General features: G+C 53.3%; 115 protein-coding genes, 1 tRNA gene and 1 riboswitch (1 of these 117 running past the window's edge). Of the genes, 45 read left to right on the top strand and 71 right to left on the bottom strand.

Annotation, left to right across the window (positions count from 1 at the left end; translation table 11 throughout):
• From ACVL1J_RS11455 to bioB, 14 genes are all read left to right on the top strand, one after another.
• Positions 1-821, top strand: an 821-nt coding sequence (locus tag ACVL1J_RS11455; RefSeq protein WP_491665344.1) for a DUF2515 family protein, incomplete at its 5' end; no start/stop codon positions are given.
• On the top strand, positions 818-1,444 hold the full coding sequence (locus tag ACVL1J_RS11460; protein WP_341237609.1) for a hypothetical protein: 627 nt from the start codon (positions 818-820) through the stop codon (positions 1,442-1,444). The genes ACVL1J_RS11455 and ACVL1J_RS11460, both read left to right, overlap by 4 nt.
• Positions 1,445-1,451: 7 nt before the next feature.
• Entirely contained in the window at positions 1,452-2,078 is a 627-nt protein-coding gene (locus ACVL1J_RS11465; RefSeq protein WP_341237608.1) for a hypothetical protein, read from the top strand.
• Positions 2,079-2,294: 216 nt separating this feature from the next.
• The gene (nadD, locus tag ACVL1J_RS11470) at positions 2,295-2,945 is read left to right on the top strand and encodes a nicotinate-nucleotide adenylyltransferase (protein ID WP_341237607.1); all 651 of its coding nucleotides are present in this window, start codon (positions 2,295-2,297) and stop codon (positions 2,943-2,945) included.
• 42 nt (positions 2,946-2,987) lie between these two features.
• On the top strand, positions 2,988-3,410 hold the full coding sequence (gene rsfS / locus ACVL1J_RS11475; protein ID WP_341237606.1) for a ribosome silencing factor: 423 nt from the start codon (positions 2,988-2,990) through the stop codon (positions 3,408-3,410).
• A gap of 15 nt (positions 3,411-3,425) precedes the next feature.
• Positions 3,426-3,896, top strand: coding sequence for a 23S rRNA (pseudouridine(1915)-N(3))-methyltransferase RlmH (gene rlmH, locus ACVL1J_RS11480; protein ID WP_341237605.1), 471 nt, complete (start codon positions 3,426-3,428; stop codon positions 3,894-3,896).
• A gap of 9 nt (positions 3,897-3,905) precedes the next feature.
• Positions 3,906-4,577 carry a Maf family protein gene (locus ACVL1J_RS11485; protein WP_341237604.1) on the top strand — a complete coding sequence of 224 codons (672 nt, stop codon included), beginning with the start codon at positions 3,906-3,908 and terminating at the stop codon, positions 4,575-4,577.
• A gap of 20 nt (positions 4,578-4,597) precedes the next feature.
• Positions 4,598-6,073 (top strand): ribonuclease G, encoded by a 1,476-nt coding sequence (gene rng, locus ACVL1J_RS11490; protein WP_341237611.1) that lies wholly within the window; start codon positions 4,598-4,600, stop codon positions 6,071-6,073.
• A gap of 6 nt (positions 6,074-6,079) precedes the next feature.
• Positions 6,080-7,258 (top strand): aminotransferase class I/II-fold pyridoxal phosphate-dependent enzyme, encoded by a 1,179-nt coding sequence (locus tag ACVL1J_RS11495; RefSeq protein ID WP_341237603.1) that lies wholly within the window; start codon positions 6,080-6,082, stop codon positions 7,256-7,258.
• Positions 7,255-7,998 carry a hypothetical protein gene (locus ACVL1J_RS11500; protein WP_341237602.1) on the top strand — a complete coding sequence of 248 codons (744 nt, stop codon included), beginning with the start codon at positions 7,255-7,257 and terminating at the stop codon, positions 7,996-7,998. The genes ACVL1J_RS11495 and ACVL1J_RS11500 overlap by 4 nt, the downstream gene beginning before the upstream one ends.
• A 17-nt stretch (positions 7,999-8,015) precedes the next feature.
• Complete coding sequence (locus ACVL1J_RS11505; protein ID WP_008249677.1) at positions 8,016-8,816, top strand: methyltransferase domain-containing protein; 801 nt, start codon at positions 8,016-8,018, stop codon at positions 8,814-8,816.
• Positions 8,813-9,430: a dethiobiotin synthase gene (gene bioD / locus ACVL1J_RS11510; protein ID WP_008249676.1), complete on the top strand. Its 618-nt coding sequence runs from the start codon at positions 8,813-8,815 to the stop codon at positions 9,428-9,430. Before ACVL1J_RS11505 ends, bioD begins: the two co-directional genes overlap by 4 nt.
• Before the next feature lie 6 nt (positions 9,431-9,436).
• Complete coding sequence (gene bioA, locus ACVL1J_RS11515; RefSeq protein WP_008249674.1) at positions 9,437-10,783, top strand: adenosylmethionine--8-amino-7-oxononanoate transaminase; 1,347 nt, start codon at positions 9,437-9,439, stop codon at positions 10,781-10,783.
• 9 nt (positions 10,784-10,792) lie between these two features.
• Positions 10,793-11,788 carry a biotin synthase BioB gene (bioB, locus tag ACVL1J_RS11520; protein ID WP_040512726.1) on the top strand — a complete coding sequence of 332 codons (996 nt, stop codon included), beginning with the start codon at positions 10,793-10,795 and terminating at the stop codon, positions 11,786-11,788.
• A 33-nt stretch (positions 11,789-11,821) separates the two neighbouring features.
• Here bioB and ACVL1J_RS11525 read toward each other — a convergent pair whose 3' ends face one another.
• Positions 11,822-11,995, bottom strand: a complete 174-nt coding sequence (locus ACVL1J_RS11525; RefSeq protein WP_008249670.1) for a hypothetical protein — start codon at positions 11,993-11,995, stop codon at positions 11,822-11,824.
• On the opposite strand from ACVL1J_RS11525, the gene ACVL1J_RS11530 reads away from it, so the two are divergent.
• Positions 11,983-12,384, top strand: a complete 402-nt coding sequence (locus tag ACVL1J_RS11530; protein WP_008249669.1) for a hypothetical protein — start codon at positions 11,983-11,985, stop codon at positions 12,382-12,384. The two genes, ACVL1J_RS11525 and ACVL1J_RS11530, sit on opposite strands and share 13 nt — an antisense overlap.
• Before the next feature lie 193 nt (positions 12,385-12,577).
• Here ACVL1J_RS11530 and ACVL1J_RS11535 read toward each other — a convergent pair whose 3' ends face one another.
• The 3 genes from ACVL1J_RS11535 to ACVL1J_RS11545 all read right to left on the bottom strand — a co-directional run bounded on the left by ACVL1J_RS11535 (position 12,578) and on the right by ACVL1J_RS11545 (position 15,943).
• Entirely contained in the window at positions 12,578-13,708 is a 1,131-nt protein-coding gene (locus tag ACVL1J_RS11535) for a porin (RefSeq protein ID WP_341237601.1), read from the bottom strand.
• Positions 13,709-14,000: 292 nt separating this feature from the next.
• Entirely contained in the window at positions 14,001-14,810 is an 810-nt protein-coding gene (locus tag ACVL1J_RS11540) for a hypothetical protein (RefSeq protein ID WP_008249663.1), read from the bottom strand.
• Positions 14,810-15,943, bottom strand: coding sequence for a glycosyltransferase family 4 protein (locus ACVL1J_RS11545; RefSeq protein WP_341237600.1), 1,134 nt, complete (start codon positions 15,941-15,943; stop codon positions 14,810-14,812). Before ACVL1J_RS11545 ends, ACVL1J_RS11540 begins: the two co-directional genes overlap by 1 nt.
• Positions 15,944-16,106: 163 nt before the next feature.
• Here ACVL1J_RS11545 and rfaQ point away from each other — a divergent pair, with 163 nt between their 5' ends.
• Entirely contained in the window at positions 16,107-17,150 is a 1,044-nt protein-coding gene (gene rfaQ, locus ACVL1J_RS11550; protein WP_341237610.1) for a putative lipopolysaccharide heptosyltransferase III, read from the top strand.
• On the opposite strand, the gene msbA is transcribed toward rfaQ, so the two are convergent.
• From msbA to ACVL1J_RS11570, 4 genes are all read right to left on the bottom strand, one after another.
• Positions 17,123-18,889 (bottom strand): lipid A export permease/ATP-binding protein MsbA, encoded by a 1,767-nt coding sequence (gene msbA, locus ACVL1J_RS11555; protein ID WP_341237599.1) that lies wholly within the window; start codon positions 18,887-18,889, stop codon positions 17,123-17,125. The genes rfaQ and msbA overlap by 28 nt on opposite strands.
• 573 nt (positions 18,890-19,462) lie before the next feature.
• Entirely contained in the window at positions 19,463-22,993 is a 3,531-nt protein-coding gene (dnaE, locus tag ACVL1J_RS11560) for a DNA polymerase III subunit alpha (RefSeq protein ID WP_341237598.1), read from the bottom strand.
• Between the two features lie 14 nt (positions 22,994-23,007).
• The gene (locus tag ACVL1J_RS11565; RefSeq protein WP_341237597.1) at positions 23,008-23,568 is read right to left on the bottom strand and encodes a flavodoxin family protein; all 561 of its coding nucleotides are present in this window, start codon (positions 23,566-23,568) and stop codon (positions 23,008-23,010) included.
• Between the two features lie 26 nt (positions 23,569-23,594).
• Positions 23,595-24,305 carry a pirin family protein gene (locus tag ACVL1J_RS11570; RefSeq protein WP_341237596.1) on the bottom strand — a complete coding sequence of 237 codons (711 nt, stop codon included), beginning with the start codon at positions 24,303-24,305 and terminating at the stop codon, positions 23,595-23,597.
• Between the two features lie 98 nt (positions 24,306-24,403).
• Here ACVL1J_RS11570 and ACVL1J_RS11575 point away from each other — a divergent pair, with 98 nt between their 5' ends.
• Positions 24,404-25,315, top strand: coding sequence for a LysR substrate-binding domain-containing protein (locus ACVL1J_RS11575; protein ID WP_341237595.1), 912 nt, complete (start codon positions 24,404-24,406; stop codon positions 25,313-25,315).
• 10 nt (positions 25,316-25,325) lie between these two features.
• A complete protein-coding gene (gene gluQRS, locus ACVL1J_RS11580) occupies positions 25,326-26,237 on the top strand; it encodes a tRNA glutamyl-Q(34) synthetase GluQRS (RefSeq protein WP_341237594.1) in 912 nt (303 codons plus the stop codon).
• A 15-nt stretch (positions 26,238-26,252) separates the two neighbouring features.
• Here gluQRS and ACVL1J_RS11585 read toward each other — a convergent pair whose 3' ends face one another.
• The gene (locus ACVL1J_RS11585; RefSeq protein ID WP_341237593.1) at positions 26,253-27,884 is read right to left on the bottom strand and encodes a DEAD/DEAH box helicase; all 1,632 of its coding nucleotides are present in this window, start codon (positions 27,882-27,884) and stop codon (positions 26,253-26,255) included.
• Positions 27,885-28,003: 119 nt separating this feature from the next.
• Positions 28,004-28,933: an NAD(P)-dependent oxidoreductase gene (locus ACVL1J_RS11590; protein ID WP_341237592.1), complete on the bottom strand. Its 930-nt coding sequence runs from the start codon at positions 28,931-28,933 to the stop codon at positions 28,004-28,006.
• Positions 28,934-29,051: 118 nt separating this feature from the next.
• Here ACVL1J_RS11590 and ACVL1J_RS11595 point away from each other — a divergent pair, with 118 nt between their 5' ends.
• Positions 29,052-29,285: a CsbD family protein gene (locus tag ACVL1J_RS11595; RefSeq protein WP_159568913.1), complete on the top strand. Its 234-nt coding sequence runs from the start codon at positions 29,052-29,054 to the stop codon at positions 29,283-29,285.
• Here the strand turns inward: ACVL1J_RS11595 and ACVL1J_RS11600 are convergent.
• Complete coding sequence (locus ACVL1J_RS11600) at positions 29,275-30,882, bottom strand: GGDEF domain-containing protein (protein ID WP_491665345.1); 1,608 nt, start codon at positions 30,880-30,882, stop codon at positions 29,275-29,277. The genes ACVL1J_RS11595 and ACVL1J_RS11600 overlap by 11 nt on opposite strands.
• A gap of 138 nt (positions 30,883-31,020) precedes the next feature.
• Between ACVL1J_RS11600 and ACVL1J_RS11605 the strand changes: the two genes are divergently transcribed.
• The 3 genes from ACVL1J_RS11605 (at position 31,021) to ACVL1J_RS11615 (ending at position 33,082) form a co-directional block, all read left to right on the top strand.
• Positions 31,021-31,107, top strand: a tRNA-Leu gene (locus ACVL1J_RS11605).
• Positions 31,108-31,121: 14 nt separating this feature from the next.
• Positions 31,122-32,210, top strand: coding sequence for a tRNA preQ1(34) S-adenosylmethionine ribosyltransferase-isomerase QueA (gene queA, locus ACVL1J_RS11610; RefSeq protein ID WP_341237574.1), 1,089 nt, complete (start codon positions 31,122-31,124; stop codon positions 32,208-32,210).
• Positions 32,207-33,082, top strand: a complete 876-nt coding sequence (locus ACVL1J_RS11615) for an alpha/beta fold hydrolase (RefSeq protein WP_341237572.1) — start codon at positions 32,207-32,209, stop codon at positions 33,080-33,082. The genes queA and ACVL1J_RS11615 overlap by 4 nt, the downstream gene beginning before the upstream one ends.
• Before the next feature lie 72 nt (positions 33,083-33,154).
• On the opposite strand, the gene ACVL1J_RS11620 is transcribed toward ACVL1J_RS11615, so the two are convergent.
• The 4 genes from ACVL1J_RS11620 to ACVL1J_RS11635 form a co-directional block, all read right to left on the bottom strand.
• A complete protein-coding gene (locus ACVL1J_RS11620; protein ID WP_341237571.1) occupies positions 33,155-34,600 on the bottom strand; it encodes an NAD(P)(+) transhydrogenase (Re/Si-specific) subunit beta in 1,446 nt (481 codons plus the stop codon).
• Between the two features lie 24 nt (positions 34,601-34,624).
• On the bottom strand, positions 34,625-34,918 hold the full coding sequence (locus tag ACVL1J_RS11625; RefSeq protein WP_008249635.1) for an NAD(P) transhydrogenase subunit alpha part 2: 294 nt from the start codon (positions 34,916-34,918) through the stop codon (positions 34,625-34,627).
• Between the two features lie 13 nt (positions 34,919-34,931).
• Entirely contained in the window at positions 34,932-36,059 is a 1,128-nt protein-coding gene (locus ACVL1J_RS11630; protein ID WP_341237570.1) for a Re/Si-specific NAD(P)(+) transhydrogenase subunit alpha, read from the bottom strand.
• Between the two features lie 225 nt (positions 36,060-36,284).
• The gene (locus ACVL1J_RS11635; RefSeq protein ID WP_341237569.1) at positions 36,285-38,213 is read right to left on the bottom strand and encodes a TonB-dependent receptor; all 1,929 of its coding nucleotides are present in this window, start codon (positions 38,211-38,213) and stop codon (positions 36,285-36,287) included.
• A 192-nt stretch (positions 38,214-38,405) separates the two neighbouring features.
• Positions 38,406-38,614, bottom strand: a riboswitch (cobalamin riboswitch).
• A gap of 61 nt (positions 38,615-38,675) precedes the next feature.
• Between ACVL1J_RS11635 and ACVL1J_RS11640 the strand changes: the two genes are divergently transcribed.
• Both ACVL1J_RS11640 and mnmA read left to right on the top strand, forming a co-directional pair.
• Entirely contained in the window at positions 38,676-39,191 is a 516-nt protein-coding gene (locus ACVL1J_RS11640) for an NUDIX hydrolase (RefSeq protein WP_341237568.1), read from the top strand.
• A gap of 7 nt (positions 39,192-39,198) precedes the next feature.
• Positions 39,199-40,266 (top strand): tRNA 2-thiouridine(34) synthase MnmA, encoded by a 1,068-nt coding sequence (mnmA, locus tag ACVL1J_RS11645; protein WP_491665346.1) that lies wholly within the window; start codon positions 39,199-39,201, stop codon positions 40,264-40,266.
• A gap of 62 nt (positions 40,267-40,328) precedes the next feature.
• Here the strand turns inward: mnmA and ACVL1J_RS11650 are convergent, their stop codons facing one another.
• Entirely contained in the window at positions 40,329-40,940 is a 612-nt protein-coding gene (locus ACVL1J_RS11650; protein ID WP_159568921.1) for a glutathione S-transferase C-terminal domain-containing protein, read from the bottom strand.
• A 191-nt stretch (positions 40,941-41,131) separates the two neighbouring features.
• Here ACVL1J_RS11650 and purB point away from each other — a divergent pair, with 191 nt between their 5' ends.
• From purB to ACVL1J_RS11680, 6 genes are all read left to right on the top strand, one after another.
• Entirely contained in the window at positions 41,132-42,508 is a 1,377-nt protein-coding gene (gene purB, locus ACVL1J_RS11655; RefSeq protein WP_341237567.1) for an adenylosuccinate lyase, read from the top strand.
• Positions 42,509-42,620: 112 nt separating this feature from the next.
• A complete protein-coding gene (locus ACVL1J_RS11660) occupies positions 42,621-43,067 on the top strand; it encodes a type IV pilin protein (RefSeq protein ID WP_341237566.1) in 447 nt (148 codons plus the stop codon).
• On the top strand, positions 43,060-43,548 hold the full coding sequence (locus ACVL1J_RS11665; RefSeq protein ID WP_341237565.1) for a pilus assembly FimT family protein: 489 nt from the start codon (positions 43,060-43,062) through the stop codon (positions 43,546-43,548). The genes ACVL1J_RS11660 and ACVL1J_RS11665 overlap by 8 nt, the downstream gene beginning before the upstream one ends.
• Complete coding sequence (locus tag ACVL1J_RS11670) at positions 43,541-44,260, top strand: hypothetical protein (protein WP_341237564.1); 720 nt, start codon at positions 43,541-43,543, stop codon at positions 44,258-44,260. The genes ACVL1J_RS11665 and ACVL1J_RS11670 overlap by 8 nt, the downstream gene beginning before the upstream one ends.
• Positions 44,257-44,979 carry a hypothetical protein gene (locus ACVL1J_RS11675; protein WP_341237563.1) on the top strand — a complete coding sequence of 241 codons (723 nt, stop codon included), beginning with the start codon at positions 44,257-44,259 and terminating at the stop codon, positions 44,977-44,979. Before ACVL1J_RS11670 ends, ACVL1J_RS11675 begins: the two co-directional genes overlap by 4 nt.
• Positions 44,980-44,995: 16 nt before the next feature.
• Complete coding sequence (locus ACVL1J_RS11680) at positions 44,996-45,508, top strand: hypothetical protein (RefSeq protein ID WP_159568927.1); 513 nt, start codon at positions 44,996-44,998, stop codon at positions 45,506-45,508.
• A gap of 2 nt (positions 45,509-45,510) precedes the next feature.
• Here the strand turns inward: ACVL1J_RS11680 and ACVL1J_RS11685 are convergent, their stop codons facing one another.
• The 4 genes from ACVL1J_RS11685 to yajC are packed head-to-tail and all read right to left on the bottom strand — an operon-like array spanning position 45,511 to position 49,690.
• On the bottom strand, positions 45,511-46,443 hold the full coding sequence (locus ACVL1J_RS11685; RefSeq protein WP_341237562.1) for a PilZ domain-containing protein: 933 nt from the start codon (positions 46,441-46,443) through the stop codon (positions 45,511-45,513).
• A 24-nt stretch (positions 46,444-46,467) separates the two neighbouring features.
• Positions 46,468-47,421: a protein translocase subunit SecF gene (gene secF, locus ACVL1J_RS11690; protein ID WP_159568929.1), complete on the bottom strand. Its 954-nt coding sequence runs from the start codon at positions 47,419-47,421 to the stop codon at positions 46,468-46,470.
• A gap of 25 nt (positions 47,422-47,446) precedes the next feature.
• Positions 47,447-49,339: a protein translocase subunit SecD gene (gene secD, locus ACVL1J_RS11695; RefSeq protein WP_341237561.1), complete on the bottom strand. Its 1,893-nt coding sequence runs from the start codon at positions 49,337-49,339 to the stop codon at positions 47,447-47,449.
• A 9-nt stretch (positions 49,340-49,348) separates the two neighbouring features.
• Positions 49,349-49,690 (bottom strand): preprotein translocase subunit YajC, encoded by a 342-nt coding sequence (gene yajC / locus ACVL1J_RS11700; protein WP_159568931.1) that lies wholly within the window; start codon positions 49,688-49,690, stop codon positions 49,349-49,351.
• 135 nt (positions 49,691-49,825) lie between these two features.
• On the opposite strand from yajC, the gene msrA reads away from it, so the two are divergent.
• Positions 49,826-50,368: a peptide-methionine (S)-S-oxide reductase MsrA gene (gene msrA, locus ACVL1J_RS11705; protein WP_341237560.1), complete on the top strand. Its 543-nt coding sequence runs from the start codon at positions 49,826-49,828 to the stop codon at positions 50,366-50,368.
• On the opposite strand, the gene ACVL1J_RS11710 is transcribed toward msrA, so the two are convergent.
• Genes ACVL1J_RS11710 through ACVL1J_RS11750 form a run of 9 tightly spaced genes read right to left on the bottom strand, consistent with a single transcriptional unit; the run spans position 50,365 to position 57,469 of the window.
• Positions 50,365-51,150: a tRNA threonylcarbamoyladenosine dehydratase gene (locus ACVL1J_RS11710; protein WP_341237559.1), complete on the bottom strand. Its 786-nt coding sequence runs from the start codon at positions 51,148-51,150 to the stop codon at positions 50,365-50,367. The two genes, msrA and ACVL1J_RS11710, sit on opposite strands and share 4 nt — an antisense overlap.
• Entirely contained in the window at positions 51,150-52,271 is a 1,122-nt protein-coding gene (locus ACVL1J_RS11715; protein ID WP_341237558.1) for a S1C family serine protease, read from the bottom strand. Before ACVL1J_RS11715 ends, ACVL1J_RS11710 begins: the two co-directional genes overlap by 1 nt.
• Positions 52,268-52,909, bottom strand: a complete 642-nt coding sequence (locus ACVL1J_RS11720; RefSeq protein WP_341237557.1) for a DUF2946 family protein — start codon at positions 52,907-52,909, stop codon at positions 52,268-52,270. The genes ACVL1J_RS11715 and ACVL1J_RS11720 overlap by 4 nt, the downstream gene beginning before the upstream one ends.
• Positions 52,902-53,900, bottom strand: coding sequence for a hydrolase (locus ACVL1J_RS11725; RefSeq protein ID WP_341237556.1), 999 nt, complete (start codon positions 53,898-53,900; stop codon positions 52,902-52,904). Before ACVL1J_RS11725 ends, ACVL1J_RS11720 begins: the two co-directional genes overlap by 8 nt.
• Positions 53,901-53,915: 15 nt before the next feature.
• On the bottom strand, positions 53,916-54,371 hold the full coding sequence (locus ACVL1J_RS11730) for a YybH family protein (protein WP_105028166.1): 456 nt from the start codon (positions 54,369-54,371) through the stop codon (positions 53,916-53,918).
• A 41-nt stretch (positions 54,372-54,412) separates the two neighbouring features.
• A complete protein-coding gene (gene purU / locus ACVL1J_RS11735) occupies positions 54,413-55,267 on the bottom strand; it encodes a formyltetrahydrofolate deformylase (RefSeq protein ID WP_159568937.1) in 855 nt (284 codons plus the stop codon).
• 37 nt (positions 55,268-55,304) lie between these two features.
• Positions 55,305-56,333, bottom strand: coding sequence for a lipopolysaccharide heptosyltransferase II (waaF, locus tag ACVL1J_RS11740; protein WP_491665347.1), 1,029 nt, complete (start codon positions 56,331-56,333; stop codon positions 55,305-55,307).
• A gap of 5 nt (positions 56,334-56,338) precedes the next feature.
• Positions 56,339-56,542, bottom strand: coding sequence for a zinc-finger domain-containing protein (locus ACVL1J_RS11745; protein ID WP_008249601.1), 204 nt, complete (start codon positions 56,540-56,542; stop codon positions 56,339-56,341).
• A gap of 6 nt (positions 56,543-56,548) precedes the next feature.
• Complete coding sequence (locus ACVL1J_RS11750) at positions 56,549-57,469, bottom strand: branched-chain amino acid transaminase (RefSeq protein ID WP_341237554.1); 921 nt, start codon at positions 57,467-57,469, stop codon at positions 56,549-56,551.
• A 142-nt stretch (positions 57,470-57,611) separates the two neighbouring features.
• Between ACVL1J_RS11750 and ACVL1J_RS11755 the strand changes: the two genes are divergently transcribed.
• Genes ACVL1J_RS11755 through ACVL1J_RS11765 form a run of 3 tightly spaced genes read left to right on the top strand, consistent with a single transcriptional unit; the run spans position 57,612 to position 60,384 of the window.
• Positions 57,612-58,265, top strand: a complete 654-nt coding sequence (locus tag ACVL1J_RS11755) for a TetR/AcrR family transcriptional regulator (RefSeq protein WP_341237553.1) — start codon at positions 57,612-57,614, stop codon at positions 58,263-58,265.
• A gap of 48 nt (positions 58,266-58,313) precedes the next feature.
• Positions 58,314-58,982: a protein-L-isoaspartate O-methyltransferase family protein gene (locus ACVL1J_RS11760; RefSeq protein ID WP_341237552.1), complete on the top strand. Its 669-nt coding sequence runs from the start codon at positions 58,314-58,316 to the stop codon at positions 58,980-58,982.
• Between the two features lie 13 nt (positions 58,983-58,995).
• Positions 58,996-60,384, top strand: a complete 1,389-nt coding sequence (locus tag ACVL1J_RS11765; protein WP_341237551.1) for a TolC family outer membrane protein — start codon at positions 58,996-58,998, stop codon at positions 60,382-60,384.
• Here ACVL1J_RS11765 and ACVL1J_RS11770 read toward each other — a convergent pair.
• The gene (locus tag ACVL1J_RS11770; protein ID WP_491665348.1) at positions 60,378-61,658 is read right to left on the bottom strand and encodes a 3-deoxy-D-manno-octulosonic acid transferase; all 1,281 of its coding nucleotides are present in this window, start codon (positions 61,656-61,658) and stop codon (positions 60,378-60,380) included. The genes ACVL1J_RS11765 and ACVL1J_RS11770 overlap by 7 nt on opposite strands.
• Positions 61,659-61,705: 47 nt before the next feature.
• On the bottom strand, positions 61,706-62,671 hold the full coding sequence (gene waaC, locus ACVL1J_RS11775) for a lipopolysaccharide heptosyltransferase I (protein WP_491665349.1): 966 nt from the start codon (positions 62,669-62,671) through the stop codon (positions 61,706-61,708).
• An 86-nt stretch (positions 62,672-62,757) separates the two neighbouring features.
• Between waaC and ACVL1J_RS11780 the strand changes: the two genes are divergently transcribed.
• On the top strand, positions 62,758-63,564 hold the full coding sequence (locus tag ACVL1J_RS11780; protein WP_341236874.1) for a glycosyltransferase family 2 protein: 807 nt from the start codon (positions 62,758-62,760) through the stop codon (positions 63,562-63,564).
• Positions 63,565-63,891: 327 nt separating this feature from the next.
• On the opposite strand, the gene ACVL1J_RS11785 is transcribed toward ACVL1J_RS11780, so the two are convergent.
• From ACVL1J_RS11785 to ACVL1J_RS11815, 7 genes are all read right to left on the bottom strand, one after another.
• Positions 63,892-64,620 carry an amino acid ABC transporter ATP-binding protein gene (locus ACVL1J_RS11785; RefSeq protein WP_159568946.1) on the bottom strand — a complete coding sequence of 243 codons (729 nt, stop codon included), beginning with the start codon at positions 64,618-64,620 and terminating at the stop codon, positions 63,892-63,894.
• Positions 64,621-64,632: 12 nt separating this feature from the next.
• Entirely contained in the window at positions 64,633-65,319 is a 687-nt protein-coding gene (locus tag ACVL1J_RS11790) for an amino acid ABC transporter permease (protein WP_159568947.1), read from the bottom strand.
• The gene (locus ACVL1J_RS11795; RefSeq protein ID WP_159568948.1) at positions 65,319-66,059 is read right to left on the bottom strand and encodes an amino acid ABC transporter permease; all 741 of its coding nucleotides are present in this window, start codon (positions 66,057-66,059) and stop codon (positions 65,319-65,321) included. The genes ACVL1J_RS11790 and ACVL1J_RS11795 overlap by 1 nt, the downstream gene beginning before the upstream one ends.
• A gap of 95 nt (positions 66,060-66,154) precedes the next feature.
• A complete protein-coding gene (locus ACVL1J_RS11800) occupies positions 66,155-67,054 on the bottom strand; it encodes a transporter substrate-binding domain-containing protein (protein WP_341236875.1) in 900 nt (299 codons plus the stop codon).
• 78 nt (positions 67,055-67,132) lie between these two features.
• Positions 67,133-68,551 (bottom strand): aspartate ammonia-lyase, encoded by a 1,419-nt coding sequence (gene aspA, locus ACVL1J_RS11805; protein ID WP_341236876.1) that lies wholly within the window; start codon positions 68,549-68,551, stop codon positions 67,133-67,135.
• Between the two features lie 138 nt (positions 68,552-68,689).
• Positions 68,690-69,601, bottom strand: coding sequence for a LysR family transcriptional regulator (locus tag ACVL1J_RS11810; protein ID WP_341236877.1), 912 nt, complete (start codon positions 69,599-69,601; stop codon positions 68,690-68,692).
• Entirely contained in the window at positions 69,582-71,420 is a 1,839-nt protein-coding gene (locus ACVL1J_RS11815) for an ABCB family ABC transporter ATP-binding protein/permease (RefSeq protein WP_341236878.1), read from the bottom strand. Before ACVL1J_RS11815 ends, ACVL1J_RS11810 begins: the two co-directional genes overlap by 20 nt.
• Positions 71,421-71,515: 95 nt before the next feature.
• Here ACVL1J_RS11815 and ACVL1J_RS11820 point away from each other — a divergent pair, with 95 nt between their 5' ends.
• Positions 71,516-72,334 carry an SDR family oxidoreductase gene (locus ACVL1J_RS11820; protein WP_341236879.1) on the top strand — a complete coding sequence of 273 codons (819 nt, stop codon included), beginning with the start codon at positions 71,516-71,518 and terminating at the stop codon, positions 72,332-72,334.
• 16 nt (positions 72,335-72,350) lie between these two features.
• On the opposite strand, the gene ACVL1J_RS11825 is transcribed toward ACVL1J_RS11820, so the two are convergent.
• A complete protein-coding gene (locus ACVL1J_RS11825; protein ID WP_159568954.1) occupies positions 72,351-72,752 on the bottom strand; it encodes a hypothetical protein in 402 nt (133 codons plus the stop codon).
• Between the two features lie 145 nt (positions 72,753-72,897).
• Between ACVL1J_RS11825 and ACVL1J_RS11830 the strand changes: the two genes are divergently transcribed.
• The gene (locus ACVL1J_RS11830; protein WP_159568955.1) at positions 72,898-73,302 is read left to right on the top strand and encodes an acyl-CoA thioesterase; all 405 of its coding nucleotides are present in this window, start codon (positions 72,898-72,900) and stop codon (positions 73,300-73,302) included.
• 10 nt (positions 73,303-73,312) lie between these two features.
• Here the strand turns inward: ACVL1J_RS11830 and ACVL1J_RS11835 are convergent, their stop codons facing one another.
• The 14 genes from ACVL1J_RS11835 to ACVL1J_RS11900 form a co-directional block, all read right to left on the bottom strand.
• Positions 73,313-74,188, bottom strand: coding sequence for a GntR family transcriptional regulator (locus tag ACVL1J_RS11835; protein ID WP_159568956.1), 876 nt, complete (start codon positions 74,186-74,188; stop codon positions 73,313-73,315).
• 144 nt (positions 74,189-74,332) lie between these two features.
• Positions 74,333-75,835, bottom strand: a complete 1,503-nt coding sequence (locus tag ACVL1J_RS11840; protein WP_341236880.1) for a tripartite tricarboxylate transporter permease — start codon at positions 75,833-75,835, stop codon at positions 74,333-74,335.
• Between the two features lie 2 nt (positions 75,836-75,837).
• Positions 75,838-76,290: a tripartite tricarboxylate transporter TctB family protein gene (locus tag ACVL1J_RS11845; protein WP_341236881.1), complete on the bottom strand. Its 453-nt coding sequence runs from the start codon at positions 76,288-76,290 to the stop codon at positions 75,838-75,840.
• A 19-nt stretch (positions 76,291-76,309) separates the two neighbouring features.
• Complete coding sequence (locus tag ACVL1J_RS11850; protein WP_341236922.1) at positions 76,310-77,239, bottom strand: tripartite tricarboxylate transporter substrate binding protein BugD; 930 nt, start codon at positions 77,237-77,239, stop codon at positions 76,310-76,312.
• A 423-nt stretch (positions 77,240-77,662) separates the two neighbouring features.
• Positions 77,663-77,950 (bottom strand): hypothetical protein, encoded by a 288-nt coding sequence (locus tag ACVL1J_RS11855; protein WP_159568959.1) that lies wholly within the window; start codon positions 77,948-77,950, stop codon positions 77,663-77,665.
• Between the two features lie 83 nt (positions 77,951-78,033).
• Positions 78,034-78,279, bottom strand: a complete 246-nt coding sequence (locus tag ACVL1J_RS11860; protein WP_159568960.1) for a GlsB/YeaQ/YmgE family stress response membrane protein — start codon at positions 78,277-78,279, stop codon at positions 78,034-78,036.
• A gap of 49 nt (positions 78,280-78,328) precedes the next feature.
• Entirely contained in the window at positions 78,329-78,589 is a 261-nt protein-coding gene (locus ACVL1J_RS11865; protein WP_341236882.1) for a putative signal transducing protein, read from the bottom strand.
• An 84-nt stretch (positions 78,590-78,673) separates the two neighbouring features.
• On the bottom strand, positions 78,674-80,239 hold the full coding sequence (locus tag ACVL1J_RS11870) for a PQQ-dependent sugar dehydrogenase (RefSeq protein WP_341236883.1): 1,566 nt from the start codon (positions 80,237-80,239) through the stop codon (positions 78,674-78,676).
• Positions 80,240-80,256: 17 nt separating this feature from the next.
• Entirely contained in the window at positions 80,257-81,057 is an 801-nt protein-coding gene (locus ACVL1J_RS11875; protein ID WP_159568962.1) for an acyl-CoA thioesterase, read from the bottom strand.
• Positions 81,058-81,081: 24 nt separating this feature from the next.
• Positions 81,082-81,849: an enoyl-CoA hydratase gene (locus ACVL1J_RS11880; RefSeq protein ID WP_159568963.1), complete on the bottom strand. Its 768-nt coding sequence runs from the start codon at positions 81,847-81,849 to the stop codon at positions 81,082-81,084.
• 71 nt (positions 81,850-81,920) lie between these two features.
• Positions 81,921-83,120 carry an acetyl-CoA C-acyltransferase gene (locus tag ACVL1J_RS11885; RefSeq protein WP_159568964.1) on the bottom strand — a complete coding sequence of 400 codons (1,200 nt, stop codon included), beginning with the start codon at positions 83,118-83,120 and terminating at the stop codon, positions 81,921-81,923.
• Between the two features lie 11 nt (positions 83,121-83,131).
• Entirely contained in the window at positions 83,132-85,537 is a 2,406-nt protein-coding gene (locus ACVL1J_RS11890; protein WP_341236884.1) for a 3-hydroxyacyl-CoA dehydrogenase/enoyl-CoA hydratase family protein, read from the bottom strand.
• A 75-nt stretch (positions 85,538-85,612) separates the two neighbouring features.
• Positions 85,613-87,403 carry an acyl-CoA dehydrogenase C-terminal domain-containing protein gene (locus ACVL1J_RS11895; protein WP_341236885.1) on the bottom strand — a complete coding sequence of 597 codons (1,791 nt, stop codon included), beginning with the start codon at positions 87,401-87,403 and terminating at the stop codon, positions 85,613-85,615.
• Positions 87,404-87,420: 17 nt separating this feature from the next.
• Positions 87,421-88,035: a TetR/AcrR family transcriptional regulator gene (locus ACVL1J_RS11900; protein WP_341236886.1), complete on the bottom strand. Its 615-nt coding sequence runs from the start codon at positions 88,033-88,035 to the stop codon at positions 87,421-87,423.
• Between the two features lie 226 nt (positions 88,036-88,261).
• Between ACVL1J_RS11900 and ACVL1J_RS11905 the strand changes: the two genes are divergently transcribed.
• Positions 88,262-88,714, top strand: coding sequence for a DoxX family protein (locus ACVL1J_RS11905; protein ID WP_341236887.1), 453 nt, complete (start codon positions 88,262-88,264; stop codon positions 88,712-88,714).
• A gap of 18 nt (positions 88,715-88,732) precedes the next feature.
• Here the strand turns inward: ACVL1J_RS11905 and pdeM are convergent, their stop codons facing one another.
• Positions 88,733-89,383 (bottom strand): ligase-associated DNA damage response endonuclease PdeM, encoded by a 651-nt coding sequence (pdeM, locus tag ACVL1J_RS11910; protein WP_341236888.1) that lies wholly within the window; start codon positions 89,381-89,383, stop codon positions 88,733-88,735.
• A gap of 127 nt (positions 89,384-89,510) precedes the next feature.
• Here pdeM and ACVL1J_RS11915 point away from each other — a divergent pair, with 127 nt between their 5' ends.
• Positions 89,511-90,050, top strand: coding sequence for a hypothetical protein (locus ACVL1J_RS11915; protein WP_341236889.1), 540 nt, complete (start codon positions 89,511-89,513; stop codon positions 90,048-90,050).
• Here the strand turns inward: ACVL1J_RS11915 and ACVL1J_RS11920 are convergent, their stop codons facing one another.
• The 4 genes from ACVL1J_RS11920 to ocd form a co-directional block, all read right to left on the bottom strand.
• Positions 90,051-92,699 carry a ligase-associated DNA damage response DEXH box helicase gene (locus ACVL1J_RS11920; protein WP_341236890.1) on the bottom strand — a complete coding sequence of 883 codons (2,649 nt, stop codon included), beginning with the start codon at positions 92,697-92,699 and terminating at the stop codon, positions 90,051-90,053. It abuts the gene before it with no gap.
• 61 nt (positions 92,700-92,760) lie between these two features.
• Positions 92,761-96,147 carry a bifunctional proline dehydrogenase/L-glutamate gamma-semialdehyde dehydrogenase PutA gene (gene putA, locus ACVL1J_RS11925; protein ID WP_491665350.1) on the bottom strand — a complete coding sequence of 1,129 codons (3,387 nt, stop codon included), beginning with the start codon at positions 96,145-96,147 and terminating at the stop codon, positions 92,761-92,763.
• Complete coding sequence (gene rocF / locus ACVL1J_RS11930) at positions 96,107-97,045, bottom strand: arginase (protein WP_341236892.1); 939 nt, start codon at positions 97,043-97,045, stop codon at positions 96,107-96,109. The genes putA and rocF overlap by 41 nt, the downstream gene beginning before the upstream one ends.
• A complete protein-coding gene (ocd, locus tag ACVL1J_RS11935; protein WP_491665365.1) occupies positions 97,042-98,109 on the bottom strand; it encodes an ornithine cyclodeaminase in 1,068 nt (355 codons plus the stop codon). The genes rocF and ocd overlap by 4 nt, the downstream gene beginning before the upstream one ends.
• A gap of 95 nt (positions 98,110-98,204) precedes the next feature.
• Here ocd and ACVL1J_RS11940 point away from each other — a divergent pair, with 95 nt between their 5' ends.
• The 4 genes from ACVL1J_RS11940 to ACVL1J_RS11955 all read left to right on the top strand — a co-directional run bounded on the left by ACVL1J_RS11940 (position 98,205) and on the right by ACVL1J_RS11955 (position 102,596).
• Positions 98,205-98,627, top strand: coding sequence for an Lrp/AsnC family transcriptional regulator (locus ACVL1J_RS11940; RefSeq protein ID WP_159569690.1), 423 nt, complete (start codon positions 98,205-98,207; stop codon positions 98,625-98,627).
• Positions 98,628-98,702: 75 nt separating this feature from the next.
• A complete protein-coding gene (locus tag ACVL1J_RS11945; RefSeq protein ID WP_341236894.1) occupies positions 98,703-99,839 on the top strand; it encodes a Fic family protein in 1,137 nt (378 codons plus the stop codon).
• 72 nt (positions 99,840-99,911) lie between these two features.
• Positions 99,912-101,693 (top strand): acyclic terpene utilization AtuA family protein, encoded by a 1,782-nt coding sequence (locus ACVL1J_RS11950; protein ID WP_341236895.1) that lies wholly within the window; start codon positions 99,912-99,914, stop codon positions 101,691-101,693.
• Positions 101,694-101,834: 141 nt separating this feature from the next.
• Positions 101,835-102,596, top strand: a complete 762-nt coding sequence (locus tag ACVL1J_RS11955) for a hypothetical protein (RefSeq protein ID WP_341236896.1) — start codon at positions 101,835-101,837, stop codon at positions 102,594-102,596.
• 71 nt (positions 102,597-102,667) lie between these two features.
• On the opposite strand, the gene ACVL1J_RS11960 is transcribed toward ACVL1J_RS11955, so the two are convergent.
• The 6 genes from ACVL1J_RS11960 to ACVL1J_RS11985 all read right to left on the bottom strand — a co-directional run bounded on the left by ACVL1J_RS11960 (position 102,668) and on the right by ACVL1J_RS11985 (position 106,161).
• Positions 102,668-103,261, bottom strand: a complete 594-nt coding sequence (locus ACVL1J_RS11960) for a TetR/AcrR family transcriptional regulator (RefSeq protein WP_341236897.1) — start codon at positions 103,259-103,261, stop codon at positions 102,668-102,670.
• Positions 103,262-103,275: 14 nt separating this feature from the next.
• The gene (locus ACVL1J_RS11965; RefSeq protein WP_159568978.1) at positions 103,276-103,698 is read right to left on the bottom strand and encodes a GNAT family N-acetyltransferase; all 423 of its coding nucleotides are present in this window, start codon (positions 103,696-103,698) and stop codon (positions 103,276-103,278) included.
• Between the two features lie 8 nt (positions 103,699-103,706).
• The gene (locus ACVL1J_RS11970) at positions 103,707-103,919 is read right to left on the bottom strand and encodes a hypothetical protein (protein ID WP_159568979.1); all 213 of its coding nucleotides are present in this window, start codon (positions 103,917-103,919) and stop codon (positions 103,707-103,709) included.
• An 83-nt stretch (positions 103,920-104,002) separates the two neighbouring features.
• Positions 104,003-104,662: a carbonic anhydrase gene (locus ACVL1J_RS11975; RefSeq protein ID WP_159568980.1), complete on the bottom strand. Its 660-nt coding sequence runs from the start codon at positions 104,660-104,662 to the stop codon at positions 104,003-104,005.
• A 122-nt stretch (positions 104,663-104,784) separates the two neighbouring features.
• Entirely contained in the window at positions 104,785-105,561 is a 777-nt protein-coding gene (locus ACVL1J_RS11980) for a hypothetical protein (protein WP_341236898.1), read from the bottom strand.
• Between the two features lie 96 nt (positions 105,562-105,657).
• Positions 105,658-106,161 carry a Spy/CpxP family protein refolding chaperone gene (locus tag ACVL1J_RS11985; RefSeq protein ID WP_341236899.1) on the bottom strand — a complete coding sequence of 168 codons (504 nt, stop codon included), beginning with the start codon at positions 106,159-106,161 and terminating at the stop codon, positions 105,658-105,660.
• Positions 106,162-106,296: 135 nt separating this feature from the next.
• On the opposite strand from ACVL1J_RS11985, the gene ACVL1J_RS11990 reads away from it, so the two are divergent.
• Complete coding sequence (locus ACVL1J_RS11990) at positions 106,297-106,983, top strand: response regulator transcription factor (protein WP_341236900.1); 687 nt, start codon at positions 106,297-106,299, stop codon at positions 106,981-106,983.
• A 14-nt stretch (positions 106,984-106,997) separates the two neighbouring features.
• Positions 106,998-108,401 (top strand): ATP-binding protein, encoded by a 1,404-nt coding sequence (locus ACVL1J_RS11995; RefSeq protein WP_341236901.1) that lies wholly within the window; start codon positions 106,998-107,000, stop codon positions 108,399-108,401.
• 8 nt (positions 108,402-108,409) lie between these two features.
• On the opposite strand, the gene ACVL1J_RS12000 is transcribed toward ACVL1J_RS11995, so the two are convergent.
• The 7 genes from ACVL1J_RS12000 to aspS all read right to left on the bottom strand — a co-directional run.
• Positions 108,410-109,312 (bottom strand): DUF429 domain-containing protein, encoded by a 903-nt coding sequence (locus ACVL1J_RS12000; RefSeq protein ID WP_159568985.1) that lies wholly within the window; start codon positions 109,310-109,312, stop codon positions 108,410-108,412.
• Positions 109,309-111,057 (bottom strand): cisplatin damage response ATP-dependent DNA ligase, encoded by a 1,749-nt coding sequence (locus ACVL1J_RS12005; RefSeq protein WP_341236902.1) that lies wholly within the window; start codon positions 111,055-111,057, stop codon positions 109,309-109,311. Before ACVL1J_RS12005 ends, ACVL1J_RS12000 begins: the two co-directional genes overlap by 4 nt.
• Positions 111,054-112,061 (bottom strand): ligase-associated DNA damage response exonuclease, encoded by a 1,008-nt coding sequence (locus tag ACVL1J_RS12010; protein ID WP_341236903.1) that lies wholly within the window; start codon positions 112,059-112,061, stop codon positions 111,054-111,056. Before ACVL1J_RS12010 ends, ACVL1J_RS12005 begins: the two co-directional genes overlap by 4 nt.
• A 25-nt stretch (positions 112,062-112,086) precedes the next feature.
• Complete coding sequence (locus tag ACVL1J_RS12015; RefSeq protein WP_341236904.1) at positions 112,087-113,439, bottom strand: phospholipase D-like domain-containing protein; 1,353 nt, start codon at positions 113,437-113,439, stop codon at positions 112,087-112,089.
• Complete coding sequence (locus ACVL1J_RS12020) at positions 113,430-114,224, bottom strand: endonuclease/exonuclease/phosphatase family protein (RefSeq protein WP_159568989.1); 795 nt, start codon at positions 114,222-114,224, stop codon at positions 113,430-113,432. Before ACVL1J_RS12020 ends, ACVL1J_RS12015 begins: the two co-directional genes overlap by 10 nt.
• A 204-nt stretch (positions 114,225-114,428) precedes the next feature.
• Positions 114,429-114,938 (bottom strand): dihydroneopterin triphosphate diphosphatase, encoded by a 510-nt coding sequence (nudB, locus tag ACVL1J_RS12025; protein WP_341236905.1) that lies wholly within the window; start codon positions 114,936-114,938, stop codon positions 114,429-114,431.
• 19 nt (positions 114,939-114,957) lie between these two features.
• Positions 114,958-115,343: the 3' portion of an aspartate--tRNA ligase gene (gene aspS, locus ACVL1J_RS12030; RefSeq protein WP_341236906.1), read on the bottom strand. It continues 1,420 nt past the right edge of the window; 386 of the gene's 1,806 nt are visible here — the last part of the coding sequence; the start codon falls outside the window, past its right edge — the gene reads right to left on this strand; it ends in the stop codon at positions 114,958-114,960.

Genomic DNA, 115,343 nt, shown 5'->3' on the forward strand with positions numbered 1-115,343 from the left:
GACTCATGATTTCTCCTTTTCTGGCCAATATTGTTGGCCCAAAAAGCAGAGCTGTCATCTTTTATCCACCTGTCCGAATTTCCGAGGCCTGCTCTAACCGCACCCAGCGCGAACTGGAGAACATTGAACGAAAGCCTTGGGTACCACCGGGCGCGAAAATTGGATCTGCCGGTGTACGCGGTGGCATGGAAGGCGCAGAAGTGTCGATGCAATATGTGTTTGACACGCTGGCCTTGGGCAACACCGCCTTGTTTCTAGACATTTACCCGCTGCACATGTTTTACAAAAAGCGGGGAATTGTTGAGATGAAGAAATGCATAAAAGCGAGGCAGAAAATTGATCAAAATCCGAAGTTTCCGATTCTTTGGCCAATTCCGGAGAAAGTGAAATTTGGTGTGGATCATCCAGAAATTATTCCTGCATTCGAAGCCATTGAAGCAGGGGATAACTTCAGAAGTATAGATTTATTGGCTCGTCATGAGCAAAAGAATATTCTTCAACCTGCCATTTACGAAGACTTCTTGATGCGCGGGTTGTTGCAAAGTAACCAGGCGGCCAGTTCACTGGCCTATGTCACCAAAATTTCAACAGGGCTTGAACAACCTGTTCAACTAACACTGGCAAACCAGTGTGCCCCTTTGCAAGATGGCCGCAGCATTGAATTCAGCACCAGTGCCTTTGCAAATCTGGCCAATCTGGATGAACGCATGCCCTTCGTGTTGCGCGCAGCAAAGCAATTCCACAATCTGTTAAAAAGCGGAAACCGGCACTTGATTGAACAAAGTATTGGCGAAATTTCAAATGGAAGTGCTATTCGATGAAAGTGTACAGCAAGCTGATTCAGTGGATCAGACACCACAAAATTCTCGCTGTATTGTCGGCAACACTACTCGTTGTTGGCGCTGGCAAAGCAGCCGAACTGCTAACGCCAGCCAAGGAAATCGCCCTGATTATTGGTGAGCCTTGGAAGGACATGCAGGCCAGGTCAAGCGCGAAAATCGCTGACAATATACCCAATGAAATTTGGTACCGAGTACCTGAAGAACTGGCCTATTTAAGATTCGCAGATCCCAAATTCGGATTCACAACACCACCGGCCAAGTTTTTTACTGTCTCGTTTGACGACGATGCCTCAATTCGTTCTGTCCGAATGTCCCCTCAAGTTGAACCACTGCCACTTCAGGAAGCCTTGGACATTGTTTTGGATCTGCAAAACCAGTGGGGGAAGTCTGGGTGGGAGGTGATGTATCCCGATGAAAACCCACCTTATGAAAACTCTGCTTCGCTGATTGAGAAAATGACGCGTTGTGCCCCTGACTCCACCTATTGGGAAGTTAAAGGCAAATATCAAATCATGCTCATCATGTCTTGCTATAAAGATGAAAGATATCCCGATGAACAGCGTTTTTTGATTAGTTTGTCCATGGGTAAACCATGGCATTAAGCAATTGATGACATATAACAGCAAACTGTTTCGGCGGATTCGAGACAACAAAATTCTGGCCGTATTAGCAACAACACTGCTTGTGATCGGCGCTTGCAAAGCAGCCGAACTGCTTACCCCCGCCAAGGAAATCGCCTTGATTATTGGTGAGCCTTGGAAAGACATGCAGGCCAGATCAACTGCTGAGATTGGTCCTATTTATGAGGGCCGTCATTGGTATCGCCAACCCAAACAGTTGTCTTACATGCGTTTTGCAGACCCTAGCCATGGATTCAAAACTCCCGCAGCAAAATTTTTTACTGTCGGATTCGATGACAAAGGCAATATTGACGGTGTACGAATGTCCCCCCAAGTCGAACCACTTCCACTTCAAGAAGCCTTGGACATTGTTTTGGATCTGCAAAACCAGTGGAGAAAATCGGGCTGGGATCTGGATGAACCCCAGGAGTTTCCTGCTTACGACAACACTCCGGTTTGGCATGAAGCGCTAAAAAAATGCGCGGCCCTAAGCACCCACTGGAACGCAGGGAAGTTGTATCAACTTATGGTGGTGATTACCTGCTATGAAGACAACCGATATCCAGACAACAAAGGGTACTTGGTCACCATTTCTATGGGTAAATACCGAGAGTGAACATCGGCAACAATTTGCTCGCTTATATCTTTGGTGAAATATCAACTGGAAGTGCCATTCGATGACAGCGCACAAAAATCTGTTTCAGTGAATCAAACACCATAAAACTCTCGCGATATTGGCAACAACACGCCTTGAAATATGCAGTTAAGTGTGTACAGGCAATGCACGTAGTCAGTTAGACTTCTAACAGTCCTCACTTACAACCCCAATCCCATGCCCACACGGCAAATCTGCATCATCGGCGGCACCTTCAACCCCATCCACATGGGGCATTTGCAAATGGCGCGCTCGGCCCAAGCCCAGTGCATGGCCGATGAAGTGTGGTTCATGCCTACAGGTCAGCCTTGGCAGAAGCCCAATGCAGACATTGCGCCTGCTGACACTCGCAAAAAACTGGTTGAACTGGCCATTGAAGGCGTACATTCCTGGCGGGTAGAGCCATTCGAAATTGAACACCAAGGCCCCACCTACACGGCCGACACACTGGAAAAGTTGACCGACCTGCACCCCAACCACAAGTTTTTCTTTGTCATTGGTGCCGACCAACTGGACAACCTGACCAGCTGGAAACACTGGCAAAGCCTGTTTGATTACGCCCGCATCGGCGTGGTTGAACGCAGCCAGTGGGGCGAATTCAAGGTACCCGAGGCTTTAAAACGACACTTGCTGCAAGACCGCCTGTTCCGAATCCCAATGCCCAGCGTGAATGTCAGTTCAACCCAAATTCGCAGGCAGTTCGAGCTGTTGGCCTCGCCCAACACAGAAATGGCCGAGACCGCCCGATTCAAGCTGGAAGCCAACCTGCCCGCCGCTGTGTTCAAGTACCTGCTCAAGCACCCAGTTTATGGTCGCGCCCAGCCCTGAAAGTTGTTAGAATTCAGGCAATTAACAAACCTTTGGAATTGCATGGAATTGCGTAAACTGCAGCGCGTCGTGATTGACGCCCTCGAAGACATCAAAGCACAAGACATCGCCGTTTTCGACACGACCCACCTTACCGGTGTTTTTGACCGGGTCATCATTGCCTCAGCCTCTTCAAACCGCCAAACACGCGCTTTGGCCAACAACGTTCGCGAGAAAACCAAGGAAAACGGTGGCGAAGTGCTCAGTACCGAAGGTGAAGACACCGGCGAATGGGTACTGGTCGACCTGGGCGATGTGGTGGTGCATTTGATGCAACCCGCCATCCGCGAATACTACAATCTGGAAGAAATTTGGGGTGGCAAGCCCGTGCGCGTGAAGTTGAACCCGCACAGCCTGAGCAAACCAATGCCCGGCGTGGATTATTTCCCGCAGCAGGCCGAGGCCTATTCAAGCCAGTACAACTAAGATTTTCGCTTCGCTTTGAAAATCCACGTCATCGCCCTGTCTCACAAAATCGAGCCATGGGCGCAACAAGCGGTTGATCAGTTCCAGAAACGTTTCCCGAACGACTGGAAACTGACCATCAAAGAACTAAAACCTGAAGACCGTTCTGCGGGCAAGCCTGTGGACCAAATTCTCGCCAAGGAAGCCGAGCGCATTCGTGCGGCCATACCCGGCGGCGCCCGTGTGCTTGCGCTGGATGAAAGGGGCGAGCGCCACACCAGCAAGGCCCTTGCTGAGCAGCTTCAAAAATGGCACAACAGCAGTGAAATCCTGTGCCTGCTGATTGGCAGCGCCGATGGCCTGGACGAAACCCTGAAAAAACAATGCCAAGGCATGTGGCGGCTTTCCGACCTTACCCTGCCCCATGCACTGGCCCGTGTTTTATTGGTGGAAGCTTTGTACCGCGCATTTTCCATTACCATTGGACACCCTTACCACCGGGAATAAATTTGCACCATGAACACACCGGTTCGCCCAAAACACAGCAGTTTGCCCACCACAGTATGGCTTGCCTCACGCAGCCCACGCCGCCTGGAATTGCTGCAAACCCTGGGTTTGGATGTGAACGTATTTCTGGCCCAAAACAGCCCGGAAGCAGAAGCGCTGGAGGCACCATTCGAGCATGAAGACCCACTGCGGTATGTGCAACGCGTTACACAACTGAAACTGAATGCAGCCCTTGAAGCGATGCGTGCTCAACAATTAAGTGGACTGGTTCTGGCAGCCGACACCACCGTGGCGCTGAACAACACCATTCTGGGCAAACCGCAAAATGCAGCAGAAGCGTTTCAAATGCTGCAAAGTCTTTCCAACACCACCCACGAAGTTCACACCGCCGTGGCGGGTGCGTGGTTAAACACACATGGCACCGCCACAGCCGCGGCAAACACAGCGCAAACATCACATGTTGAGTTTGCAATACTTCCTGAAACCTTCATCCACGCCTACATTGCAAGCGGCGAACCTTTCGACAAAGCGGGTGCTTACGGCATTCAAGGGATCGCAGGGCAATACGTTCGTCACATTTCGGGCAGTCATTCTGGCATTATGGGTTTACCACTGTTTGAAACGAGCGAATTGATACGCCACATCCAAACAGCGGCCCAGGCCGCAACAAGAATCGATTAATACCCAAGAAGCAAAAGATGATCAACGAACAAATACTGGTGAACGTGACACCGCAGGAAACGCGCGTGGCCATAGTTCAGCATGGTGCTGTGCAAGAACTTCACATTGAGCGCACGTCCACCCGCGGCATTGTGGGCAATGTGTACCTGGGCAAGGTGGTGCGTGTGCTACCCGGCATGCAATCGGCGTTTGTGGACATTGGGCTGGAACGCGCCGCGTTTTTGCACGTGGCCGACCTGTGGGAACACCGCACCTACAACCACCACCAATCCAAACAAAACGGCAACCCGCCACCCGCCATAGAAAAAATGGTGTTTGAAGGGCAAACCATCATTGTGCAGGTCAGCAAAGACCCACTAGGTACCAAAGGCGCACGGTTGACCACGCAAATCAGCCTGGCAGGCCGCATGCTGGTGCACCTACCACAAGACCCACACATTGGCGTTTCGCAGCGCATTGAAAACGAAGGCGAGCGAGAGGAATTGCGCGCCAAATTAACCCGCTTGCTGCCCGAAAATACCGGCGGCTTCATCATTCGGACCCACGCAGAAGAAGCCACCGATGAAGAGCTGACTGCCGATGTGAATTACCTGCGCACACGCTGGCGTGAAATGCTGGAGTTGACCCGCACCAAGCCAGCGCCCAGCCTGATCTATGAAGACCTGACCATGGCCCAACGCGTGGTGCGCGACCTGGTCAGCGTGGACACGCAGGCAATTTTGGTTGATTCGAAAGAAACGCTGAAAAACCTGCTGACCTTCGCTGAAACCTACGCACAGGAAACCAAAGACCGCCTGCAACTACACCAGGGCGAACGGCCACTGTTTGAGATGTACAACATTGAAGACGAGTTGCAAAAGGCCCTTGGGCGACGGGTGGAATTGAAATCGGGCGGCTATGTAATCATTGATCAAACCGAAGCGCTCACCACCATCGACGTGAACACTGGCGGCTTTATTGGCGCACGCAATTTTGAAGAAACTGTTTTTAAAACCAATCTGGAAGCTGCACATGCCATTGCACGCCAACTGCGTCTGCGCAATTTGGGTGGCATTATCGTGATCGACTTCATCGACATGAGCACCGACGAACACAAAAAGGCGGTGCTGAACGAATTGCAAAAAGCGCTGGGCCGCGACCGAGCCCGCACCAGCGTGACTGATTTTTCTGCACTGGGCCTGGTGGAAATGACCCGCAAACGCACCCGCGAAAGCCTGGCGCATTTGCTGTGTGAGCCCTGCCCCAGCTGCCAAGGCAAGGGGCAAGTTAAAACTGCACAAACTGTGGCTTACGAAATTATGCGGGAAATTGTGCGGGAAAGCCGCCAGTTCAACCCCAAGGAATTTCGCATTCTTGCCAGCCCTGCCGTGATCGACCTGTTTCTGGAAGAAGAGGCGCAACACCTGGGCATGCTGGAAGAATTTGTGGGCAAGCCGATTACCTTGCAAGTTGATAATCTGTTTGTGCAGGAACACTACGACATTATTTTGACCTGAACGCCGATGAACCTGAGCCAAGCCAGCCAACAACGCCTTGAACTTCTGGCCCAAGACAGCGGCAAGCGCGTGTTGCTGCCCTGCCCCATGGACCGACGTGCACTCGACTTTTCCAGCAACGATTATTTGTGCCTGGCCCAGCGTGGCGACCTTGTAGAGGCTGGCCATGAATGTGCAAAGAAATACGGCGCAGGTGCAACAGGCTCGCGTTTGCTGTCAGGCAACCTGGAATGTTTTGAAGCACTGGAAGCTCAAGTGGCGCAATTCAAAAACGCCGAAGCAGCACTGGTGCTATCAAGCGGCTACCAAACCAATGCCAGCGGGCTTGCCGCCTTGCTGGACAAAAGCCTGTGGGGCGGCGTTGAACCCCTTGTTTTTACTGACCGCTTGAACCACGCCAGCCTGCACCACGCTTGCCAATTGGCAGGTGTGAAGCAAGTCCGGTTTCGTCACAACGACATGGCACACCTGGCTGAATTGCTGAACAAGCATGCCGACTCCACCCAACCCCGAATCATCGTGTCAGAAACCGTATTTGGCATGGAAGGCGATTTGCTGCCCGTAGAACAACTGGCTGAAATTGCCCTGCAACACAATGCGGTGGTTTATCTGGACGAAGCGCACGCCACTGGCGTGTGGGGGCCACAGGGCCGCGGCCTGGGCGCACTGGCCCACCCGGCCATTGATGCATTGAAAACCATGGGGCACTGGGTGATCATGGGCACCTTCAGCAAAGCAGTGGGGGTAAGCGGTGCCTACATCGCATGCAGCGAAACATTCAAGCAATATCTGGTCAATCGCTGCACGGGCTTTGTGTATTCCACCGCGCCCTCGCCTTTCGTGATTGGTGCGGTCAGCAAAGCCTTGGAAATCATTCCAAACCTGAACAAAGAACGGTGCGCGCTGCACACCGCCGCCGAAACACTGCGCAGCCGCGCACATGAACAGGGGTTCGACACGGGGTTATCGAACACCCACATTGTGCCCCTGGTGGTGGGCAGCAACACCGCATGCCTCGAACTCAAAGCCCATTTGCAGCAAGCGGGCATTCGATGCTCGGCAGTGCGCCCGCCCACGGTACCGCCCAATGCTGCGCGAGTTCGACTTGCACTCAACACAGGCCACCAGCAAGCCGTGTATGAGCAACTGCTGCACGCGCTCACCCACTGGAAGGTGAGCGCATGAAGCAGCCCGAAATTACACAAGTGCTGTTCATGGCCCACGGCTGGGGCTACAACCACCGTTTTTTCAACGCCTTGCTCAATGCCCTGCCAGCAAATACACGCAACACCACCTTGTTTGTCTGCCTGGAAGCAGGCTATTTTCCCGAGCAAGCCCGGCAAGGTCTGATGATTTACACACAGGGGATCAACAACCAGAGCCCTTGGGTGCACTACCCCGCTGAAGTGCTACACAGCCTAGTACTGGCCCACGCCGAAGTACCCTGGCTGGGCCTCGGGCATTCGCTCGGGTTTTCGAAACTGCTTGATTTTTCAGTGCGCTGGCACAGCCTGTTCAGCTTGCACGGATTTACGCACTTCACCAACAACCGGGTGCTTGCCCGCATGATCCACAAGGCCGAACAGAATATGGCCGAGGTATTGGCAGACTTTCACAAACGCTGCGGGCACGATGCGCACTGGGCCACTTTGAACGAACAAACCTTGTTGGCCGACCTGCGCAGCATGCAAACGTTAAACGCTACACAGGCCTTGCAACAGGCCCTTTCCCATGGTGCAGAATTGCACGCCTGGGCCGGCAACAGGGATGAAATAGTGCCACTCGCGCTGGCACAGCAATGCTTCGATCCCACACTGAAACAGCAAAACCGTGGGCTGTACACACTGGCTTCCGAGCACGCAGGCATTGCCACCGCCCCTGCGCGGTATACTGACATCTTGTTGCCCCTTCTTAGCCAGCATTAATTTCAAGCTACATTGAAATGTCTGAAAACGCATTGCCGCGAAAACCGAATTCAGCCCGGGCTGCCTCAAGCCGCTTTTCCGATGCTGCCCGCGATTACGATCACCATGCTCGCGTGCAGAAACACTCAGCCCAACATCTGGGTCAGTGGCTGGATCAAATGCTGCCGGTCAATTTCAACCCAAAGGCTTGCGTCGATGTGGGCAGTGGCACCGGTTTTTTAACCGAGCATTTGTTGAACAAATTTCCGCAAAGCGCCGTGCATGCCGTTGATTTGGCGCAAGGCATGCTCACCGAGCTGAAGCGCAAGTACCCCACTGAGCGCCTGCACACCCACCTACTCAATGGCGAGGAGCTGGCCGTAGAACACCTGTGGATTCCAAACCATTCACTGCTGGTGTCAGGCATGTGCGCGCAATGGTTCAGCAACATTGAAGAGGCCATTCGACGCTGGCTCTCGGTGTCCAATACCATCGCATTCAGTGTGTTGCTGGATGGCTCATTTCAAGCCTGGGAGGTAGCGCACGAGGACACGGGGCAAACCAGTGGCTTGCGGCCCTTGCCCAGCCACGATGATTTGCAAAACATCCTGAACGCACTGGTTGCAGAGGGCATTGCCGCCAGCACTGCACACCACACCAAAAACTTTCTGGACCATCATCCTGATGGGCTTTCCTTTGCACGCAGCCTGCGTGCCATTGGTGCAGACCAACCCCGCGTAAACCACACGCCAGTGAACCTTCGCAAGGTAATATCCGCCTTGGGCGAAGCCTGCACCATGAACTACCACATTGGTTTTTACTATCTGGAACGGCCGTGAAACATTTGTTTGTGACTGGCACCGACACCGGCATCGGTAAAACAATCGCTAGCGCCTGGTTGTGCAAACACTGGCAAGCCGATTACTGGAAACCCGTTCAAAGCGGGCTTGACGGTGGCAGCGACAGCGAGTGGATTGCTCGCTTGAGCGGCTGCACAGTGCACCCGGAAACGTATCGCCTCACCCAGCCCTTGTCGCCCCACCAGGCGGCAGACATTGATGGCATAAAGATTCAGCTCAGTGACTTTGTGTTGCCCAAAGCAGAGCGACTGATTATCGAAGGCGCCGGCGGGTGCATGGTACCCTTGAACTGGCGCGACACCATGCTCGACCTGATGAAACACCTGAACAGCTGCGCCCTGCTGGTGGCCCGCAGCGGGCTTGGCACAATTAACCACACCTGCCTTTCACTGCAGGCCTTGAAAGCTGCTGGCGTGCCTGTGTTGGGCGTGGTGATGGTGGGTGAAACACACCCAGCCAACCGCGAAGCCATTGAACATTTCGGCGAAGTACCGGTGTTGGCTGAATTGCCGGTTTTCAATGAATTGAGCCCGCAGGCACTGGCTGAATTTTGCATGCCAGAGCGGCTTATTCGCGCGCTAGGCAGTTTGTAAGCCCCTATGAAACAACTTACCCACACCGAATTGCTTGAACTGGATTCGCAATACTGCTGGCACCCGTTTACGCAAATGCAAACCGCTGCGCCACCCTTGGCAGTGGTACGTGGTGAAAGCGAATTTCTGTTTGACGCACAAGGTCACAAATACTTTGACGCTGTTTCAAGCTGGTGGGTGAACATTCATGGCCACAGCAACCCGGCGATTGCCAAGGCTATTGCCCGGCAAGCGCTAGAGCTGGAGCATGTCATGTTCGCCGGTGTAACCCACCCCCCCGCCGTGCAACTGGCTGAACGCCTGGTAAAGAGTGCCCCAGCCCCCATGGCCAAAGTGTTTTATTCCGACAATGGTTCGACTGCCATTGAAGTGGCCCTGAAAATGGCCTTTCAATATTGGCAAAACAAAGGCGTGACCACCAAAAAACGGATCATTGCGCTGGAAGGCGGTTATCACGGCGACACCTTCGGTGCCATGGCCACCGGCAAGTCCAGCGGTTTTTACGACCCATTCGCTCCTTGGCTATTTCAAGTTGATTTCATACCCATCGGTGTTTGCGCCTGCACGGAAGAAGAGACCCTGGCTGCACTCGACCAGTTATTGGCCAACAATGCCGGAGACATTGCAGCCCTGGTGTTGGAGCCCTTGATTCAAGGTGCCAGCGGTATGCGATTCATGCGCCCAGCCCACGTGGCTGAATTGTGCAAACGCTGCGAAGCGGCCGGTGTGCTGGTCATTTTCGATGAAGTGTTTACCGCATTCGGCCGAACCGGCACCCTGTTTGCCGCCGAGCAGGTGGCTCAGTTCGGCGGGCAAGCCGATATTATTTGCATTTCAAAAGGGCTTACAGGGGGCTTCATGCCCATGGCGGCTACCCTCACCAGCCAGGCTGTGTACGATGCATTTTTAAGCGACAAGGTGGGCAACGCCTTGCTGCACGGCCATTCCTACACCGCCAACCCACTGGGTTGCGCTGCGGCCCTGGCCAGCCTTGCCTTGTTCGATGAAGAAAAAACCTGGGCAAATATTCAGCGCATTGAAGCCACACATCAACGTTGGTTACCCACCTTGGCTTGCCACCCCCTGATTGAAAACCCGCGCGTGTGCGGCACCGTGGCGGCCTTTGAGCTAAAATCCAGTCACAGTCAGTATGGTTCAAGCGCGAGTCAATGGATACGCCAAACGTTTCTCGAATTGGGCATTGTGGTGCGCCCCTTGGGCAACACCGTGTATTGGGTGCCACCTTATTGCACCACACCCGAAACACTCGAGAACGCCTACCAAACACTGATGCAAGTATTAAAACGCTGGGGCAGCCTGATTGCACCTGGCCCCGGAAGCGAATTGTTCTGAAGGATGCACATGGAAAGCCAAATTACCTGGGTTGAAAACAAGAAAACAGCCCCACCCACCGTGGATACTCAGCGTTGGAGCGTAGAGGCCATTGAAGCCTTGTTCGCCCTGCCTTTCAATGACCTTATTTTCAAGGCGCAACAGGTACACCGTGAGCATTTCGATGCCAACACCGTGCAACTTTCCACCCTGCTTTCCATTAAAACCGGCGGCTGCCCTGAAGACTGCGGTTACTGTCCCCAATCGGCCAAGTACAACACTGGTGTTGAAGCTGAAAAGCTGATGCCCATTGAGGAAGTGCTGAAAGCCGCCCAAGCCGCCAAAGACAAAGGCGCCACACGTTTTTGCATGGGTGCTGCATGGCGCAGCCCCAAAGACCACCAGGTTGATGCGGTGGGCGAAATGGTGACCGCTGTGAAAGCCATGGGGCTGGAAACCTGCGTTACCCTGGGCATGCTGAAAGAACACCAAGCCAAGCAATTGCAAGAGGCTGGCCTTGATTACTACAACCACAATCTGGACACCTCGCCCGATTTTTATGGCGACATTATCAGCACCCGCACTTACCAAGACCGCTTGGACACGCTAGACCGCGTTCGTGATGCAGGCATCAAGGTGTGTTGCGGTGGCATTGTGGGTTTGGGTGAAACGGTAACCCAGCGCGCAGGTTTGATCGCTCAACTGGCCAACATGGCCGAGCCACCAGAAAGCGTACCCATCAACAACCTGGTGAAAGTTGAAGGCACACCATTGGCCGACAACGCCGAAATTGATCCGCTTGATTTTGTACGCACCATTGCTGTGGCCCGCATCACCATGCCCACCAGTTTTGTGCGTTTGTCAGCCGGCCGGGAAAGCATGAATGAGAGCACCCAAGCGCTTTGTTTCCTGGCGGGTGCCAATTCAATTTTCTACGGCGAAAAACTGTTGGTAACAGACAACCCGGAATTGGAACGCGACACCAAGTTATTTGAAAAACTGGGCTTAAAGCGACTTGAGAATTAAGCACCGAAACTTATTGTTTTTATTCAAGAATCATCAAATAGCAGGTTTAAATATCTGATTCAAATCAATGGTTTGGCGGGGTGAAGGCAACCCTTCTCCCGCTTTATCCACATCAAAATTACGCGCATAATTAAAGCCTTGCATGCGAAACAGCGCAAATTGCTTGAATTGCTGCTGTTGAAGGGAATAAGAACATGAAAAAAACATTGATTTGCGCCTGCTTAGTGCTAACACCTTTGCTGGCACCCGCCTTGGTCAGTGCCCAAGCTGGCGGCGTGACATTGAATATCGATGGGCAAAACCCGTTAAGCAAATGGGGCCGCTGGACCAGTTCTGAGAACGGTGGCTTGGGCTATGGGTTCAGACTGAACCAGGACCGCAACAAAGCCCCCATGGGCGCCCAATGGGGTACTGGAGACTGGGTATTCAAGCTAAGCCGTGAAGAAGGCAACAAATACCCCGATTTGTTTTTTGGCTTGAAAGTATCCGAAACCCAACTTCAAACCACCTCACTGGGTTGCATGAGCAACAGTGGCAGCGCTACACGGTACAGCAGCACCTTGTGCGGCGTACAACTGGACATGAATTTGCAGTAATTGGTTCTTCGATTGAATAGAGCCGAGTTGAGTTAAAAAAGCACCTGAATAAACCAGGTGCTTTTTTTTCGCCCGATTTTTCGGCTTTATGTGCGAATGGATGAGGGTGTTGCGCTGGCTGAAATAGAAAAAGCCACCCGAAGGTGGCTTTTTCAAACTTTGCATTCAAACCAAGCCTAAGCCTGGCGTTGAATTAGAAGTTGTGGCGCAGACCAATTGTGAAGTTGTCACGCTCTGTCTTGTTACCAGCTGTACCAACAGTTGATGCTTCAACTTCGCTTTCTACGCGGTTGAAACCAACGTATGTACGTGTACGCTTGCTGAAATCGTAGTAGTAAGCGATTTGAGCTTGTGTATTTTCACGTGCTTCTGTGTTCAGGTCGTAACGCTCGGAGGAGCCGTACATACCGAACAGGCCAGAGTTGGCAGTCAAAGGCATAGTTGCAGACAATGCATACTCGATACCGCTGTCTTCGCCGTTAGCAGCGTTTTGAGCTTCGTAAGAGTTCTGAGCCACCAAACCAGCAACGGTGAAGGCACCGAAGTTGTACGATGCAACACCCTGAATTGTGCGCTCGATGTCGCCGTTACCCAATGGGTTGTTCAGTTCTTGCTGATCAAAGTTAGCGAAACCACCACCAACAGTCAAAGCACCAACCTTGTAGGTTGCTGTGATTTCAGTTGCGCGGAAATCGTTTTCTTTAACCAGTGTTGCTGTGTTGTTAGACTGGTCGTTGTCGCCTTGCATGGAGTGACGGGCGCTGATTTGTACGCCGCCGAAGTTACCAGCGTAGCCGAAGGAGTTACCTACGCGCTGTTGACGCTGAATAGCCCATGTGTTTGATACGATTGCACCACCACCACCAACAGTTGTCAAAGGACCACCGTTGTTAGACACAGAACCAATCAAAGAAGCTTGGTTGTACAGAGGAGCTTGAGAATCGTTACCACCGTCTTGTGAACCGATTACAAACAAACCGTATGAACCCTTCAAACCCAAGTAAGCGTGACGTGTAGACATAGGACCAGCTTCGCCGGCAGCGCCAGACTCAACTGCATCAGTGGTCACACCGAATTCGTAGGCAAAAATTGCGCTCAGGCCACCGCCCAAGTCTTCAACACCGCGCACGCCCAAACGTGAGGAAGCGTCTTCTACTACGAAGCTGCCGCCGGCTTGGTTAGTTACGCCGCCTGTGCGTGTTTCGCCAGACTGGTGATCCAGAGTCTGGTGGATACGACCGTACAAAGTTACGTTTGATGAATCAGCAAATACTGGAGCGGCAAATGCCAGGCCCAGAGCAGCAGCTACTAGCTTCTTGTTCATATTTCACCCTTATTAGTGTTGGTTGAATCTTTGCCGCCATTTCTAGCGGCACGAGAGACAATGTACACGGGGACCCTTGGGCCGACCAACCAAATCGTGGTGTGAGAATGGGGAAATTGGTGTTTTTGTCGCTGACGTGCAACAGGAGAAATTGATCAAACCCATAGTTTTATGACATCAACAATTCACCAAAATCGCCTTGAGAACCGCAAAAAGCCTTGCGAATGAAAAACTTAGAATTTCAGAACCAGGTAAAGCCGACCCCAAAGCGGGTGGCTTCTAAAGCCAAGCCTTAACTGTGACTTTTAACCAACAAGAGGCGGTCTGAACGGCCCATTTCGGCGCAAATTAGGGTGATCACTTCTGAAGAAGTAATCACTCGGTCCGCGTACGCAATCAAGCCCATGGCTTGCGGCAAAGCCAGTTGTAGCCAAGCTGGCTGACTGGTGTTTAATTGCCTGGCCAATAAGCGATTCTCCCCAATCACTGCAGCCACTGTTAAGTGCACATTACTATCTAGCTTGGCCAGGCTGCTGTGTAAGGCTTGCCATTGCATATCCAAACCGGGTGCATTTTCTTCTGCGTACAGCAAGGCCACAGCCTTAGGCAGGCCGGGTGAAGTTTTGCGGTAAAGCTGGGTTGCATAAGCCAAGGCTTGGGGCCCAGCCTGCAACGAAGGCCGTTCAGCTTGCAGAAAATCCGATAACTCTTGCTGTATAAAATCTCCGCTGATACCCAACATTTTTTGCACGTGCTGAAACTGCGTGGCCGCTTGCAGGTTCAATTCAGGCAAGGGTACCGAAGCAGAAATCCCAATACACAGATCAAGCTTCAAGCCGCGCAGCTTTTTAAACTGGGCGCGTTTTTCGAGGTAATAAGAAAGGCGAGTTTGCGCAGGGCGGCGCGGCTCTAGGGTGCGCAAAGGAATGTACACGGGCACCCGCTCATCCATTTCAAACAAAAACAAGCTGCTGCGGGGGCCGAACAAAACCCAATCTGCACCGGGGTGCTCCACTTGCAATTGCCCCAAGGCGGCGCGTGCTGCCAAGGCATTGTGCAGCCCTTGGCCAAACCACACAACGATTCGCTGAACCGAAGGCATCAGGATCGACCCAGCCTTGGTGTTTGAATGGTGCCCACCAAACCATCGATATTGCTTTGTTTGCCAAACTGGGCCAGCACCGTTTGCCGCCCCAGCGCGGCCATGTCACGGGCTTTGTGGGGTTCGGCAAGCACAGCACCCAGTGCTTGAACCCAGGCATCCAGCGCACCGGGCGCATGGGGTGCCGGGCATACATAGCCCGTTACACCACTTTTTACTGTTTCAGGCAGGCCACCCACATTGCTGACCACCACAGGCACACCCAAACCCAAAGCTTCAATTTGGCTCATGCCCAAGGGCTCATAACTGGAAGGCATCACCAATACATCGGCACGTTTAATCAGCGGTGCCACTGGGTTCAACATGCCGGGCAGCACCACATGCTTACCCAAGCCCAAACGCTGTGCCTCAGTTTCTATGGCTTGGCGGGTTTCACCCTCGCCGGCTGCCACATACAACAGGTTCGGAAACTGAGGGAGCAAAGCTTTCACCACCTGCAACATGAAGCTGTGCCCTTTCTCTACTCGAAACATGGCTGCATGGGCAATCACAGGGCGCTGCTGCAAATCACTCAAGCGCGCATCGAGTTCAGGGGGCAAACCTAGCGCCGCAGCGGCGGCGATACTTTCAAAATCAATGCCGGGGTAAAGAACACCGATCTTCTCGGGCAATACCCCACTGTTTTGCAACAGTTGGTCTTTCAGGGCCTGGCTGGGCGTGAAAGTTTGGTCAAACATTTGGTTGTAAGTGAATGCTTTGGCCGGGCCAGGCTGGTAGGTGCGCATGCGGATTAAAGTGGGCCGGGGCTTGAGCAAGCCAATTTTTGCCAAGGCGTGTACGGTGATGGAACACAAATTGGCATCGTGGCTGCTGTGGCACACCACCGCTACGGGTTTGTGTTGCCGAACCAAATTGGCCAGCCTTAAAACACTGGGAGGGTGGATGGCGTTGCGAAATGCCACAAATTCAACATTCAAACCCAGCTTGTAGGCCTCCTGAGAAATGCGGCTGCCTGGTCGGCACAATATATAAGGCGTGTAGCCTTTGGCTTTCAGGCCCACCGCCTGCTCGAGCAATTGCAGTTCTTGACCACCGATATTTTTGGAACTTTCAGAGAAGAAAATGCTGGTCATTTGAATTGGAAAACAAAATTGGTTGGAATCACGGTCTATATTCGCTCTGTGTTTGCTCAACGTTCGCGCTGGTTCATTTGTCAGTTTAATGCGCCACCGCACACGCATGGGCGTGAATTCACTCTAATCAATACCGGGTTGAAATACTTTGCAGAAAATTTTGGTGATTAAATTAAGGCACCACGGCGATGTGCTGTTAACCACGGCCTTGTACCACGCCTTGCACGACCAATTCCCGGGCGTACAGGTTGATACGCTGATTTACAAAGAAACCACGCCCCTGTTGCAAAACAATCCACACTTAAACCGGGTGCTGTGCATTGACCGGAAGCTGAAAGGTTTTGCAAGGTTGAAGGCCGAACTTGGCCTGATTTTTCAAGTGAGGCGCACCAGTTACGATGCAGTGGTGCATTTAACCGATCAATGGATTGGTGCGTTGATTGCGCGCTTTTCAAATGCACCAGTGCGCGTGCAAATGGCCTATGCAAAACGCGACAAGGCCCTGTGGCATGCTTGTTTCACGCACCGCGTGGTACCTCCACCCCGCGGGCAAGCACACGCCGTGGAGCTGAACCTGCTGTGCCTGCAAGCCTTGGGCATTAACCCCCGCAGCCTGCGCGGTGAAATGGTGTTGCGCCCGAGCCCCGAGAATCTGGACAAAGCCGACAAACTGCTGGCCCAACACAAGGTGAATGGACCATTTGTGTTGATTCACCCTGCTGCTCGCTGGCCCTTCAAATGCTGGGAAGACGACAAGTTTGCTGACGTGGTTGTGCATTTGCTAAACCAAGGTTTACACGTGGTGCTGACATGCAGCCCAGACCCCGTGGAAGTGGCCATGACCGCCGAGATTGAGCGGCTGGCACGCACCAAGCGTTCGCCGGGCTCAAACCAACTGGTGAATGTGGGTGGCCAAATGAGCCTGCCTTTGCTTGCGGCTTTGTTGAAATTGAGCAAGTTTTATGTGGGCGTAGATTCGGCCCCCATGCACATGGCAGCGGCATTGAATGTACCGCAAGTGGCGCTGTTTGGCCCCTCGTGGGTACAAGAATGGCGGCCTTGGTCAGACAAAGCCACAGTCATTTATGCTGGCGATTTTGGGCCACTCCCCCACCCCGACAGCATCAATACCGATTACACCACGCGTTTGCTGGCGGCCATTCCCACTGAGGTTGTAATTCAGTCAGTGGATAAACTTGTGGACTGATTTTGAATGGAATGCAGGTAGTGGTATTTGCCCTGCCTTGCCAGCAACTCCTGATGGGTACCCTGCTCTATCAACTTGCCTTGATCCAGCACAATAATGAAATCGGCCGTGGTCAGCGTGGACAATCGATGAGCAATCACCAAAGTGGTTCGACCGTGGCGCAGACGTTCCATGTCTTCTTGCACTTCACGCTCTGCTTCGGAATCGAGTGCAGACGTGGCTTCATCGAGGATAAGAATGGGCGCATTTTTCAGGAACGCCCGTGCGATTGAAATCCGCTGGCGCTGGCCGCCAGACAATCTCAGTCCGTTGTCGCCCAGCACCGTATCCAGACCATTTTCAAGTTTTTCAATAAAAGGCAGGGCATTGGCCATGCGGGCGGCATTCAAAATGGCTTCATCGCTGGCACCGCGCATTTCGCCATAAGCGATGTTGTTGCGCACGGTGTCGTTCAACAAATGGCTTTCCTGGGTTACCACTGCAATTTGGCGGCGAAGGCACTGCAAATCCCATTGTTTTAAATCGACACTGTCCAGCTTCACCACGCCGCTTGTGGGGTCCAGAAAACGGGGCAGCAGGTTAATCAGTGTGGACTTGCCACCGCCCGACACACCCACAATGCCCACGGTTTGGCCAGGCTTTACCCACAAATTAATGTCAATCAGCGTGGGTGCCTCTGCGCCGGGAAAGGTCAGCCCCACTTTGTTGAATTCAATGTAACCGAGGGCCCGATCGGTGGTGTGGGTACCGCTGGAGTTTTCAATGGAACGGTCGACAACCCGGAATACATTGTCTGCCGCAGCCAGGCCTTTCTGAAGTTGCTGGTTAATATTGGTGAGGCGCTTGACCGGGGCCAGCAACATCATCATGGCAGTCATGAACGAGGCGAAATCACCCGCGGTCATGCTATTGCTTTCAGCCAAAATACCGGCGAAATACACCACGGCTGCAACGGCTGCGGCGAGTATCCACTGAACAATTGCGGAGTTGGCAGCGCTGGTGGCCACCAATTTTACCCGCGACTTCATGATCTCATCGGCACTTTTCATGAAGCGCTCGGTTTCAACCTTTTGGGCACCGTAAATCTTGATGATTTTTTGAGCGCCGATCACCTCTGAAATGCTTTGCACCAAATCGGCATGGGAAGTTTGAGCGCTGTGCGCGAAGCGGTTCAAGCGCTTGGCAGCCACCGACACACCGATTGCAATCAACGGCAAGATACCAAAACAAATCAAGGTGAGTTGCCAGTTGGTGTAAAGCAATATCGCCATGAGGCCGATGACAATGGCACCGTCGCGAATCAGCACGGTGATGATGTTGAAGCCCGCCTCGGTCACAGCGTCCACGTTGGTCGATACCGTAGAAATGATTTTTCCGGCGGGTTGCTCGACAAAATAGGAGTTCGGGAAACGCAAAATGCGGGAGAGCATGTCAAAGCGCAAGTCGTGAACCACAAGGCCTGCCAGCTTGGCACTGCAGTATTCATTGATGTAGGTCGCCAAGCCGCGAACCAGAAACAACACGATGATAATGACCGGCAACCACTTGGCCATTTCGGTTCGCTGACCCGAGAAATTCTCGTCAATCAGCGGCTTCATGAGGCTGGCGAACAAGGGCTCAGTGACAGCGGCGAACACCAGGGCAATTAAAGATGTCGCGAAAAGCGGCCAGTAACGAAGGCTGTAGGAAAGCAGGCGTTTGTACAGACCTTTGGCGGTGTAATCGGTGATTTCGGGCATGCAACGTGAACGTGGATTGGATGGTCGAAGTTTACACGGTTGTGGGTGGCAAGCGGGTTCGACTCAAGCGGCATGTGCTCGTCGCCCAATCAGCGTGTTCGCTTGCACAATCAGCGCGAATCCCAATCTCTCGCCAGAAAACCTGTTTATCCCTTGCTGAGCCTTGCGATGCCTGATAACGATCCTCCTAAAAAGCGGGTCGGAATCGTTCTCTGTCGCCCATGCTGGGCAACACCGGCCCTGCTCGGCACGCAAGGGCAGGTTTTCTTGAAGGCGAGGCGATTGGGACATCCATGCTGATTGATCACGCAACCGAGCCCTAGCGGAGTGTGTGGAAGATTCGCCAACGGCGGTGCTTCGGCCAACTCGGCAGTGGGTTTGCCTGTTACGAACTTCAAGAAAACCGCCCCGTTTGGATTCATTCGCTGCGTTTGGCGATTAGCCAACACCGAGACTCGGCCATGTGTTTTGCCGAGCGAGGTGAGCAAGAATGAATTCAAAAAGGGATGAAGCGGTTTTCGGTGAGGAATCGGGCAGCCCCGCTGAGTTGGCTGGAAGAATAAGGCCGCTCGTCTAGCCGAACACCCACTTGGCATTGCCTTCACCCAACCAGCCTTGCATTTCAATCAGCAAATCTTCTTCGGGCCGCACTTTCCATTCACTGCTCAACTGGGCCACGCAGGCTGCATGGCCATTGTGATAGTCAATTTCAACCAGGCAACCCTGCTCAGGGTCACGAAACGGTTCCAGCATGGCGCGCAGCCTTTCCGCATCCGACTGCCCGTTCATGTTGAGTCGCAAACGGCTGACAAAATGCGCACGCGCACTGGCCAATGAATGCAGGTTTTCTGCAGAAATTCTCAAACCACCGGTGTAAGAATCTTCAGACACTTTGCCTTGCAGCACCAACAAGGAGTCCTCTTTCAGCAGCGTGCGGTTGGCTTCAAATTGTTCGTTGAAAATCGACAATTCCACCTGCGCGGTTGAATCGTCGAGCAACACAATTGCCATTTTTCCGCGCTTGGTCATCATGGTGCGAAGCGACGCAATGACACCCGCCATCCACACCAAATCACGCCCCGGCGAAAGGTCTTTCAGCTTCAATTTTACAAACTGACGCACCTTGTCTTCATCGGCTTTGAACAGATGTCCGCTGAAGTAATAGCCCAAGGCAGCTTTTTCTTGTTGCAGTTTCTCCCGCTCGCTCCAGGTGGGCACATCCACCAGTTCAGGCGGGGCATCGCCGCCCAGGGCTTCACCAAACAAGCTGACCTGCGTTGCGGTTGCAGCCTGCTGGGCTGCCCACTCCATGGCCTGGCCCGAGCTGGCCAGCAATTTGGCCCGGTCGGGGTTCAGCGCATCGAATGCGCCTGCGCGGATCAAAGCCTCGATCACTCGGCGATTGATCTGCTTGCTGTCTACCCGCCGCACAAAATCAAACAAGTCGGAGAAAGGGCCATTGGCATTGCGCTCGGCCACAATCGCTTCGCAAGCCGCCTGGCCCGTGCCTTTCACCGCACCCAAACCATAACGAATGGCACTGGCGCGTTTTTCGCCGTCAATGCGCACCGCTGTGAACCGGAAGTTGGATTCGTTGACATCAGGCCCCAGCATGTTGACCGTGGTGCCCGCCTTCTTTCCGGGCACCTGACACATGGCCATGGCGTCTTCAACAAAGATTTTCACCTTGTCGGTGTCGTCCATGTCGGAACTCATGGACGCAGCCATGAACTCTGCCGGGTAATGCGCTTTCAACCAAGCCGTGTGGTAGGCGATCAGCGCATAGGCTGCCGAGTGCGATTTGTTGAAACCGTATTCCGCAAACTTTTCCATCAAGTCGAAAAGCTGCTTGGCCACCGCCGGGTCCACGCCGCGCTCAGTGGCACCGGTCGTGAAAATTTCACGCTGCTTGGCCATTTCCTCGGGCTTCTTTTTACCCATGGCTCGCCGCAACAAGTCAGCGCCACCCAGGCTGTAGCCCGCCAGAATCTGGGCAACCAGCATCACCTGCTCTTGATAAACAATCACACCGTAGGTGCTTTTCAGGATGCCTTCCAGCTTGGGGTGAAAGTACCACTCTGCCCGGCCCTTGCCGGTTTTCGAGGTTTCTTTTTTACGCGCAATGAAGTCGTCCACCATGCCGGAACCCAAAGGGCCAGGGCGGTTTAGCGCCATCAAGGCAATAATGTCTTCGAAGTTGTCAGGCTTTAGTTTCTTCTCAAGGTCTTTCGCAGAACGCGATTCAGACTGAAACACAGCCGTGGTGTTGCCTTCGGAAAAAAGCTGGTACACAGCCGGGTCATCGAGTGGCAAGTCTTCCAAACGAAAATCGCGCTGGTCTTCATAGTTCTCGCGAACCCAACGCACAGCCCAATCCAGAATGGTCAGGTTGCGCAAGCCCAAGAAGTCGAACTTCACCAAGCCCACAGCTTCAACGTCGTCTTTGTCGTACTGCGACACCACAGAATCGGTGGACCCATCGGCGCAATACAGGGGGCAGAAATCAGTCAGCTTGCCCGGTGCAATCAACACGCCACCGGCATGCATGCCCACGTTTCGGGTCAGACCTTCAAGGGGTCGGGCCACCGCAATAATTTCCTTGGCCTCGTCTTCGTTTTCCACACGCTCACGGAACGTGGGTTCGTCGGCCATGGCGCGGTCAAGGTCCCAGGGGTCGGCTGGGGTTTGGGGAATCAGTTTCGACAAACCATCGCAGTACATGTAAGGCATGTCGAGCACACGGCCCGCATCGCGAATAACAGCTTTCGCACCCAAGGTACCAAAGGTGGCAATTTGGCTAACCGCATCACGCCCGTAATTCTGCTTTACATAGTCAATTACGCGGTCGCGGTTGTCTTGGCAAAAATCGATGTCGAAGTCAGGCATTGAAACCCGTTCAGGGTTCAGAAAACGTTCGAACAGCAAGTCGTAACGCAGCGGATCCAGGTCGGTAATGCCCAGCGAATACGCAACAAGCGAACCTGCACCTGAACCCCGGCCAGGGCCCACGGGTACGCCATTGCTTTTGCCCCAATTAATAAAGTCTTGAACGATCAGGAAGTAACCAGGAAAGCCCATGCCGATGATGGTGTCGCATTCGATTTTCAAACGCGCTTCGTACTCGGGGCGCATTTTTTCCCGTTCCTCAATATTCGGGAACAGGTGCACCAGCCGCTTTTCCAGGCCTTCCTTGGACAAATGCACCAGGTAGTCGTCCAGCGTCATGCCATCGGGCGTGGGGAATGCGGGCAGTTTGGGCTTGCCCAATTCAAGCGTTAAGTTACAGCGCTGGGCAATGCGTATGCTGTTGCGCACCGCGCTAGGAATGTCGGCAAACAGCTCTGCCATTTCCTGCGCAGTTTTGAAATACTGCTGCTCGGTAAACCGGCGCGGCCTGCGCGGGTTCGACAAAATTTCGCCTTGCGCAATGCACACACGCGCCTCGTGGGCGCGGAAGTCTTCAGGCTTTAAAAATTGAATGGGGTGCGTGGCCACCACGGGCAATTGCAATTTGGCTGCCAATTGGCAGCTTAAGTTCACCAGGTTTTCCGCCTGTGTTGAGCCATCGCGTTGCAGCTCGATGTAGAAGCGGCCTTCAAAATACTGCAGGAATTTGCGGGCAGAATCTTCTGCGCGGCCCATGTTGCCGCCCAGCAAGAATTGACCAATGTCAGAATGGGTAAAACCTGAAACAGCGATGAGGCCATCGCAACCCACCTCATCAAACCACTCAAACTTCAGGGTGGCTTTGCCACGCTTCTGGTTGCGCAAGAAAGCACGGCTTAACAGCTCGCACAGCTGCAAATACCCTTTGTGATTTTGTACCAACAGCAGCACGCGGGCGGGTTGCTCTTCATCCCGGTCGCTTTCAATCCACACATCGCAGGCGGCGATCGGTTTAACACCGGCACCACGTGCCTTGCCATAAAACTTGATCAAGCCAAACAGGTTGGACAGGTCGGAAATGGCCAAAGCGGGCATGCCGCAGCCAGCAGCGGCCTTGACAGCCTCGCCCACACGCACCATGCCGTCGAGCACCGAGAATTCGGTGTGCATGCGCAGGTGTACAAATGTGGAAGGCAAAGAGGGGGATGAATTGGTCATCCCCTCATTTTATATTAGGCCAACAGCTTCTTGGCGAACTCTGCAACCCGTGCGCCGTAAATCTTGGCTGTTTCCAGATCAGATGCAGGTGGAGTCACGTCCGCAGGCGCGTTGTCAGATTGTGTCATCACCCCCACCCAGGAACCCACGCGGTTCAGTTCATTCACATCGCCCGGCTTTTGGGCACCGGGTGTGGCGCTGCCCACCCAAATCATGCCGTGCTGCATGGCGTAAGTTACAAAGTACTGAAGCGTGCTGAGCTTGTCGCCACTCATGGACATTGAATTGGTGAAACCACCCGCCACCTTGTTTTTCCAGCCCTGGTTGAACCACACCTTGCTGGAGGCGTCTGCAAACTTCTTGAAGTCCGCAGACGCACCGCCCATGTAAGTGGGCGAACCAAAAACAATGGCATCGGCCTTGGCCAACACGTCCCACGTTGCATCATTCATGTCGTTCACGGAAATCAGGTGTGTTTGAACACCCGCCACACCTGCTGCACCCTGCTCAACGGCTTGCGCCACTTTGGCTGTATGGCCATAACCACTGTGATAAACAATTGCTACTTGTGTCATTTTTAACTCCCTCGTTGTTATAACTATTAAGCTGGCAAATCGAAAAACAGCACTTCGGCTTGCTCGCTCACATCAAAATTCAATTCCCGCTCGTCGCTGATCAACAGCGCATCACCGGTTTGAAGCAGCACATCACCCACGGTCACTGAACCCGTGGCCACATGCAAATAGCCTTTGCGTGCGAGGTCTAGTTCACGGTGTACGCTTTGCTTGCTCAAGCGGCCTGCGTACATTTTCGCGTCCTGGTGAATCAAGGCGATGTTGTTGGTCTCGGCCTCGTCTTTGTCACCGGTCACAACCAAACCCAATTGGCCGGTGATACTGGCCACATCCAGGTCGTGGTCTTTGTAGCCTGGCTCCACGCCATTCACTGCGGGCTCAATCCAGATCTGCAACAGGTGCGCCACATCGGTTTTGTGGGCATTCATTTCAGAATGCCGAATACCGGTGCCTGCACTCATGCGCTGAATTTGATTGGGCCTGATGGCCGAGCCGCCGCCCAAACTGTCCCGGTGACTCAATTCACCACCTAGCATGTAAGTAATAATTTCCATGTCACGGTGGCCATGGGTACCAAAACCAGTCTGCGGTTGAACCCAGTCTTCATTGATCACACGCAACGGGCCGAAACCCATGTGCTTGGGGTCGTAGTAGCTGGAAAACGAGAAGCTGTGATAGCTCTCAAGCCAACCGTGTTGTGCATAACCGCGTTCGTTGGATTTTCTGATCTGAAACATGTTCAACCTCCTGTTGAATGATGAATTCAGTGTAGGTGGTGCCATGCAGCCAAACAAGGCGTAGAATTTGACGAACTCATTCAAAAAAACTGAACCCGATGACCATCAACCTGGATAGCCTTGCACTGCTTGAACTGATTGAAGCGCGAGGCAGTTTTGCCGCTGCTGCAGTGGCCTTGAACAAGGCCCCGTCGGCCGTCACTTACCAGCTTCGGCAACTGGAAGAAAGCCTGGACGTGCTGATTTACGACCGCTCAGGCCACAAGGCCAAGCTGACACCCGCAGGCAAAGCCCTGCTGGAGGAAGGACGCAAGCTACTCGAGAGCACCGAAGCGCTAACCAAACGCGTGAAAGCAGTGGCCAGCGGATGGGAGGCCGAATTGAGAATTGTGCTGGATTCTGTGGTGCCGTTCGAGCAGGCCATTCCTTGGATAGAGGCCTTTGACGCACTGGAAAGCCCTACACGCCTGCGCTTTTCCAGTGAAGTGCTGTCAGGTACTTGGGAGGCTTTGTATTCGGGCCGGGCAGACCTGCTGATTGGCAGCCGCCTGGATCAAAACCAGTTTGCAAGCGCCACAGGCCTGCACATTCAGGGATTTGGGCAACTGCTGTTTGTGTTCGCGGTATCGCCTAACCACCCACTGGCCAGCGAACCCGAGCCCGTATGCATTGATACCATTCGCCAGTACCGCGCTGTGGCCGTGGGTGATACGTCGCGCAATTTCAAACCGCTGACTTTCGGTTTGCAAAGTGGGCAGGCGGTGCTCACCGTCCCCAACCTTCAAACCAAAGTGAAAGCCCAACTGGCTGGCTTGGGTTGTGGCTGGTTGCCATGGAACCTGATCGAACAAGAGGTGGCCAACGGCGAATTGATTGTGAAGAAAACCGAAGACGCAACTCGCCAAAGCAGCTTGTGCTTTGCGTGGCAGCGCGGCAGCCAAGGCAAGGCGCTGGACTGGTGGACCAAACACTTGGCCACGGTACAGCTGAATTTTCAACCCAAAGATTGATTGCAACCGAATGCCCAATCAAGCCCCCTACATTGGCCGTTTTGCCCCCTCGCCCACCGGGCCGCTGCACCTGGGTTCGTTGGCTGCCGCCGTGGGCAGTTTTCTGGATGCAAAAATACACGGCGGCCAATGGCTTTTGCGCATTGAAGACATCGATGAAGGGCGCTGCGACACCGCCTCGGTTAAGCACATTGAGCACACATTGATACGCCACGGCCTTCAATGGCAAGGTGAAGTGTGGGTGCAATCAGAACGGCATTCGTTTTATGAAGCCGCTTTGAAGCGCTTAAGCATGTTGAACCTGACCTACCCCTGCGCCTGCACCCGCAAGGAAATTGACGAAGCCAATGCCTTGCGCGAGCCAGGCGAAAACCGCATTTACCCCGGTACTTGCAGGCACGGGATGCCGGCGGGCCGAGAGGCCAGGGCAATTCGTTTCCGCTGCCCGACCGAACCGGTTCAATGGCAAGACCACAAGATGGGCCACTTCATCGACGACTTGAACGCCAGCAGTGGTGATTTTGTATTGAGACGGGGTGATGGCTTTTGGGCCTACCATTTGGTGGTGGTAGTCGACGACCTGGCCAGCCAAGTAAGCCACATTGTGCGCGGCGAAGACTTAACCGACACCACCGCCCGGCAAATTGCGCTGTGGAAGGCGTTGCAGGGCGGGATTGACGCCCAGGGTATTGTTCCACCTACGGCCTATTGGCATTTGCCAGTGATCTTGGCCGAAGACGGTCAAAAGCTTTCCAAACAAACCGGGGCACAAGCGGTGCCGGAACATGACCCTGTGCTGAATTTAAACACCGTGTGGCAGCACTTTGGTTTGGACAAAATAAAAGCCACTACAACGAAGCAGTGGCTTGAATTGGCGGCCCCTGTTTGGGCCAACTACCGGGCAGCACAAGCCGCGCGGTAAGTCTCGGTTTCTAGCTCAGTTACGTGGATTGCCACCCAACAAAAACGCCACAGGCGCAGCATTCTTGTTTTTGGATTTGTTACTGCCCACTGAAGACTGGCCCGACGCAGCGGCTTCAGCAGCAGCCTTGTCTTCTTTCGATTCCTGATAAGGCTGATTGAACAGCGAATCTTTCACACGTGTTTGTGCCAATTTGGCGCGCAAACGTTCGTATTCCGCATCCCGGTGAATGGGTGCGTTGTCGTTAAAACGCGCACCTTGGTACGAAGTGTCTCGTGAAGGGCGACGTTCACGCGCAGGTGCTGCTTCGTCTCCCGTGCGGGCGGGGCGGCGGTCTGAGCGTCCTTCGTAAGTACGCGAATCGCTGCGACCCTCGGTACGCCCTTCTGTCCTCGAACCGCTACGGCCATCGCGACCACCGCGTTCTTCACGCGGCGCACGTACACCCGGCACAAAGCCCTCAAGCTCTTCACGTACAAAGGCTTTGCCAATCAGCTTTTCAATGTCTTTCAAGGCACGTTCATCGCGTTTTACGACAAACGAATACGCCGTGCCCTTGGCACCCGCGCGACCTGTGCGGCCAATGCGGTGCACGTAATCTTCAGGCGTGGTGGGCAAGTCGTAGTTGATTACGCAAGGCAAATCGGCGATATCCAAACCACGGGCAGCCACATCGGTGGCAACCAGCACGGTTACCTCGCCAGCCTTGAAGGCTTCCAGCGACTTGGTGCGTTCTGCCTGGGTTTTGTCACCGTGAATTGCGGTGCTTGAAACGCCCTGCTTTTCAAGGTAAATCGCCAAACGAGCCGTGCCCAACTTGGTGTTGGAAAACACAATGCCCTGGCTCAGCGCCTTGCTTTTAATCAGGTGGCAAACGGCCATGCGCTTGTCTTCTTCACTGTCGAGCGCAAAAATAACCTGCTTGATGTTTTCAGAAGTCGCATTGCGGCGCGCCACTTCAATCAAAGTGGGCGACACCATGAAGCTTTTCGCCAACTTCTGGATTTCAGGTGAAAAAGTGGCTGAAAACAGCAAATTCTGGCGAGTTTTTGGCAATAAATTAATAATTCGCTGCAAATCGGGCAAGAAGCCCATGTCCAGCATGCGGTCGGCCTCGTCAAGCACCAAGACCTGCACTTGGCCCAAATTGATACTTTTTTGCTGAACATGGTCCAGCAAGCGGCCAGGCGTGGCAATCACCAGTTCTACGCCACGGCGCAAGGCCTGAATTTGAGGATTTATATCGACGCCACCATACACCACGGTCGAGCGCAGCGGCGTGTGCTTGGCATAGGTAAACACGTTGGCAGCGACCTGGTCAGCCAGCTCACGGGTGGGTGTCAAAATCAGTGCGCGAACCGGGTGACGGGCTGGCGAGGTATTCTCGGTGGCCAGCGGCATCAATCGGTTCAGAATGGGCAATGAAAAGCCGGCGGTTTTACCCGTACCGGTTTGAGCAGCACCCATCACATCAATGCCGGTTAATACAACCGGAATGGCTTTGGCCTGAATCGGCGTAGGCTGGGTGTACCCCTGTTCGTCGATGGCTTTCTGGATACTGGGGTGCAGCGCGAAGTCTGCAAAGGTTACATTCGCGAGGGCGGCTTCTTCAGCTGCGCTGATGGTATTCGGTTCAGTTTGTGTCATGCACGCATTCTAAGCCTATTTGATGCTTATTATTTGTGCAATCGCTTTAAATTCACTTGCTGCACCGGCTAGGTGCAGCAAATGTACTTTTCATACAACAGCCAATTACCGGCCCCTGCTTACAGGTTTTCAGCAATAAACTCGTCCACATGTTTAATGGCCAAACGTCCTGCATTGGCCTGCGAGCTTTCAGTACCCCAAGCCACGTGCGGCGTGATGATACAACGCGGGTGTTGCCACTTCACCATCAGGTGATCACGCGGAGGGGGTTCAACCTCCAGTACATCCAGCGCAGCACCACCCAAGTGACCACTCTCAATGGCCTGCTTCAACGCTTCAAACTGAACCAGTCCGCCGCGCGCGGTATTGATCAGAATTGCGCCTTTTTTCATCTTGGGAATGGTGTCGGGGCCAATCAAGCCCTTGGTTTGTTCATTCAACGGGCAATGCAGGCTCAGCACATCACTGTGGGCCAAACCTTGCTCGAAAGTCACATAACCCTCTCGCGGCTTGTCCACGCCTTGGCGCTCAATGTGCAAAATGGTCATGCCAAAAGCCTTGGCAAATTCAATCAACTTGCCACCAATTGCACCGCTGCCCAAAACACCCAGCGTTTGAGTGTTCAAACCACGCATGGGCAGTGTGTGCAGGCAGAAAAAGCGCGATGCGCTCCAGCTGCCATCGTGCACCAGCGCTTCCCACTCGGGTACACGGCGCGTTAGCTGCAAAATACAAGCCATGGCGTGCTCAGCCACTGATTCGGGGCCATAGTTCACGACATTGCTAACCTTGATGCCACGCTCGGCGCAGGCGGCCTTGTCCACGTTGTCGGTACCGGTGGCCACCAGTTGAATCATTTTCAGATTGGGCGCAGCGTCAAGCTCGGCAGGGCCAATTTTGACTTTGTTGATGATCAGAATTTCGGCGTCCTTGATCCGCTCTTTCAACGTGCCTACGGTGGTGAAAGGATATTCTGTCCAGGTGTGTGCGCAATTTGGGCGCGGCAACGAGGTTCGTACGGTTTCGCTTTCCAGCCAAACAATCTTCATGGTCGTGTGTCTCCGGTTGAGTTGCTAGAAGGCTAACGCCTAATTGCTGGCTTCGACACTGGGGCTAACCATGAAAATCGGCATGGCGTTACACTGGCGCATGACTGGAGGATAAATTGTGGCGGGCAAATACGAAGGTAAAATCAATATGGCCGTGGGCGTAACCAAACAAAAGCTGGGGGAGATCACGGGCAACAAGAAACTGCAACGGGAAGGTCAGTTTCAGAAACTGAAAGGCGCCACTCAGGATGCCGCTGAAACAGCAAAAACAACGGTGAAAAGCACAGGCAAAGCCTTGGGCAAAGAGGTCAACAAAGGCCTGAACCAGATACGCAACAAACTCAAACCTTGACAACCACATCTCGGACCTGGGGCTCACTGGCCACCCCTACGATCCGGTAACAATTCTTGCCTGCTTTCTTGGCTTGGTACATTTGCTCATCGCTGATTTCAAGCAATTCTTGAATGGAGTGCCCGTGCAAAGGGTGCATGGCTGCGCCAATGCTGCAAGACACAGTCAAACCGTGATTTTGGCGCACGCGCACCAACAATTTGTCGCAGGCAAAGGATTCAATAATTCGTTCGGCGATATTCTTGAGCAATTGGATATTGCAGCGAGCCACGATAATTGCAAACTCATCACCCCCCAAACGCGCCACATGATCCACATTGCGCGTGGCGCCTTTGAGCAGCGTTGCACTGGTCTTCAAAATTTGATCGCCCGCTTTGTGGCCCAAAGTGTCGTTTACCGCCTTGAAACCATCCAGGTCGAGAAACATAAGCCCCAATGTTTCACCGGGCAATAGCCTGGAAAGACGAGCCTCCAGAGTCATCTCAAAACCGCGACGATTCAGCACGCCAGTCAGTGGGTCACGCTCTACCTCGTTGCGCAAATCTTCCACGTTTTTGCGAATACTGACGTCATCGACAATCAAGACAGCATGTGCCCCCTGAATTTTGTCGTTGTAAACCGCAAACCGGAATTGCAGAACCCGACCATCGGTAAAATTCAACTCCACCGGCATCTCGTGGTTGCCAAAGTAGTCTGTGACCAAGTCTTTCAGGCGAATGCGCTGTTCTCGAACCACTCCAGCCCGAATCAATACCTGCTCCAGATTGGCCGATTGAGTATCCAACCCCTCGATCTTCAGCATCTTGGCCAACGCTTTGTTCATGTAGAGCAACTTGAAATGCTCATCCAGATAAGCAACCCCACTGGCCAGCGACGAAAGCAGCATGTCCAGCCGGTTTTTCTCTGAAACCGAACGTGCATGGCTTTCTTCCATGGCCTTCATTTGCAATTCAATGGCCTGAGCCATGCTGTTAAAGGCGGCCCCAAGGCAGGAAATTTCATCCCGCCCGGTGACCTCTATTCGCGATTGAATTTTCCCCGACTGCAATTCCATCGCTTTGGTTCGCAAGTCTTCCAGGCGGGCGGAAAGTGTATTGCTCAAGCCCAGCAAGATCATTGAACAGGCCAGCGCACTGAGCAGAAAAACACCGGCAAGATAAAACAACATGTCGTTGCGGCTGCGATACACCTCGTCTTCATCAAACAAAATCATGAGTTGCTGCCCAGCACGGGGCAGCTCAAAACTCGCCAGCATGGCTGGCTCTGACATCGATAAATTTTCCGGTACATCGCCCATGGCGTCAGTCAGCTCGCCATCCACGTTGACCCAGACTGCGGCTGGTTTGTAGCGGAAGTAGAAATCCCGGACAACGGAGGACAGGGTACTCAGTGAATGATTTTGATTGGCCAAGTGGGCTTGAAACAACTCAGCCTGAAAACTTTCCTGAATGCGATGCAAATCCCGCTCGGCCAAATTACCCATGTGCGTGTATTGAATGGACGTAAAAATGCCGCCCAGCAACAACTGCGCCACAAACGTAGTAAGCAACCATTTCCACTTGAAAGACATGCTGAACAAGCCTGTTTTGGAGAACATTCGCAGTCAGTATGCAGACTCATGTTGAAGCCAGTAATCCCACGAGAGGGGCACATTTCCGGCAATCGCAAAAAAAATGACTTATTTCTGCAAAGGGGTGTTGTGTTCAATATTGTTTTTTGCCATAATTGCGGGCTTGCCGAGGTGGCGGAATTGGTAGACGCGCTGGACTCAAAATCCAGTGTTAGAGATAACGTGCGGGTTCGATTCCCGCCCTCGGCACCAGCCCCCAGGACAACATGAGAGCAACCATGAAACTGTCCGAATTCGATTTCAATCTTCCAGAACAGCTCATTGCCCAACACCCACCTGAACACCGTGGTGAGTCGCGTTTGCTGGTTTGCGCTCAAAATAATCCAATCGAAGATCATCAGTTTCCCCATGTGCTGAATTTGCTTCAGCCCAACGATGTACTGGTTATCAACGACACCAAAGTGCTGAAAGCGCGCCTTGAAGGTCAGAAAGCAAGTGGTGGAAAAATTGAGGTAATGCTTGAGCGAATCCTTGATGACAAGCGCATCACAGCCATGATTCGGGCCAGCAAGTCCCCCAAACCGGGCAGTGAGGTGGTGTTGGCCGGCGTGGCAACAGCCCGGGTACTTGCCAAACACGACATGATGTACGAGCTGGAACTGCTTGAAAGTAGTTTAAGCCTGCCCGACCTGCTGGATGCACATGGTGCCTTGCCCTTGCCCCCTTACATCGAACACAGTGCCAACGCACAAGACGACGAACGCTACCAAACCGTGTTTGCGCGTGAGCCCGGTGCTGTAGCCGCCCCCACAGCCGGACTGCATTTCACGGAAGAATTACTGCAACAGCTACAAGCGCGTGGCGTGAAACTGCTTACCCTGACACTGCATGTGGGCGCAGGTACCTTTTTGCCGGTTAAAACCGACAATGTGGAAGAACATGTCATGCACAGCGAACGCTATGCAATTTCAGGCAACGTGGTCGCCGCCTTGCGAAAGGTCAAACTGAACGGCGGTAAAATAGTGGCAGTGGGCACCACTTCCTTGCGGGCACTGGAGGCCTGGGCGACCGAAACTGGCTGCAATTTAAACACCAGCGAAGGCCTGAACCAGGCTGCGCAGTTTGCCGAAACAGGCCATGCCGGAGACACCCAAATTTTCATCAAGCCTGGTTACCCATTCAAGGTGGTTGACCGGTTGATTACCAACTTCCATCTGCCAAAAAGCACATTGTTGATGCTGGTGTCCGCTTTTGCAGGGAAATCCAACATCTTTAAGGCGTACGAACACGCAATTGCGCAACAATACAGATTCTTCAGTTATGGCGACGCCATGTGGCTTGAACGCACCGAATGATCGAATCTGCTTATCTCATTGTTTCCCACGATGGCAGCGCCATCCAGATGATGCGCTGGTCGAATTCCGACAGCAAACCCAAACTGCACTGGGCACACGCCACCGGTTTTAACGCAAAAACCTACACCCCTCTTCTGCGCGACCTGCTACCGCATTTTGATGTGCACACATGGGACATGCGTGGCCACGGCGAAAGCCGATCTGCAGGAAATCCAAACACATTTCGGGGCTGGACCACCTACTACAAAGACTTGGTCGCCGTACTTGACCAAGCCACTGAACCCATGTGGCTGGCAGGCCACTCCATTGGCGCCACCACCAGCCTTGCTGCTGCGGCACAACGCCCTGAAAAAGTGAAGGGCCTCATTCTTGTAGAACCTGTACTACTCGACCCCAAACAGGGTTTTGCGCTTCGCTTGGCCAACTGGTTTGGCTTTGCAGACCGAATTGCCATGGCTACCGCAGCTGCCCGCAGGCGGGCGAGCTTCCCCACGCAACAAGACGCCTTTGAGAATTACCGCAACAAGAAAGCCTTTGGTACCTGGAGTGACGAATGGCTACAGGCTTATGTTGAACATGGTTTTGTACCCTCACACAACAACGAAGTGGAGCTGGCCTGCCCGCCCCACTGGGAATCACTGACCTTTCAACACACCGAACCCAACGCAGCGCGCTGGATTCGCGACCCGGGCTGCCCGATTCATATTCTTGCGGCCGGAAATGGTTCTACATTCCCGGCGACTGCGCATGCACGCATTCAAAAACGCTTACCCAAGGCACGCATTGAAGTAATCGCCGATGCCACCCACTTTTTGCCCATGGAGCACACCGGTCTTGTGGTGCAAAGAATTCGGGAATTGGCTGGGGTTTAAACCCAGCCACAAATAAAAAAAGCCCGGTGAATTCTCACCAGGCTTTCTCTATACACAACGATTGCATCGAATTTATTCGACCGCTTTCACCATGTCTTCAATCACTTTCTTGGCGTCACCAAACACCATCATGGTTTTGTCCATGTAGAACAACTCGTTGTCCAAACCAGCATAACCCGCGTTCATGGAACGCTTGTTCACGATAATGGTTTTGGCCTTGTAGGCTTCCAGAATCGGCATGCCTGCAATGGGGCTCTTTGGGTCTTTCGCCGCGGGGTTCACCACGTCGTTTGCACCCAGCACCAATACCACGTCGGTTTGTGCAAATTCGCTGTTGATGTCTTCCATTTCGAACACTTGATCGTAGGGCACTTCAGCTTCAGCCAGCAACACGTTCATGTGGCCAGGCATACGGCCTGCCACAGGGTGAATGGCGTACTTCACCGTAACACCCATGTGCGTCAGCTTCTCACTCAGCTCTTTCAGGGCGTGCTGCGCACGGGCAACGGCCAGGCCATAACCGGGCACAATCACCACGGTCTCTGCATTGGTCAGCAAGAAAGCCACGTCGTCGGACGAACCGCTTTTCACGGTGCGCTGCTGGCCACCGCCTGCTGCGCCTGCATCGGCCTCGCCACCAAAACCACCCAGAATCACGTTGAAGAAACTGCGATTCATGGCCTTGCACATGATGTAGCTAAGAATGGCGCCTGACGAACCCACCAGCGAACCTGCCACGATCAACATGCTGTTGTTCAGCGAAAAACCAATGCCCGCTGCCGCCCAACCAGAGTAGCTGTTCAACATGGACACAACCACCGGCATGTCGGCACCACCGATTGGAATAATCAGCGTGACGCCCAGAATAAAGGCAGCTATGGTCATGATGATGAAGGGTGTCCAGTCTTGCGTAATCGCAAACCAGATACCGCAACCAATCATCACGAGACCCAACACTGCATTCAACTGGTGCTGGCCCGTAAAGCGCACAGGTGCGCCCTGGAACAGGCGGAACTTGTACTTGCCGCTCAGCTTGCCGAAAGCGATGACAGAACCCGAGAAGGTAATGGCACCCACGAAGGTACCAATGAACAACTCGATTTTGTTGCCCAGCGGAATGTCGAACATGCCTTTTGCCGTGATACCGAACGCATCAGGCTCGGCCACCGCTGCAATCGCGATCGCCACGGCAGCCAAACCGATCATGCTGTGCATGAACGCGACCAGTTCGGGCATTTTCGTCATCTCGACGCGCTTGGCCATCACCGTACCCAAACCACCGCCCACCACCAAACCGGCCAGCACCCAGCCAAGCCCGGTCGCCGCAGACTGGCCTGCGATTTCCGCCAGTTTGAAGATCAGACCAATTGTGGTGGCGATGGCAATTGCCATACCCACCATGCCGAAGGTGTTCCCCAAACGCGAAGTTGTAGGGTGTGAAAGGCCCTTCAAGGCCTGAATAAAACAGATTGACGCCACCAGGTACAACAGCGTCACTGCGTTGAAACTCAATTCCATAAATTTCTCCAGATCGCTGTTGGTTTATTTGTTCTTTTTCTTGAACATTTCAAGCATGCGACGGGTGACCAAAAACCCACCGAACACATTCACGGCAGCCAGCGCTACGGCCAGCACCCCCATGAATTTGCCCAACGGTGTTACGGTCAGCGCAGCTGCCAACATGGCACCCACAATCACGATTGCGGAAATTGCGTTGGTCACCGCCATCAATGGGGTGTGCAGCGCGGGGGTTACGTTCCAAACCACGTGGTAACCCACGTAAATGGCCAGTACAAAAATAATCAGGTTGACCACGGTGGGGCTAATTGCGTCCATGTTGGCTCCTTCCTTAAGCGTTTTTGCGTTTGAGTTCGCCACCGGTGCACATCAGGCACGCAGCAACAATGTCGTCTTCCATGTCGATCTTGAAAGCGCCTTCACCATCGAAAACAAGTTTCAGGAAATCGATCACGTTGCGTGCATAAAGTGCGGATGCATCTGCGGCCACCATGGCAGCCAGGTTTGCATAACCCACGATTTTTACGCCGTTGACGTCGACAATCTCGTTCAGTTTGGACAAGGGGCAATTGCCGCCCTGCTCCACAGCCAGGTCGATCACGACTGAACCGGGCTTCATTGCGCGCACGGTTTCTTCGTGCAACAGCGTTGGCGCCTTGCGGCCAGGAATCAATGCTGTGGTAATCACGATATCGCTTTTGATCGCTTTTTCGTGCACAGCAGCAGCCTGGCGCTTCATCCAGCTTTCAGGCATTGGGCGGGCATAACCACCTACACCTTGAGCGATTTCGCGCTCTTCGTCGGATTCGAACGGCACGTCCACAAACTTCGCACCCAGCGATTCAACTTGTTCTTTGGTGGCAGGGCGCACATCGGATGCTTCAATGACAGCGCCCAAACGCTTGGCCGTTGCAATGGCCTGCAAGCCTGCAACACCCACACCCAGAATCAACACGCGTGCAGCTTTTACAGTACCCGCAGCGGTCATCAGCATGGGCATGAAGCGCTGGTATACGTTGGCCGCAATCATCACGGCCTTGTAACCGGCAATGTTGGCCTGTGAAGAAAGCACGTCCATGCTTTGAGCACGTGTAGTGCGTGGCGCAGCTTCCAGTGCAAATGCCGTCAGGCCAGCCTTATTCATGGCCTCCAATGCTGCATTGTCAAAAGGGTTCAACATGCCGACAACAACCTGACCCGCACGATAGGCAGACAACTCGTTCTCAGCCGGTGCACGCACCTTGAGGATCATGTCACAGCCGCCGATTACATCCATTGCACGATCAACGATTGTTGCGCCCACATCAATGTAGGCCTGATCGGTGATCGAGCTGGCAACACCTGCACCTGCTTGAACAAACACTTCGTGTTTTTGAGAAATGAGCTTCTTCACCGTTTCAGGTGTGGCGGCTACACGCGTTTCTCCGGACCTTGTCTCGGCCGGGATTCCGATTTTCATGGAACTTCTCCTTGTGGGAAAGCGCTTTTATTTGATGTTTAAGAACTGCAAATACACTGCTGGTGCGGACTATAGCACGGTAGTATCGCCCAATCTAAGGGAATACCACAACCCAGCATCTGACAATAATTCTTGTCAAATTATAATTAAACCGCCTCAAATTGTGTTGAGTCCGAGATCTAAACATCAAATCAGAGAATTGATAAGCAAAGGGCTGCTTCTGCTTTAAAAATCAGCATTCAGATTAATGAAAAACGCCCGACCAATTTCCGGGTAAATCCCGTTCGGACCGAACTGCGTTCTGTAGTATTGCTTGTCGAATACATTCTGAACCTGGAACACCACGCTGTAACTGTCTTGCCTGTAGCGCCAATTCAGGTCGAGCACACCAAAACCGGGGATCTGTAGATCCGTATTTGCAGCAGACCGTTGATCGGATTGCATGTTCACAATCGCTTCCGTTGATACGCGTGATGTCCAGTCATATTCAGCGGCAACCTTCAAGTTGTGGGCTGCAACCAGTGGTACGCGACTGCCGCTGAGCGAACCTGACCGAAACTCAGCATCCAGATACTGATAAGCCGCGATCATTCTCAAGTCTTTGCGCAAGCTTCCATTCCATTTCAATTCAAGGCCTTTTCTGCGCAACTCGTCCAGGTTGCTGTTCAAACCATTGATGAACAATGCAGGGTCTACGATCGTAGGATCAAAAAACAATTCATTCTCAACGTCCATCACGAACAGCGTGCTGCTGAACTCACCTGTCCACATCGCAGTTTTCAAACCCACCTCCACTTCATCTGCAACTTGAGGGTTCAAAAACGGCACACGGGTTGTCCCCACGCCTGCAAAGCCATTTTCATTGGCATTCGGAATGCGGAAGCTGCGGGCGACTTTCGAAAAGACAGTGAGGTTCTCGGCTGCCTTCCAGGAAGCGCCCAACTGATGTGCGACCAGTGAGTAATCCCGTGTTTCGCCGCTGGCTTTCTGTTGCTCGGACCGTTCGTAACGGCTGCCAGCATTCACACGCAACACATCGTTCACGGTCCAGTCGTCTTCAATGAAGATCGCATTGGATTCAAGCGTGCCTGCGTCAAACCCACGCAAAGCGGCTTTTTCAATGTCGTAACCGACACGAATGACATGCGCACCTGCGCCATGCGGCAATGTAAAGGTGAGGTAGGGACTAATCTGGTCTTGTTCATACTCTGACCGGGCGTTAAACACAAAACCACCCCCAAAGTCGAAAGATCCCAATGCTTCATGAGTACGACGACTTACACGGACACCCGTTCCCCAATTGCCGTAATCAGCCGAGCCATAGAAACGGAAGGTATTTCGTTCGAACGATCCAAAATCGTTTGGACTATTTGTTTGCTTTGGGTTTTGCTCAAACTGCGCACGATTCAGTGAACCAGGAAATCTGGATTTTGAACCCTCGGCGGAAAATGACGCACCCGCGCTGAACACATCGCCTTGCCAATCCAGCGCCAAACTAGCCAAATCGCGGCTGGCTTCGCTGTTGTCTCGGTATCCGTTGGTGAATTCCTTGGAACCATTGAACACCAACGAAAAACCGTTAGCGCCGCCAAACAGGGTGGCGCCCAATTCTTTGGTGTCGTAAGAGCCATAAGACGCAAATACATCACCACCCACACCGTCGCGACCACGGCCTTTTTTGGTCGTGATCCGTATAACACCACCACTGGCTCCGCTACCGTAAGCAACCGAACTGCCGCCGCGAATAACCTCGATTGTTTCAATGCTGCTGACCGGAATACTGCCATAGCGGGGAGTGACGCCTTCGTTGTCATTCAACTTCACGCCATCCACCACAAACACCACATTGGCAGACGCGGTTTCACCAAAACCACGCAAGTCCACGGATGCACTTCGGCTTCCGTCTAGCGGGGTACGAACATTGACCAAAGCCAGTTTAGACAACACATCGCGCACGGTGGTATAGCCAGACTGACGAATTTGCTCAGCCGTAATGACTGTGGTCGAAAATGGCTGGTCCTTCTCAAGGACTGCAGTTTGAGTAGAGGACACAAACACTGGGGGAAGCGCATAAAACGCGAGTTCCTCTTGAGCCTGTACGGGCAAAGCCGCCAACAAACAAACGATTGGTAATTTTTTGAAATGAATGAACACCTTGAACTCCAGTAAACTGCACCCACCGTGCGGCAATCAATTAACTGGGGAAGACAACACAGGCGAAAGAACCACGCGCGCAAGCAAGCCAAGGACACAACAGCCCTGGAAGTCACGGAGAAAAGTTCGGTAAAAAACAATTGGCCGCCTGCGTGCTGCCTCCCCGCAGCACCAGTCGCTCGCCTGAATGGGACAGGCTGAACGGTCAAGGCCGGTATCCGGGCTTGTAAGTTTTGATGTGTCGCCTTCCCAGTTGCTGCGTTTAGAGCAGCTTTACTACCAGTGGCAAAATGACACACCCGCACTTACGTACCGTTGCGGGGGCAGCGCAGGCTTGAACCTGCTTCCCGTTTAACTGCGCTCAAAAAATGAGCACAAGCACCTTAACCCTGCTATTCTAACGTGTTTTTTTAACACCCAAACACCGGGCGCATGCCGTTTAGGCAGTGCGATTGAAAAGCCATGTCAGAAGTCTGGAAACCCAGCGTCACAGTAGCCGCCATTGTCGAGCATCAGGGCAAATTCCTGATCGTGGAAGAACACACCACCGATGGCATCAAGCTGAACCAACCCGCAGGCCACCTGGATCCAGGTGAAACGCCACAGTTTGGCGCTGCCCGCGAAGCACTGGAAGAATCAGCCTGGGAGGTGAACCCGGTGGGTTTGCTGGGCATCTACATGAGTCGCTACACAAGCTCACGCACGCAGGAAGATGTTACTTATCTGCGCTTTGCCTTTGCAGCCGAGGTGGTGAAACACCACATTGATCGCGCATTGGACGAAGGCATTATCCGCACACTGTGGATGACCGTTGAGGAGTTGCGCGCCAGCCAAGACCAGCACCGCAGCCCTTTGGTGATGCGTTGCGTGGAAGACTTCCTGAACTGGAAGGCTGGCAAACAGCCCATCATGCCGCTTGAACACGTGTACACGCACCCCAGCGTGCTTGCAGGCCCCATGCCCCCCGGCGTATCGTAAAAGCATCATGGCTAAAACAGTGGTTATTGGCATGTCGGGCGGGGTTGATTCCTCGGTGTCGGCATGGCTGCTTAAGCAGCAGGGTTACAAGGTGATTGGTCTTTTCATGAAAAACTGGGAAGACGATGACGATTCGGAGTATTGCTCGAGCCGACAAGACTGGCTGGACGCGGCCAGCGTGGCCGACATGGTTGGCGTGGACATTGAAGCCGTGAACTTCGCCAACGAGTACAAAGACCGTGTGTTCTCTGTGTTTCTCGAAGAATATTCCGCAGGCCGCACGCCCAACCCTGACATTCTGTGCAACAGCGAAATCAAGTTCAAGGCCTTTCTGGACCACGCCTACAGCCTGGGAGCTGACTACATTGCCACGGGGCACTACGCCCGTGTGCGTGAAGTGAATGGCGAATTCCAGCTGCTGAAGGCAGTGGATCACAGCAAAGACCAATCGTACTTTCTGCACCGGCTGAACCAGGCGCAACTCAGCAAAACCCTGTTTCCGCTGGGCGAAATCCAGAAAACCGAAGTGCGCAAAATTGCGCTTGAACTGGGTTTGGCCAACGCCACCAAAAAAGACAGCACTGGAATTTGCTTCATTGGCGAACGTCCATTCCGTGAATTTTTAAACCGCTACCTGCCCACCGCACCCGGCCCCATTCTGAATGACGAAGGTCAACAAATTGGTGAACACGTGGGCCTGAGCTTTTACACGCTGGGTCAGCGCAAAGGCATTGGCATTGGTGGCCAAAAAGCAGGCAATGGCGAACCCTGGTTTGTTGCCCGCAAAGATTTGAAAAACAACACGCTGTATGTGGTGCAAGGGCACGACCACCCCTGGCTGCACCAGAAAGTACTGACTGCCGAACAGGTACATTACATTTCAGGCCATACCCCAAGCGATGCGCACATGGCTTGCAAAGCCCGTTACCGCCAAGAAGATTCATCCTGTGATTTCAAACAGACGGAACAAGGGTTCGAATTGAACTTTGAAGAAAGCCAGTTTGCGGTCACCCCGGGGCAAAGCGCCGTGCTCTATCAAGGCGAGGTTTGCTTGGGCGGCGGCGTTATTGCCTGAAACACGGCATAAAAAAAGCCCCGACCAATTCGGGGCTTTTTTCTTTGGTGCATTCAGCTGAGTTACTCAGGCTTGGTGTCTTCAAAACTGGGGCGACAAGCCAGGCGCTCGGAATATTCATTCAGTTCCGGATACAGTTCACGCCACTTCAAATCGGGCATGCGGAAATCAAGATAAAACAAGGCACAACCCACAGTGATATCGGCCAGGCTGAATTGCTCAGTCAGGTAAAAACCTGGGGTGGTTTTAATGCGATGGGAAACCCAGGCCAGGCCATTGTGAATTTTCTGGGTTTGACGGTCAATCCAGGGTTGGCTGACCTTGTCGCCCTCGTGGAATTTCTTTTCCAGAATAATATCCACGGCCGCCTGACTCAAACCCTGCCCCAGCGATTCCATTGTGCGAACCAAGGCACGGTTATTGGGGTTGGTTGGCAACAGGGGCACCGTTGGCATCATGTATTCCAGCATGCCTGAGATAACCAGTGAATCAAATACGGTTTGACCACCATCCAAAATCAGGCAAGGCACCTTGCCCAGAGGATTGTGATCGCTGATGCGGGTGTTTTCGTCCCACACATTTTCAAGTACAAACTCGTACGGAATTTCTTTTTCTTGAAGCTGAACGCGAATTTTGCGCACGAAGGGGCTAGTCAGGGATCCCACTAGTTTCATCACAGTTCTCCTAAATACAATCCTGGATGAGATTGCGTCTTGTTTTTTACGACCTGAAAGTGTCTAACAGTTTTACAAATTGAACAAGCAGAATTCCAAAATACCGCCGAGGACACCACTCCTCACGAATAGTTTCCAGCGAGACAGGTTACAATACAAGGCCTTGAAAAACCTCAATTTTTACCATTCGCATGATCTCTTCAGACTCTTTAAGCACATTAACCGCAATCAGCCCGCTTGACGGCCGTTATCAGTCCAAAGTGGCCAATTTGCGCCCCCTGCTCTCTGAAGCCGGGTTCATGCATCACCGCGTTATCGTTGAAATTGAATGGCTCAAGGCGTTGGCCAACGCAGGCTTTTCTGAATTGCCTGCCTTCTCAGCACAAGCACTGGCCAAACTCGACGCCATCAAAACTGAATTCTCAGAGGCCGATGCACAACGCATCAAAGAATTCGAGGCCACCACCAACCACGATGTAAAGGCTGTTGAATATTTTATTAAAGAAAAGTTTCAGGCCGATGAAGAACTGAAAAAATCGGCTGAATTCGTTCACTTTGCCTGTACTTCCGAGGACATCAACAACATGAGCCATGCCCTCATGTTGAAAGCAACGCGTGAACAGGTGATTTTGCCGACGCTGGATCGCATGGTCACCACCCTGCGCAATTACGCCCACCAGTTTGCCGACTTGCCCATGATGTGCCGCACCCATGGCCAGCCCGCCAGCCCCAGCACCATGGGCAAAGAATTTGCCAACGTAGTGCACCGCCTGGAGCGCGCCATTGTTGCTATCAAGGCTGTGGAATTACCCGCCAAAATGAACGGTGCTGTGGGCAACTTCAATGCCCATTTGTCAGCCTACCCTGAATTCGACTGGGAAAAGCTGAGCCGCGATTTGATTGAAAGCCTGGGACTTACCTTCAACCCCTACACCATTCAAATCGAACCACACGATGGCATTGCCGCCCTGATGGACGCCATTGCACGTACCAACACCATTTTGATCGACCTAAGTCGCGATATTTGGGGTTATATTTCTTTGGGCTACTTCAAACAGAAGCTGAAAGCCGGTGAAGTGGGTTCGTCCACCATGCCACACAAGGTCAATCCAATTGATTTCGAAAATGCCGAGGGCAATTTGGGCATGGCCAACGCGGTGCTAAAGCACTTGTCTGAGAAATTGCCCGTGTCTCGCTGGCAGCGCGATTTGACTGACTCCACAGTGCTGCGCAATTTGGGCGTGGGCATTGGTTACGCGATCCTGGCCTACGAAAGTTGCCTGCGTGGCTTGGGCAAGCTGGAAGTGAACGAAGCTGCAATTGCAGCCGACATCGACAACGCTTGGGAATTACTGGCTGAGCCAGTACAAACGGTGATGCGCCGCTACGGCCTGCCCAACCCATACGAGCAACTCAAGGAGCTAACCCGCGGCAGAGGCATTACTCAAGCGGGCCTGCAACAGTTCATCGCCCAACTGGATTTGCCCCAATCTGAAAAAGATCGCCTTCTGGCAATGACCCCGGCCAGCTACATCGGCAAGGCCGCTGAACTGGCCAAGCGCATTTAATAATCTTCCCCGAGGCAAACTGTCACCGTTTGTAAGTACCCTGCCTCGGGGATGATCAGCTCAAAATACCCACGCATACTCAAGCACATAGAGTCATTTTTGGTGTTTGACCATGCGTGCGGGCCTCGGATTTACCTTGATTGAACTGACATTTGCAATCGCAATTGTTGGTGTGCTCGCCACCCTGAGCTACGCAGGCTATGAATCATCGTGGGAAAAATCGAACTTCCGCACCATGCGGGAATTCGGCGTGGAGCTGGCGCTAAGCCAGCAGCTGCACAGGCAACGCTATGGCCGCTACGCACAAAATGTCTCAAGCAGTGGCACGCCAAATGCAAATCGCTTGGTTCTGCCCTCTTCGAGCAACTACAACGTGGTTGTCTCAAATTCCGACTTTCGTGGTTACCGGGCTGAAGTCAAACCGAGCGTCAACGCGCCGCTTAGGCTACCCGAATCCTGTAGAACACTGATTGTTGAAAGTGACATGGGCATTCAACGCTTTGGTGCCCGGTCTGTCGCCAATCAAAACACCTCTGACAGGTGTGTTCCTCATGGCTAAGCGCATTGCAGGCTTCACCTTAATCGAGATCTTGATTGGCATGGCAGTGGTCGGTGTACTGGCTGTTGCAGTCATTCCCAGCATGAACTCGGTGCTGAACAAACAAACCTTGAGGGTCAAAGTTGCGCACCTGGACACCTATGTCGATCAAGCGCGCAACCTGGCAGCGATTACAGAATGCCCAGTCGAGATGAGCCTGCAACCCGGCAACAGTGCGGTGAACGTGAATGTGGCCGTTCAACATGACCCGTTCATGAAAGGCTGCAGCGCCTGGTACTCCCAAACCAACAACCAAAATAATCGGGGCTTCTCAGCAATGCTCGGAGATGTCACCCTGACCACCGCCACGAATCTTCATTTCAATGCAGTGTCTGGGGTGTTGGACACACAAAACCAAACACAACTAACCCTCAATTACAGAAACAAGCGCGCAGAAATAACCTACCTGGGCATTGGCAACGGGGTGGTGAGCTATGAATAACAAAACCAGGCCTTATCACGGCGCATCCTCGGTCAGCCTGCTGATTGGCATGGCCTTGCTGACCATTAGCATTACCGGTGCACTCAAGTTGATGGGGGTCAGCATACGCGCACAAAATGACCTGAATACCGAGAATCTGGTCGATCAGGTCAATCGAATTGGTGAAATTATGACAGTTCACCTGAACAGGGGCGGCAGCTACCAAAACCCCGATGTTGAAGCCAAGGGCATACAGTTGTGCAGCCTGCAAAATCAATCCGTGCAATGCAATGGCTACCAGTCCACAAACCGAAACTTCTGCCTAAGCATTCCAACACGCGTTAGTCGCAGCGGCAATGATGTCATCAACCTGACTGGCTTTCGATTGTTCAATGGAGTACTCGCCCAACGCGAATTGGCAGGCGCAAACATGGCGCAATTTGACCATGGGGCATTTTGCGGCAATAACCCAGCCTGGCTTGATTTGAACAATGTGCGTGACTTTGAGTTTACCAACATCCGGTTTTGCAGGTTTCAGGCCAACACGCCCGGGCAGGTTACCCAGAATTATGAGCAGAATTGCAACTCGGTCATCGAGAACAATCCCGAATCCAATATGTTCTGGATCGCCATGTTCAAAGCACGGATTGGCGATAACGTAACCGAGGGGCAGTACGAAGAAGCCCGGATTATCCACCTTCTCAACACCACACGGGTAAGGATGGGATCATGAACAAGTGGCTGCGCATGCGAAAAAAATTCCAGTCGGGTGCCCTTGGTGTATTTGTATGTGTGGTGCTAGTGATTGTGTTTGGGTTGATCAGTCTGCAAAACGTAACAACCACCAGCCTGGATCTGTATTTGTCAAATTCCAAGCAACACATTGAGGAAGCACGCCAATTGGCCTACGCGGGTCTGCGCCATTACACCCACAATTTTGGAAATGATGTTGCCATTCAGAAACTAATCGATGATTACAAAGGCAACACCGCCATTATCGGGGAGTGCTCTTTGACTGTTGCGCTGCCAGAAACACTGGACCCACAAATACAAGTGGCCAGTCCGAACACGCCAGACAACAACCGACAAGACATTGTAATTCGTGGCATGATCGTGCCCTATAACTGCGACCATGCCATTTCAGATGAAAACTACCGAGCCACTTTTGAAATAGTGGCCAGTGTGAACTGCGTGGGCAGCCAGGGCGTGCAATCGGGCTGTGTGAAACGGTCATTTGTATTCAATCGCGAAGACAGCAATGGGCGTCCGTACAATCCCATTCAAACACCACCGCCACCACCGCCGCCACCCAGGCCACCCGACCCGAATCCGCCGCCGCCGCCTCCACCGCCGCCACCCGTTCAATCCCCGCGTCCGTCAGAGCCGCCGCCCAGGGAAGAACCCAGGCCACCACCTCCGAAATCAAAAGGTAAACATGAAGTGGGATTCTAGAAAAAACGGATTTTCAATGGTCGATGCATTGATCGCTATTCTGGTGCTGTCTGTTGGATTGGTGCTGTATGCCAAGAACTGGACAGCCAACTTCGGTGCCAAAAACTCGACCCATGTGCGATCGATCGCGGCAACACAGGTCGCCGAGATCGGCAATGTGTTGCTGGCCAATATTTCGGACCTGGATCGAGACACACCAAGAGGACAAATTATTTCGCGAATGCAACAGTTCTCGGGGCAGCTTGAGAATCACTTGAATGGCTATGCTGGCGCGAGAGGCTACGAATGCACGAGCAATGGGCCCCGGGCCTTGGGATCAACCAACAATTCAATTAATTTGAACGACGCCACACTGCCCCGGGCATGGGCGCAAGGTGCGGCCTCATGTGTCAGCATTCAGCCATTGCCCAACCTGAACACTCAAACAAACGGAGTGTGGGTGCACATTGAGGCCAGCTGGATTGACGCACACACGCGAGACAACCAGAGGGAAAACGTGAGTGTTTATACTTTGGTCAGCCCGCTTTGATATTACTTTGAATACAACTGGGGACCCAGGCGATGAATTAACCGATCACTCACAAACGCGTGAATGACCGCAAATTGTTCGTCACTCAATGACCTCAATGCAAAGCCGTAGCTTGAGGAAGCGGGGCCAGAGTCACGCGGCTTGGAAACCACGTCTGCATCACATTCAATCACATACTTTCTGTCATCGAGAATGATTTGAAAAGCAATTGAAATCGTTTGTCCAATTTTCAGTGAAACAGCCTTGGCAAACAACAGTTCAACGCCACCCGTGGAGATATTGTCGATCACGGCCGTAGTGGGCTCGGCATCACCACTTTTAGACCCCGCCAAACGTATGCTTGCCGGAAGATCACAATTGACACGTCGTGCCCGGCGAATGGCCTGAGACTCCAAGTGAGTTTCGTGCGGCCACGACATCACGATCAGTGGGTGCGGCGACAGCAACACCTTCTCGATCATTGAGCTGAAACGGTAAATCGATAAACCATAAGTGGCTTGAAAATCCCAGACCTGTCCTTCTTTGGTAAACACACATTTGCCATCACGCATGGGGTGCGTAATCACAATGGCGGCCAGCGGAATACTGCCAATCAAACGCACATGAAACGGATCTTTCGCTTGGCCGTGCGCAAACATTTTCAGCTGACTACCGGTTTCAAAGGGGTCTTCGAAAGACTGCTTTGCAGGAAGCATTCTAGGCAAAGTGCTGGAGTCGATTTGTTGCTTGCCGGGTTGAATAACAAATTTGGTCGCCCACCTGGGGTTGTGGTAAAGACCCTTGGCAGCCAGTTCATCCAGCTGTTTCTGGCTGGTCACCGCTTGCCCTTCAGCGAGCAGCAACACCCCGCCTCGATCAAAAATGGCGAATGGCAGCGCCTTGCCTATTTCAATGTCGCCCTTGGCCAATGGCGACAGGTCTTTGGGATTGTCCACGCTGCCTCGCTTGCTAACCCCGCTTTACGGAGTCTCAAATTCTTTGTCTTTCTTCACAGGCTTAACCAAGTCTTCTCTAGTCAGCCCCATCCACATCAACATGGGACTTGCTACCAACACAGAGGAGTAAATACCGAACAGAATACCGATGGTCAGCGCCAAAGCAAAGCCGTGCAAGGTTGGGCCGCCAAAAAACAACATCGAACACACCATGATCTGTGTAGAGCCGTGGGTAATGATGGTGCGAGAAATTGTGCGGGTAATCGCACTGTCGATCGTCTCAGGCACTGACATTTTGCGGACTTTCTTGAACGTCTCACGAATTCGATCGAACACCACCACCGATTCGTTCACCGAATAACCCAGCACCGCGAGCACAGCAGCCAAGACCGAAAGGGAAAACTCCCAACTGAAGAAGGCGAAGAAGCCGAGAATAATCACCACATCGTGCAGGTTGGCAACAATGGCAGACACCGCAAATTTCCATTCAAAACGCAGTGCCAAGTAAATCATGATGCCGATGATCACCACCATGAGCGCGATCACACCGTTTTCAGCCAGCTCACGACCCACCTGCGGCCCCACGAACTCAACCCGCATCAACTGAACATCGGGGCCTCCCAGATTCAGCACCTGCTCCGTCATGGCCTGTTGATTCAACTTGCCATCTACGCCCAAAACTCCGGACTGCAGGTCTTTCACAGCCAACCGCACCAACACATCTCGGGCCGTACCAAAGTTTTGTACCTGCGGTTCACCAATGCCGGTGGCACGTAGCCCTTCCCGAATTTTCTCGAGTTCCGCAGGTTGGGAATAACGGGCCTCAACCAACACACCGCCGGTAAATTCCACACTCAGATTCAAGCCTTTGGTGGACAGGAAGAAAACCGCTGCCGCAAAAGTCAGGAACGAGATGATGTTGAAAATCTTGGCATGCCGCATGAACGGGATGTCGTTTTTAATTCTGAATAATTCCATTTCTTCTTACTCTGTTCGTTGGTGGTCAGGCTTTTTTGGCCACGGCTGTGTCGCTATCAGGGCGCCAAATTTGCCCAATGCTCACAGAGTCCAGTTTTTTCTTTCGGCCATACCACAGGTTAACCACGCCACGCGACACCACGACCGCGCTGAATATTGAGGTCAGGATACCCAGGCAGTGCACCACGGCAAAACCACGCACAGGGCCCGAGCCAAAAATCAACAAAGCCAAACCAGCAATCAGGGTGGTAATGTTCGAATCCAGAATGGTGGCCCATGCGCGCTCGTAACCCGCTGCAATGGCCTGCTGGGGCGCAGCGCCCTCGCGGAGTTCTTCGCGGATACGCTCGTTGATCAACACGTTGGCATCAATCGCCATACCCAAGGTAAGTGCGACAGCGGCCAAACCAGGCAGGGTCAAGGTGGCCTGCAGCACCGACAACAGCGCAAACAACAGCAACACGTTCACCGCCAGGGCAAAGACCGAGAAAACACCAAACAACAGGTAATAGGCCATCATGAAGAGGCCCAAGACAACGAACCCGTACAAGGTGGAATTGATACCTTTGTCAATGTTGTCAGCACCCAGGCTTGGGCCAATGGTGCGCTCTTCAATAATATCCATGGGCGCAGCAAGTGAACCTGCACGCAGCAGCAAAGCCAGGTCGGCAGATTCCACGGTATTCATGCTGCCGGAAATCTGCACACGACCACCGCCAATTTCACCGCGGATCACCGGCGCAGTAACCACCTCGCCCTTGCCTTTCTCGATCAACACAATCGCCATTCGCTTGCCAATATTTTCAGCAGTTATATTGCGGAAAATACGAGAGCCCTGGCTATCCAGCGTCAAATGGACAGCGGGTTCCTGGGTTTGATTATCAAAACCGGCTTGTGCGTCGGTCAGGTTGTCACCGGTCAAAATCACTTCCGATTTCAACAGCAAATCACGTCCGCCACGCTCGGTGTAACGCTCCAGACCAAAGGGCACAATGCCGCTGGCCAAAGCGGACTGGGCCTCGGGGCTGTCGTCCACCATTCGCACTTCCAGCGTGGCCGTGCGCCCCAGAATGTCTTTGGCCTTGGCTGTATCCTGAACACCCGGCAACTGAACCACGATGCGGTCTGCACCCTGGCGTTGAATGACAGGCTCAGCCACGCCCAATTCGTTGATTCGGTTGTGCAGCGTTGTCATGTTCTGGCGCAACGCATATTCGCGAGCCTGCTGCTCCACCTGCGGTGCCAAGCTTACATTCAAGGTGAATTCAGTACTGTTCTCAGGTGCAAGCAATTGCAGATCGGGCGAGTCTTTCGCCAATGCCGCCTGGGCCTTGCTGCGGGTCTCTGCGTCGCGGAAGGTCAGACTAAAGCCTGCAGGGGTACGCGTGGCACTGGCGTAGCGCAGGTCTTCTTCGCGCAGGGTTTGCTTGGCACTGGCCAGCAAGGCGTCTTTGCGCTTTTCTAGCGCTGCGTCCATGTCCACCTGCAGCAAGAAGTGCACGCCACCGCGCAAATCCAGACCCAAATACATGGGTAGCGCATTGATGTTAGTCAGCCAGTCAGGTGAGCGGGACAACAAATTAAGGGCAACAATGTACCCCGGGTCGTTCGGGTCAGGATTAAGCTGGTTTTGAAGAAAATCACGCGCCTTTAGTTGCGCTTCAGACGATTTGAACCTGAATTTCAGTGTTCCACCACCCAGCGTTTCTTCGAAAAACACCCCGTCGGGATTGATACCTTGCGCCTCTAGCTGGCTGGACAATCGCTCAGCCAGATCGGGTGACACTTTCAAAGTGGATTTTCCACTTGAAACCTGCACGGCAGGCGCTTCGCCATAAAAATTGGGCAAGGTGTATAACACACCCAACACCAACACAATGGCGATCATCAGGTACTTCCAGACAGGGTATCGGTTCATGACAGCAAATTAACGAGTTTCTTTCAGGGTGCCGCGAGGCAGCAGGCTTTGTACAGCAGCACGTTGCAGCACAACTTCAACAGGTTTGTCACCCATTTCAGCCACTTCCAGCGTGATGTACGATTCGTTGATTTTGCTGATTTTGCCCAGCAAACCACCCGAGGCGATCACTTCATCGCCTTTTTGCAGGGTTTCAACCATGGCTTTGTGTTCTTTCTGACGCTTCATTTGGGGACGGATGGCCAAAAAATAAAGTACGCCAAACATCAAAATGAGGGGCAGGAAGCTTAAAAGGCCACTTTCCGGGCCAGCGGCTGCGGATTGCGCAAACGCGGATGAAATCACAGTCATCTCCTTAAAGTTGTGATGGGTTCGCGCCGAGTATACAACGCTTGACACTTAAAATTCAGACCAAAAGGCTTGACTTGGGTTCCACTTAAAGATTCACTTGGTGATTGTGGGAACAATAAAAACAGGCTTTGATCTATGTCGAGCAAGATAGAACAGGCAACCCTGGGCGGGGGTTGTTTTTGGTGTACGGAAGCTGTTTTCCGGCAACTCAAGGGAATTGAGCTTTGCGAATCGGGTTATAGCGGCGGTAGCGACCCCAACCCCAATTACGACAAGGTGTGCGGTGGACGTACCGGCCACGCCGAAGTGATTCGGCTGCACTTTGTCCCGGAATTGATTTCATTCCGTAAAATTCTGGCGGTATTTTTTGCCATTCACGACCCCACCACCTTGAACCGACAAGGCAACGACGTGGGCACGCAATACCGGTCTGTGATCTTTTTCCACAGCCCGGAGCAACATGACACTGCCGTAGCGTTTGTAGAAGACCTGGAGAAGCGAAAAATTTTTCGTGACAAGGTTGTCACCGAAATATCACCTTTGCTGAATTACTTCCCCGCGGAGAAATACCACCAGGAATATTTCGAGAACAACCCCATGCAGCCTTATTGTGCTTATGTGGTGGCTCCCAAGGTTGAAAAGGCAGAAGACCTGTTCGGCGACATGTTCAAGCGTTAACTTGCCTTGTATTTGCCCATGCAGTGCGAAATGGCCCAAGCGGCCATCTGCATGCCCATGGTGGCGGTCACGGTAACCACTGAGCCATAACCTGCACAGTTCAAGCCAGCAGACGGCTCGCAGGCCTCACTGCGCTTGACCTGCTCTGCTGAATAAAACACAGACACACCCAGTTTTTTCTTGGGGTCTTTGGCATAACCATGTTCACGGCGCAGTGTGTAACGCACTTTGGCCAGCAGGGGGTCGTTGGTGGTGTCGCGCAAATCGGCTGGTTGCACCAGCCAAGGCTTTGTTTTTCCGCCAGCACTGCCCGACAACACCACAGAAATATTCAAACGCGCGGCCACTAGCGCCATGGCGACTTTGGCACGCACATTGTCGCAACAATCCAGCAACACCTTGTACTTACCGGGTGTGGCCGAAAATTCCGTCAACAATGTTTGGGCATTGTCCGGTTCCAGAAATGCGTCCACCAAGGTGATTTGGCACTGCGGGAAATAGCTGTGAATGTGATCGGCCAGCGCTTTGATTTTCTCTTGGCCCAGTGTTGTGTCGCAGGCCTGAATTTGCCGGTTGATATTGCTTTCAGCCACATGATCCATGTCGACCAGCGTAATCCGCCCAATACCGCTACGAGCCAAAGCCTCGGCAGCCCACGAACCCACACCACCCACGCCAACCACCATGGCGTGAACATCTTGATTGAGAAAGGCATGGGCGCCATCGCCATACAGGCGATTCAATCCACCAAAGCGACGGCCCAAATCCGGATCGTCGTTCATCAACGCGCTTCCAGATCAACGATACTCACCGCCACTTCACGGGTGTCGTCGCCACGCATCACCAACAAATTTGCGGTGCCGCCCACACCAATTGCTTCAAGCGCCTTGGAAAGCTGCAACACATTGGCCACAGGTTTGCGGTCCACGGCAATAATGATGTCGCCGACCACACCCGCTTGCAAATCAAACGGTTTCAAACCAGCCTTTGCAGCCGGCGAGGCTGGCTCAATGCCCATCACGGCAACACCGCGAATGCCCAGGCGGCGGGCAAGCGACTCGTCGGCTACAGCAATACCAATGCCGGGGCGCGGCAAAGTGCCCCGCTCGATTAGCTGAGGCACAATTTGATTGACCAAATCCACCGGAATGGCAAACCCGACCCCCGCGGAGGAACCACTTTGCGAGAGTATCGCCGTGTTCACACCAATCAAACGCCCAGCGGAATCGAGCAAAGGCCCACCCGAATTACCCGGATTAATTGCGGCATCGGTTTGAATGACATCTGGAATTTCACGCCCATTGCTGACAGGCAGGGTTCGCCCCAAGGCGCTGACAATGCCTGCGGTCAGGGTTTTGGACAAACCAAAGGGATTGCCGATTGCAAACACCGACTGGCCCACTAGCAGGTCACCAGAAACACCCACAGGAATGGGGCGAAGAGTGGCAGGCTTGTTAACCAGGCGAATCACGGCAAGGTCATAGGAGGGTGCAATACCCACCAAGCGAGCAGGCAGGGGCTCAGAATCATCAAGCTGCACGCGAATGCGGCTCGCTCCCTCCACCACATGGGCATTGGTCACAATGTGCCCGGCATCGTCCCAAATAAAACCGGAACCAGTGCCTTCAGCGACACGCCTGAAAAACAGTTGACCTTGCACACTCTCGGTAAAAATGTAGGCCACAGAAGCCTTGGACACCTCAAACAGTTCCACCACGCTTTTTTCACCCGCGGCGAGATCACCCCGCGCCTCGACCACACGCGGTGTGACATTTTCCGGGCGACTTGTGAACAGGTTTTCGATACTTGACTGGTTGTACAGCACATAGAGCAAAGCCACGAACAACACAAAGGCTAGCAATGCTGTGGCTGAAGCACCGCGTTGATTCTGGTTCGGTTTCACGAATTTGGATCCTGCTGGTTAACTTCGGGATTCGGGTTGAATTGAAAACGCCGGGCCACTGCATTCGAATCAATTTGTATTAATTTGAAGGTGCAAGTGCGCTGACCGGTGGAGGTCTTTTTGTCACGCCGCAATTTGGTGCGTGCGGCGATCAAGGAGTCGGGGTCGCAGTCGGGAACAGCCCAGCAGGCCTGGTGAACAAGTTCACCACCGCTTTCTTGAAGCCCGGCAGCGAGCAAGTCCATGTCATTGCTGTGCAACAGGCCAATGCCTTGCTCGCCTTCTATCAATACCCTGCCCTGTTCATCCTGATACATGGCCAAAGGCCACCCCACCAGGCCGGTGTGCGTGCTCAACATTAAATCGCCTTGTGCCAAGGGGTGGATTCGATACACCCAAGGCGTGTAGGCCAAATGCACGTAAGCCTTTTGAGGACCATTTTGAAAATAAAAACGACCGTCAGGTTCGCAGCCGTAATTGCGGGCCATGAAATTCAAAATACGCGGATGACTAATTGTTAACCCTTCCGGTGCCGGCCCGGTAAGCAGCCAGTCGCCCTGCAAGTTCAGTTTGAGCCAACCTGCGATAGCCGGCACATTGGGCCAGCGCGCCAGTGCCTTTTCTACAAGATCATCCACCGCTCACTCCCGTGTGTGGTCCAGTGTGTTGCGCAAAGAAAGCATCGCACTGCTTGGGTAACCAGTCCAGCCCCAAACGCAAATTGCGACCATCGGCAAAGCCCACATGACCACCATGATCGGTGAACAGGCAGTTCACCAGCGGCGACACCTCATGCGGCCCGGGCAAATGCTGCCCGCTCATGAAAGGATCATTTTTGGCGTGAATCATCAAAGTGGGTACCGCAATGTGTTTCAGCAAGGGCTTCGCTGATGAAACTGCATAGTAATGCTCGGCATCCCGAAACCCATGCCAAGGGGCGGTTACACGGTTGTCAAAATCGAAAAAGTCTTTGCAAGCAGCAATGTCTTCAATCTTTCCCAATTCAGGAAATCGTTTGATTTTCTCAATTGATTTTGGAATCAAGGTATTTAAAAACATGCGGGTGTAGACCCGATTAAATCCTTTGGCCAAGGAGTTTGCACCTGCGAGTAAATCCACGGGTGCGCTTACAGACACCGCAGAACTGATCACTTCTCCAGCTTGCTTTTCTTGCTCGCCCAGCCACTTCAGCAGCACATTGCCACCCAACGAGACACCGGTGACATGCATGCGATCAACAGCAGGAAATTCGCTGCGCAGTCGGCGCAATATCCAGTCCATTTCAGCAGAATCACCGGAATGATAAGCACGTGGCATTCGATTATTTTCGCCGGAACATCCCCGAAAATGCACAACCACACCCACAACCCCTGCCATGCGGGCCTGGTTCATCACCGCAAGGCTGTAGTGGCTGCGCGAGCAACCCTCGAGACCATGAAACAACACCCACAGCGTGTGGTGTTTTACAGCTTGTGCCGGGGGCTCGGTAAAATCGAGGTCGATGAAGTCGCCATCGGGCGTGTTCCAGCGCACACGGTGATAATGCACGCTGGGTTTGTTGGCCCAGCGGGCTGCCAGAATGGTTTGGGAATGGCCCTCGGGAAGCCACCAGGGCGGACGGTACACCATACTGCCTCAGTGCCCTTAGTGCAGCGTGGGCTGCGGGTCGAAGTCGGACAAATCATCCTCAACCATTTCTTCAGCGTCCATGGCCGGGCTTGCGTGATGCATCACGATTTTCCACCCGTTCGGCCCCTTGTGATACACATTGGTCGCATTCACCTGCACCACATGGGGCTCACCGCGTGAGCTGCTCATCATCACCTGTTCAACAATGTTGTGCACCGAGACCATGACACCTTCCACACGGTGCACCGGCACCACACGAATTTGAAGCGCGCCAGCCGAAAGAATTTCTTTCCAGGAGTCGCGCACGTCGTGATAACCCTCCACGCGGGGACCACCCGGGTGAATACACACCACATGCTCATCATCTGCCCACAGGTCCATCAGGGCTTCCAGATCGGCTGCTTCCAGTGCCTCGTAAAAGGCTTGCTCGATGTCTTGCGGGGAGGAATGAATAACTTTGGCTCGGGACATTCAACGCACTCCAATCGGTATTAATGTGTTTTGAATGAGACTCACTGAAACACCACGGTTTTTGATCCGTTCAGAACCACACGGTGCTCACAGTGCCATTTCACAGCGCGAGCCAACACCATACATTCGGTATCACGGCCACGGGCAGTTAGTTCTTCAGGTGTTAAGGAATGGTCTACGCGGGCCACATCCTGCTCAATAATCGGACCTTCATCCAGATCGGAAGTCACATAATGCGCAGTGGCGCCGATCAGCTTGACCCCTCGATCGAAAGCTTGTTGATAAGGCTTGGCACCTTTGAAGCTTGGCAAAAAGCTGTGGTGAATATTGATCACCCTGCCCAACATGTCGCGGCACAATTCAGGCGACAAAATTTGCATGTAGCGGGCAAGCACCACCAGGTCAATTTTTTCGCGCTCAATGATTTGGCGAATTTGTATTTCCTGCAGTTCTTTCGCCTCGGTCTTCACGGGCAGGTGATAAAACGGAACCCCGTACGACGCAGCCAGCAAAGCAAAGTCCTGATGATTCGATACGATGGCTGGAATTTCACAGGGCAGTTGCCCGCTTTTCCAGCGAAACAACAGGTCGTTCAGGCAATGGCCAAACTTGGACACCATCAGCAACACGCGTGGCTTTACCCGCGCATCAAAAAACTGATATCTCATGGCGAACGGCTCTGCAACCTTCGCAAAATTGGCCTGTAACTCGACTTCAGTCAGCTTGCTTTCAAGGGGCAATGAAAAATGCACGCGCAAGAAAAAAAGGTTGGTTGATTCGTCGCCAAACTGGGCGGAATCCAGAATGTTGCACTGTTGGTCAAACAAAAATTTGCTGACGTTGTACACAATACCCGTGGTGTCTGGGCAAGAAATAGTCAGGATGTAATCACGCATGGTAAGGCCAGGGTGCATTGAAAATGGGCTTGTAAGATCATACTCCCTGAGAAGCAGGCACCAACTGATCCGACACCATTTTCGGGTCGAGCTTTTTCAGGCAATCGGTGTGGCCCAGCGGGCATTCTCGCTGGAAACAGGGGCTGCACTCCAGCTGCAGGTAATACACCTTGGCCTTGTTGCTCAAGGGTGGAGTGTGGTGCGGGCTGCTGGAACCGAACACCGCATGCACCTGCACATTCAATGCTGCAGCCACATGCATTAATCCAGAATCGTTGGTCAGCAACTGGCTGGCTGCTGACATCAGTGCCATTGCTTGGGCCAAACTTGTTTTGCCTGCAAGGCTTTCAGCGCGGGACTGCAAGTCTACCGGCAACAGGCTGAGAATTTCAGCACAAAAAGCGGTGTCTTTCGGACCGCCGAACAACACGACCTGCTGCAAGGGATTGCGCAGCAAAAACTCAATGGCCACCGCCGCAAAGTGCTCAGCGGGCCAGCGCTTGGCCGGACCGAACTCGGCACCAGGCGCCAAGGCCAGGAACCCTGGCAGCAAGCCGAACTCGGTGCAGGCAGCAGTGCCCATGCCCGCCTCAACATTCAACACCGGGAACTCAAGCAACTCGCCTGAATAAGCACCAAGCTGGCCGTACCACTCGATCATGGGTGGTTTGGCTTTCTTGGATGGCTTTGGCAAAGCGTGCGTAAGCACAGCAGTACGAAGCTCGCCGCTGTAACCCACCCGCTTTGGAATGCCTGCAAACCAGGGAACCAGCGCCGACTTCAGTGAATTGGGCAACACCACGGCCATGTCAAAACCACGGCCAGCAAGCGATGCACCAACTTGCCTGCGCAAGCCCCATTGCAACTTACCGTGAGAAAAAGGTTCGACCTGTACTGCACGCACTGCGTGACTGAACTGGTATACCGGCGCTGTGACCGGGGGAGCCAATACGTGAATTTCGCAAGGCCTGCCGTCTGCAGACCGCAATGTGTTGTCTTGGTGCAAAGCCTGGATCAGCGACAGGCTCATGACCGCATCGCCAATCCAGTTGGGGGCAACAATCAAAACCTTCAATGTGCGTGTACTTTTGCACCAGGTTTCAAGGTGTACACCGTGCCGCAGTAAGGGCAGGTGGCCTTGCCTGTTTTGGTGACATCCAGATAAACCTTCGGATGCGTGTTCCACACCGGCATGGCCGGGTTGGGACAAAATGCAGGCAGTTGATCACCATCAAGCTGCACTGTTTCATGTTTTGCTTTTTTGTCACTGATCATGATGAGTTACACCCGTGTCAGCCAGTGTTCATACTTTTCATTTCGACCATACACCACGTCGAAATAACGCTTTTGAAGCTCTTCGGTAATCGGGCCGCGAGTGCCCGCGCCAATGGTGCGGTTGTCCAGCTCACGAACAGGCGTCACTTCGGCCGCAGTACCAGTGAAAAAACACTCATCGGCAATGTAAATGTCATCACGCGTCAAGCGCTTGCTCTTCACTTCCATGCCCATTTCACGGGCCAGGGAGATGATGGTGGAGCGGGTAATACCAACCAAGGCCGATGCAATTTCAGGCTCATAGATGCAACCGTCTTTGATCACGAACACGTTCTCGCCTGCACCCTCAGCCACGAAACCGTCCACGTCGAGCAACAGGGCTTCATCGTAACCATCTTGAATGGCTTCGGTATTGGCCAAAATGGAATTGGCGTAGGTGGCAGCAAATTTGGCGCGGGCCATGGTTACATTCACATGGTGGCGGGCATAAGAGGAGGTTTTTACCCGAATTCCCTTTTGCAACCCTTCTTCGCCCAAATAGGCACCCCAAGGCCAAGCGGCGATGGCCACGTGGGTGGCTGCCCCCTTGGGTGACACACCCATTTTTTCCGAGCCATAAAAGGCGATCGGGCGGATATAGCAGGAATCAAGATTGTTGGCACGCACCACTTCGCAACAGGCGTCCATGATCTGCTCACGCGTGTACGGCATGTTCATGCGGTAAATGTGGGCAGAGTTGAACAGGCGGTCTGTGTGCTCTTTCAACCTGAAAATGGCTGGGCCCTTGTCAGTTTTGTAGGCACGCTCGCCTTCGAACACCGACAAACCGTAGTGCAAACTGTGTGTGAGCACGTGAATTTGCGCTTCACGCCACGGCACAAGCTTGCCGTCAAACCAGATAAAGCCATCGCGATCGGCCATTGACATGCTGAATTCTCCGAAATTCCAAGATTTACCAAACCGACATATTCTACAACCCAACAGGCACCGAATTGAGCGCACTACGTTGACTCGGTGAAGAATGAACCACTATAGTGCAATCAACCACCATAAAAAAAGAAGTACACCTATGAAGCAATGTCTGGCGAATGCTCAACCCCGTTGGACGCGTAGAAAACAAGAGCGCCCACAAGAACTACTCGATGCCGCACTGACCATTTTCAGCGAAAAAGGATTTGCCGGTGCCCGCCTTGAAGATGTAGCCAAAAGCGCAGGCGTGAGCAAAGGCACCGTTTACCTGTATTACTCCAACAAGGAAGAGCTGTTGAAAGCAGTGGTGAAAGAACATGTTTCACCCATTGTTGAAGAAGCCAAAAGCCTGCTGGAACCCGAGAAAAGCTCGGCCAACCTGATTCGCGAAGCAATCCACCTGTGGTGGCTGAAGTACGGTTCGACCAAACTGAGCAGCATCACAAAAATTGTACTTTCAGAAGCCAATGCCTTTCCCGAACTGGGCCGCTTCTTCTATGACGAAGTGGTTCGGCCCTGGTGGGACTATCTTGAATCTGTGCTCAAACGTGGCATTTCCCGCGGAGAATTCGCCGACATCGACACCGAGTATGCCGCCCAGGTGTTGTGCGCACCGCTGGTTACCCTTGGTTTGTGGAAACGGACCATGGATGGTTGCTGTGGCGTGGAAACCAACCCCATGCGTTATATAGAAGCGCACATTCAAATGGTGCTGAATGGTTTGACCTGCCCGCAAACATCGCGTGTCGCATAAAATTTGCTAAAATAGCGAGTTACCCATTTCCCCACGCGAGAACCCGCCATGGACTTCGAGAAAGCCCGCTTCAACATGATTGAACAACAAATCCGCCCCTGGAACGTGTTGAACCAGAAGGTGCTTGATTTGCTTGAAATCATCAAACGCGAGAATTTTGTGTGCTCCGGTCTGGAAAAACTGGCATTCACCGACTGCGACCTTCCAATCCGGGTGAGCGGCGCAGACACCGGCGAGGCCATGTTCAGCCCCAAAATGGAGGCACGCATTCTTCAGGAAATCGAGTTGGGTACCCATGAAAAAGTGCTTGAAATTGGCACGGGCACAGGTTACATGGCTGCGCTGATGGCACAGCAATGTGCCCACGTCACCACCATTGAATTGAACCCGGCCATTGCTGAACTGGCCCGCAGCAACCTGAAAAAAAATGGCATTACCCGCGTGAAAGTGCTTGATGGTTGTGGCTTTCAATTGGCCCCTACACTTGGCCAGTTTGACGCCATTGTGCTGTCGGGCGCCACGCCGACCATGCCGGCAGGCCTGCTGGAGGCGGTCAACCCACTGGGACGCCTGATGGCCGTTGTTGGCCGGGCACCCGCCATGCAGCTGGTGTTGGCCCGGAAGTCCCGCGATGGCCAATTGATTACCACCCCGTTGTTTGAAACCATGACCAAGGTGTTGATCAACGCACCCAAGGCCAGCGAATTCGTATTCTAAGGACACGGGACTCATGACCCAGCCCGATCAAACCGTACCCCTGCGACACGTATCGGGCTTCAAACAGTGTTTATTAATGGCCTTGCTGGGTTTGGTGTTTGTGGGCCACGCGGCGTGGGGGCAAACAGCAGCGCCCCAAAATCTGCTCAAGTTATACAACCTGGCCAAGCAAAATGACCCCACCTTTCAGGCAGCGGCCTCGCAATTGCGGGCCGACCTTGAAACTGAAAACCAGGCTTTTTCAGCCTTGCTGCCCAACATTAATTTTGGGGCACGCATTGAAAAGCAGGACAACACCTACGATGCATTCGGCATGTCGATCGAAGCAAGCCGCAATCCCGGCACTTACAGCCTGGTACTGAATCAAGCCCTGTTTCGCCCCCAAGCCTGGGAAACTTACAAACAAAGCCAGTTGAGCGGAGAAGTCGCCAAACTGCAGTTTCAACAAGCCGAGCAAGAACTGGTTTTGCGACTGACACGCGCCTACTTTGATTTACTGACAGCGCAAAACGACCTGTCCAGTATTCGCGATCAGAAAGCAGCCATTGCCGAGCAACTGGCACTGGCCAAAGCCAATTTTGAAGTGGGCAGCGCCACTGTCACCGACCAGCAAGAAGCCCAGGCCCGGTTCGATCTGGCTGTGGCCCAAGAACTGGCCGCAGAAAACCAATTGGCGCAGCGCAAACTGCAACTGGAAACAATTGTGGGCATGCCGGTAGACAAGCTGGCCACACTTGCTCCATCAACCCAACTAAGCGCCCCATCTCCGAACACAACCGAGGCCTGGGCTGAACAGTCCCGAAACAACAATCTGATCGCGCAGCAGGCGCGACTTGCCAAACTGATCGCCAAAGGTGAAAGCAACAAAGCCAAATATGGCCACTTGCCCACCTTGGACCTGACTGCGCAAATGGTTGAAACCGAGCAGCAAATTTTTGACGGCAACACGGGGCGACCTTTTGACTTGGGCGTTGACAGCACCACCATTGGCTTGGTCATGAACATACCGATTTTTAGTGGGGGCGGCACCCAAAGCCAGGTGCGCCAGCAGGCAGCCCTGCTGGAAAAAGCAATGAACAATGTAGAACTGGCGAGCCGGAATGCCACACAGGCTGCGAAATCGGCTTTTCTGGGGGTGCAAACCAGCTTGGCCCAGGTCAAGGCATTGGAAACAGCGCTGGCCTCGAGTGAACTGGCCCTGAAATCGAATAAAACCGCCTATGAGGTGGGAGTCCGGATCAATGTCGATGTGTTAAATGCCCAGCAACAATTCAATGCCACTCAACGTGACCTGTCCAAAGCAAAGTACGCCAGCTTGATCAATATGTTGGAACTTCAGGCAGTGGCAGGGCAATTAAACGCGGAATCGGTTCAGCAGATCAATCAGCTTTTGGTTCAATAGCGGCCCTGCTTCAGTACATCGAAGCTGCGCTGGGTTGCGCCACGATGCCCCCGAGCATAGGCAAAGGCGGCTTTCTTGGCCTCGTCATTGCCCCGAAAACCACTCAGGTAAAACTCACATGCCGCCAGCAAATGCTCAAATCGGCGAGCCGCACTCGCGGCCAATGCATCGTCTGCGGCCTTGGCAAAATTGAATGTATTGGACCCCATCCACACGGGGCAACCGTAGGCGCAGGCTTCAATCAGGTTTTGCCCACCAAAAGGCAACCAGGAGCCGCCCAGCAAAGCCAGATCAGCCACGCTGTAATACGCAGGCATTTCACCCATGGAATCGCCCAACACCAGCCGCGCCTGGCCAAACCCCGCCAGTGCAATATTGCTGCCCGCATTGAACGAGGCACTTCTGCGCACTGGGCGCGCAACACCCATTCGTGTCGCGGCCTCGGCCATTAAGGCAAACACTTCATCAAAGCGCTGGGGGTGGCGCGGCACAATCCACACACTGGCTTTGGGCATGCGCTTGAAAAACTGACATCGGTTTAAGGCGTCCAGGAGCAAGGCCTCTTCACCTTCCCGGCTACTGGCAAACAACACCACTTGCTCGGCCTGGGTTGCCTCTCGCCAGACACGCCCCATTGTGGCCAGCTCGGGTTTTAGGGCCACATCAAACTTCAGGTTGCCACACACCGCGTTCACAGGTCGACCAAGGTTCTGAAAAACATTGGCGTCAGCCTGGGTTTGGGCAATCAAGGTGCCAAGGCTTTGCAACACGGGTTTACTGATCGCGCTGAATTGAGCCAATCGCTTGCCGGTGGTGGGCGAAACACGTGCATTGAGCAAGGCGGTGTGAACCCCTTCCTTGGCAGCGCCCAAGAGTAAATTGGGCCAAAGCTCGGTTTCAACCACCCAAAGTGCATGCGCCTGCACCTGCTTTAATGTGCGGGTAACCAAGTAGGGTAAATCGTAGGGCAAGTAAAAAAACCGAACATTGTTCAATGCGGAATACAGCTGCTGACAAGTGGCCAAACCGGTGGGTGTGGTGCAAGAAACAGCCCACTCGTGCTGCGGATAAACCTTGGCCCAATGCTGGACCAAAGGGGACACGGCATGGGCCTCGCCCACCGACACGGCATGCACCCAAATCCGCTTTTGCCCAGCGGGCACAGGCTTGAATTCAGGCAGGCGCGCCAAAAAACGCTGGCCCCACGCTTGCCTGTATTCGGGCTGCCGAATGCCGCGTTTGAGCAAATACAAAGCCAAAACTGGCTGAAGCAAAAAAAGAATCAGGCTGTAAAACCACAAAAAGATGCGAGCAGACACACTCAAAGTTTATTTCCCCGTAGCAAACGCGTTGCCGCTTCAAACACTTCGCCCACCGCTGGTTCTCGCCCCACATCGCCCAAACTGATGGCATGCGGGTTAAACCGTGGCGCGAATCGCCAGGCCGGCGTGGCAAAAAACAAAGCGACCATGGGTAAATAATGCGCAGCAGCCAAATGCGTTATACCGGTATCCACACCAATAACCAGGCCAGCCTTTTCAAGGCGCACGCGTAACTCGCCCAAAGCCAAGCGGGGCATGACCTCGACCCGGGAAATGCCAGCGGCTATTTTTTCCGCCTGCTGGTGCTCAGTATCGCTGCCCCAAGGCAGTTTGACCGCATAACCAAGATCAGAGAATCGATGTGCTAACTCACGCCATTTGACGATTGGCCATTTTTTTTCGTCGCGAGCGGTGGCATGTAAAAACCAGATTTCAGCACCGCGGGGAATGGCGGGAAGCACTTTTTGCGGAGCAATGTCATAGAAAACTGGTTTGCCAAGCAAACGATAACCCAACAGCCCGGCCGCCAACTCCCGCAGACGCTCCACTGCATGGGCTTGCGGATCCCACCCTGCCCGCTTCGCGTAGAAGAGGCAAGCCAGACTTTCCTTGGCATAGGAAAAACCAGGACCCATCAGGGTGCCCTTCGCGGCCCGGGCCAGGACGGCGCTTTTGATCAAACCCTGTAGGTCAATGATCGCGTCGTATTGCCTGTCTGCCAAACGGCCCCTTAGCAACTTCCATTGCTGCCAGGTGTAACGAATTCCCTGTTTGCGCCACTTGCGCAAATTAACCGGAACTACCTCGTGAACATGGCGACTGCCGCGCACCAGGTCAGCAAATGGCTCTTCGACCATCCAGTCGATCTGGACAGCAGGGTCGTGGGCGTGAATGTCATTCAAAACCGGCAAGGCATGAATGACATCTCCCATGGAAGTGGTCTTAACAATTAAGATACGCTTCATCTAGCGCTTAGGTTGATCGCAACCGCATTATTGTAAGCGGCAAGCGAGCAACCATTCCGAATCCGCTCAGCCAAGGAACGATAAATTTGAACACAGCAGCCAACAACCGCATTGCATTGTCCGCCGTGCTGATCACATTGAATGCGGGCAAACAGATTGCCGCTGCACTGGAGAGCCTGCAATTTTGCGCCGACCTTGTGGTGGTTGACTCCAACAGCAGCGACGACACAATTGACATCGCCCAGAAATTCGGTGCCCGGGTTGTGCAGCAAGGCTGGCTCGGCTTTGGCCCACAAAAGCAATTTGCGGTGGCCCAAGCCACCCACGACTGGGTGCTATGCCTGGACGCAGACGAACGCGTGACTCCCGAACTGGAGCGCAGCATTCGTGCGGTGATTCAGCAAGCTGAACATGGTCTGTTGCCAGCAGATATTGCCGGTTTTGACATGCCACGTTGCAACTTTTTCCTGGGCCGATACCTGCGCCATGGTGAAGGTTATCCCGACTACTCACGCAGACTGTTCAATCGACGTGATGCGAACTGGAGCGATGACGCAGTGCATGAAAAGGTAGAAAGTGCCTTGACCAACGTTCGCTTTGAAAAACTGGAAGGTGATTTGTTGCATGAATCAGCGGAAAGCCTTGAAAGCTATTTGACTAAACAAAACCGCTACACGAGCATCCAGGCACACGCCTTGGCGACAAGGGGCAAGTGGCCAGGCCTTGGCAAGCTGGTGTTGTCACCCGTGGTGCGCTTTATCAAGTTTTACCTGGTTCGCAAAGGCTTTCTGGATGGTTGGCCTGGCTTGGTACATATCGCGATTGGGTGCTTTAACAGCTTTATGAAATACGCAAAAACACGCGAGTTGATGCAACAGAAACGCGAGCGCTGATTGGCATGCAGCGTGCGGGAATATTATCCCAGCCCCCGAACCTTGCAAGCCCCGTTTGCTTGAAGGCCCAAAAGAGAAGGGATCATCCCTTGCTTTGGGAACCGGAGGACCAACTCGCGCTGCGCACTCAGGCAGGTCCGTCCGGGGTCCTTCGGACCATCCCAAAGCCGCGAGCTGACAAAGCATGTGGGCCTTCTTGAATCGCAAACTGCGGATTGCGCAGGTTCAGGGGCTTAGTGGGAATTCTTCTAAGATCACCGACGTTAATAGTCGGCATTGAAATAAAGTGCTGCCAGAGCACCAGCCCCGGCAGCATAAGACGCTGGATCAGTGACCCAGAATTTTTGAGAGGAACAACTGCGCGCGTTCAGAGCGCGGAGTACCAAAGAAATCTTCCTTGGTGCAGTCTTCCACGATATTGCCTTGATCCATGAAAATAACCCGGTCTGCCACCTTGCGTGCAAAGCCCATTTCATGGGTTACGCACATCATGGTCATGCCTTCATGGGCCAACTCCACCATCACATCCAGCACTTCATTCACCATTTCTGGATCCAGCGCCGAGGTGGGCTCATCGAACAACATGCAAATTGGGTCCATGGATAGGGCACGTGCAATTGCCACACGTTGCTGCTGACCCCCAGACAGTTGACCGGGAAACTTCTCTGCCTGGGCCTTCAAGCCCACGCGATCCAGCAAACCCAGGCCTTTGGCTGTGGCTTCTTCCTTGGAGCGACCCAGCACCTTGATTTGCGCGAGGGTCAGGTTCTCGGTAATGGTCAGGTGCGGAAACAACTCAAAGTTCTGAAACACCATACCCACACGTGAACGCAACTTGGGCAGATCTGTACCTTTGGCCCCCACGGAAATTCCGTCTACGGTGATAGTGCCTTCTTGAAAAGGCTCCAGCATGTTCACGGTTTTAATCAAGGTTGATTTGCCAGAACCCGATGGGCCACACACCACCACCACTTCCCCTTTTTTTACTGAGGTTGTGCAATTGGTGAGCACCTTGAAACTGCCGTACCACTTACTTACTTTATTAATTTCAATCACAGTGCTCTCCTGCTATCGAATGATTTGAGTTTTTTTCTGAAGCGCCTTCACCAGCATGGACATGCTGAAACAGATCGCCAGATAGACCAAGGCCACGAAGGTGTACATTTCAACCAAGGCGCTGTCGCGCTGTGCAATTTTCGACGCGGCCCCCAGGAAGTCAGTTACAGACAGCACATACACCAATGAAGTGTCTTGGAACAAAATAATGGTTTGAGTCAACAACACGGGAAGCATGTTGCGGAAAGCCTGCGGCAATACAATTTTCGCCATGGTCAAACGGTAATTCAAACCCAGCGCCTGTGCTGCTGCAACTTGCCCTTTCGGAATACTTTGAATACCCGCCCGCATGATCTCGCAGAAAAAAGCTGCTTCAAACATGATGAAAGTGATGTAGGCCGACCGGTCCGGACCAACTTGTGGCGGACGCTCGTAACCCATGATCGATTGCAAAACAATGGGTACCAGAAAGTAGAACCAGAAAATGACCAGAATCAATGGAATGGAACGCATCAGGTTCACGTAACCCGCTGCGATCATCGCCAATGGTTTGATGCCAGACAAACGCGCCAAAGCCAAAAGCGTGCCAAAAAAGATGCCACCCAAACAGGCCACGACGGTAAGCTGCACCGTGTAGCCAAGGCCTTGCATCAGATAGGGTAGCGACGTGCTGATTGCACTGAAGTCGAAGTCGTTCATTATTTACCCCCCGTGATGTAACCGGGCACCGCAGTTCGGCGCTCGACCATTGCCATCACCCTGTTCACGGACATTGCTACGATCACATACAACACCGTAGCGGCAATGTAGGCCTCGAAGAATGCAAAGGTGACTTCGCCCATTTCACGGGTTCTGAAGGTGAGTTCGGTCAAACCGATTGTCAGTGCCACCGAGGAGTTCTTGATCAGGTTCATGGCCTCGGATGTCATTGGCGGCACAATGATTCGATACGCCATGGGCAACAACACGAAACGATATGTTTGGCCTTCGGTCAAACCCAGGGCATAACCTGCAGCCCGTTGCCCGCGCGACAGCGACAAAATACCCGACTTGACTTGCTCAGCCACCCGCGAAGCGGTGAACAAACCGAGACAAACCACGGATGCCAAGAATTGTACGAAAGTGGGGTCTTGCTCAATCGACCATTCTTTCAGGGCCGGGATGAATTCTGGCACCACGAAATACCAGAGAAAAAATTGAACAATCAGTGGGATGTTGCGGAAAATCTCCACGTATGTGTTGCCCAGAAAAGCCAATGGCTTACTGGAGGCAGTGCGCAACACACCCATCAAAGAACCCACAGTGAAGGCAATGACGCCCGCAACTGCGGATGTGGCAAGGGTCCACAGCAGGCCGGAAAACAGCATTTCCCACCAAACCAGGGTTTCACCTTCCACGATCGGCTGAAAAAACAACAGCCAATTCAGGTCGCTATTCATTTTGGATACTCCCGAGTCAATATTCTCGGCCAATATAAGTAAAAGGCCGGCTCACGTTTGAAACGCTCAGCCGGCCCGTGACTAACTAGGGCAGATTATTTAACGCCTTTGTCGTTTGGATTCGCGAATGCTTCCTTCAACAAGGAAGACATCGGGAAATTCAGGTTCACGTTTTTCGGAGGAATGGGATTCATGAACCACTTGGTATACAGCTTTTCAGCCTCACCAGACTTGATCATGCCGTTCACGGTTTCATCGAGCAAAGCCTTGAACTGTGGATCATCCTTGCGCAGCATGATGCCATAAGGCTCTGTACGCAGAATTTCCGGCAGGAACATGAAGTCGTCAGGATTCTTGCTTTGGGCAACCAGACCGGCAATCAGAATGTCGTCCATCACGAACGCTTTGGCGCGATCGTTGGCCACCAACAAGAAGCTTTCAGCGTGATCTTTGCCGTAAATTTCTTTGAAGTTGATGTTTGCACCCTTCTCGTTTTGCTTGATCAGCTGAACGGAAGTGGTACCGGAAGTTGTCGCAATGGGCTGACCATCGAGATCGGCCAGGGATTTAATACCACTGTTTTTCTTCACGACCACTTTCACGCTGGTGATGAAGGTGCTGTTTGCAAATGAAACCTGTTCCTGACGGGCCACGGAGTTGGTGGTGGAACCACATTCCATGTCAATCGTGCCGTTTTGCAGCAAAGGAATGCGGTTTGCAGAAGTTACGGGCTGCAATTGCACATTCAAGTTCGGCATTTTCATCTTGGCTTTGACTGCCTCGACCACGTTGTTACACATGTCCATGTGGTAGCCGATGGGCTTCTGATTGTTGTCCAGGTATGAAAACGGAACAGAGGACTCACGGTAACCAACAACAATCGTTTTGGTTTCGGAAATCTTTTTCAAAGTACCCGTGAGATCTTGGGCAACTGCGGGCTGAACAGCGGCTACACTGGCCACGGCCAACGCTGCTGCGAGGAGATTCCTTTTCATTTTTGCTCCTTGAATGAAAAAAATTAAGCACGAACTGTGCACACACCCTGCGCCATACGAACCAGGTTCGTGACGGTACTAAAGTTTTATTTTCCGAGGACGGGTGAGAACCTCGGGCCTGAGTATTTCATTCAACTGCTGCTCTGACAGCAAGCCTTTTTCAAGAACAAGCTCGGAAACCTTCCGGCCGGTTTTCAATGCAGTTTTTGCAATCTCAGATGCTTGATCATAGCCTATGTAAGGGTTCAGTGAGGTGGCCAAACTGGCTGATTCCTCGACCCTTTGACGCAAAAGTGACTCATTTGCGGTAATCCCTAATACGCAATTTTTCGTGAGCGTTTTACAGGCGGCGGTTAAGTGATAAATACTCTTGAACAGACTCCATGCAATGATGGGCTCAAATGCGTTGAGTTGCAGCTGCCCTGCCTCGGCCGCCATGGTCACGGTAACGTCGTTTCCGATCACCTCAAATGCCACTTGGTTCACCACTTCCGGGATAACCGGATTAACCTTGCCCGGCATGATGGACGAACCCGCAGCACGCGGCGGCAGGTTAATTTCGTTCAGACCCGCCTGGGGGCCTGAAGACAGCAGGCGCAAATCGTTGCACATCTTGGACAACTTCACCGCCACGCGCTTGAGCACACCAGAAAGCTGTACAAATGAGCCTGTGTCCTGAGTGGCCTCGACCAGATCTGCGGCGGTAACCAGGCCCAGCTGGGTAATTTCCTCGAGGTAGTGGCGTGCACGTGCCGCGTATTCCGGGTCGGTGTTGATGCCAGTGCCAATGGCCGTAGCACCCAGATTGATCTCGGAAATCAGGCTGGTGGCTTCGCGAAGGCGAGCCATGTCTTCACCCAACATGACCGAGAACGTTGCGAACTCCTGACCCAGGGTCATGGGCACAGCGTCTTGCAACTGCGTGCGGCCAATTTTCAGGATTTTCCGGAATTCAAATGCCTTTTCGCCAAATGCCTCTTTCAGTTCTTCCATGGCCACCAGCAAGCCAGAGATGGCATTGATCAAGCCAATTTTTACGGCAGTGGGGTACACGTCGTTGGTACTTTGCGAAGCATTCACGTGCTCGATGGGGTGCACCACCTTGTAATCGCCCTTTACTCCGCCCAGTATTTCAATGGCGCGGTTGGCGATCACTTCGTTGGCATTCATGTTGGTGGAAGTGCCCGCACCGCCCTGAATAACATCCACCACAAACTGGTCGTGCAACTTGCCGGTACGAATTTCCTTGCAGGCTTGGGTAATGGCTTTGGCCAAATCAAGGGGTATGGTGTCCAGGTCGGCATTGGCCTTGGTGGCAGCCCATTTCACTGCAGCCAGTGCATTAATGAGTTCAGGCGCATTGTAGAGGGGAAAACCGGTGATTTGATAATTGTCGAGGGCACGACTGGTGTGCACACCCCAGTAGGCTTCAGCGGGAATTTTCTTCTCTCCGAGAAGATCTTTTTCCACGCGATGCTCTGAGTGCTGCTTGACCATGCCATCCCCTAACTAATTTTGAATGTGGGCCATGCTAAATCTTTAGTGCCCCGCACTCCAATACTTAATCAGCATTAAACCATGCATTTCCCGCATATCCAAAGAAACCCTAATAAGGGTTATCCACACTGAGGGGTATTAATCTGGCCAGTAATGCCAAATCAATTCGACCTGCTCATGGGCAACCGAGTTCTCGGTGTGCCGATGGATTCGACGGTACAGCCGAACTTCCATGTCAGTGAAATAAGGACCAGTAATTTTGCACAGACCAGAACCCTCGGCCACGGCACTTTCGGGCAGCCAGGCCACCCCCAAACCAGCCTCGCACATCGACTTCAGGCTTTCAGACATGTCGGTTTCGAACAGCGATTTTTTCAGAAAAAGCGGTCCCCCCTCCATGGCGATGTCTGTCATCTTTGAGAGGTAAGCATGCTTGGAATACGACAAATAAGGCACTGGCAAGGGCGCCAGGGGGTCCAGCGAATACCTGGGGCCGCCTTCAGCGTTGACAGCGCTGTAGGGCTCAAACCGCTCAACACCCAATATTCGCACCTCAAATTTGCTGGGATCAAGCTCAATCGGTTCACGGCTATGGTGGTAACACACCAAAAAATCGCTTGCACCGTCGGTGAAATAAAGCACAGCATCATGCACATTGCTTGCGGTCAGCTGAAAGCTGAGGTCGGGCAGTCGGTCGGCAAGCTTGGCTTTCAAACTGCTGACCCAGTGTGGCGCTTTGCTGCAGGCCAAGGTGTGCGGTACCACAAGCCGAATGGGTTGGCGGCTTTGTAAACTACCGCCCCGAACAATGGTGCGGGCCTGGCGGATTTGCTCGAGCATGGTGAGCGCCTGCTCGTAAAACACCTCGCCTTGAGGGCTCAGGCGTGTGGGGTATGAGCCCCGGTCGATCAGTTCGCAGCCCAACCACCCTTCTAGCGCCTGTATGCGCCGCGAAAAGGCAGGTTGTGTAACACATCTCAAGTTGGCCGCTTTTGAGAAATTCTTGGTTTGGGCCAGCGTGATGAAATCTTCAAGCCATTTGGTTTCCATGGGCAGACGCGTTGGGTTGACTGTGCTGTTGAATCAGCCACATTCGGGCGTATTCACCGTTCTTGTCAAGTAATGATTCATGGCTGCCACTTTCAATCACCTCACCCTGACTAATCACGAGGATCTGATTGGCATGAACCACTGTGCTCAAGCGATGCGCGATGATCAAGGTGGTGCGGTTGCGCGACAACATTTGCAGCTCTTGCTGAATGGCGCGTTCGGACTTGGAATCAAGCGCAGAGGTCGCCTCGTCAAAAATCAGAATCGCCGGATTTTTCAGAATCGTTCGAGCAATGGCCACTCGCTGCTTTTCGCCACCGGAAAGCTTCAAACCGCGCTCACCCACTTGGGTGTTATACCCATCGGGCTGATTCACAATGAACTCGTGAATATGGGCTGCTTTGGCGGCAGCTTCAATTTCTGCCTGGGTTGCCTCGGGCCGACCATAGGCAATGTTGTAAGCGATGGTGTCGTTGAACAGCACGGTGTCTTGAGGAACAATGCCAATGTTTTTGCGCAGCGAAATTTGCGCAATGTCCCGAATGTCTTGCCCATCGATCAGAATTGCACCGTCGGTGACTTCATAAAAACGGTACAGCAAACGCGACAATGTGGATTTACCGGCACCACTGTGCCCAACCACCGCCACTGTGTGGCCTGCTGGCACGGTGAATGACATGTTTTTAAGCACCATGCGGCGTTCATCGTACGCAAAATTTACATTGCGAAACTGGATTGCCCCACCTTTCACATGCAAGTCGGGCGCATCGGGTTTGTCCTTCACTTCCAGGTTTTCATCCATCAAACCAAACATGCGTTCAATGTCAGCCAGGGCTTGTTTGATTTCACGGTAAATCACGCCGAGAAAATTCAGCGGGATGTACAACTGGATCATGAAAGCATTGACCAACACCAGGTCGCCCAAAGTCATGGAACCGTCCAGTACACCGGCAGTGGCACGCCACAACACCAATGTAACGGCCACGGCAATAATTGCACTTTGTCCGGTGTTCAACAGGGTCAGCGACTTCTGGGATCGAATGGCAGCCTCTTGCCATGCCACCATGCTTTTGTTGTATCTCTTGGACTCAAAACGTTCGTTGCCAAAGTACTTCACGGTTTCATAATTGATCAGAGAATCGACCGCCCGCACATTGGCTTTGGAGTCGAGATCATTCATGGTGCGGCGAAAATGAAGCCGCCACTCGGTAATTTTTACGGTGAAGAATATGTACAGTGACAAAGCCACCGCAGTGATGGCGGAGAACCAGATGTCGTAGTTAATAAACAAATAGCCAACCACCAAAACAATTTCAATCAGCGTGGGCAAGATGCTGTACAGGGTGTAGCTGACCAGGCTGGAAATGGCCCGGGACCCCCGCTCGATATCACGGGTCACACCACCGGTTTGCCTGTTCAGGTGAAAACGCAGGGACAGCGCATGCAAATAGTCAAACACCTGTATGGCAATGGCACGAACCGCATTTTGGGTGACCCGTGCAAATAAAAACTCGCGCAGCTCAGTGAATACGGTGGTGGATAGCCGCAACAAACCATAGGCCACCAACAGCACAATTGGCATGGAAGCGGCCGCCAGCAGGGCATTGCTTTGTAACAACGGGGTTAGTGCGTCAATGATTTCCTTGAGCACCAAGGGCACGCCCATATTGGCCACTTTGGCCAGCACCAAACAGGCAATGGCAAAAATAACCCGCCATTTGTATTCCCAAAGGTAGGGCAAAAGCTGGGCAATGGTGCCCCAGTCGCTTCGTTTTCGGGGTCTTGGCGGGGCGGACTCCACCGGTGCGGTTCTGCGCATGCGATACTTCTCGGTACAAAAATAATAGGCGATGTGGGCAATGCTACCACCCGCCTTGCCGAACAGGTTACACACCACGCAGGAGACAAATTCAAATGGCTAGTATTCAAAACAAAGTGATTGTAATTACCGGTGCATCCGAGGGCATTGGTGCCGCCTTGGCAATTCAGTTGGCCCCCGGCAACAAGCTGGTTTTGGCCGCACGCCGCCTTGAAAAATTGCAAGAAGTGGGCAAACAGGTTGAAGCCGCTGGAGGACAGGTCCATTGCGTGGCCTGCGACGTGATGGAACAGGATCAGTGCGAAAACCTGGTGGAAGAATCGGTGAAAGCCTTTGGTGGCATTGACATGATTGTGAACAATGCCGGGGTTTCAATGCACGCCTGGTTCGAGGACATTACCGATTTGAGCACTTTCGAGCGCTTGTTCCGCGTGAATGTCATGAGCATGGTGTGGATTACCCACAAGGCCCTGCCCCACATCAAGAAATCCAAAGGGTTGATTGTCGGCGTTTCAAGCCTGGCAGGCAAAACAGGTGTGCCAGCCCGCACCACCTATTGCACCAGCAAGTTCGCCATGAGCGGTTTTATGGAAGCACTGCGCATTGAACTGATGGGCACGGGTGTAGACGTGTGCGCCATTTTCCCGGGCGTGGTTGACACTGAAATTCGTCGCAACGGACTGAACCCCAATGGCCAACGTGCCGGGGTGTCTGGCCTGCGCGAGAAAGGCGCCATGACCGTTGAACAGTGCGTCAATGAAATAGTGGACGCCATGGCCGAGCGCAAACGCGAATGGGTGATGACAGCCAAGGGCCGCCTGGGCTTGAAGCTAAAGCCTTTCGTACCGGCTGTGATCGACAAAATGGCCAAAGACGCGCTGGACGATGAACACGGCGGAAAACAATCTGCTTGATTGAATTCGCGTGGCGTCAGGCACCAAATAAAATAACAGCCTGAACCACGCCCGCCACCAAAGCCAGCGCCAAGGCAACACCCAGCACAGTCACAGCTTTTCTGTTGGCTTCAATTTGTGCGACCAGTTGGGTGTTCTGGCTCGCCAATTCCTTGATCACTTCAGCGGACTGAACCACTTGGGTCTGCAAATCTGAAATTGTTTGCTCAGCGGCATGCAAGCGGTGCTCCAGTTTCTCGACCGCCTCGGGGTCGCTGGCCAAAATAACATCGCTTACTTCGCTGCCTGTTTCATCGTAGACCTTTTTCTTGGACACGCTGTTCCACAGCTTGACTGCACCGTCTGCCACTTTCGGCGCATTTTTGATCACTTCGCCCCAAGGCACCATTTGCAACACTGTTACCCAACCTGCCGGCATTGTTCCCTCAATTCATGGACTCACTAAAGCACCATTATCGTCGGTTTCACGAATTCGGGTTGGTAGCGTGCACCTAGAATGAAATGCGGACTCTAGGCGCTCGGCGTTACAATTGTGACCCGAACCAACAACAAAGCACCTGCACATGACCACACCCAAGCCAATTTTGCTGCCAGTTGACCGTGAACCCGTGATTCGGGTGATTCCAATGCCCAAAGACTCCAATGCGTCGGGTGACGTATTTGGCGGCTGGATTATGGCGCAGGTGGACTTGGCGGGTTCAGTGCCCGCCACAGCACATGCCAAAGGCAGGATAGTCACCGTGGCGGTGAACGAATTCATTTTCAAAGAACCCGTGTTTGTGGGCGATTTGTGCAGCTTTTACGCCGAGGTGGTCAAGGTTGGCAGAACTTCCATGCAGATTTACGTGGAAGTTTTTGCCCAGCGCCGCTTGAAACCCGATGATGTGGCCAAGGTGACAGAGGCCTATGTGACTTATGTTGCAGTGGACGAGAATCGAAATTCTCGGCCTGTGGATCCGCTGAAATAAGGCGTTCGCCTTAGAAGTGAGTGAGGTCCTGTTGATGCATCTCGAATGCGAACTCGACCTCGTTCACGTGCTGCCATGAGCTTTGGCCCTTGGCCTGTTTGCGCGACAACTCAATGCGGTAATCGTAGCGATCAGGGCGATACAGGCCTTTGAGTACTTGCACGGGCCTGCCGTTTTCATCGTAAGCCACCCTTGAAATGGCCAGCAACGGAGCGCCCACTGGCACACCCAAAGCATAGGCCACAGACGCATCGGCCAGACGCGCAGAAATGGTTTGCCGGGCTTTGGCGACCTTAACGCCCGCTTCTTCCAGCAGGACCAGAATGGGAAACTCGCGCAGCCGTCGGCGACAAATTCGACCTGACAGATCCTGAGGGATAAAACTGGTGAGGTGCGCCACGGGCTGGCCATCAAGCTGACGAATGCGGATAAGCTTTTCAACAATCGCGTCGCTTGGCAGGTGCAGCAGTGTTGCAATGTCGGGGGGAGGCAGAATTCGTTTCGATGTGATGAGCTGCAAATCGGAAGAGTCACCACTGGCTTGCAAACGCATGGCCGAAGCACTCAGCAACTGGCTTTGCCCCACCGAGGAATTGCGAGACTCGGTGCGCGGCTTTACAAAGGTGCCCTTGCCACGCCCCCGTGCGACCAAGCCCTCTTTGACCAGGTCTTGCAGTGCGCGACGCATGGTAACCCTGGAGACGTTGAATTGCTCAGCCAAAACCAACTCACCAGGCAAAGGCTTGGTGTCGTAGTGGCCTTCGATAATCCGCTCGCGCAAGATCAGGTAAATTTGGTGGTATAGAGGAACAACTTGATTCGGGTCTAGTTTGCTGTCACCGAAATTGGATTCTTCTTGAGAGGCGGAGGGAAACTGACTATCCATTCGTACTGTCCAAATGCTTCAGAGCTACGATTGGATAATACAACACAATGCAACACAATTCATACTGTATGCACGCCTGAAAGACACAAGGGCCACTGAAACAACGCTTCAATGGCCCTTGGGCAACAACATATTTGAAAAAACTTATTCCTCGTGGAATGCCTCTTCGCGCTTCTTGCGAATGGAAGGCATGAACACCACGATCAAGGCAATTGCTGCAATGGCCAGCATGGTTGCACTGATTGGTCGTGTCACAAGCACCGAGAAATCACCACGCGAGAGCAACAAGGCCCTGCGCAGGTACTCTTCCATCATTGGGCCAAGAATGAAGCCGAGCAACAAGGGCGCGGGCTCACACTTTAGCTTGGAGAAGATATAACCCAACACCCCGAAACCGGCCAGTAGATACACATCAAACAACTTGTTGCCCAAACTGAACACGCCGATGCAGCAGAACACGAGAATCATCGGGTACAAGAAGTGGTAAGGCACGGAAATCATTTTGACCCAGATGCCGATTAAAGGCAGGTTCAAAATCACGAGGAACAGGTTGCCGATCCACATGGACACAATAATGCCCCAGAACAAGCCGGGTTGCTCGGTCATGACCGCCGGCCCCGGAGTAATGCCCTGAATGATCATGGCGCCGATCATCAAGGCCATGACTGGATTGGACGGAATGCCCAGCGTGAGCAAAGGGATAAAGGAAGTTTGCGCACCCGCATTGTTGGCGGACTCTGGACCCGCAACACCTTCGATCGCCCCTTTGCCGAAACGCTCTGGCGTTTTCGAGATTTTCTTTTCAATGGAGTAAGAAGCAAACGAAGCCAACATGGCACCACCACCAGGCAAAATTCCCAGCAATGAACCGAGCCCGGTGCCACGGACGATTGGCCACGCCATGCGCTTGAGATCGTCTTTGTTGGGCATCAAACCCTCGACCTTGCTGACCATTGCAGAGCGCAGGTGCTCTTCTTCGAGGTTCTTGATGATTTCACCAAGACCGAACATGCCCATGGCCAAAATCACGAAGTTGATGCCTTCAGCCATGTAGGGTGTGTCGAAGGTGTAACGCTCCATGCCGGAGTTCACGTCAGTACCCGCCATGCCCAGCAACAAACCCAGCACGATCATGCCGAATGCTTGCAACAGGGAACCGCTGGCCAGCACCACTGAGGCCACCAGACCAACCACCATCAGTGAAAAATATTCAGCTGCACCAAATTGCAAGGCAATGTCAGCCAAAGGTGGCGCAAACAATGCCAGCAAAACGGTTGCGAAAGTCCCGGCAACGAAAGAGCCGATTGCAGCCGTAGCCAAGGCTTTGCCCGCCTTGCCCTGACGAGCCATTTGATAACCATCCAGCGCGGTAACCACCGACGAGGATTCGCCTGGCAGGTTAACAAGAATGGCTGTTGTGGAGCCGCCATACTGCGCGCCATAGTAAATACCAGACAGCATGATGAGTGATGACACTGGCGGCAAGCCAAAGGTGATTGGCAACAACATGGCAATGGTTGCCGTGGGGCCCAAGCCGGGTAGCACGCCAATTGCAGTGCCCAGAAAAACACCGATCAGGCAGAACAACAGGTTATGGATCGTGAAGGCTGTTTCAAGACCCAGTGAAAGATTAGCGAGAAGTTCCATGATTACATTCCAAACCAAGACCCAAAAATGGGCAGCGGAATACCCAAACCTTTGACAAACACAAGGCTACAAAAAATAGCTGCGCCAAAAGCGATACCCAGGGTGAACTTCCAATTGAAGAATTTGCTGGCCATTGCAGAAATACCAAATAGCGTCATCACCGCAATTGCCAAACCTGCGCCTTCCACCAGCAAGGCAAATGCAATGATGGAGACAGTCACATAAATAATTTTTGCAAAAGGAAAACCTTCAAGAGGTTCACCTTGAACAAAGAAAGAACGAATGAGTGAAGCGGTTCCGATCAATATGAGCAAACCACTGAGCACTTTGGGGAAATAACCGGGGCCCATGCTGATGGCTGCGCCCATTTCATAGTCAGCAGCCATGTACAAAGCTGCTGCACCGATAATCAGGTACAGCAGCCCGGCCCAAAAGTCACGTAAATCTTTTGGCATTTTGAGTCTCAGTTATTGATCAGTCAGCGTACTGACCAGCTTTGTCGATGATTGGCTTCCAGCGTGCAATTTCTGCATCCAGATGCTTGCGATGTGCTGCAGGCGTGGCTCGCTCGGCGCTCACTGGCTCAGTTCCCAATTCGGCAAAACGGGAAATCACGTTGGGGTCTTTCAGCGCAACATTCAGTGCTTTGTTCAAACGGTCAATGATGGGCTTGGGTGTGCCTTTGGGCGCATACAAACCGTGCCAAACGGCCACTTCAAAGCCTGGCAAACCGGCTTTGTCCAGCGTTGGCAAGTCGGACAATGAAGCCACTGGAGTTTTGGTGGTGACTGCATAACCCTTGATTTTTCCGCCCTTGATTTGGCTGGTCGTGTTGGTGGTTTGGTCACACATAAAGTCAACCTGACCGCCCAACAAATCATTCATGGCTGGGCCTGTGCCCTTGTAAGGTACTGTTGTAAGGTCTACACCCACAGCAGTCTGGAACAACATGCCGCACAGGTGCGAAGCTGAACCGATACCTGCGTTGGCGTAAGTTACTTTGTCTTTGTTGGTTTTGATGTAAGCCAAGAGCTCTTGCATGTTTTTGGCAGGCATGTTGCCGCGAGCCACAATGGTCATGGGCACATCGGTAACCAAGCCAATGGTTTCGAAATCAGAAGAAGCGTTGTAAGACAATTTGCGGTACAGCGACGGCGCTGTGGATTGACCAATGTGATGCAGGAAAACATTGTAACCATCGGGTGCAGAGCGTGCTGCTTTGCCAGCTGCCAGCGTACCGCCAGCACCACCCAGGTTTTCAACAATCACTTGCTGACCAAGGTCTTTGGACATGGACTGTGCGATCAGACGACCAACCGTGTCAGTTGGGCCACCCGCTGCAAACGGAATCAGCATGGTGATGACTTTGGATGGGTAAGCATCTTGTGCCTGAACAGAACCCATCAAGCCCAACAGGGCCACTGCCAATACGGATTTAATCGATTTCTTCACGGAACTCTCCTTGTGATTGGTATCAGAATGTCAACTGCGAAAGCTGTTTTTCTTATTGAATTTCCACACATATTTGCGCAGGTGGATGGAGTATCAGCATGCCCGTGATGCGCAGCAATTGTGGTTTTCCATATACGCAGAAACCGCAGCATTAGGCAATCTGGGGGAAGTTTCAATCAAATAATGCAAGGCGACAAACACCACCAATCGATTAAGATTTACTAAGTGAATCAATAAAGAAACTTAAACGAATATTTTTGAGCTTTTTGCGGGAAGGTCTTTAGCCAATCGATACGACTTCGATTGGAAAAAATAAATTGACGGTTCGGCCAGAATGAGACCGAACGAGCGGGGAAGCATGAAGTTCAGCAGAGTTTATTTTTTGGCCTGACCCGCCAACCATTCATTCAAGGCTGTGGCCACCACCTGATTAACCCCTTCTTCTTGGCTGACTGCATATTCGCGCAGGCGACTCACCAGTTCCGCAGGCAGCCTGTAATTGACCGGCACCAGCTTGCTTGCAGGAATGTCCGCTGCGCGTTCGCGCTTGTTGGATGAGGCCTTGGCGGCTTGACCAAAGCGATCTGGCAGACTCTCTGATTTAAGTGAGCCATCAAGTTTTTTGGCCATGTTTTTGGCCATGTCGGTGGATTTGAGCGCCATGAGGATCCTTCTTTAGGCTGGGCAGGTCGGGCTCGCAGTATAGCGCCAAACCAGACTGCCCAGTTGATCAACTTCGGACTCGCTTACGCCCTTTTTACGAGGCGAATCAACATGAGAAGGACAATTGCACCAATTGTGGCTACAACAATGCTGCCGATCAGGCCACTTCCGCCAGACACTCCGAAAAAATTGAACAGGAAGCCGCCGAGGAAAGCGCCAACTACACCCACCACCAGGTCACCGACCAGTCCGAATCCACCGCCTCGGACGAGTTGTCCAGCAAGCCAGCCGGCGATCAGCCCCACGATTAGAAATACCAATAAACTCATACGATTTCTCCTTGGATGAACAGGGCCATCCCCGTTCGAGTGAACTGAGTCAGGCCAACTTGGTCTGAGTTGAAACGAAATCGGAATTGATTAGAATCTGGGCTGACGCGTCGTATTCGGCAATCAATGTGCAGGCCAAATCAAAATCCTCTGGCGCGACAAACACATTGGCGAACCCGCTGGGGCAAAGATCACCCACAGCACCTTGCAAAAAATGTCCCCCGACGTAAGTCTGGATGTCGCATGCGTTTAACATGCCTGCGACGATGTGCGCCTCAATGATGTTGCCGGCTTTGAATACAATCTTCATGGCGTTTCCCCTTACCTCCCAGACTAGCCTAAAAAAGCGTTACTGGGTGATAAGACGTTGCCTGCATCGTTGTGGGAATTGGGCTTACCGGGCACTCACGCGAAGCACCTTGCCGTCCGAGCTGTCGGTCAGCAGATAGATGGCGCCGTCCGGACCGGTGCGAATGTCACGAAAACGGGCACCGACCTCTTTGAACAACACTTCTTCCTCCGAAGCCTTGTTGCCTTTCAAGACCACACGGCTGACCTGTTGTGCCTTCAATGCGCCCACCAGCAAGTTGCCTTTCCACTGGGGAAACATATCGCCGTTGTAAACAGTCATGCCAGAGGGTGCAATGGACGGCACCCAATAAATTGCAGGTTGTTGGGTTCCTTCGTATTCTTTGAAGGGTGAAATTTGTGCGCCGGTGTAATCAATGCCATAGGTGGCTTTGGGCCAACCGTAATTGGTGCCGGGGGTGATCACATTCACCTCGTCGCCACCACGTGGGCCATGCTCATGCGCAATCAAGCGCTTGTTGGCTGTGTCGTAGGCCAGCCCCTGCACATTGCGGTGACCATAGCTGTAAATTTCGGGCCGTGCGCCTTGCTTGCCCACGAAAGGATTGTCCTTGGGCACCGAACCATCGGCATTGATACGAACAATTTTTCCAAGGTGGTTCGACAGGTTCTGCGCTTCTTCGCGGTAGCTGTAGCCGTCACCCAGCGTCACAATCAATGTGTTATCGGGTAGCCAGGCCATGCGACCACCGTAATGCGCACTGCCGGACTTGGCCATTTGGGAGCGGAAAATTTCTTTCACGTTCTCGAGACTATTGGTGCCGAGCTTTGCACTGGAGACACAAAGATGGTTTGCACTGCGGGTGCCGCAGGCATAGCTCAGGAAAATTTGCTGGTTTTGCGCGAAATCACTGGCAGGCAACACGTCGAACAAACCTGCCTGCCCGCTGTAAAACACCTGTGGTACGCCATCCAATGGTTTGCTCATTGCTTTGCCGTCTGCCCCGACCAAGCGCAACTGGCCTGGCTTTTCCGTGATCAATGCACGACCATCCGGCAAAAACGCCATGGACCAGGGACTATCCAAGCCATCAACAAAGGTTTCGATCTTGTAAGACTTACCTGCTTGAGCAAGCACATCGCCGGGCGGCAATGCAAAACCTGCAACCAACAAGACAGCCAAAGCCGGGCCTGCCGACAACTTGCGAGTCGATAATTTCGAGAACAAGGCACCCGACACTGCAGCGGCAGCAAGCATGGAGAGCATGCCGCCAGCGGTGCGGGTGGATGAAATCAGTATTGGCATTGGTGCAATCATGTCGACCACTTTAAAAGTTACCCACAGGCCCAAGGCAGCACCGAACACACACCAAAAAGTATGCCATGCAGTGCCGGTGAAGCGCGTAAACAGCAATGCGACGACCTGAGACACCGCAAAACTACACCCGAAAATGACCGCATAAACCGGCGAGAAGTTCCCAAGATCATGAATTGTGGTGTGAAGGCGGGTATCCAACGGAATACTGACACCCAGGTTTTGCAAGGCATTCAAATTGATTTGAGACTGGACCAGTGTGCCCAGTACAGAACCCACCAACCAGACCAAAAGCCAAACCAGGACAATGGAGAACCGTTTGTTTGTGTGACTCACGAATGCGCTTCCTGCAATCAACCGTAAACCGCCACCACCTGATAGCCCAGCGAGGCCAATTCGCCATTCGGAGTCCACAGCTTGGCACTTTGATTCACGTAACCGTCAGCACCTGCTTTGGTTTCCATGTCGATTTGGAACCAACCTTCGCTGTCGATGTTGGCGGGCATGGGCGGCAATTCAAGCGACCAGCTCACAGAGCTGGCCATGACGGGCCCTTTGAAGTGACTTAAGCATGGCGTGGGTGGGCCATCACTGAGCATCACAATCAGTACTTCCGGACTGAGATTTTTGTCGGTGGCGCGAATGTAAATGCCACTTTCCCAAAAGGGTGTGCCCATGTAAGGAATGCTGCCCACTGCCCAGCGCATTTCAACATGCTGCAAAAAGTTGGGCGTAATTTTGGGAATGAAGGGCAAGGCAGGAATGTTTTCAACCGCCTTGGGAAGCGGCTTGTGCTCGGGTGTCAACACTGGCAGTGCTGTTTCACGCGGAGCACCGAACACGCCGACCACGAGGCCAGCCAGTGTTTCGTCGCTGTAAATTTCACATTGCACCTGACTGACACTTTTGCCTTGCCGAAGCAGTCGCGTGCGGTACACCACATCACCGGCGGGTACGGGGCCCACAAAGTTGGTTTGCAAGGCACGCAATGGCATGTCAATGCCCAGGGTGTCGCGCATGGCCACCACAGCCAATGCGGACAAAAAGCCACCAAACATGGTACGGCCCTGCATCCAGTCTTCCGTGGCCTGGAAGGTGACGGTGTCACCACTCAAGCGGCGGCTGGATAAAATTTCGGAGAGTGCGACGGTCATGCTGGGCCCTTGGTGCTTATTGAATTAATGTTCGAATTGCTTGAAATTGGGAGCGCGTTTTTCGCCAAACGCTTTGAATGCCTCTTGCGCTGGCGCTTGCGGAATCATGCTCATGAACAAGTGCCCTTCTTCGGCCATTTTTTCTGAAATGGCAGCCTTGGTCACCGACTTCATCAGGCGCTTGGTGGTCAACAAACTGGTCAGTGGCAAGTCGAGCAGTTTTTTCACTTGCGCCTGCACGTGTGCATCCAGTGTTTCCGGTTCAAGTACGTCGGAAACAATGCCGGTGTCGTAGGCTTTCAATGCAGTGAATAGATCGCCGAGCAGCAGCAATTCAGCGGCTTTCTGATAGCCCGCGGAAATGGGCAGCAAAAGGCTCGATGCCGCTTCAGGGCACAAACCCAGTTTTACGAAAGGCATGGAAAATTTTGCCGTGCTTGCAGCGTAGACCAAGTCGCAGTGCAACAGTACGGTGGTGCCAATGCCAATGGCCAAACCTTGAACCTGCGCCACCACGGGCTTGGGGAACATGGAGATCATGCGCAGGAAACGGAACACGGGTGCATCAAGATCGGTCGGTGGGTTGTTCAAGAAATCGCCAAGATCGTTGCCTGCGGAAAAGCAGCCTTCATGCCCTTTAAGCAACACCACTTTTACGCCACTGCTGTGGGTGGCATCACGAAACGCATCGGCCAGCGCGGTGTACATGGCGTTGGTGAATGAGTTTTTACGCTCGGGCCGATTGATGGTGATGGTCATCAGCCCGTTGCTGATTTCTGTTTGAATGTCCACTGCCGTATTCCCTGTCAGTTAAAAAAACGGGTGAAGGTTTGCACCCACACCCGCTTTTGTTCGCGCTGAAATTACACGCGTTCGAAGATGCCTGCTGCACCCATGCCGGTGCCGATACACATGGTGACCATACCGTATTTCAGGTTGTGTCTGCGCAGTGCATGCACCACAGTGGCTGCACGAATTGCACCGGTTGCGCCCAGCGGGTGGCCCAAGGCGATCGCACCGCCCATGGGGTTCACCTTGCTTGGGTCCAGTTCCAGGTCTTTCATCACGGCCAGCGATTGTGCGGCAAACGCTTCGTTCAATTCAAACCAGTCGATGTCGCTGGTTTTCAAACCAGCTGTTTTCAACACGGCAGGAATTGCTTCCTTGGGGCCAATGCCCATGATTTCCGGGGGTACACCGCGCACCGCAAAACCACGCCACTTGGCCAGCGGAGTCAGGTTGTAGCGCTTCACAGCTTCTTCAGAAGCCAGAATCAGTGCGCCTGCGCCGTCGCTCATCTGCGAGCTGTTACCGGCTGTTACAGAGCCTTTGGCAGCAAACACGGGGCGCAGTTTGGTGAGGCCTTCGATGGACGAGTCGGCACGGGGGCCTTCGTCCAGCTTCACTTCTTTGCTGGAAGTTTTGATTTCACCAGTGGCCAAATCGGGCGTGGCTTTGACCACGGTGAAGGGTGTAATTTCGTCGTTGAACTCGCCAGCCTGTTGGGCTGCGATTGCCTTTTTGTGGCTATTCAGTGCGAACTCGTCTTGCGCGTCGCGGCTAATACCCCACTGCTGCGCAACCTTTTCAGCGGTCATGCCCATGCCATACGCAATGCCCAGGTTCTCGTCTTTCTGGAAAATCGCATTGTTGAAGCTGGGCTTGTTGCCGCTCATGGGCACCATGCTCATGCTTTCTGCACCGGCAGCGATCATGACTTCAGCTTCGCCCATGGCGATTGCATTGGCGGCCATGGAAACAGCCGTGATACCAGATGCGCAGAAGCGGTTGATGGTAACGCCACCCACGGTGTTGGGCAGGCCTGCCAGCAACACAGCGATACGGGCCATGTTCATGCCCTGCTCGCCTTCGGGGAATGCACAACCTACGATTGCATCGTTGATTGAAGCGGGGTCGAGCGTGGGCACCTGGGCCATGGCGCTGGCAATGGCGTGCACCAGCAGGTCATCGGGGCGGGTGTCTTTGAACATGCCGCGTGGAGCCTTGCCGATTGGTGTGCGCGTTGCTGCGACGATGTAAACATCTTTACAAGTTTGAGCCATGTTTGCTCTCCTTAGTTACGTACGGGTTTGCCGGTTTGCAGCATGCCCATGATTCGTTCTTGTGTCTTGGGGTTGTCGAGCAACTTCACGAAGTGCTTGCGTTCCAGATTCAGGAACCACTCTTCATCCACCAAGGAGCCAGTTTCAATTTCGCCACCACACACCACTTCGGCGATGACACAGCCCAAGTGGAAGTCGTAGGCGGAGATGAAACCACCGTCGCGCATGTTGACCAGTTGCGCCTTGATTGTGGCGTAACCAGACTTGCCAGCGGCGGGCACACCCTTGATTTTGTGGGGTGGGCGATAGCCGCCATCGAACATGGCGCGTGCACGTGAAATTGCGACGTACAGCAGTTCATGGCTGTTGAAGACGATGGTGTCGGATTCCTTGATAAAGCCCAGGTCGCGACATTCCATGGCCGATGTGCCCACCTTGGCAGTGGCAGCGGTCATGAAGCCGTCTTTCAGGAAAGCCAATACGTCGGCAGAACCCGCTTTTTGAGCAGCCAGGCCAGCGTTTACAGCGATCTCTTTCAAACCACCACCGCCGGGAATCAGACCAACGCCCACTTCCACCAGACCCATGTAGCTTTCCAGGTTTGCAACACGTGCAGCACAGTGAATTGCGAATTCACACCCACCACCCAAAGCCAAGCCGGTTACGGCGGCCACGGTTGGAACTTGTGCGTATTTCAGTGCGGCTGTGCCCTTCTGGAATTCTGCAACCATGGGTTCGATGGCCTTGCCACCGCCTTGCATGAATGCGGGCAACATGGCCTGCAAATCGGCACCTGCGGAGAAGGGTTCATCCGGGCTCCACAACACCAAACCTTTGTAGCTTTTCTCAGCCAAGGCAATGGCTTCGTGGGTGCCGGTGATGACATCGGGGCCAATGGCGTGCATTTTTGTTTTGATGGACAAAACAAGCACGTCGTCATGGCCGGGTGCTGTCCAAATGCGAACCGCATCGTTTTCTTTGATTGTAGTGCCGCCGTTGTGACCAGTGACTGTTGTTTCGCCCAATACTTTGGCGCGGAAAACTTGGCGCTGGTACACAGGCAAATCTTTGCGGGGCACGAAGGAATTCGAGGCTGGGCTGAATGCACCAGCTGTGCTGTACACGCCGCCGTTGTCTGCCACTGGTCCTTCAAAAACCCAAGCTGGCAACGGTGCATTGCACAGTGCTTCGCCTGCATCAATGTCCGCTTTTACCCATTCAGCAACCTGTTTCCAGCCTGCGGCTTGCCAGGTTTCGAATGGACCTTCTGTCCAGCCATAACCCCAGCGCAGCGAGAAGTCCACTTCACGTGCGGTGTCGGCAATTTCGTTCAAGTGGAAGGCGATGTAGTGGAATGCATCGCGGAAAATGGCCCACAGGAATTTGGCTTGCGGGTGCTCGGAAGCGCGCAGTGCAGCCATGCGCTCGGCCACGTTGCGGTTTTTCAAGATCTTCAACACGGCTTCGTCGGCCTTGCCTTCAGAAGGTACGTAGCCGCTGGTGCTTGCATCAAACACCATGATCTGCTTGCCTTCTTTCTTGAAGAAGCCACCTTTGGTTTTCTGGCCCAGTGCGCCTTTTTCAACCAGGGTTTTTAACACGGCGGGTGTAGCGTAGCTGGGTGCAAACGGGTCGTTAGGCAATGTGTTTTGCATGGTTGCAATCACGTGGCCCATGGTGTCCAGGCCAACCACGTCGGCGGTGCGGAATGTGGCTGATTTAGCGCGGCCCAGTTTGGAACCAGTCAGTTGATCAACGATGTCGAATGGAATGCCGTACTTCTGTGCCTCGGCCATCGTGGCCAGCATGCCGGCGACACCCACGCGGTTGGCCACAAAGTTGGGTGTGTCTTTCGCAGTAATAATGCCCTTACCCAGTGTGGTGGTCAGGAATGTTTCCAGATTGTCCAGAATATCCTGGCGTGTGGTGCTCAATGGAATGAGTTCGCACAGGTGCATGTAACGGGGCGGGTTGAAGAAGTGAACACCACAGAAACGGGCTTTCAGATCGGCATCAAACCCTTCGCTCAGCTTGGAAATGCTCAAGCCCGATGTATTGGTTGCAAAAATTGCAGTCGCGTTGATGTGCGGCGCCACTTTTTTGTACAGGTCGTGTTTCCAGTCCATGCGTTCGGCAATGGCTTCGATCACCAAATCGCAACCCTGCAACAACTCCAGGTGCTCTTCGTAGTTGGCGGCTTGCACGTATTGCGCAACATCTTTCGCGCCAAATGGGGCGGGCTTCAGCTTGGTCAGGTTCAAAATGGCTCTGTCAACGATGCCATTCTTGGGGCCTTCCTTGGCGGGCAGGTCGAACAGCACCACGGGTACTTTGGCATTGGCACAGTGGGCAGCAATTTGAGCACCCATCACGCCAGCGCCGAGCACGGCGACTTTGCGAACGATGAAATTGGACACGCGTGTCTCCTTCGAGTTAATTGGTTTGAACGCCCGTGGTAATTAAACACCACGGGGTACTGCGGGACAGATTGATTAGAACAGGTCGGCTTCCATTTCCATCAGGCTGCTGGAACCTGCACGCGCCTTGCGAATCAGCATGGCGGTTTCGGGCAGCATTTTCTGGAAGTAGAAACGGGCTGTGTGCAGCTTGGCGGTGTAGAACTTGTCACCACTGGCTTGTTTTTCAAGCGCGATTTTTGCAGCTTGTGCGAAGAAGTAGCCATAGAACAAGTGGCCTACTACGCGCAGGTAATCCACAGCAGCGGCACCCACTTCATCCGGGTTTTGCATGGCCTTGCCACCAATTTCCATGGTCAGCTTGCTGACCTTGTCGCCCAGATCAGCCAAGGGCTCGATGAACTCTTTCATGGCTGGGTTGTTGGCCTCAGCTTCGCACAAAGCACGAACCATTTTGCCGAACTTCATCAACTTGGCGCCGCCATCACCCAACACTTTGCGACCCAGCAGGTCGAGTGATTGAATGGTGTTGGTGCCTTCGTAAATCATGTTGATGCGGCTGTCGCGCACATACTGTTCCATACCCCATTCGGCGATGTAACCATGGCCGCCATACACCTGCATGCAGTGTGAAGTGGCTTCCCATGCATTGTCGGTAATAAAGGCTTTCACAATGGGGGTCGCCAGGGCAACCATGTCGGAAGCTTCCTTGCGAACTGCTTCGTCTGGGTGGTTCAGTTCTTTGTCCAGCTCAAGCGCAGTCCACAGGCACAATGCCCGGCCACCTTCGGCATAGGCGCGGGTGGTCAACAGCATTTTGCGAACATCGGGGTGAACAATAATGGCATCTGCAGGTTTGTCTGCTGATTTGGGGCCGGTCAATGAACGACCTTGAATACGGTCTTTGGCGTACACCACGGCGTTTTGATAAGCCACTTCGGTCAGGCCCAGTGACTGCATGCCCACGCCAAGGCGGGCCGCGTTCATCATCACGAACATGGCAGCCAAACCGCGGTGAGGCTGGCCGATCAACCAACCACTTGCGCCGTCCAGGTTCATTTGGCATGTTGCGTTGCCGTGAATGCCCATTTTGTGTTCAATGGCGCCGCAGAAAATCGGGTTGCGTTCGCCCAGGGTTCCATCTGCATTGGGAACAAACTTGGGAACAAGGAACAGCGAAATGCCCTTGGTGCCCACGGGTGCGTCGGGCAGGCGTGCCAACACCAGGTGAATAATGTTCTCGGCCATATCGTGTTCACCGCTGCTGATGAAAATTTTTGCACCGGTAATTTTGTAGCTGCCATCAGCTTGTGGCTCGGCCTTGCTACGCAACATACCCAGGTCGGTACCGCAATGGGGCTCGGTCAGGCACATGGTGCCAGTCCATTCACCGCTGGTCAGCTTGGGCAAATACAGGTCTTTTTGTTCCTGACTACCGTGCTCGTGCAGACAATCGTAGGCACCGTGGGTCAGGCCGGGGTACATGGTCCAGGCCTGATTGGCGCTGTTCATCATTTCATAGAAAGTCTGGTTCACAGTAACCGGCAAGCCTTGACCACCGTAGTTGGGGTCGCAGCTGAGCGAAGCCCAACCGGCCTCAACGAACTGTTGATAGGCTTCTTTGAAGCCTGTTGGCGTTTTCAGGGAATGATCGGCCTTGTTCAAGGTACAACCTTCGGAATCGCCCACGGCGTTCAGCGGTTGCAATACTTCCGCGCAGAACTTGCCGCCTTCTTCCATGATCTGATTCATGGTGTCAGCGTCAATTTCCGCAAAGGCGGGAATGCTTTTGAAAGTGGCTTCCGCATTGAACATTTCGTGCAGTACAAATTGCATGTCGCGGACTGGGGGCGTGTATTGGCTCATTGAAGTGTCTCCTGGTACTACTGGCTCAGAATTTCTGACTGGGTTTGCTGGTAATGCTGAATCATGCGTTCAAAGCCTTGGCTTGCCCGCCTCACAGACAAAGTGTCACCCATCAGGCGACCTTGCTGGTGGGCTGCCAGAATCAGGCCAACCATCTCGAAAACGAGCTGGTCCGCATGCGCCTGATTGGCCGGTAAATGATTTTCTTCGATGGCCTGTGCCGTGGCACGGTGCATTTCTTTTTGCCAGTCGCGATGCATTTTCACCAGGACATCGCGAACCGCCCCTGGCCTGTCATCGTATTCTGTCGCGCCTGAAATATAGATGCAACCACTGTCGATTTCTTTGCCAATTCGATCAAGCCAGCGCATGAAGATTGCACGCAAACGCGGCAGCCCACGGGGCTCTTTCAGGCAGGGAAACAATACGGCATCGATGAATTGTGTTTCGTACTCTTGAAGTACGGCAATTTGAAGTTCTTCACGCGAGCCAAAATGGGCGAACACACCACTTTTGCTCATGGTCATTTTTTCTGCGATAGAACCAATGGTTAAACCCTCGAGTCCTTGCGTGGACGCGATTTCTAGCGCCGCCTCTACGATGGCGGCTCGGGTTTGTTCACCTTTGCGCATATAAAAATAGACCGAACGTTCGTTTTTTTATGAGTGTACGCTATTTCTTTGGGAAAAAGGGAATGGCCCAGGTTAGAGAAATTCCTCTACAGCCCCATGGGTGTAATTCATTTATTCAAAATATTTGAACAAACACTGCGAAAAACGCCACTCGATTTTTAGCAATCGAACGCGCAAGATTCAACCATCGATTCAGTGAATCGCAAACCCAATACGGAGAATTGAAATGACTACAGCAAATGCAACACACACTGGGACCAATGTAGTAGACAGTGCCTTGAACAACTCAGCGCCCACAATCGCCCTGCTTGGCCGGGTTTTGCTTGCGACCATGTTCGTACTGGCTGGTTTCAGCAAAATTGGTGGGTTCGAAGGCACAGCGGGCTACATCGGTTCCGTGGGCTTGCCCTTTCCAGAGCTGCTGACCGTGCTCACAATTGCGGTTGAAATTGGCGCGGGCCTGGCTTTGATTGTTGGCTTCCAGGTGCGTATTGCAGCCTTGCTGCTGGCAGGTTTCACTTTGGCGGCATCGGTGCTGTTTCACAACTACTGGGCCATGCCAGCCGATCAAGCCTATGTGCAGCAGTTGATGTTCATGAAAAACATCAGCGTGGCTGGCGGTTTGTTGATGATTGTGGCCTTGGGTGGTGGAAAGCTGGGCCTGAGCAAAGGCAAGTAAGGCGCGCCTGGTCAGTGATTAAACCACTGGAAATACGGCCTCACCGGCCTGGGGATTGACTTGATAACCACCGGTGAACGCACCAAATGAAGGCAGTATCAATTGATCTGACTTAAGGTAGAAGCAAGGCAAACGCGCCCTGCTTCTGCCTTTTCCATTGAGCACCACCACTGGGTGTTCGTGCCCGGCCAACACCAAGGCACCTGGCACGGTGTGCGGGTGATGACACAAAGCAAAACCACCCAACACAAAAGGCTCTTCCACCACCGTGATATTCAGGGTTGCTGGAGGGTCGCCCGCCTTGCTGTCGTGATTGCCGCGAATCAGTGTCATGTCGATATCAGCGTGCTGCAAACGCCAGGCGTGCAGTTTTTCAAGCAGGTCTTTGTTGTGCGCTGCCTTGGCATGCAACAGGTCACCGAGGAAATAAATGGCATGTGGCTGGTGGTCGGCAATGGCCAAGGACAAGCGATCGAGATTTTCCTGCGTGGTCCCGGCTGGCACTGGCACGCCAAGGCTTCGAAAGGTGGCTGCTTTGCCCAAATGAACATCTGCGACAAAAAGCGCCTTCAACACAGGTGAATAAGCTAGGCGCCGGGCTGACAGCACCAATTCGCCCGCCTGCGTGCTCAATGGCCAGCCCGACTCCCCGCTTTGCAGTACTTTCATCCCACCCATTGCATTACCCACGCTGAACCAGACCGGAGTGTAACAAGATAAAAAGCTTATTTTTTTCCGAACCATTCGAAGCTGAATGCCACCGAACTTTTTCAACAAAAAAACCGGAGAAATAAAGATGGGATGGTTCAACAACACACTTACAGCCAATCGTGTGCACAACACAGCAACGATTTTGACCTGCGCAGCCTTGCTCGAGGCCAATCAAACTGTCCTTCAGGGGGTACAACAATTTTCAACAGAACAAGTGAATCGTGGAAACCGACTTTCTGCACAGGCATTTTCCATCCAGGGTGCGAGTAGCAATTTGGGCTTGCAGCTGCAGCAAGCGGTGGGAGAGTTGAATACGTTTAAAAGAGAGGCCAACGGATTGAACTCAGAACTTGGGGAACACACAGAATATTTCACAGCCTTGGTGGAACAATTCAGCATCCCAAGAGCCGCCCGCCAGCTCAATTTATCAGGCAAGGAAATGACAGAAGTGGCTACACACATTACCGCGGCATCACTGGCTAATTTGGCAGCGTTGCGAGCCAATCGCCAAGACAAAATTGCCCAGAGCGTTGCAACAATCGACCGGGCGGATGAAACATTGAATCCCGGTACACACACACGGGCATCTCTCGCATTACCGGAAATGGCATTCCGCAACAATTGATCATGCGTCGGTGCGCATGGCGGCCGCCTCCAATTGTGCCACCATGCGAGCCACGCGATCACTGAGTTTTTCTGTGCTCACTGTCTCGCGCAACCGTTCAATCAACAAGGGAAACGCGAATGGCGAGGGTTTATCGATTGATTGATAAACCAGTGTTTTGGATTGAATGGAGTTCAGTGCCTGCACCATGCGCGCCAAATCAAGTTCCTGCTCAAGGGCTTCCCGTTGCGCCTGCTCCAGCAGCAAATTACCTTGATCGTATTTTCTAAAAACCTCGAAGAACAAGCCGCTGGAGGCCTGCAATTGCTTGGCACTTTTACCGGCACCCGGATACCCCTGAAACACCAAACCGGCAATTCGCGCAATTTCGCGAAACCGGCGCTGGGCCAGTTCAGATGCATTCAGGCACGCCAGTACATCCTCGAATAAATTCTCAGTGGAAAAAAGCGCAGACTCTGACAAACCATCCTTGAACCATTCATGCCAGTTGATGGGCTCGGCACTGAGCAACTCAAAACCATAATCATTCATGGCAATTGAAAATGTGCCCGGCTTGTGTCTTGATGCGCGCCACGCCAAAAGACTTGCCAAACCAATGTGCACAGTGCGCCCCTCGAAGGGATACACGAACAGGTGGTGACCTTCCTTGCTGTGAAGTTCTTCGACCAATAAATTGACGGTGTTGGGCAATGCGCTCCAGCGCATTTGCAAAGCCAGCAAACTTTCAAGTGCGCGTAATTCGGGCAGGGCTGGTTTTTTACCGATCGAAATGGCTTGGTGCGCAAGCTCCAGCATTTGCAGGGAAGCATGGGCAAGCTCGCTGCTCAATGGCATTTTTCCGCCCTGCCACTGCGGCACGGTCGCCTTTTTTCGGTTGGCTTTTCGAACGTAGGCTGTCATGTCGCGCACCTTCACCAGCTCGAGCACCCGGCCAGCAAAACTGAAACAATCACCGGTTTTCAGGCGTGCAATAAAGCCCTCCTCGATAGTACCCAAACGTCCGCCGGTCATCCATGCCACTTGCATGGCGGCATCGGAAACAATGGTGCCCACCGACATGGCGTGCCTGCGTGCTATGTCGCGGCGGGGCACGCGGTAAATGCCGTCGTCGCCTGCTGCAACGCGCTGGTAATCGGGATATGCAGCCAAACTTTCTCCCCCCTTCTCCACAAAAGCCAAAGCCCAGTCAAACTGGGCGCGGGTCAAATTGGCATAAGCATTGGTGGTTCGAACTTCTGAAAACAGTTCATCGGGTTTAAAACCACTGCCCATCGCAATGGTGACCAAGTGCTGAACCAACACGTCCAGTGGCGCTTGGGGGCTAAAACGCGATTCGATCTGCTTGTGTTCTGCTGCATACCGGGCCGCAGCAGCCTCGACCAGCTCCAGTGCATGCGTGGGCACCACGGTAATCCGAGAGGGGCGACCCGGTGCATGCCCCGAACGACCTGCGCGTTGAAGCAAACGGGCGACGCCCTTGGGCGAACCGATTTGAATAACACGCTCGACAGGTAAAAAATCAACGCCCAAGTCAAGGGACGATGTGCACACCACCGCCTTCAAACTGCCGCTTTTCAAACCCTGCTCCACCCAATCGCGCACTGTTTTGTCGAGCGACCCATGGTGCAAAGCCAGCGCACCTGCGTAATCGGGCCGGGCTTCCAGCAAGGCTTGGTACCAAATTTCTGCCTGGGAACGCGTGTTGGTGAAGATCAGCGTGGAGGCTGACTGATCAATTTCTCTGGCAACAAATTCCAATTGATTCAAACCCAAATGCCCGCCCCAAGGGAAGCGTTCAAAAGTGTCGGGAATCAGGCTGTCGATGATCAACTGCTTGGGCAACTTGCCTTGAACCAAAGTTGACTTGCGGTGCTGGCGAACAGGCCAAAGCAGAACATCTGTGGCCACTTGCAAATTGCCCAAGGTGGCACTTAAGCCCCACACCTGCAAACCCGGGTTGATGCGGGCCAAACGCGCAATCGCCAACTGCAACTGCACGCCGCGTTTGTTGCCGATCAACTCATGCCATTCATCGACCACCAACACTTGCAGCTTGCTTAAATTGGGCTGACTGCTGGCGCGTGTAAACATCAAGGTGAGGCTTTCCGGTGTGGTCACCAACGCGAAAGGTGGTTTGCGCAAGATGGCTGCACGCGCTGCGGAATCGGTATCGCCGGTTTGAAGTGCCACGCTACAATCACCCACCAATGCAGCCAGCGATTTTTGCAACGCCTTGGTGCTGTCAGCCGCCAGGGCACGCATGGGTGTGATCCACATGATTTGTGTGGCTGCACCGCGAGGCCGGGGCAATTGCGCCAAACGCAACAATGCCCCCAACCACACAGCCAGTGTTTTACCTGCGCCAGTGGTGGCATGCAGCAAACCGCTGTGCCCATTCTGGAAAGCTTGCCACACCTGTGTTTGATACTCGAACGGTTCCCAGCCTTGCGCACGGAACCATGCTTGAACATTTGCCAAGGTGAGTTCTGACAAAGGTGCCGTGTTCATCGGCAACGCTGGCGCATACAACACCTGTTGGGTGGATTCTTGCAGCGCTGCAGATTTGTCTGCTGCTTTTTTCTTGCGGCGCAAAGCCTTCAGCTGTGTACCTACATTGGGACCAGGAGGAATGCCTCGAAATTCAGACATGGTGTACTGCCAGGAAACAACGATGCCTGATTGTGCCACGGGAAATGCATAAAAAATTGGCTTAAACCCTGGCAATCAATTCAATGTTGCCGCCCGCCGCTGCGGTGTTGGTACACACAAGCTGTTCACAGACCAAGCGATAGGCTGGGTAAGTGCCATCTGAATTCGCGAGTACCAGGGGAATGATGCGCTGCGAGTGTGCTGCCAGTGCGCGAGCCACTTCGTGTGCGCGTTGTGGTATGTGTTCACAGACTGCGGCATCAATGTATTCCAATTGAATTGCATCCGTCCACTCGACACCCTGTTTGTGCCATCGATTGAACACCCCCGTTTCAACAACAGCAATACTGCCCGTGGCCAATACCGCATCAATTTGCTGCCGCAGTTGCACTGCATCACGTGCTGTGCACCACACGCGACCACGGGGCCGGCAACGGTAACTATTTTGTTCGCCCGTGGGGCCTGGCAATATTTCACCCCCCAGGTTTTCAAACTGGGCAAGACGCATCAAGGTGGGCAAGTAATGCGCCCCCCCTGCCTTGGGTCCTGTTCCGGATTTGCCATGACCGCCAAACGGTTGGCTACCCACCACGGCCCCGACCATGTTCCGGTTCACGTACACGTTACCCGCTTCAATGGTGTTGCAGGCCAGCTCAATGGTGGATTGAATTCGACTGTGGATGCCAAAGGTAAGGGCATAACCGGTGGCATTCAATTCATGCAACACCGCGGGCAACTGATCTGCATTGAAACGCACAATATGTAGAACCGGGCCAAACACCTCCCGCTGTAATTCATGCAACTGCTGCAGTTCAATCAACGTGGGGGCAATGAAATGTCCTTGTGCGGAATTGTCCAAGCGTGTGGCCTGAAACACCGGAAAACTTTTTGCTTTCATGCGTTCAATGTGATCATGCACAAGCTGCCATGCGTCCTGATCAATCAAGGGGCCCAAATCGGTGGAAAAACTCGCCGGGTCGCCTACCTGAAGTTCTTGCACTGCTGCTTTCAGCAGGGCGATCAACCTGTCGGCAATGTCATCTTGCACGCACAATACGCGCAGGGCTGAGCAACGTTGCCCTGCACTTCCAAAGGCCGACTCAAGTGAATCGCTCACCACTTGTTCCAGCAATGCAGATGAATCGACCACCATGGCATTTTGCCCGCCTGTTTCAGCGATCAGCAAAGCGGGGAGATGCGACACATCGCGTTTCAGCACGCTGGCTTGAATGTGTTTTGCGGCGGCATTGGAACCGGTGAACAACACAGTACTGACCGCCGGAAAACTGGTCAACCAGGAACCCACTTCAGCGTCGCCATACACCAGTTGTAACACGGCAGCAGGCACGCCCGCCTCGTGCAGCAAGTGCGCTGCACTGCGTGCGATTTGTGGCGTTTGTTCAGCTGGCTTGGCCACCACAGCATGCCCGCTGGCCAAAGCCCCCACAACCTGCCCCATGAATATTGCCAGTGGAAAATTCCAGGGGCTGATGCAAACTGCCAAACGCGGGGAAAAGCTGGTTTTGTACCAAGGCAATGCACAAATTTGAGCTGCATAATAGCGGCAAAAATCCACTGCCTCACGCACTTCCAGGTGTGCATTTGGAACGGTTTTTTTTGCCTCATGCACCAGGAGGTTGATCAGTTGAAGTTGATGTACTTCCAGCAATTTGGCGGCCTGCAACAAGCAAGCAGCCCGGTGTTCCGGCCCTTTTTCAAACCAGTCGCAGCTTATCTCGTGCGAACGCAAAGCCATGCTCAATGCATCTTGCACTTGGGTTTGTGTGCTGTAAGCAATAGGCGGCAACGCCGACAGGGAACTGTTGTCCACAGATTGCTGGAGACACTGCACGGTGTGCTTGCAGTACAGATCAAACCCCATTGAATTGAGGCGATTCGCACCAAACAAATGCGGCGCGGGCGTACAGGCGGGGTTGGGGCGAATGCCGTGCTTGCGCAACCTGGCCACAGGGTGTTCTACCAATGCATTCATATCCACATCGGGATCCATGATCTGGTTGACAAACGATGTATTGGCACCATTTTCAAGCAAGCGACGAACCAGATAAGGAAGCAATGTTTGATGGGTGCCCACAGGTGCATAAATTCTGCATCGCTGGTAAAGCCCTTCCCCCATGCCATGCAAACACTGCATTTCGACATTGCGCACGTCAAGCTGCGCAGCCAGGTGTTGAACGGCTGCATAGGTGTGGGCATTGTGGGTGGCAAACTGGGGGTAAATAAAACTGGCATTGCGCAACATCAATTCTGCACAATACAAGTAGGAAAGATCCGTGTGCACCTTCTGCGTAAACACCGGGAAGTGCGCCAAACCCTGAGTTTGGCAACGTTTGATCTCGCTGTCCCAATAGGCACCTTTCACCAGCCGAACCTGAATGACCCGTTCGCTGGTGCGTGCCAAGGCAGCAACAAACTCAATCACCGCCGTGGCACGGGTTTGGTAAGCCTGTACCGCCAAACCCAAACCGTTCCAATGCTGCAGTTCAGGCTCAAAAGCAAGTCGTGTGAACAGATCAAGCGACAAATCCAGGCGCTCACTTTCCTCTGCGTCCACATTGAATGCAATGTTGCGCTGTTTGGCCGAAAGCGCAAGCCTGTAAAGCCGCGGATACAGTTCAGCGCATACGCGTTTTTCCTGCCACAGCGTGTAACGCGGGTGCAGGGCTGACAATTTCACCGAAATGCCATTGCCGTCAATAACACCGTGGGTGCTGTCGCGTCCGATGACATCAATGGCGTGAGCATAACTGTCGAAGTAGGCCTGCGCATCGGCTTCGCACATTGCCGCCTCGCCCAGCATGTCAAATGAAAAGGTGTGACCCTGTGCCACGCTTGCACGGCTGTTGCGCAAGGCCTCCTCAATGGTTTGGGCCGCAACAAACTGTTGCCCCATGAACCGCACAGCCAGCTCAACCGCCGTGCGAACAAAGCCCTCGCTGCTGCGTGCCATCAAACGCTGCAAGCTGGAATACAAGCCGTCATCGCCTGGCATTTGAACCCAGTGCCCAGCGATGAACAAACCCCAGGTGCTGGCATTCACAAACAGGGAAGAACTGTGCCCCAAGTGCGCAGCCCAATTGGCATGGCTTAATTTGTCACGGATCAGTTCATCGCGTGTTTGAGCGTCAGGAATTCGCAGCAAAGCTTCTGCCAGGCACATTAATGCCACGCCTTCCTGGGTAGACAAGCGATATTCAGACATCAACTGCTGAATGCCTGCGCTGTGCTTTTGCACCTTGCGCAAACGCGCGACGTGTTCGAGTGCCGTTTGTTTTACCGTCTCAAAATCGGCCTCCAGCCAAGTGCTTTTTTCAAGTAAAACACGCACCCTTTGCGCTTCATCCACCCGGGTCAGCGAATTAATTTCCGCGCGCAAACGGTCAAGTTCAGATTGCATGTTCAGCCCAATCAAACGGGCGTTGCACATGCCTTTCCCAATCCGGATTCAACAGCACAGACAACAATTCCACAGCACGCTCAGCACTTTCGCCCGATGGGTCGGCCAAAGGATTTAATTCAACCAGGTCCACTGAAGCCACACAACCCGTTTGCGCAATCCGCGCCAAGCAGTAATGCAGGGCATTCAGCTGCAGGCCACCTTCTTCCGGCGTGCTTACACCGGGCAACACAGATGGATCGATACAATCCACATCGAAACTGACATGCACATGCGTACCCGGATCAATGTCGGCCAACGCTGCGTTCATGGCCTGAACAATTCCGCGGCCGTGAATGTTCCGCATGGTCACGATGGGCAGCGCGGCGCGGCGCACTGCACGATGTTCCTCGGGATCGATTGAGCGCACGCCCAACAAGCGAATTTGAGATGCTTGCAACGCCGGGCAGAACCCACCCAGTTGTGTCAGTTCTGGCGGCCCCTGCCCGCACAGCGCGGTCAAGGGCATGCCATGCATATTGCCTGTGGTTGACGTGCTGGCCGTGTTGAAATCGGCATGCGCGTCCAGCCACACCACACGCAACGCTTTGTGTACCCGGCGGCAGTGCGCCGAAACCGCACTGATTGAACCCATGGCCAGGGAGTGGTCTCCCCCCAGCAACACGGGAACATTTCCGTCTTTCAAGGCGCTCGCCACCGCCAAATGCACTGCACGATTCCAGGCCACCACTTCATGAAAATTCCGGTACCCCTGCACCACTGTGTCATTTTCAGGCAGCTCAACTTGAAGGTCGCCCAAATCCTCAACCTTACAACCCGTTTTCTGCAAACTGTACTGAATACCCGCACGCCTTAATGCATCAGGACCCAGTGCAGATCCTGCCGTGTTTGCCCCGGCGTCGCAGGGTGCACCGATCAGCGCAATCATGCGCACTCTGCCTTCGATATCAAACCATAAAGATTTTTCGGATTGCTCATGTGTGGAATCAATGACAGGTACTCAAGCTCGCCTTTTTCCTCCGCCAGTTCATGCATGTAGCGCAAAGCAGAAAAATCTTCAAGCGCGAACCCCACAGAATCAAACACCGTGATTTGGTCTGCGTGGGTACGCCCCAGCGCAAAACCCGTGAGCACCTCCCACAACTGGATCACTGGGAAATCGGATGGCATTTGCTGAATGTCGCCTTCGATTCGGGTTTGCGGCTCATACTCCACAAACACACGGGCATTGCCAAGTACATCCGGGTGAAGTTCAGTTTTCCCGGGGCAATCACCCCCGATCGCATTGATGTGAACACCCGGCCTCAGCATGTCCCGGGTCAATACATGGGCCCGGGTTTTTGCGGCCGTGGCTGTGGTAATGACATCTGCCCGCGCAACAGCCTGAGCCACACTTTTGCACCGTGTGACATGAAACCCGAGTTCATTCAAATGGTGAGTCAATCTCTCGGTCGCAAAAAGATCAGTGTCGTAAAGGTAAAACCTGTCGATGCCCAAAGCCTCGTGAAAAGCAACGGCCTGAAATTCACTTTGCGCACCGTTGCCAATCAAGGCCATGCTGCGCGCCCCCGGCTTGGTGAGGTGACTGGCCGCCAACACGGAAGTGGCCGCAGTGCGCAAAGCCGTGATCAAGGTTAGTTCGCTGATGAATTGAGGCAGACCGGTTTGTACGCTGGCCAATACACCAAACGCCATCACAGTTGGCAATTCATGCCGGTGGTTGTTCGGATGGCCGTTGACATACTTGAAACCGTAGGTTTGTCCATCGTTGATCGGCATGATTTCAATGACGCCCTCGGCAGAGTGGGTCGCAAGGCGCGCTGACTTCTCAAACTGTTCCCAACGTTTGAAGTCATGAGCAATTGCATCGTGCATGCCTCTAATACATCGAGAAAGGCCATGACGCGAAACAAGAATTGCAGCGCCCTGTGCGCTCAGGAATGGCGTGTTCATCATCCCCCCCCACCTGCTTAACTCAGTTAGACACACCATTTTGCTATGAAACACTGTCAAGCATAAGCACATAAAGTGCTTGCAAAATGCAATATTCCTAGCATATTGTCAGAAATAAACTTCAAAACGTCATGATGGATACACTAGATCGCCAACTCTTGGGTTTGTTGCGCACCAATGCGAGATTAAGCATTGCAACATTGGCCCACCACTTGAAAGTGTCCCGCGGCACAGTGAGCAATCGAATCAACAAACTTGAAAACTCAGGTGTTATCGTGGGTTACAGCGTGAAATTGAGACCCGATGCCACGGCCAATCTGATTGTCGCCTGGATGAGTATTTTGATTGAAGGCAATGACAGCCGCACCGTGCTGGCAAATTTGCTGGGTGAACCTGGTGTTACGGCTATTCACAGCACAAATGGACGCTGGGATTTGTTGGTCGAACTACAGGCGGAAAACCTGAACGGACTTTCTGGAATACTTGAACGCATACGATTGATCAAGGGAATCAGCAACACGGAAACAAGCATCCATCTCTCAAGCTACAAAAACTAGGCTCTGATGAAGTAGCAATGGAACCATGCATGGATGTGGCTCACTCATAAAAATATCGTCTCCACACTATGAGTCATGTTAAGAAGAAGCGACGTTGCAAATCACCGCGCGGGATCACTTAACGATCCAAACCTGCCAGAAAAAGCAGTCGCGCGGCCCGACCCTGCCCTGCCCAATGCGGCGACCACAATTGCAAAGTTATCCCTTTCTGGATTACTGGCCCATCGGTTTGGATCTGCAATCATTCAAGAACTACCTGCATCACTTGCGGTAAAAACTGCCGAGGGAAAATGGTCCAAGGTAGAAACAGAAGAAAAACAGGGAGATTCGTTTACCCCATCAAGCCTGAAAACACGCTACACGACTGCACCTGCTGCCGACAGCAAACGATCAGGACTGGAGCAAATCCCTTTCCTTGACGCGCGCCTGCACCTCATTGCATCAGGACAAAACGACGAAGCCATGAAAAGCAATTTCGACTATATATTTAATCAGCCTGTGAACAAGGCGGTGATCGAGCTGGCACAACAAAAACTTGAACAATTCAAGAGTCAGATTCCTGTGGTGGAACCGGAACACCTTCAACTGCTTGAAGTACCGCGCCGGGGAGGATCAGAAACCCTAAAAGACGAAAACACGCACCACAAGCAGGCGATGCTCAACTGGCAGTGCGCAAATGATCTGATTTTTCAAGCCGCCAGAAACAGCGAATCCGTATCACCGCAAACAATTCATGATTTATTCATTGCCGTTCACAGTACCCTGATGCGGGGAGTGAACGAAACGGTCGGCGGCCTGGTTCGTCAATACGACAACGTCTGGATTGGCCTTTGTGACTCCCAGGGCAGCCGCGACCCGCACCCAAGCCGCCTGGCAGTGCCGGGTTCGATGGTACACGCCGAGTTGAACACGCTGTGTACCGAAGTGGCTGAGGAACTGAACAAGGGAAGCAGCAATCCGGTTTTGTTGGCCGCCCGAACTGCCATGAAGGGAGTTTCAATTCATCCTTTTGCAGACGGGAACGGTCGAACATGCCGCCTGATCGCTGATTTCGTTTTGCTGAAATCGGGTTTGCTGCCAGCCTGCTTTGACGATGAAACCAAGAATATGATGGTGTTTCCGCGCATAGCACCCGACATGAACCACAACACCACCACTGCAGCCAATCTAATGCTGGATGCACTGGAAAGAAGTTACAAACAAGTCGAATAATTCAAACGATCGTTTGATTTATTGCAAATGGCTTTGCTATGATGGGTCTCCCAAAACCATCAACAAGTGATCATGAGCATGCCCAATTCAAACACCATCAAGATCGGCGGCGCCTGCGGCTTTTGGGGCGACAGCAGCCTGGGCACAGAACAATTGATGAAAGTACCGGGCATTCAGTACATCACCTATGATTATCTGGCTGAACTCACACTGGCCATCATGGCAGGCATGCGCATGAAAAACCCGGAGCACGGGTATGCGCTTGATTTCATCGACCTGATGAAAAAGGCCCTGCCAGTCGCCAAAGCCAAAGGGATCAGGATTATCGCGAACGCGGGTGGACTAAACCCAGCTGGTTGCGCAGCCGCCTTGCAACAGGCCATGACAGAGGCCGGGCACACCATTCGAATTGGCGTGGTAAGCGGCGACGACGCCACCAGCACTTTGGGGCAGTTGAGAAAAAATGGTGTTGAATTGACAGACCAACATTCCGGCCAGACAGCCCCACCTTTCTTCCTTACAGCCAATGCTTATCTGGGTGCGTTTCCGATTGCGGCGGCACTCGATGCCGGAGCGGATATTGTCATCACCGGCCGCGTAGTAGACAGTGCCATAGTACTGGGTGCGCTGGTGCATGAATTCAAATGGCAAGCGAGCGATCTGGATCAACTGGCACAGGGCAGCCTGGCGGGCCACATTGTCGAATGTGGAGCGCAAGCCACGGGTGGACTTTTCACAGATTGGGAACAGGTGCCGGACTGGGCCAATATCGGCTACCCGGTGATCGATGTGGCTGCCAACGGCAGCTTTGAATTGAGCAAACCTGAAGGTACAGGCGGCCTGGTGAATAAAGCAGTGGCCACCGAACAACTGCTGTATGAAATTCACGACCCCGCCAACTATGCACTGCCCGATGTGGTGTGCGATTTCACCACCGTGAACATCGAAGAAACAAGCCCGAATCGCGTAAAAATTTGGGGCGCCACCGGCAAGGCCCCAAGTGACTTGTACAAAGTATGCGCCACGTATCCGGAAGGGTTTCGCTGTATCGGCATGCTGTCGATTGTTGGGTTTGATGCACACGCCAAAGCCCGGCGCACTGGTGAAGCAATTCTGGAGCGAACGCGTGCCATGTTCAAACGACAAGGCCTGGCCGACTACACCCGCACCTCGATTGAAGTCATTGGTAGTGAGACCGATTTGGGCCCGCATGCCAAAGCGCAGTTGGGCCACGAAGCCATGTTGCGTATTGCAATTACCCACACAGACAAGAAAGCTGCCGCCATTTTTTCTCGCGAAATTGCCCCGGCGGGCACCAGCTATGCACCAGGCACCAGCGGTAACTTTGGCATGGGCCGCCCCAACGTAACCCCGCTGGTCAAAATGTTCAGTTGTTTCGTGCCCAAGCACCTGCACAGTGCTGTGGTTCAAGTAAGTGGCGAACAAATTCAGTACCTGGAACCGGAACACCCCAAAGTACCAACTGGCGACCAAGCCGCCACTGCGAAGGCAATTCAACCGGTGTCTGTTCCACCTGAATTGATCGGCAAACCCTTGATTGAAATTGCACACGGCCGCAGCGGCGACAAAGGCAACACCAGCAATGTGGGCATCGTGGCAAGAAAGCCGGAGCACTGGCCCCTACTTCAGCATTTGCTGCACCCAGAAAAGGTAAAGGGCTACCTTGCACACTTGGTGAAAGGCGAGGTTCACACTTTCGAGCTACCTCAAGTTCAAGCCTTTAATCTCGTTATGAAAGAAGCACTGGACGGCGGGGGAATGACCTCCATGAGAAATGATCCACTGGGCAAGGGTATGGCCCAAGTGCTGCTGAACATGAAAATTACCGAATAATCTTCACCTGTTTGAAGGGGTACACCACGTTGGGCGTACCCCCTAGCTAGTTATCTTTTTCCTACACGGTGTCTCCGTTAGAGAAGGTGTGAGGCGTGATCCAAAGAGCGCCTACTACATCCAACACACAGGAGAAACACCATGCAAGTTAAACAGATCGCAATCGTTGCAGCCATCGCTTCCTCTTTCGCAATGCCCATGACTGCCAAGGCATCCGACATCGCCACACTGAACGGCTGGGGCGCTTTGTTCGCTGCCGCGCATTCTGGCGAGCAAGCGGCTGCCCAAGGTCAGGCACAAGGTGAAATCAAAGTAAGCCTGTTCCAGCGCCAGCAGCCACCTGCTGCGCAACCTGCACCCGAAACTGCACCACAACCAACTCCTGTTGCAGAACCAACACCAACCAACGAACCAGCACCCACTGCAGAAGCACCTGCAATGGAACAGCCTGAAGCTGGTGACCAAACAGCCTCCACAGGTGACAGCGCGGGCGAATCTGCTGAAGCAGGCCAAGACAACGCAGATCAGGCCACAGCTTCAGCCAGCGCAAGCGCGAACGCCACGATCAAGCTTGGTGGTGGTCAAAGTGCTCAGATGATGGACAAGGTAGACAGCGCTTACCAAACAGCAGGCACCGTGGTTGAAGGTGTGACTGGTGGTGTATTGGGTACGGTACAAAATGTAGCCGACAAAACTTCGGGTGCCTCGCTGGCCGCAGACATGTCCAGCACCGGCTCAATGGATGTCGCCGGCTTGGCCACAGCCACCATGGCAGGCAACATGAGCGCAACAGCAAGCATGATGAATGCAGGCCAGTTGGGCGCAATCACTGCAATGACTTCGAGCTTGATCCAGAACGTGATTGCGGCACGCCCCGCTTCACTGTCAGGCTTGCTGCGTTAATCGCAAATTGCCCACAAAAAAAACCCTTGCCGGTTACACGCCGGCAAGGGCTTTTTTCGTTTGAAACCGCTTCAGGCGTGCTGTGACAGGAAAAAGGCCACCACTCTGTCAGCCAGTGTGTCCAGATTGTCGCCCTTCTTGGGCTTGTACCAAGTCACCATAAAGTTCATGGCGCCCAATACCATCAAGCGGGCGAATTTCGTATCACCACCCAAAAAACCGGCCTTGTACAAACCATTCACCGCATCTTGCCAAATGGCATCGTATTCATCTTTGGTGGCAATCAGCCTGCGTTGGTGCACTTCATCCAGACAGCGCCAGTTGTATAGCATCACTGGAATAAAGTCGTTGCCATCTTCAAGAATAATGCTGAGATGCACTTTCACCAAAGCGCGAAACTGGGTATCTGCGGTCAGGTTAGGCTTCACCACTGCGCGTGTTTTTTCAAGCCCTTGTCGCAAGCCTTCTTCAACCACAGCCACCAAAATATCCTGCTTGCTGGCAAAGTGGTAAAACGGACTTCCGCATTGCATACCCACCGCATTGGCAATGGCCCGCATGCTGGCCCCGTCGTAACCTTTGTCACGAAACAACTTGGCAGCCGCGCGCACAATGTCGCCACGTCGGCCATCGTCGTGTTTTTGTTCTTTCAATACTCTAGCCACAACCCAGTCCTTTGTTATGTTGTCAGGTTCAACGCCATCCACTGGTGTGGTATTCCCACCTCCGTGTGGGCATCACCAAGCGGCGAAAAACCATGTCGACTGTAAAATTCAATCGCCTGCTGTTGCGCACTCAAGCGCACCTGCGGCAAGTTTTGTTCTTTGGCCACCGCCAGCAAAGCCTGCAACATGGCACTGCCAATTCCCCGGCTTCTGAATTCAGGGAGTACAGCCATGCGGCCAATTTTTCCTTCAGGCAACAACCTCGCCGTGCCCACCGGCTTGTTACTTATCCAGGCAAGCACGTGTATGGAAACCGAGTCGTGTTCGTCCCATTCCTCGGATTCATCAATGCCTTGTTCTTCGATAAAAACAGAACGGCGAATGGAACTGGCCCACTCGCCGTTGATCAACCAATTGGAACAATCAATTCGAATCAAAGAATCGATCAGCCCAATGCGGCGAATTCAGCGTCTACAGCTTCCAGCATTTCCTGGGTAATCAAACCACCGGAAAAATTGGCAACAACGGCCAAGGGAAAACCTTTGCCCATGCCAATTTGCGGGTGTGTAGAAATGCCGGGCATGTGTTTTTCCAAAATCGCTGCGGTATCTGGGTTGTCCAGCAAGTCGCCCAGTTTGGATTGGGTAGAAAAAGCCATGTAAATCGTCTCCTAGAATTTTAAATGAACCCACAATTCAAACAAACGCTTGAATTATTTTCTTATTCTAGACCAAGAATCGATCAGCTGTAACGCTTTTTCAATGCAGCCACTGCATTGGTGTAAATCTTGTCAATGTCCTTGGGGCCAGAAATGGAAATTTGCAGGTTTCGCACAATGCCGTCTTTCAGGCTGTACAACCAGCCATGCACAGTCAAATCTTGCCCGCGCTCCCAGGCATCTTCAATCAAGGTGCTTTCGCACAGGTGCTTCACCTGTTCAATCACATTAAGCTCACACAACTGGTCGTGACAGGCCTGCTGAAGATTTTCATCCGTGGTCACTAAACCATGCCTGCGTGCCAACTGGTGAATGGGGCGAACCCAGGCATCGGCCAAACCCACCCGATCGCCCCGCATGGCCATGCGCACGCCAGAGCAACCATAGTGACCGCACACGATTATGTGCTTCACCTTCAAAAACTCCACAGCAAACTGCGTGGCCGATTGCCCATTCAAATCACCGTGGAACACCTGGTTGGCCACATTGCGGTGTACAAACACCTCGCCGGGTTGCAAATTCACAATGGTGTTGGCGGGCACGCGACTATCCGAGCAACCGATCCAGAAATACTCCGGCGACTGCTGGTTTTCAAGGCGTTTGAAAAATTCGGGGTCTTTGTCCACCTGGGCTGCAGCCCAGGTTCGGTTGGCGTCAAGAAGGTGTGAAAGGTCTTTGGACACGGTGTTCGCCTGTTGAAGTCAAGACCTGTATTTTACTGCGACGCAGCATGTTATGGCACTGGGGAGAGCCCGAGGTGACACTTTTGCATCACCCCGGCTTCACAGAGGATTACTGAGCGGCTTTACTCGACCTGTGACACGTAACTGACAGAGAACACATCATCAGGGCTAGACGTGCTGCGGCCTTTGGTGAAGCCAAACTGCAAGGCCGACGTTGTGTCCAGCGCATACACGGCTGAAATTGCCCGCTCTTTGCGCTTCTCGGTACCCGCCAGCAATTCATCACGCTGGCTGGTGGTCAGGTTCACAAACAGCGACTGGCCCAGCGGAAAGTTCACACCCACGGTGCTGTAGTTGCCGTTGAGCAAGGGTAGCTCGGGGGTGTCGCCGTAGTACTGGCGCCCCAACACTGCGGTCAAACCAAAGCCATTGTTGAAACGGTAAGCCAGGTCAGCCTGGATACCGTAATCGGTTTTGCCGGTGCCCAGGCCACGGTCTTCATTACCCGTTGCGATTTTCACCAAACCTGTTGCCGACATGGCAAAGCCCTTGGTTTGTATGCCGCCAATGAGATCGGTGGTGTAAGTGGCCACCATGTCGCCCAAGCCTTGTTCGCTGCGACGCGCAGGGCCGTTGGTACCCGCAACAGTGCCGGCCACCAAGGTACCCGGGCCTTCCAGCGAAATGTAGGGTACGAACAGGGAAGCCCGATAACCTTCACCCACCAATGTTGCGCCCAAGGTGAATGACCTGGCCTTGACTTCCTGTGGTTGACCAAACTTGCCAGACAAGCTGTCGAAGCTGTAGGTCATCAGCAAACCCGGGGGGGCTGCCAATGCTGTGGTGCTGGCTGCGGTCAACGTGCAGGCCAATGCGAATCGAATAAAAGATTGCCCCATTAACTGTCTCCTTTTTTTGAGACAGTATAGGGGCAAAAGCGCTACTGCTGGGATACTTCAAAAGGTGGTTGGGAAAGTACCTACAAAATTCAGGTATTACATGGCATTGCCGGGGTTGTCCGCTTTGCGCTTGTTGTAGCGGTCCGTCATCTTTTCTTGCCATTCCGCACGAATCACTTTGGCTTTTTCACGCTGCTCCGGTGTTAACACTTTGTAAATCTCGTGCTGAGTGCGCAGCATGCTCAGCTTGGTCGCACGCTCCTGTTTTTGCTGCTGGGCAATCAGGCGTTCCGCCTTGGTGGCATCGAACGTGTCTTGCTCCACAATCGACTTCATTTCATCGCGGTGTGCGCGGCGGTCTTTCATGGCTGCTTTCATTTCAGTCCTTTGTTTCTGCACGATCTGATCCACCTGCGCTTGTTGCTCCGCTGTCAGGTCCAGTTGCTTCAACATGCCCCCATGCTTGTGGTGGTGGCGCATTTCAGAATGCTGCTTTTTGCTCCCTTCGTCATGGTGGCCCGCATAGGCACTCATGGGAATCGCCATGGCCATTGCAGTGACAGCAATCATTTTCTGGATGGTCATTTTCGATACATTCATTTGCCTGCTCCTTGTGTAAAGACAACTGCATTGTGCAAAACGGGCCTGTAAACGAGGATGCAGGCTATGTAAAGATGGGTAAAGCGATTGCAAACAATTGCGCATCAAGCCTGGCTGCCTAGTAATATTGAAGCCATGACAAAAATACTTCACATTGACGACGACATTGAGCTGGGCGAAATGCTGTGCGAATACCTGCGCGGCGAAGGCTTCGAAGCCGAGCACTGTGCCAACCCGATCAATGGCTTGAAAATGCTGGCAGACGAGCAATACCAACTGGTTGTGCTTGATGTCATGATGCCGCAGCAAAGCGGCCTTGAAACCCTGAAACAGATTCGCCAGAAGTACAACACCCCCGTGCTGATGCTAACGGCACGCGGCGACAACATTGACCGCATTGTAGGGCTGGAGTTGGGTGCCGATGACTATGTACCCAAACCCTGCCTGCCCCGCGAAATTGTGGCCCGTGTGCGTGCAATTTTACGACGCGCCAACGACTCCAGCAGTGCCCCCAAACAGGCCCTTCAATTGGGTCCGCTCGAAGTACAGCCGGCCAAGCGCAAAGTGTTGTTGAACGGAAGTGAAATAGAACTGACCAGTGCCGAATTCAATTTGCTGGAAGTGTTGGCCAGCCATGCCGGCCAGGTGGTCAGTAAAGCCACCCTGAGCGAGCAGGGCCTGGGGCGCCCCCTTGAGCGTTTTGACCGCAGCATTGATGTGCACCTGAGCAGCCTGCGCAACAAATTAAACCTGAACGACGAGCGCTTGCCACTGACCCTGCACACCATTCGCGGGCAGGGCTATCAGCTCAGCCTTGATTAAACGGAGTTGCGTGTATGGGCAAGCTGTTCTGGAAATTTTTCTTTGGTTTTTGGTTGTGCCTGATTGCTGCGGCCGTGGCCACAGGCACCGCCCTTTACCTGATGCGGGAAAAGCCAGCCAGCAGTGATATAGCAGAAGGCCCACGCGCGCAATTCATGCTGGAAACCATTCAAGAAGTGCTGGAAGGCAAAGGGCCAGATGCCTTGCGCAATTTGCTGGACCGCAACCGCCAGCGAACAGGCAACGCAATTCCGGTGTTTGCAGTGTCCAGCCAAGGCGAGGAAATTTTGCATCGGGAAGTACCCGACAACATTCAACAACGAATCACCGCCCTGTTCAATGGCGAGGAACAAGCCGAGCAAGGTACGTTGCAGGTGACCGCGCAAGACCAGTCGAAATGGATTCTGTTTATTCCACGCAATCGCCGCCACCCGGAACCTTCAACCAACACCAGCACCGGCGAGCCCACACCACCACATGCAGACAAACGCCAGCAACGTGAGGCACTTGAACCACCGCTTCCACCCGTACCAGGGGCCGGCATTTTTGCTGCGTTTCTGGCCAGCCTTTTGTTTGCAGGTGTGTTGGCCTACACATTCAGCCGCCCCTTGAACACCTTGAAAAATGCATTTCGGGAAGCAGGCAAAGGTCGCTTGGGTGTTCGCATTTCCAACAACAAAACCGGCAAAAAACGCAGCGATGAAATTGGCGAATTGCTCAGCGGCTTTGACCACATGGCTGAAGAAATTGAAACCCGTATTGAGCAACAAAAAGTGTTGTTGCACGACGTATCGCATGAACTGCGCTCGCCATTGGCACGCCTGAACCTGGCGGTGGGCCTGGCACGCCAGAACCCGGCACATTTGGACACGAGCTTGAGCCGCATTGAAACCGAAGCAGAAAGGCTGGACAACCTGATTGGTCAACTGCTGAATTTATCGCGACTGGATGCAAACCAGAATGCGGAAATTCTGAGAGAACACAATGTGATTGAGTTGTTGGTTGCTGTGGTAGAAGACGCTCAGTTTGAAGCGGAGCAACAGAGCAAGCTTGTTGAATTCACGGACGACGTAAGGCAGTGGAATTTGCGATGCCATGCTGAAAGCCTGCAAGGCGCATTTGACAACATTATTCGCAATGCAATTAAACACACCCCCGAAAACACTGCTGTAAAAATTTGCTGTCGCGTACAGAATAAACAGTTGCGCATTGACATTGAAGACCAAGGCCCGGGCGTTCCTTCCGCCCTTTTGCCCAAACTGTTCACACCCTTTTTCAAACACGGCGAACACTCTGGCCATGGCTTGGGTTTGGCGATTGCCAAAAAATCGATTCAACGTGTAAATGGCGAACTCAGTGCCCGCAATGGCACACCGCATGGTTTACTGATCACCATCGAACTGCCTGGCAGCCGTTAAGCCACCCATTAAACCGTTGGCGGAACCCCGGCAATCCAACCCTCTACGGGATCGATCAATTTGGGCAAACCAAAACTGGATTCAGCCCGCTTGGCTGCCCAACCCGCCACCAGGCAACACAGCACCGCATCCAGGTGATCGGCTTTGACATCATCGAGCAACTTCGCACGCAAATATGGGCGCACCTGTACCTTGATGCCAAACAACATGCCCTCTTCCAAAGCACACAGCAATTCAGAGCGGGCCATACGTCGATCGGCCGTGTCCTTCTTGGGGTCGTCGCTTTTGTAGCTGGCCCGGTTCAACACCTTTCGGGCCAAGTAGCCAGGGTAGGCCTCCAGGGCCACGCGGGTTTTGTCGCCCCGTTGCATGCCCGGTATGTGAACACCGGTTTTCATCAACAACGGTGCACCGGCGTGCAGCATGTAAGCCACCGGTGGGTTTACCCATTTCATGGAAGGGGAAGATCCTGCCGGGGCATCGCATTCCCGGTGTGCAAACTTGTGCCCGGCGGGGCGTGCATCGCACCACGCCTTGAAAGTGGCGCGAATTTGCTCGCGACTCAAAGCACTGTAGTAATTGATCAGTTTTTCCCAAGCCAAAAAGTCAGTACGCCCCGCGCCTGGCCACTTTAAACCCTCCACCAATTTGCGCGACAAACCAAAAGGCATGTCAATGGCAGCCACAAAACCCAACTGCTCCAAGGGACCTGCTGCGCGCTCCAGTTTTCCGAACGCCTGCGGTCCTTCTTTCAACAAGGTTTCGAACTCGCCCAGCGTGGTCAGCGACATGAGTTCATCGACCGCCAACACCGCACCCTGCCACTGGCCCACGGCCACTGCAATCGGTTTTTTCTTGGTGGGACTGCTGGAAAAATCGATACCCAGCAGGCGACTGTTTTCGGGATTCAAACTACATTCTCCGGGGGCAACAAAGCCTCGAGCACCGCAAGGTGATCGGCTTCATGCAAAGGTTTGTCATGGCGAATGCGAAGCATACGTGGAAAACGAACAGCCACGCCACTTTTGTGACGCGTGGAACGGGAAATGGCTTCAAAGCCCAGCTCAAAAACAAGCACTGGGACCACAGTGCGAACCGGGCCAAACTTGTCCACGGTGTGCTTTCGAATCACGCGATCCACTTCTTTGAATTCTTCATCGGTCAGGCCCGAATACGCCTTCGCGAACGGCACCAAACGGGGCAAACCACGCGCCACCGTGTCTTCAACTTTTTCACCGTTTGCAATCGCCTGCGCCACTTCTTGCGCCTGCGCTGCACTGGCAGGCGGTGTTTCCCACACAGCAAAGGTGTAATCGGTGTACAGGCTGGCACGGCGGCCGTGGCCGCGCTGCGCATACACCAACACACAGTCTACGGTCATGGGGTCGATTTTCCATTTCCACCACAGGCCGTCTGCCTTGGTTCGGCCAACCCCATAGCGGGAATCACAGTGCTTCAACATAAAGCCTTCCACACCCCTGGCGCGGCTTTCTTCCCGAAGCAATTTCAGTTCTTGCCAACTTGCAGCGCACACGCGTTGCGACAACAACAAACGCGGCATGGAATTCACAGTGCTTTGCTCATGATGCAAGGCATAAAATTCCTCCAGCACAGTTCTGCGTTGCAGCTGGGTTTGGTTCACTGTGTTCATTGCGTTCAAGCGAAGCAGGTCGTAAGCCAAAAAAACCACGGGTGAATCTGCCATCAATTTTTTACTGACCACTTTGCGATTCAAGCGCCCCTGCAAGGCATTGAAGCCTGCGGGCGAACCACCCTGCCACACCAGTATTTCACCGTCCAGAATACAAGCGTCGGGCCAATGTGCGAAGGCTTCCTGCAACTCCGGAAACTGCTCGCTGACCAACTCCTCGCCGCGCGACCACACCCACACCTGCCCACCCTCTTTCACCACTTGGGCGCGAATTCCGTCGTATTTCCATTCCACCAACCAGTCCGCAAGCGCTCCCAAATTTTCAGGTTCTTCCTGCAAGGGGTGCGCCAGAAAAAAAGGCAAGGGCTGACCCAAACGGCTTGAGTCCTGACCGGTGCTGCTTTCACTTGGTGCAGCCAGCAAAGCCTTGAACTGCTCGGCCGTGGGCTGGTTGCTGGCATCGGCAAACCCCATCATGCGGGTGGCCACCAGCTTGGCATCCAACCCTGCACATTCGGCCAGTGCGCGGGTCACCAACAACTTGGAAACACCCACACGAAAACCACCGCCCACCAGCTTCACAAACAGAAACCGTTCATTGGCTGCCAGCTCATTCCAGCAGGCTTGCACGGCGACAATCCGTTCTTCATCGGGCAGCGTGCGCAGGGGCAAAATTCGGTGCTGCATCCACCAGGCCAAGCCTTGCGACTGGCCAGCCAGTGTCGGTGCAATTGGCAACACATGAGCAATCGTTTCAGCCAAATCGCCCACAGCCTGGTAACTTTCTTCAAACAACCAGTCGGGCAAACCACTGACCTGCAAAGCCACCTCACGCAAGGTGCGGGTGGGCACGGTGCGCTTGGGTTTGCCGCCCGACAAAAAATACACAGCCCATGCAGCATCCTCGGCGGGTGCGTGTTCAAAGTAACGGCGCAAAGCCTGCACCTTGTGCAAGGTTGAGGTGGAGCCATCCAGTTCGGCAAACAATTCCGCAAACTGCTTCATGCGGTGGGCACCTCGCCTTCACCCTCACCACCATATTCAGTGGCAAACGCGCGGGCATTCAATCCCTGTTCCTGCAGCCAGCGCACCATCACCTGCACGTAGCCGTGAGTCACAATCACCTGCTCCGCACCGGTGGCACCAATGGCACGCATCAGGCCAGGCCAGTCCGCGTGGTCAGACATCACAAACCCCCGGTCCACATTGCTGCGTCTGCGCCCGCCACGCAACTGCATCCAGCCCGATGCAAACGCATCGGAATACGCATTGCCAAACCGCTTCATCCAGGCAGCACCTTGGGCTGCGGGTGGGGCAATGGCAAGGCAGGTTTTATAAACCGACTTGTCGAGCACTTCGCTCACGGTGAAAGTATCGGGCAGCTTCACACCTGCATCGCGATAGGCTTTGTTCAAGCCCTCGCAAGCGCTGTGGCACACAATGGGACCAATGCTTGAATCCACACCCGCCAGTATTCGCTGCGCCTTGCCAAACGAATAGCCGTACAACACGCTGGCCTTGCCCTGTGCGGCATTGGCAGCCCACCATGCGTTTATCTCGGCATAAATTTCAGCATCGCTGCGCCAACGGTAAATGGGCAAACCAAAGGTGGATTCCGTAATGAAAGTGTTGCACTTCACGGGTTCGAATGCGTCGCAGGTTAAATCAGGGGCTACCTTGTAATCGCCACTGGCCACCCACACTTCGCCCTGGTATTCCAAACGGATTTGACACGAACCCAACACATGCCCGGCCGGGTGCAATGAAATTTTGACACCGTTGTGCAGGGTGCTGGCACCGTAGGGAAGCGTGTCGAGTGAAATGTTGCCCAAGCGGGTGCGCAGCACACCCTCGCCACGCGCCGCACACAGGTAGTGGTTGTGCCCCACACGGGCATGGTCTGCATGCGCATGGGTAATGATTGCGCGGTCTACCTTGCGCCACGGGTCAATGTAAAAATCGCCTTGGGGGCAATACAAACCTTCGGGGCGACTCACCACCAAATCCATGCTGCACAACCTTCAAAATCAACAACTAATACCGGCTGCCAAAATCACCCAGGAAAACAGCCAAGAGCATTAATTTATAACACAGCCAACTGAACACCCTCTCTTTCAAGGGGCGCTGTGCGTGTTCATGGGCCTGAATTTCCCGGCTGTCATTTTGAATTGATTTCAGTAATTCTTCGCGCAGCGCGCTTGCAAATTCCCGGTTGTAAACAATCACGTTCGCTTCACGGGCAAACAAACAACTCAAAGGGTCCAGGTTGGACGAACCCACTGTGGCCCAGTTTGAATCCACCACCGCCACTTTGGCATGCAAAAAACCGGGCAAGTATTCATAAATGTCCACGCCAGCGGCCAACAAACTGGAATACAAACTTTGCGTGGCGTAATGCTGAAAGCGATACTCCACACGCCCTTGCAGCAACAATTGAACATGCACGCCCCGCGCACGCGCTGCGAGCAAGGCCTTGCGCATTTTACGACCGGGTAAGAAGTAAGCATTGCTGAGAATGACCGAACGTTGCGCATTGCCAATGGCTTGAACATAGGCGCGTTCGATTCGCCTGCGCAAACGGAAATTGTCGCGCACGGCCAGTTGGGCTTTCACTTTGCCAAGCGGTTTGGGTTTGGGCGTTGAGCGCTGGCGCGCCATGGTATCTTGCAACTGCTCCACCCGGTCTTTCCACCAGCTTGACCTAAAGGTATCGGTTACCCGTCCACCCGGACCAATTTGCAGCCACAACCACTCCATGTTGTGCCAAACGTCTTGCACCACAGGGCCTTGCAACTGCACGGCAAAGTCATAGCGTGGCCCCAGTGTTTCTTGATCCAGCAAATCAGTGTTTACCACCATGGCCTGTTCTCGCATTCCACCCGATGCGCCCCAAATCGGCTTTCTTTTCTGTTGCGCCCGCTCTGTGGCTCTTAACAGTTCGTCGCGTTCCCCTTCATGGTTCAAGTCATCAATCAGATTGATGCCGCCAACAAAAGCGATTTCGCTGTCAACCGCAATTATTTTTCGATGCATGCGGCGAAGCCGTTTCGGATTGAGCCTGAACGACATTCTTTCAGGCCGAAAAACGCGAACATGCACACCGTGCCGCTGTAAGTCGGGCACCCAGGTGCGTACGCCCTCTTGCCCACCAAAACCATCAAGCACCAAACGCACTTCGATGCCACGCGCTACCGCCCGGCACATGGCCTTGCAAAAAGCCTCGCCAATTGAATCGTTCGCAAAAATATAGGTTTCAATGCACACAGAATGTTTGGCACGCTCAATCGCATCAAGCGCACGCGGAAACAGCTGTTCACCCCCCACCAGCAATTCAACCGCATTGCCCTCCCGCTCGGGTGCGGCTGCTGGCAACAGGTTCAACACCATGCGCACTCCAGATCGACCACAAAAGGTGCATGGTCGGACAACTTGGCCCAAGCTGGCCCATGAAGCACCGTGGCCTCGTGCACGTTGAAGCCACGGGCAAATACACGGTCTAGCCCCAACACGGGGAAGCGACTGGGAAAACTGCCCACCCGGGCCAAGCGATTGTTTTTGTCCAAGGGCATGACTTCCTCGGCCTTCAAACCTTGCTGCAAAATTGGACCCAGGCGGCGCTGCCAGTCATTGAAGTCGCCTGCCACCACCAAGGGCATGCCCGCAGGTACATGGGTGCCCACATGTTCAATCAGCTTGCTCGCCTGCCGCACGCGGCTGCGGTACAACAACCCAAAATGCGCCACCATGGCGTGAATGGGGCCTGCGGGCGTTTTAACGCAGCAATGCAACAAACCGCGTTGCTCCAAACGATGATCGGACACATCCTGATTCAGCATCCACTCAATTTCGTATCGAGACAACAAAGCATTGCCATGATGCCCGTGCGAATACACGGCATTCATGCCATAGGCAGTGAAATATTGCTGACTTGCATGGCCCAGCAAATCATCGATGGCTGAAGGCGACTGGGCAAGAAACTCGTGCTGCCCACCCTCGGGCCAGTGTTCAAACTTGCCCGCATGCCGGTCGTGCCGACCTTGCACCTCTTGCAAAAACACCAGGTCGGCATCCATGGCATGGATTTGTTCACGCAAGGCATGAATGGTCAGGGCGGGTTTTCGCAGGCCCATGACCCCCTTGTGAATGTTGTAGGTCGCAATTCGAAGTCGCATTACATGCAATACCTAGAAAATAAATCAGTAAATTACCAAGTCAATTCAAGTCATGTCACAAACACAGGGTATTGCCCCCCAATTAGGGTTACCCCTAAACTCAGTGCGTAAATATTGAAACTCTTAAAGCAGTTTAAAACCGTTTCTTGCAGCAGCTATATACCGTATATGAAAAAAGGGGCCCTTCGCGGCTCCTTTGTATTTTCAGCTTCGCTTGCCTTGAAGCTTCTGGTTCAACTCGAGAATGGCTTGTGCATTGTTGGGTGAAAAGCACCGCTCTGCGGCCTCGTTTGCATTCAACCACGCATACCCCACATGTTCGTTTGCGGCCAGCCGGGGGATGAAACCATCGGGCACACAGGCCACAAACCAATGCTCAGTGTTGTGGGTCACACCTGCCGGGTAGCGGTGTCGCCAGTGCTCAAAAATTTCATACTGCAAGCTGTAAGGCCAAGGCCTGAGCAAACCAGGCTTGAGCAACTCGCCCGCATCAGCATCCAGCACCGTGGGAATTGCCGTGGGCGTGGCCTCAAAGCCGGTTTCTTCTGCCAGTTCACGCACTGCGGCTTGCAGCGGTGATTCATCCGGAAAATCCAGACTGCCGGTCACTGATTGCCAGTACCCGGCTTTGTCAGCCCGTTCAATCAATAAAAAATCCCCGCGAGGGCTGACCATCACGACCAGCACCGACACAGGGATTTTTTGACCGCTCAAAGTGCGCTGTCCTTGGTGATCAAGCCACGTTTTTGGGTTCGGCCTGACGCAGGCGAATGTGCAATTCACGCAACTGCTTTTCGTCCACAGGGCTTGGTGCCTGGGTCAACAAACACTGCGCGCGCTGCGTTTTCGGGAAAGCGATTACGTCACGAATGCTTTCTGCGCCACTCATCATGGTCACAATGCGATCCAGGCCAAACGCCAAACCACCGTGGGGTGGCGCACCGTATTGCAAGGCATCGAGCAAGAAACCAAACTTGGCTGCCGCTTCTTCTTCGGAAATATTCAAAGCACGGAACACCTTGCTTTGTACTTTTTCCTTGTGAATACGTACCGAGCCACCGCCCAATTCCCAACCGTTCAGCACCATGTCATAGGCCTTGGCAATGCACTTGCCGGGGT

Source organism: Limnobacter sp. G6BE5S (assembly GCF_058448965.1).

Bases quoted from the DNA above. Each gene is read 5' to 3' on its own strand.
- ACVL1J_RS11565 (WP_341237597.1), bottom strand. From the start codon at position 23,568: ATGACACAAGTAGCAATTGTTTATCACAGTGGTTATGGCCATACAGCC.
- ACVL1J_RS11915 (WP_341236889.1), top strand. From the start codon at position 89,511: ATGGGATGGTTCAACAACACACTTACAGCCAATCGTGTGCACAACACA.
- ACVL1J_RS11505 (WP_008249677.1), top strand. From the start codon at position 8,016: ATGTCTGAAAACGCATTGCCGCGAAAACCGAATTCAGCCCGGGCTGCC.
- queA (WP_341237574.1), top strand. From the start codon at position 31,122: ATGAGAGCAACCATGAAACTGTCCGAATTCGATTTCAATCTTCCAGAA.
- yajC (WP_159568931.1), bottom strand. From the start codon at position 49,690: ATGACTGTGATTTCATCCGCGTTTGCGCAATCCGCAGCCGCTGGCCCG.
- ACVL1J_RS11820 (WP_341236879.1), top strand. From the start codon at position 71,516: ATGGCTAGTATTCAAAACAAAGTGATTGTAATTACCGGTGCATCCGAG.
- dnaE (WP_341237598.1), bottom strand. From the start codon at position 22,993: ATGACCAATTCATCCCCCTCTTTGCCTTCCACATTTGTACACCTGCGC.
- bioB (WP_040512726.1), top strand. From the start codon at position 10,793: ATGGAAAGCCAAATTACCTGGGTTGAAAACAAGAAAACAGCCCCACCC.
- ACVL1J_RS11485 (WP_341237604.1), top strand. From the start codon at position 3,906: ATGAACACACCGGTTCGCCCAAAACACAGCAGTTTGCCCACCACAGTA.
- ACVL1J_RS11630 (WP_341237570.1), bottom strand. From the start codon at position 36,059: ATGAAAATCGGAATCCCGGCCGAGACAAGGTCCGGAGAAACGCGTGTA.
- ACVL1J_RS11660 (WP_341237566.1), top strand. From the start codon at position 42,621: ATGCGTGCGGGCCTCGGATTTACCTTGATTGAACTGACATTTGCAATC.
- ACVL1J_RS11585 (WP_341237593.1), bottom strand. From the start codon at position 27,884: ATGACACAAACTGAACCGAATACCATCAGCGCAGCTGAAGAAGCCGCC.
- gluQRS (WP_341237594.1), top strand. From the start codon at position 25,326: ATGCCCAATCAAGCCCCCTACATTGGCCGTTTTGCCCCCTCGCCCACC.
- ocd (WP_491665365.1), bottom strand. From the start codon at position 98,109: ATGGTGTGTCTAACTGAGTTAAGCAGGTGGGGGGGGATGATGAACACG.
- ACVL1J_RS11810 (WP_341236877.1), bottom strand. From the start codon at position 69,601: ATGGAAACCAAATGGCTTGAAGATTTCATCACGCTGGCCCAAACCAAG.
- ACVL1J_RS11790 (WP_159568947.1), bottom strand. From the start codon at position 65,319: ATGAACGACTTCGACTTCAGTGCAATCAGCACGTCGCTACCCTATCTG.
- waaC (WP_491665349.1), bottom strand. From the start codon at position 62,671: ATGAAGCGTATCTTAATTGTTAAGACCACTTCCATGGGAGATGTCATT.
- ACVL1J_RS11465 (WP_341237608.1), top strand. From the start codon at position 1,452: ATGACATATAACAGCAAACTGTTTCGGCGGATTCGAGACAACAAAATT.
- ACVL1J_RS11710 (WP_341237559.1), bottom strand. From the start codon at position 51,150: ATGAACGACGATCCGGATTTGGGCCGTCGCTTTGGTGGATTGAATCGC.
- ACVL1J_RS11855 (WP_159568959.1), bottom strand. From the start codon at position 77,950: ATGGCGCTCAAATCCACCGACATGGCCAAAAACATGGCCAAAAAACTT.
- ACVL1J_RS11865 (WP_341236882.1), bottom strand. From the start codon at position 78,589: ATGAAGATTGTATTCAAAGCCGGCAACATCATTGAGGCGCACATCGTC.
- ACVL1J_RS12010 (WP_341236903.1), bottom strand. From the start codon at position 112,061: ATGGATTTGGTGGTGAGTCGCCCCGAAGGTTTGTATTGCCCCCAAGGC.
- mnmA (WP_491665346.1), top strand. From the start codon at position 39,199: ATGGCTAAAACAGTGGTTATTGGCATGTCGGGCGGGGTTGATTCCTCG.
- ACVL1J_RS11795 (WP_159568948.1), bottom strand. From the start codon at position 66,059: ATGAATAGCGACCTGAATTGGCTGTTGTTTTTTCAGCCGATCGTGGAA.
- purB (WP_341237567.1), top strand. From the start codon at position 41,132: ATGATCTCTTCAGACTCTTTAAGCACATTAACCGCAATCAGCCCGCTT.
- ACVL1J_RS11900 (WP_341236886.1), bottom strand. From the start codon at position 88,035: ATGCGCAAAGGTGAACAAACCCGAGCCGCCATCGTAGAGGCGGCGCTA.
- ACVL1J_RS11730 (WP_105028166.1), bottom strand. From the start codon at position 54,371: ATGTCCCGAGCCAAAGTTATTCATTCCTCCCCGCAAGACATCGAGCAA.
- ACVL1J_RS11800 (WP_341236875.1), bottom strand. From the start codon at position 67,054: ATGAAAAGGAATCTCCTCGCAGCAGCGTTGGCCGTGGCCAGTGTAGCC.
- ACVL1J_RS11825 (WP_159568954.1), bottom strand. From the start codon at position 72,752: ATGCCGGCAGGTTGGGTAACAGTGTTGCAAATGGTGCCTTGGGGCGAA.
- nadD (WP_341237607.1), top strand. From the start codon at position 2,295: ATGCCCACACGGCAAATCTGCATCATCGGCGGCACCTTCAACCCCATC.
- ACVL1J_RS11835 (WP_159568956.1), bottom strand. From the start codon at position 74,188: ATGGATAGTCAGTTTCCCTCCGCCTCTCAAGAAGAATCCAATTTCGGT.
- ACVL1J_RS11575 (WP_341237595.1), top strand. From the start codon at position 24,404: ATGACCATCAACCTGGATAGCCTTGCACTGCTTGAACTGATTGAAGCG.
- ACVL1J_RS11760 (WP_341237552.1), top strand. From the start codon at position 58,314: ATGGACTTCGAGAAAGCCCGCTTCAACATGATTGAACAACAAATCCGC.
- ACVL1J_RS11590 (WP_341237592.1), bottom strand. From the start codon at position 28,933: ATGAAGATTGTTTGGCTGGAAAGCGAAACCGTACGAACCTCGTTGCCG.
- msbA (WP_341237599.1), bottom strand. From the start codon at position 18,889: ATGCCCGAAATCACCGATTACACCGCCAAAGGTCTGTACAAACGCCTG.
- putA (WP_491665350.1), bottom strand. From the start codon at position 96,147: ATGTGCAACGCCCGTTTGATTGGGCTGAACATGCAATCTGAACTTGAC.
- ACVL1J_RS11990 (WP_341236900.1), top strand. From the start codon at position 106,297: ATGACAAAAATACTTCACATTGACGACGACATTGAGCTGGGCGAAATG.
- ACVL1J_RS11495 (WP_341237603.1), top strand. From the start codon at position 6,080: ATGAACCTGAGCCAAGCCAGCCAACAACGCCTTGAACTTCTGGCCCAA.
- ACVL1J_RS11845 (WP_341236881.1), bottom strand. From the start codon at position 76,290: ATGCCAAAAGATTTACGTGACTTTTGGGCCGGGCTGCTGTACCTGATT.
- ACVL1J_RS11525 (WP_008249670.1), bottom strand. From the start codon at position 11,995: ATGTTTTTTTCATGTTCTTATTCCCTTCAACAGCAGCAATTCAAGCAA.
- ACVL1J_RS11680 (WP_159568927.1), top strand. From the start codon at position 44,996: ATGGTCGATGCATTGATCGCTATTCTGGTGCTGTCTGTTGGATTGGTG.
- ACVL1J_RS11885 (WP_159568964.1), bottom strand. From the start codon at position 83,120: ATGGCTCAAACTTGTAAAGATGTTTACATCGTCGCAGCAACGCGCACA.
- ACVL1J_RS11675 (WP_341237563.1), top strand. From the start codon at position 44,257: ATGAACAAGTGGCTGCGCATGCGAAAAAAATTCCAGTCGGGTGCCCTT.
- ACVL1J_RS11530 (WP_008249669.1), top strand. From the start codon at position 11,983: ATGAAAAAAACATTGATTTGCGCCTGCTTAGTGCTAACACCTTTGCTG.
- msrA (WP_341237560.1), top strand. From the start codon at position 49,826: ATGTCGAGCAAGATAGAACAGGCAACCCTGGGCGGGGGTTGTTTTTGG.
- ACVL1J_RS11620 (WP_341237571.1), bottom strand. From the start codon at position 34,600: ATGGAATTGAGTTTCAACGCAGTGACGCTGTTGTACCTGGTGGCGTCA.
- ACVL1J_RS11920 (WP_341236890.1), bottom strand. From the start codon at position 92,699: ATGTCTGAATTTCGAGGCATTCCTCCTGGTCCCAATGTAGGTACACAG.
- ACVL1J_RS11905 (WP_341236887.1), top strand. From the start codon at position 88,262: ATGACTACAGCAAATGCAACACACACTGGGACCAATGTAGTAGACAGT.
- bioA (WP_008249674.1), top strand. From the start codon at position 9,437: ATGAAACAACTTACCCACACCGAATTGCTTGAACTGGATTCGCAATAC.
- ACVL1J_RS11850 (WP_341236922.1), bottom strand. From the start codon at position 77,239: ATGGGTTCTGTTCAGGCACAAGATGCTTACCCATCCAAAGTCATCACC.
- ACVL1J_RS11980 (WP_341236898.1), bottom strand. From the start codon at position 105,561: ATGGGGCAATCTTTTATTCGATTCGCATTGGCCTGCACGTTGACCGCA.
- ACVL1J_RS12020 (WP_159568989.1), bottom strand. From the start codon at position 114,224: ATGCGACTTCGAATTGCGACCTACAACATTCACAAGGGGGTCATGGGC.
- ACVL1J_RS11830 (WP_159568955.1), top strand. From the start codon at position 72,898: ATGACCACACCCAAGCCAATTTTGCTGCCAGTTGACCGTGAACCCGTG.
- ACVL1J_RS11625 (WP_008249635.1), bottom strand. From the start codon at position 34,918: ATGGACGCAATTAGCCCCACCGTGGTCAACCTGATTATTTTTGTACTG.
- ACVL1J_RS11460 (WP_341237609.1), top strand. From the start codon at position 818: ATGAAAGTGTACAGCAAGCTGATTCAGTGGATCAGACACCACAAAATT.
- ACVL1J_RS11985 (WP_341236899.1), bottom strand. From the start codon at position 106,161: ATGAATGTATCGAAAATGACCATCCAGAAAATGATTGCTGTCACTGCA.
- ACVL1J_RS11765 (WP_341237551.1), top strand. From the start codon at position 58,996: ATGACCCAGCCCGATCAAACCGTACCCCTGCGACACGTATCGGGCTTC.
- ACVL1J_RS11570 (WP_341237596.1), bottom strand. From the start codon at position 24,305: ATGTTTCAGATCAGAAAATCCAACGAACGCGGTTATGCACAACACGGT.
- ACVL1J_RS11970 (WP_159568979.1), bottom strand. From the start codon at position 103,919: ATGGCTTTTTCTACCCAATCCAAACTGGGCGACTTGCTGGACAACCCA.
- ACVL1J_RS11670 (WP_341237564.1), top strand. From the start codon at position 43,541: ATGAATAACAAAACCAGGCCTTATCACGGCGCATCCTCGGTCAGCCTG.
- ACVL1J_RS11650 (WP_159568921.1), bottom strand. From the start codon at position 40,940: ATGAAACTAGTGGGATCCCTGACTAGCCCCTTCGTGCGCAAAATTCGC.
- ACVL1J_RS12015 (WP_341236904.1), bottom strand. From the start codon at position 113,439: ATGGTGTTGAACCTGTTGCCAGCAGCCGCACCCGAGCGGGAGGGCAAT.
- ACVL1J_RS12005 (WP_341236902.1), bottom strand. From the start codon at position 111,057: ATGAAGCAGTTTGCGGAATTGTTTGCCGAACTGGATGGCTCCACCTCA.
- ACVL1J_RS11995 (WP_341236901.1), top strand. From the start codon at position 106,998: ATGGGCAAGCTGTTCTGGAAATTTTTCTTTGGTTTTTGGTTGTGCCTG.
- purU (WP_159568937.1), bottom strand. From the start codon at position 55,267: ATGCGTGATTACATCCTGACTATTTCTTGCCCAGACACCACGGGTATT.
- aspA (WP_341236876.1), bottom strand. From the start codon at position 68,551: ATGGTCAAGCAGCACTCAGAGCATCGCGTGGAAAAAGATCTTCTCGGA.
- ACVL1J_RS11895 (WP_341236885.1), bottom strand. From the start codon at position 87,403: ATGAGCCAATACACGCCCCCAGTCCGCGACATGCAATTTGTACTGCAC.
- ACVL1J_RS11815 (WP_341236878.1), bottom strand. From the start codon at position 71,420: ATGCGCAGAACCGCACCGGTGGAGTCCGCCCCGCCAAGACCCCGAAAA.
- ACVL1J_RS11665 (WP_341237565.1), top strand. From the start codon at position 43,060: ATGGCTAAGCGCATTGCAGGCTTCACCTTAATCGAGATCTTGATTGGC.
- ACVL1J_RS11860 (WP_159568960.1), bottom strand. From the start codon at position 78,279: ATGAGTTTATTGGTATTTCTAATCGTGGGGCTGATCGCCGGCTGGCTT.
- ACVL1J_RS11725 (WP_341237556.1), bottom strand. From the start codon at position 53,900: ATGGTGTACCGTCCGCCCTGGTGGCTTCCCGAGGGCCATTCCCAAACC.
- ACVL1J_RS11600 (WP_491665345.1), bottom strand. From the start codon at position 30,882: ATGTTCTCCAAAACAGGCTTGTTCAGCATGTCTTTCAAGTGGAAATGG.
- ACVL1J_RS11750 (WP_341237554.1), bottom strand. From the start codon at position 57,469: ATGTCAATGGCCGATCGCGATGGCTTTATCTGGTTTGACGGCAAGCTT.
- rocF (WP_341236892.1), bottom strand. From the start codon at position 97,045: ATGATTGCGCTGATCGGTGCACCCTGCGACGCCGGGGCAAACACGGCA.
- ACVL1J_RS11500 (WP_341237602.1), top strand. From the start codon at position 7,255: ATGAAGCAGCCCGAAATTACACAAGTGCTGTTCATGGCCCACGGCTGG.
- ACVL1J_RS11940 (WP_159569690.1), top strand. From the start codon at position 98,205: ATGGATACACTAGATCGCCAACTCTTGGGTTTGTTGCGCACCAATGCG.
- ACVL1J_RS11875 (WP_159568962.1), bottom strand. From the start codon at position 81,057: ATGACCGTCGCACTCTCCGAAATTTTATCCAGCCGCCGCTTGAGTGGT.
- ACVL1J_RS11535 (WP_341237601.1), bottom strand. From the start codon at position 13,708: ATGAACAAGAAGCTAGTAGCTGCTGCTCTGGGCCTGGCATTTGCCGCT.
- secD (WP_341237561.1), bottom strand. From the start codon at position 49,339: ATGAACCGATACCCTGTCTGGAAGTACCTGATGATCGCCATTGTGTTG.
- ACVL1J_RS11950 (WP_341236895.1), top strand. From the start codon at position 99,912: ATGAGCATGCCCAATTCAAACACCATCAAGATCGGCGGCGCCTGCGGC.
- rsfS (WP_341237606.1), top strand. From the start codon at position 2,988: ATGGAATTGCGTAAACTGCAGCGCGTCGTGATTGACGCCCTCGAAGAC.
- secF (WP_159568929.1), bottom strand. From the start codon at position 47,421: ATGGAATTATTCAGAATTAAAAACGACATCCCGTTCATGCGGCATGCC.
- ACVL1J_RS11840 (WP_341236880.1), bottom strand. From the start codon at position 75,835: ATGGAACTTCTCGCTAATCTTTCACTGGGTCTTGAAACAGCCTTCACG.
- pdeM (WP_341236888.1), bottom strand. From the start codon at position 89,383: ATGAAAGTACTGCAAAGCGGGGAGTCGGGCTGGCCATTGAGCACGCAG.
- ACVL1J_RS11545 (WP_341237600.1), bottom strand. From the start codon at position 15,943: ATGACCAGCATTTTCTTCTCTGAAAGTTCCAAAAATATCGGTGGTCAA.
- ACVL1J_RS11955 (WP_341236896.1), top strand. From the start codon at position 101,835: ATGCAAGTTAAACAGATCGCAATCGTTGCAGCCATCGCTTCCTCTTTC.
- ACVL1J_RS11945 (WP_341236894.1), top strand. From the start codon at position 98,703: ATGTTAAGAAGAAGCGACGTTGCAAATCACCGCGCGGGATCACTTAAC.
- ACVL1J_RS11615 (WP_341237572.1), top strand. From the start codon at position 32,207: ATGATCGAATCTGCTTATCTCATTGTTTCCCACGATGGCAGCGCCATC.
- ACVL1J_RS11540 (WP_008249663.1), bottom strand. From the start codon at position 14,810: ATGCCTTCGGTTCAGCGAATCGTTGTGTGGTTTGGCCAAGGGCTGCAC.
- ACVL1J_RS11745 (WP_008249601.1), bottom strand. From the start codon at position 56,542: ATGATCAGTGACAAAAAAGCAAAACATGAAACAGTGCAGCTTGATGGT.
- ACVL1J_RS11755 (WP_341237553.1), top strand. From the start codon at position 57,612: ATGAAGCAATGTCTGGCGAATGCTCAACCCCGTTGGACGCGTAGAAAA.
- ACVL1J_RS11640 (WP_341237568.1), top strand. From the start codon at position 38,676: ATGTCAGAAGTCTGGAAACCCAGCGTCACAGTAGCCGCCATTGTCGAG.